We start from the raw sequence: 83,090 nt of genomic DNA, 5'->3' as shown, positions 1-83,090 counted from the left end.
CGGCTGGAAAGGTTATGCGTCAGAGCGGAGGCCAGGAATAACAACATTTTGGATTGGTATACAAAAATTTAATTCCGTAATGCAAGGATGGAAATTATTCCAAGATGTGTCCAGACGGTAGGCTACTACCGGGGCTAAAAATAACAAACAATGAGCACAACCATCAACAACGAGAAAACATCCAAGAAAAAGGATTCGAAATTCATCAAAAAAGTAAAGCAAAAAATATACGCTTGGCACAGATACATTGGGATTATTACTATTGTGCCCGTTATTTTCTGGACACTGTCAGGGATAATGCATCCTTTTATGGCGCATTTTTTCAAACCGACTATTGCCAATGCACAAATCGAAAAAGTAACCATCGACTCCTCAAAAATCAACTATTCCCTTCAAGAAGTATTGCTAAAAAACCAAATCAGCAGCTTCAAGAATTTCCGAATAGTATCTTTTGACAAGGCTACTTATTATCAAGTGAAAACCGAAAAAGATTCACTTTTGTATTTTGATACTTCAACCGCCAAAAAACTAGAAAACGGAGACCAACACTACGCACACTGGCTTTCGCGTTACTTTTTAGAAGACCAAGAAAGTACTATCGCCAAAACAGAAGTAGTAACCGAGTTCAATTCGCAGTACAAATACATCAATCGCTACTTACCAGTTTACAAAATCACGTACAATCGTCCAGATGCTATGGAGGTTTATGTAGAAACCGCTTCGAGCAAACTAGCCACCTATAATCCAAAATCTAGACAAGCCTTCATTTGGTTTTTTGACACGTTTCACAACTGGGCTTTTATGGATTGGATTAGCAACAACAGCATCCGTATAGTAGTAATGTTGATTTTCCTTGGCATTATCTTCTTCTCAGCCATTACTGGAATCGTGATTTATGGCTTATTTTGGAAACAATTCAAAAAAACAGACCGTCTAGCGCCCAAAAAGGGAATTAGAGCGTATCATCGTCAAATCGGGATTTGGTTTTCGTTTTTTACCTTAACCTTTGCTTTTAGTGGGGCTTATCACGCAACAACCAAATGGAAACCTTATGTTTTGGACAAAATGGTGTATGAACCCCTTTTTAAAACCAATGAGTTACCAACCGCAAATACATCCTTAGCTTTAGATTGGAAAAAATTGGAAAACACCAGTTTGATTCGTTACAATGACAGCATTTATTACCGTTGCGAATTACAATCCAATAACAAAACCGCTACCAAAACACCAAAATGGGGCAACAAAAAAGCACAACCCGTTAGCGAAATTGTATACATCAACAGTGTCACCAACAAAGTACGTCCCAATTTAGATATAGATTACGCTACTTTTTTGGCTGAATATTTTGACAACAACAACCAGCAAGCCGCTTGCTGTGAAATGGATAACAGCACAACAGAACCTAACTGCGCTATAAAAGAAGTAAAGCTACTAGAAACCAAACAACTTACAGATTTTAACAGCAGAGAATATGGTTTTGTCAACAAACGTTTGCCAGTAATCAAGTTAGCGTATGACACCCCAAATAAAAAAACCTATTTTATAGAAACCGCCACCTCGAGAGTAGCTGCTCTAGTCGAAACATCGGACAAAATAGAAGGCTATTCGTTTGCCATTTTTCATAAATTCTTGTTTATGGATTGGGCAGGAAAAAGTCTTAGGGATTTGTCTACTGTTCTAGCTGCTTTGGTTATTTTAGTTATTAGCATTTTAGGCTTAGTTTTGTTTTTGAAAAAGAAGTAGAATTTCTCCCTTTTCATACAACATTCAATCAAAAAAATCATTCTCCCAATTACACCTCGTGATTGGGAGTTTTTTTTTAAAAGTAATAGCAGCACTAAATTAAACTACCTTTACTTGAATTCACTAAAACAAGTAATTATGGCAAAAAGTCTAAATGCTAAAAAAACAGCAAAAAAAGAACCGCTAAAAACAGCAAAAGAAAAGAAAGAAGAAAAACGAGATAAAAAAAATAGTCCCAAAAGGGACTAAAATTAGTGTTCAGTTATCAGTCTATAGTGTTCAGCAATTCACTGAACACTATACAACTGAAAAACTAATTATTTAGCAGGAATACTTGCTAAAATTTCTAAGAAGAATTTCCAAAATTTTTGAGAGGAACTAATGCTCGCTCTTTCGTCAGGAGAATGGGCTCCGTGAATCGTTGGTCCAAAAGAAATCATATCCATATCTGGATAATTGGTACCTAAAATTCCACACTCTAATCCTGCGTGACAAGCCACTACATTGGGTTTTACATTGTTTTGTTTTTCATAAATTCCAACCAACACCTCCAAAATTTCAGATTTTGGATTAGGCGTCCATCCCGGATAAGCTCCAGAAAATTCCACCTCACATCCCATCAATTCAAAGGCAGAACGCAACGCATTCGCCATATCCATTTTAGAAGACTCTACCGAAGAACGTGTCAAGCATTGCACGGTTAACTGTCCTTCGCCTACCATTACTTTGGCAATATTGTTAGACGTTTCTACCAGATTGTCAAAATCAGCACTCATACGATACACGCCGTTGTGAGCCGTATACATCGAACGCACAAAATAAAACTGAGCTATAGAAGGCATCACTTTGGCAGGAACCTCTGTTAATTTTTCAAAAACAATTTCTAAGTTAGGCTCAGTCGTTTTGAACTCCGCTTTAATCTCGTTTACGATTTGTTGCATATCAAATACAAAAGCTTCATCGTAAACTGCAGCAATAATCACTTTGGCCACACTCTCTCTTGGAATGGCATTACGCAAACTTCCTCCAACAATCGAAGCAATTTGTAAACCGAAGTTATCAAATCCGTCAAACAACAAACGGTTCATTATTTTATTGGCATTCCCCAACCCTTTGTGAATATCCATACCTGAATGGCCACCTTGCAAGCCTTTAACGGTAATACTGTAGCCCACTGAACCTTCTGGTGTATCCTCTTCGTCGTATTCGGCTGTTGCGGTTACATCGATACCCCCTGCGCACCCAATGTCGATTTCGTCATCTTCCTCGGTATCTAGATTCAATAATATCTGACCTTGCAAAATACCGCCTTTTAGGTTCAACGCCCCTGTCATTCCGGTTTCTTCATCAATTGTAAACAAGGCTTCAATGGCCGGATGTGGAATATCTGTACTTTCCAAAACAGCCATAATTGCCGCTACGCCCAAACCGTTGTCAGCTCCTAATGTCGTTCCCTTAGCACGAACCCAGTCGCCATCCACGTACATATCGATTCCTTGCGTTTCGAAATCAAAAACAGTATCGTTGTTTTTTTGGTGTACCATATCTAAGTGGCCTTGCAAGACGATTGGTTTGCGGTTTTCCATTCCTGGAGTAGCCGGTTTGCGAATGATTACATTTCGGATGTCGTCTTCAAAGGTTTCCAACCCCAAACGATTCCCAAAATCTTTCATAAATTGAATCACTTGCTCTTCTTTTTTAGAAGGACGTGGTACGGCATTCAAATCAGCAAACTGATTCCAAAGTGCTTTAGGCTCTAAATTTCTTATTTCTTGACTCATTGTTTTGTCTTATTTATAAAAAAAGATGTATAAAATAATAATTCTTCAAAGTTACAAAGTTTAGCAACTACTTATTTAGGTAATACAATAGTTATTTATATTTACATTAAAAAAAATTGAAAAGAAAATACCTTTTACCGCTATTCCTCGTATTTCAAATTGTAGTATTGAAAATCATTCGATTTTTTCCGGAATTCATCGAACGATGGTACAGCAACGGACTTTATGTCTTTATTTCGAATAGTTTGAGAATCAGTTTAGGGAAACTTTCTTTTTCATTGGGCGATATTTTGTATGCTCTCCTTATTATCTGGGTTATACGTTGGTTTTGGTTCCTCAAAAAAAATAAAAAAATCCAACATGTAGCTCGCCGACAAAGATGGAAAGATATATCCCTTTCTATAGCAAGTTTTTTATCGGTCGTTTACTTTCTATTTCATGTGCTTTGGGGACTCAATTATTATCGGTTACCGTTGTTCGAAAAAATGAAAATTGCAAAAGACTATTCTGATGCCGATTTGCTTCATTTTACTCAAAAGTTAATTGCCAAAACCAATACGATTCAGCTCCGTCTAACGAAAGACAAAAATAAGAAAGTGGTAGTCCCCTACTCCCAAACGGAACTTTTTCAAATGAATACGAATGGCTATCATAATCTAGCTCGTGAACATTCTATGTTTCGCTACAGTCATTTGAGTATTAAGAAATCCCTTTTTAGCATTCCGCTAACCTATATGGGATTTGGCGGCTATTTGAATCCGTTTACAAACGAAGCACACGTTAATAGTTTAGGACCTCTGTATAGTTTCGCAATGACAGCCAATCATGAAATGGCGCATCAAATAGGTTTTGCTAGTGAAAGTGAGTGTAATTTTATTGGCTTTTTGGCATCCATCAAAAACAACAACTTGTACATACAATATGCTGGTTATAGTTTAGCCTTAAGATACTGTTTGAGAAGTTTGGGGACAAAAAACGAAAGCCAAGTTACCGCATTACTCCCCACCATCCATCCAGGTGTAATGCAGAATTACAAGGAAAGTGAAGTGTTCTGGCAACAATATGATACTTTTATAGACAAAGGCTTTCATTTGTTTTATGATCATTTTCTGAAATTGAACCAACAAAAAGATGGCATGGAGAGTTACAGCAAATATGTCGATCTAATGATTAATTATCATAAAAAACATCCACTGTCATTTAAGTTGCTTACTCAATAAAACATAAAATCAGAATCAAAATATTAAAAAAATAACAAAAGGACGAAATAATTGGTTTTTTATACAAGGTAGAATGTTTAGATTTACCTCCTCAATTTTTTATAATACCATAACTAACAAAAAAACCAAATGAAAAAACACCAAATTTTAACAGGTTCTCCATGGGAAGACAAAATGGGCTATTGTAGAGCGATACGTGTTGGCCAATTTATCGAAGTATCAGGAACAGTGGCAATCGTTGACGGCGATCAAGTTAAAGCAACCGATGCCCATGCACAAACGCTAAATATATTAGAACGCGTTGAAAAAGTCTTGATAGAGTTGGGCTCTGGAATGCAAGATGTGATTCGTACCCGAATTTTCACTACCGATGTTACTCTATTTGAAACCATTGCAAACGCCCATGCTGCGTATTTTAAAGATATAAAACCTACTACAGGTTTTTATGGCATATCACAGCTAGTGGCACCAGAATATTTAGTTGAAATTGAATTTACAGCCATTCTATCATCTGAAGATTAAACATTAATAATGTAAAAATGATTAAAAAAACCTCAACCGCGATTGTTTCTACCCTATTTCAGTGGATACTTATTTGTGGGCTTGTAGGTTTTTTGTCAGGTTGTGCTTCTGCTTTTTTTCTGCTTGCTTTGGAAAAGGTTACCCAATTTCGCCTTGACCACACTTGGATTATAGTTTTTCTACCAATTGCAGGACTTTTTATTGGATTGCTCTATCATTGGTATGGCGCTTCTGTGGTGAAAGGTAATAATTTAATCCTTGAAGCCTTTGACGAACCCCAAAAACCCATTCCATTTCGGATGGCGCCTTTGGTCTTAGTGACAACCTTAATGACCCATTTGTTTGGAGGTTCTGCAGGAAGAGAAGGCACCGCTGTACAGATGGGAGCCGCTATTGCAGATCTCATGAAACGTTTTTTGAAACTTGAAAACTATAAAAGAAAAAAATTATTGGTATTAGGCATCAGTGCTGGGTTTGCATCTGTTTTTGGCACTCCCATTGCTGGTGCTTTATTTGCTTTGGAAGTTAATGGCTTTCGAAAAATAAATTACAAAACAGTAACCTTATCTTTTTTAGTAGCTTACATAGCTTATTTTACTGTCTTTTTATGGCCTGTCCATCACACTCATTACAGCATACCCAATAGCGTGCATTTATCTCTACGTTCTTTTTCATGGACGCTATTAGCGGGTTGTATCTTTGGCCTCACCGCATTGTTATTTTCAAGAAATTTACATTTTTGGGGAAAGCTTTTTAAAAACTACATCAGCTACCCTCCTTTGAGACCTCTTGTTGGCGGAAGTATTTTGGCAGTTATCATTTTCATTTTCCCCGTTAGTAAGTACATCGGTTTGGGAGTACCAAGTATTGTTGAAGCCTTTCATCAGGCGAATGCGCCTTATGATTTTTTATTGAAACTTCTTTTGACTGGATTTACCTTGGGCGCCGGATTTAAAGGCGGTGAGGTTACCCCATTGTTTTTTGTAGGCGCAACATTAGGGAGTGCTTTATCTGTTTTTATACCACTCCCGATAGCATTATTAGCAGGAATGGGTTTTGTCGCAGTATTTTCGGGCGCCACACATACACCTCTAGCTTGCACCTTTATGGGATTTGAATTGTTTGGAACAACTAATGGTGTATTTATAGCTATTGCATGTGTCATAGCTTATTTTTGCTCAGGCTCAAAAGGTATTTATTCCTCTCAACTGATTAGCGGTCCAAAAAAACTAGTACTAAATTGGTGGTGCAAAACAAAACAACAATAATTTAAGCAATTACTCCTGATCCCAACAATTCATTATCTTCATACCAAGCCACAAATTGACCTTCGGTAATTGCCGATTGGGGTTCGTCAAAAATAACATACAACCCTGTTTCCTCTTGATGTAACGTGGCTTTTTGCAAAGGTTGACGGTAACGAATGCGTGCCAAAACTTCTCGATTTTGACCAGGCTGAAGCGCCAAATCACGTCTAATCCAATGCGTTTCTGAGGCTTCTACAAAGAGCCCTCTTCTAAACAAGCCTGGATGTGCGCTAGACAATCCAGTATAAATGGTATTCGTTTCGACATCAGTCGCAATAACAAAAAGAGGATCATTGGTTCCGCCTACATTGAGTCCTTTACGTTGTCCCACTGTAAAATAATGTGCCCCTTGATGTTTTCCTACTACTTTACCCATTTCTGGCGTATACACCATTTTTCGTGCTAAAGAGGCCAAAACATCCTCTTGTACGTCCTCATTATAGATAGGATGAAGTTTATCTATTTGAATTATTTGCCCTTCCTTGGGTTGTAATTTTTGTTGTAAAAATTCGGGCAACCTTACTTTTCCAATAAAACATAAGCCCTGAGAATCTTTTTTCTCCGCAGTTACTAATTCCATTTCGGCAGCAATTTCACGAACTTCAGGTTTAGTTAATGCTCCGATTGGAAACAATGCTTTTGCCAATTGTTCTTGAGACAACTGACATAAAAAATAGGATTGGTCTTTATTCGTATCTACACCAGCAACCAATTGATAAATGGTTTGGCCGTCAACGACTGTTTCTTGTTTTTGACAATAGTGTCCTGTAGCTACAAAGTCGGCCCCTAATTGCAAGGCAATTTCTAAAAATACCGCAAACTTGATTTCACGATTACAAAGTACGTCTGGGTTGGGCGTACGTCCTTTTTCGTATTCGTTGAACATATAATCGACAATCTTTTCTTGGTATTGTTCGCTCAAATCTACTGTTTGAAATGGAATCCCTAATTTTTCGGCCACTAGCAAAGCATCATTACTGTCCTCAAGCCAAGGGCATTCATTGGAGATGGTCACCGAATCATCATGCCAATTTTTCATGAATAATCCAATCACTTCATATCCTTCTTTTTGTAACAAATAGGCTGCTACACTAGAATCTACTCCACCAGAAAGACCAACTACTACGCGTTTTCTCATCAAAAACTTCTTTTAAAAATTGGGTGCAAAGGTACAAAACAAAGACTATTAAAATTATTTAAGTAAACGTTAATTCTTTTTGACTGTAGTACTGGGTTCCGGATAACTCATATTTACCCTCTTAATGAGTTGGTCTTTTTCATAAAATTCCCATATTCCTTCTTTTTTTCCGAGCACAAAATTCCCTTTAGAAGCTAAAGCCCCCGAAGGTGTTCTAAAAATAGCCGGTCCATCATACTGTCCGTTTTTATAAAAAGTTTCTTCCAATACAACCCCTTTATCAGAGTATATTTTACTTGGTCCATCTTTTAATCCATTTTTATACGTAGTCTCTTCTGCTATTTTACCCCCTACAAAATAGACCGTACGTACGCCAGATAATTTACCATTCTGATAAAACTCTCGGGTCATCAACTCAGTAGAATTGAAATGATAGTACTTCCATTCGCCTTCAAATAGTTTGTTGACTACTTTGCCTTCACTAACTTTAAATTTATTTTGATTATAAAAAATGGTATAGGCTGCATTGGCTTTCTCTTCAAATTCCCTAGTGGCAATTACATCAGCCGCTTTCGTATCATCATAATAGGTAAACTTACCAACTTCTTTTCCATGAACAAAATTACCCTCATATCGAATTCGTTTCGATTCTGGGTAATAGCCTTTCCAAAGCCCATTTTTTTTCCCTTGTTGATCTAATTGATTGATGGAAGATTGCGCCTCAATACTGAAACAATTCAACATCAAAATCACTATTAAAACATTTTTTATCATAATTTAATATTTATACCTTTTACAAACGTTTTGAAGAAAAGCACTCCTTTATCTCTTAACAAAAATACTATTACTAAGCCCATACATAGACATTCTCTGCTTTTTTTTTCATTCCATGCTACCAATATGCTTCTAATCAGCCTTGAAAAGCAAAATCCTAAGAAAATGAAAAAAACAAAATACCAAAACAAAGAAATGAACTAAAACAACACTGTAATTTTGTTTAACTATTCAAAAGCATACTTAAACAAAAAACACGTATTTTACCGATTCTCATCAAATTACTATAATTAAACAAATATTAATCAAAATATAAAATACATTTTTGTTTAATCTTTACAACATAACTTTGAACAAAACAAAAGCAACATTACCAACTTAAATTTATTTATTATGAAAATTGTAACTACCTTAAAAATGACCTTTGTATGTTTGGCATTTTTAACTTTCTTCACTGCTTGTGATAATGATGACGACACTCCAGCACCAGTAGACAACACCATTACGGGTATTGCTGTAAAGAATGCTAACCTTAAAATATTGGTACAAGCTTTGACAAAAGCAAACTTAGCCACTACTTTACAAGGTACAGGACCATTTACTGTTTTTGCACCAACAGATGCAGCATTTGCCAAATTTTTAAGCGATAATAAATTTGCTTCATTGGATGCTGTACCTGTTGACGTTTTGACTCAAGTATTGTTAAACCATGTGGTAAGTGGTACAGTGAAATCGACAGACTTAAAAACAGGCTACGTAAAAACGTTGGCTAAAACAGCAGCGTCAGGGTCTAACACCATGAGCTTGTATGTAGATTTGACTTCTGGTGTTAAACTTAACGGGGTATCAAATGTAACTACTGCGGATGTAATAGCTTCCAATGGAGTAATTCACGTAGTAGATGCTGTAATTGGACTACCTACAATTGTTACTCATGCTACAGCTAACAAAAACTTCACTTCTTTGGTGGGAGCTTTAACTAGTGCTGGGCAACCCGATTTTGTTACCATTTTATCAGGAACTGGACCCTTTACCGTATTTGCACCCACAAATGCCGCTTTCACAGCATTAAATACTGAACTGGCTCCAGGAGGTATAGCAGGTGTTTCAGCTGCAAACTTGACAAAGGTACTACAATACCATGTAGTTAGTGGCAACATCTTGTCTACTAGCCTTACTGAAGGACAAGTGGTAAATACCCTAGCTACACAAACTTTTACAGTTCAGTTGTCTGGAGGGGCAAAAATTAAAGACGCTAACAATCGTATGTCAAATATCGTAGCTACTGATGTGCAATGTGCCAACGGAGTGATACACGTACTTGACAAAGTGATTCTTCCTAAGTTATAACTAAACCTGTACTTTAAAAAAAAAACTTCCGTTGGATTAACGGAAGTTTTTTTTTGTTTATTTTCTTTTCTGGTTGGCAGCCTTTTGCGCTTCGGCTTGCTCCATCGCTTCTTGTAATTTTCTCTGGAAGCGGCTTTGTTTTTTAGGCTCTTTTAATTTGTTTTCTTGAATTTGAGCATGAATTTTATCACTATCAATAAAATAGTTCTTAATGACCAACATTATTAAAATGGTCACTAAATTGGAGATAAAGTTATACAAACTCAATCCTGCACCATAACTGTTAAAGAAAAATAACATCATTAATGGCGATACATAAATCATGATTTTCATCATCTTGGCCATATCTGGCATCCCTTCTTGTTGCGGAGCGGCCATTTGTTGATCGCCCGAAGTCATTTTCATATAAAAGAAAATGGCAATAGCTGCTAAAATTGGGAATAAACTGATGTGATCTCCATACAACGGGATATGGAAAGGCAACTTCACGATTTCGTCAAAAGAAGATAAATCATCAGCCCAAAGGAATTTTTGTTGTCTTAATTCAAAAGCAGATGGGAAAAATTGAAAAGAAGCCATCAAGAAAGGCATTTGAATCAATGCGGGAATACAACCTGCCATTGGATTTACCCCGGCTTTGTTGTACAACTTCATAGTTTCTTGTTGTTTTTTCATTGGGTCCTTTTTGAATTTCTCATTCAATTCGTTGATTTCAGGACGCAATACTTTCATTTTGGCTTGCGACAAAAAGGACTTGAACGTAATAGGCGACATGGCCAATTTGATCAAAATAGTGAACAAAATAATGGCAATACCATACGCAATGTAGGACCCTAAAAATCCGAATAAAGGCACGAAAATAAAACGGTTGATCCATCCGATGATGCCCCACCCCATAGAGATAATTTTCTCAAGATTTTGATCATAACTCGCAAGAGTTTCATAATCCGATGGTCCCATATACCAACTTAGCTTATGGTCCAATTCACCATTAGTAAAGGCAAGAGGTAAATTTGCTTTGAATGCTTTAGTATACAAAGTATCTACTTTTTCATCATTTACTAGGTTTGTCGAAGTCACTTGAGCCTTTTCAAAAGGAGTTTTAGACACCAAGATTGAAGTAAAGAAATGTTGTTTGAATGCAATAAAAGTAGGTTTTTCAAGTGTTTCCTCTTCTTTTTTTCCTAAACCAGCATAATCTACTTTTCCGTCTTTATGTTCGTAGTAAAGCTCAGTGTATTTATTTTCATAAGAAATACTTTTCTCATTTCTAAATCCTTTTAAACTCCATTCTAAGTTTAAAGGCTGAGCCGTGTTCAATACTTGATTCATCCCTTGAGAACGCACCTCAAAACCAATCATGTAATCATTAGGTTTCAATACATATTGATATTCAATAAAGGCATTGGCAGCTGCTTTCAACTTCATTGATAAAATTTGATCTTGTCCATTCTTGGTTAAAGTAGGTTCAAAAAACAAATCTTTGGATTGCAAAGCACGATTGTCTTTGGTAGGCAACAGCAAGTTCAATTGAGCATTATTGTTTTTAATCAATTCAACTATTTGGTTGGATCCTTTTTTAAACTTTTCAAAATTCTTTAAAGTAGCTTCAGCTATATATCCCCCTTTATTGGCAATTTTCAACCGAATTACTTCGTTTTCAATAGTAGTAAAAGCTTCTTTTGCGGAAGGCAAGGTTGCAGAATAGGCAAAATCACCTAAAGTTTTTTGCAAAGCCACTACTTGAGTAGAATCGCCTGTAGCTACCGCTTGTGCCGCTTTTGCAATTAACTGATTTTGTATTTGTTTTTGCTTTTGAGCTTGTTTTACTAACTCTTTTTGAGCTTTTTCGGCTGCTACTTTTTTAGGATCGGGTTGGTTCTGGTACATGATCCACACCAAAATCCCAAAAATCAGGATAAAACCGATAACCGAATTAATGTCAATTTTTTTTTGTTCCATTCTTTTTAAATTCAAAATTCTAACTAGGAATAATTCACGTTGCAGACTTTCTACAATTGAAAGTGTATTTAAACCTTAGTATTATCTGTTATTTTTTATGTGCTTGAACTGCTGCAGCTACAAAGTTTACAAAAATTGGATGTGGATTGGCTACAGTACTTTTGTATTCTGGATGATACTGCACCCCAATAAAGAACGGGTGATTTTCCAATTCTACAATTTCTACCAATCCAGTATCTGGATTTATACCCGAAGCTATTAAACCTGCTTCTTGCAAAGGTGCAACATAAGCACTATTGTACTCATATCGATGACGATGACGTTCTGAAATAGACGTAGTACCATAAATTCTGTGTGCAAGAGAATCAGGCTTAATTTCACATTTCCAAGCACCTAAACGCATTGTACCACCTTTGTCTGTCACATTTTTTTGATCTTCCATCAAATTCACCACAGGATGAATGGTATTTTCATTCATTTCGGTCGAATTTGCCTCTTTGTATCCAAGGATATTTCTTGCGTATTCTATTACCGACATTTGCATTCCTAAACAAATACCAAAAAACGGAATGTGGTTTTCACGAACAAAACGCACCGCTTCGATTTTTCCTTCAATACCGCGCTCTCCAAAACCAGGCGCTACTAAAACACCATCCAAGCCCGCTAATTTTTCAGCTACATTATTAGCATCAATATGTTCGGAATGAATGGAAACTACGTTTACTTTGGTAGCGTTGGCTGCTCCCGCGTGAATGAAAGCTTCTAAAATTGATTTGTAACAATCTTGCATTTCAACATATTTACCCACTAAACCTATGTTGATCGTGTTTTTTGGGTTTTTCAATCGTTTCAAGAAAGTGTTCCAATTTTTTAAATCCGGAGCTGCTTTCTTAGGCAAATCTAACTTTTTCAAAGCCACTACATCCAAACCTTCCTCTAGCATTAAGTTTGGCACTTCATAAATAGTGGAAGCATCAATAGATTGAATCACTGCTTCTCTTTTTACATTGCAAAACAACGCCAATTTGTTGCGAATTTCGTCAGATATTTGATGTTCGGTACGACACACTAAAATATCCGCTTTGATTCCGCTTTCCATTAACGTTTTAACCGAATGCTGTGTAGGTTTTGTTTTTAATTCTTTGGCAGCCGCTAAATATGGAACCAATGTTAAATGAATCACAATGCTATTGTTCTCCCCTAAATCCCAAACCAATTGACGCACAGACTCGATATAAGGCAACGATTCGATATCTCCTACTGTACCTCCAATTTCTGTAATCACGATATCAAAATCGCCTGTTTTACCTAGCAATTGCATTCTATCTTTGATTTCATTGGTAATATGAGGTACCACTTGAACTGTCTTCCCTAAAAACTCTCCGCGTCGTTCCTTTTCAATAACCGAAAGATAAATTCTTCCTGTGGTAACATTATTGGCTTGAGAGGTGGGTACATTTAGAAAACGCTCATAATGCCCCAAATCCAAATCGGTTTCGGCTCCATCATCGGTAACATAACACTCTCCGTGTTCATACGGATTAAGTGTTCCTGGATCTACGTTGATATAAGGATCAAATTTTTGTATCGTTGTTCGATACCCTCTAGCTTGTAATAATTTTGCCAAAGAAGCTGCGATAATCCCCTTTCCTAAAGAAGATGTCACACCACCAGTAACAAAAATATATTTTGTTTGATTCATTGAGTTATGTTGTTTGAAATGTAGTTGTGTAAAAAACTTGGCAAAAGTACAAATTTAATTGGAATTCTAAGGTTTCAAATTCTTTAGAATTTTTCAAGTCGCAAAGGAATGGTTTAGAAGAAAAAATTAGCCCGTGTTGACTACTGTCCGACAAAGCAAACCAGCACTACATTCGTTTCTCCCGCTCTAAATAATTAAAAAAATCTGTCTATTGAAACACACCCCTTCACCAGCTATAAACCCTTAAAAAACCAACGATTCTAATAGGAAACGCGTTTATTTTTTAAAAGGGTATTGCTTTTTGATATTTCGAATTAAGTCTTCCAAACCATTGGTTTTTATTTCATAGACCAATTGCAATTGTTGGCCCAAAACACCAGCAGGAAACCCTTTGTTTTTGTACCAAACTACATAATATTCGGGTAGATCAATCAAAAAACGACCTTTGTATTTCCCAAAAGGCATGGTAGCATGTGCTAATCGAATGAGTGCTTCTTTTGAAGATTCCACTTGTTTTATTGGGCTTCTTTAATGGTCATATCCTCGTCATAATACAAGATATACGTCCCTTTATTTTGAATACTTCCGTCTTCTTTTACGTAATATTCGAATTTGTTTTCAACTTGTTCTGTAGCCATGTCTGGAATTGTTTGTGAAAACGACTCCTCTTGAGTCATCCTGAGCAAGGTATCAAAAACCAAATCAAACCCTCTAGTAGCATAGGCGCTAGGGATAATTTTATTCCCATCACGGTATTTCTGCTCATAAATTTTGACCTCATGTGAAGCGTTTTCTCGGGTTGCCGATGGGTACATCAAATTGAGCTTTACTAAGTTGGTAAAGGCAATTTCATCAGTATCCAAGGTGGGGTTGGGTTCTAATATAACCAATTGTACTCGATGTGATTTTTTCATTGCCAAAAGCGTTGCCATAGTCGCTTTAATCATCATCGTATTACCTGTTTCCAAGATTACATAATTAGGACGTTTACTATCCAAAAGACTTTTCAAGGCTTCGACATTTAAACCGCCCGTTGGAGTTAACGGAGCTATTTTAACCTCTTTTTGATTTTGAGAAAAATACAACCTTGCCGATTCTTTCTTTTTATCCACTACAGCAATCATGTTTCCATTTTTACTTTTCATATAATCAAACACAGCCGTACGAATTGTTTCGTTGGTCACAATGGATTGATACAGATTAGGAAGCGGTCTACTCGTTTCTTTAGACAAAGGCGAAATCACAGACACTTGAGCTTCTTTTAATAATTCTGCTGTTTTTTCGACATTATTTTGATAAAAAGGACCTATCACCACGTTGGCATTGGCCAGTTTATTTTCTTTAATTAAAGCAGGTACTTGAGAACTAGATCTTGTTTCTTGAGAATCAAAGACGGCTACATCAACCGCAATTCCCATTTGCTTGGCAGAATCAATCGCCAATAGAGCACCGGAATAAAAATCCAATGCCATGTTTAAAAACTTATCTTTTTTTAAGCGTTCAGCAGTAGAATTGACCGTGTCATTGGCCAGCTTATTCATATTAAATGGAATGAGCAACACCAGTTTTTTGCCAAGCCCAGATTTTTTTTTCTCTAAGGTAACAAAAGTGGTTTTTTTAGCTTCTGCAACTGTATTTTTTTTAGACAAAGGCAACTGCAACACCATTCCTTCTTGCACCCCTTCTTTAAGAATAGGATTGATTCGTACCAATTCTTGCGTAGATAAACCTGTCATTTTGGTTAAACTATACAAGGTTTCTTTGGGTTGCACAGTGTAGTTTACCCATTTTACAGTATCAGAGGAAGTCGACGCTGGAGGAACTGTTGTCACTTTTGCAACACTATTCTCTTGTGATTGTTGTGTTTTGGGTCGATTTCCTTTAACCAACAAATTTGCCCCCACCGGAAGATTGGCTACAATTTCAGGATTTTTCTTTTCGAGTTCTTCAATGGTCAATTGGTATTTTTTTGCAATCGAAAATTTGGTTTCTTGTGACTGCACTATGTGATATACTGGCGCCGATGTAGTAGAGGGCAACACCGTAATTATTTTGCTAGAATCAATGGCAGGAATCACCAATGTTTGCCCTATTTGCAAACCATTGGACAAAAACGGATTCGCTTTCAACAAGGCTTCTTCGGTAACATGATACATTTTTTGAATCCCAAACAGCGTTTCTTTTGGCGCTACTACGTGGGTTTTGGTTTGGGTAGTATTTTTTGATTTTGGTTTTGATGCTGAAGCCACTACCATTCCTTTTTTTGGAATCAGCAATAGAGTGTTTGGGCTAATCCCGGTTTGTGCGTCGGGGTTCAATTGATAAATATCATGAGGACTTACTTGATATTTCTGAGCAATTTGAGTAATGGTTTCTCCTTTTTGCACTTTGTGCGTCGTGGTTTTCTCTTGTGCTTTCAGCTGAAGAAAAGAACACAATATCAAAAATACCAAATGACTATATGACTTCATACCTAAAATTTGAGGGTTAAGCGGTGTCCAAAGATAAGAAAACGGCATCAAATTTTATGTAAAATCTGATACCGTTCCTACGTTAATAAAATCCAAAAAAGGAAAATTATAATCGTACTATATTATTCCCACTCAATGGTGGCCGGCGGTTTCGAACTAATATCATACACCACACGATTCACTCCTTTTACTTTATTGATAATTTCATTGGAGATTTTCATCAAAAACTCATATGGCAAATGTACCCAATCTGCTGTCATTCCATCGGTAGATTCGACAGCTCTGAGCGCCACTACTTTTTCATAAGTACGCTCATCGCCCATTACGCCCACACTATTTACTGGCAATAAAATAGCGCCTGCTTGCCAAACTTTATCATATAATCCCCAAGATTTTAAACCGTCAATAAAAACCGCATCTACCTCTTGCAAAATTCTCACTTTTTCTGGAGTAATATCTCCCAAAATACGAATAGACAAACCGGGTCCTGGGAAAGGATGTCTTCCTAACAATTCAGGATCGATGCCTAAAGTAGCTCCTACGCGACGTACCTCATCTTTGAACAACATGCGCAAAGGCTCTACTATTTTCAATTTCATAAAATCTGGCAAACCACCCACATTATGGTGTGATTTGATCGTTGCAGAAGGCCCTTTTACCGAAACAGACTCAATTACGTCAGGATAAATTGTTCCTTGCGCTAACCATTTCACATCTTCTAATTGATGCGATTCGTCATCGAATACTTCTATAAAAACACGACCAATAATTTTTCTCTTGGTTTCCGGATCGCTTACACCTGCCAATTCAGACAAGAAACGATCTCCAGCATCCACTCCTTTTACGTTTAATCCCATCCCTTTGTATTGATTCAATACATTTTGGAATTCGTTTTTACGAAGTAAACCGTTATTTACAAAAATACAATATAGGTTTTTACCAATAGCTTTGTTCAATAATACCGCTGCTACAGTTGAATCTACACCACCAGAAAGACCAAGCACTACTTTGTCATCTCCGATTTTCTCTTTCATTTCAGCTACAATTTCTTCAACAAAAGCGTTAGGCGTAAAATTCTGAGGTACTTCGGCAATTTTCACCAAGAAATTCTCCAACATTTTGGAACCATCTGTTGAGTGAAACACCTCTGGATGGTATTGAATAGCGTATGTAGTTTCGCCCTCAATTTTATAGGCCGCAAATTCTACATCATGAGTACTTGCCAATTTAACCCCGTTGGTAGGTAAGGCTTTGATACTATCACTATGGCTCATCCAAACTTGGCTGTTCTCTGAAACCCCTTCGAAGAATGTTTCATTTTCTTTGATGAAAGACAAATTGGCTCTACCGTATTCTCTAGTATTAGAAGCTGCTACTTCTCCACCGCTAAAATGCGCTAAATATTGTGCTCCGTAACAAACGGCAAGTAAGGGAAGTTTTCCTCTTATTTGAGATAAATCTGGATGAGGCGCATCTTCTGAACGAACAGAAAATGGGCTTCCGCCAAGAATTACTGCTTTATAAGATGATAAATCACTAGGAATGTGATTGTAAGGGAAGATTTCACAGAATATGTTTAACTCTCGAACTCTTCGCGCAATAAGCTGAGTGTATTGCGAACCGAAATCTAAAATAAGTACGTTGTGTTGCATGCGCAAAAATACTTTTAAATTTTGAAATTGAAAATTGAATTTTAAAAAAATATTTCAAGCCTTCAAACTCAATTTAAATCACTAATTTTCAAGTATTTCACACCACAAACAGCCTACTATTCTTCTTTCACTAAAAGAATCGTCCCCTTGAAACCGGTGGCTAAATTATCCCAATAATTCTTCGACAGCACTTTTTTCTGATCGTCGATGATGACAATTTCGGCGGTATTTCCACCACTAGTACCGGTATTTAGGGCTTCAAAATCCAATTTATTAAAGCCTTCTCCTAGGAGTATTTTAATCTCCGTATAGGAATCGCCCAAGAAAACTTCCGATTTCACAATGGTCGCATTTTGATAAATACGAAGCAAATCGCCGTCCACGTATATAAAATCGCGCACTTTTACAATTACATATTTGGACTTGGTTTTGATTTGACCAAAATCGAAATTGCGACGAAGCAAAGGAGCATTGTTTTCGTTCAACGTTTTATCGACGTCTTTCTGCATTTTTTTGAGGTATTCTTCGCCAGGATTGATGAATTTTTCTTTGGGAAACATATTCACATCATTTGACTTAGAAATTGTGGTAGAAGTTTTATTCGGGTTTTCTGGCGAATTAAACACGTTGGGTTGATCTATTTTAGGTAAATCAGCCGGTGGCACCACTTTTTTCTTGGGTTTGGCAGGGAAATTTGCCGGAGGAATCGGCTTGAATTTATTTCCAAACTCAACCTGAGCCGATACATCTAAACTAACAAAAGATAGCAACAATACAATTATAAAAAGTGGTTTCATATTTGGGAATGAAATTTTGTGAGTATCTTTTTACTCCTCTTTAACTATCACAAAACTAATGTATTTCTTTGGCTATGCTAATGAATTAAAAATATCTTAACATTTTGGTTGTATTTTTGAAAAAATAGCTCCAAAAACAACCTTGTAAATCCTCCCCTCTCTCTTATTTCGCAATAAAACTATGGTATAGAAGTCGCCAATCCAATACTGCTTACAATTTTTATAAAAAAAATTAATTTAATTTGTAACAAATAAAGTATTACACCCACTAATACATATATGACAGAAAATTTAGAAACTTCTTTTGTAACCCAATTGCAAGCGAACCAGAATATCATCCACAAGATTTGTAGGCTGTATACTTCTGGCGAAGATGCACACAAAGATTTGTTTCAAGAAATCACCATTCAGCTTTGGAAAGCCTTTCCAAAATTCAGAGGTGAAAGTAAATTTTCTACTTGGGCCTATAGAGTCGCACTAAACACAGCCATCACGCTGTATCGAAAAGACAAAAAAGCCATTGCCACCACTTCGTTTGAAGGTAGACTTCATTACACCCCCGAAGTTGAATACAATTACGAAGAAGAGGAACAGTTAAAATTACTCTATCAAGCCGTTTACCAGCTGAACGACATCGAAAAAGCGTTGATTTTTATGTATCTAGAAGACAAAGATTATCATGAAATATCCGAGACCTTAGGGATTAGTGAGGTGAACGCAAGAGTAAAAATGAATAGAATTAAAGGTAAATTAAAAAAAATATTAAATCCATTAGAATCATGAAAGAATTGGATTTACTTAAAAAAGACTGGCAAAGAGTCGATGCCACTTTTGAGCAAGTTACCGAAAAAGAAATCTATCGAATGTTGCACCAACGATCATCCTCTATTGTAAAATGGATTTTGATTATTAGTGTAATGGAATTGATTTTTTGGAGCATTTTGGGTTTTGGAATCAATATAGATAACTATTTCAAAAAGTTAAATCACGAAGAATTATCGGTATACTTCTCCATCTACAACTATTTCAATTATCTGATCTTGTTTGTTTTCATTTATTTGTTTTACAAGAATTACAAAGTGATATCGACCACAGCGTCTACCAAACAATTGATGAAAGACATCCTTAAAACCAGAAAAACGGTTAATTACTATGTGTATTACAATTTAGGACAATTGGTGCTTTCGTTTTTTATTGGATTTTACATCGCCTTCAAATACAATCCTGAATCGATCCAATTGGCCAATAAACTTGGCCAAGATTATGCTATGATGGCCTTTACTTTTGCCTTTTTGCTAGTGTTTATTGTGCTAGTATTTGGAGCACTTTGGCTTTTTTATCGTCTAATTTACGGACGTTTATTAAAACGTTTGTTAGAAAATTACAAAGAACTTAAGAAAATTGATTTATAAAAAAAAGCAGTCTAAAACGACTGCTTTTTTGTACTTAATAATCCCACTTTCGGAGTTTGTTTAATTCTTTTTCTGCTTCAATTTCTTCGGCAGGAATTACTTTTAAGAAGGAAGGGTGTTGTTCTATTGCATATTCAATTTTTTCAACAATTTCTTCTACGGTTTCGTTATCATAGTCAATTTCTAGTGGTTCTTTTATAATAAACGATTGTAAAATTCCTTTCTTTTTAAGTCGCAATCCTTTTTTATCAAAAGATCGTCTGAAGCCATCAATTACAATGGGCACTACAATAGGCTTGTGATCTTTGATAATATGCGCCGTCCCTTTTCGAACAGGCTTAAAAGATTTGGTGGTACCTTGTGGAAAAGTAATCACCCAACCATCTGCTAAAGCTATTTTAATATTTTCGGTGTCGTTGGGGTTCACTTCTCGTTTTTCTTCTACGTCTTTTCCTTTGGAACGCCAAGTACGTTCTACGGTAATCGCACCTACATAAGCCATAATTCGAGGCAACAAGCCCGCACGCATGGTTTCCTTGGCTGCCACATAATAAATATTCATTTTGGGTTGCCACAAATATCCAACATTTTTGATATTATCATCTCTTCCGCTTAAACTCGCATTGAACACATGAAACATGGCCACTACATCGGCAAAATAGGTTTGATGATTGGAGATAAACAACACATTTTTTTGAGGCAAATTCCTTATAATTTCGGAACCTTCTATTTGCAATTCATTAAAACCACGATACCGTCTATGAGTAATTACCCCAAAAATACGAATCAACCATTTTTTGATATACAGAATATGACCAAAAGGATTTCTTTTCAACAATCCCATTTTATTTACTTTTGAAAATTGGAGGACAAAGATACAACATATTTCTATTATGGAAATATTTTGCTAAAATTGCAATAATTTCACAAAAAATAAAGGTTTTTTTAAAATAAAATTAAGATTATTTAAAAACTAACTGCAACGCCTCCTTCAACTCACTCATAATCATAGCGGTAGCTCCCCAGACAATGTGTTGGTTAATTTTAAAAGCAGGCACCAAAATATTGGTAGCATAAGAAGTAGTGAGGCGGGTTTGAAAAAGAAGGTGATCGCTCAAAAAATCCTCTAAAGACAATTCAATGATACTGGCTACTTCTTTTGCATCTCGAACAAAATGGATTTCCTCTTTAGCCAAGCCCAAAAAAGGATGAACCATAAAATTACTTGGTGGAATATATAAGGGAGTAAACGATTTTACAATAGTGACTTGCTCTCTTTGGATTCCAATTTCTTCTTCGGATTCGCGCAAGGCCGTCACTTCAAAGTCTCGGTCATTGGGTTCAAATTTACCCCCTGGAAAGGCAATTTGAGCAGAATGCACCCCCTCGTAGGCATTTCTTTCAATGAGCACTAAATGGGTCTTGCCCTGCTTGGGATACAACAACATCAAAACAGCTGCAGTTTTAGGTTGTTTTTGATCTGCAGTAAATGCCTTTAAAAAATCTTTTCGTTCCTGTGGGGCCATTTTCATATGCGAAGCATAGCCTTGAAGCGGCACTTCAATTAATTTTGGGATTAGGCGCTGAAAATCTTGAAAATCCATAGGTATACCGTATTTTTGCAAAGCAATACTATAAATATACTATAGTTTATAAGATAATCAAATCCCATTTTAAATTTTACCACATGTATAGCAAAGCAGAAAATCAACGACTCAAACAAGAATTTTGGATCGCTTTTGCCGAAAAATACCCCAAAAAATGGGTGCTTTATGATACAAAAATCAAAGACTTCTCTTTTAAATTTTGGGCTGACAATAAAAAAGCACAAGTACTGATTGACATTGAACACCGCAATGATACACTCCGTTGGCAATACTTTGAAAAGTTGGAAGCACTTAAAAATATATTAGAAGAGGAATTCATCAAAGATTTGGTATACGAACGTAATTTTACACTTGAAAACGGCAAAACCATCAGTCGCATTTGGGTGGAAAAATCAGGATTAAGTGTAAGCAACAGATCGCATTGGGAGGCTATTTTTGATTTTTTCTTTGAAAAAATGCATGCACTAGAGCTTTTCTATCTAGAGTACGATGAATTCATTAAGGATATTGACAAAAACTAAACGAGTTGCAACAGCACCAAAACCAAGCTCGTTTCACAACAACAGCTTTGAATAGTTTGCTATATATTGTACAACAAAATTCTATTTTCATAATTGATATACAATTGTTTGCGGTGTCCTTGCAGTTTTCTCGTAATAATCATCAGCGTACATTCTTCTCCATTTTCGTCTTTGCAATCGAATGCATACTTTATATCCGAAGCCGTCTCTTCCACTTCGAGATAATTTTGTATGGCGTACAATTGCAACAAAGGAGTATACACTACAATCCGATGTTTTGAGGTATCTAAAGTAACAGGGATATTGATTAAATCTAATTCAGACCATTCGCCCCACTTCCCTTTTTCATTTTTTTCTAAAACACTGTATCCTGAGGTCTGAAACTTATACACCTGAGCGTTTGAAAATTGAAAACACAATAAGGCAAAACAAAATATTAAAAAAACAAACGGCTTATTCATTGGGGCAAGTAGGGTGTTATTAAAATTGAAGTTGATTTATTTCGATTTGGGCAACTCGAAATTCATTCATAATAGTCGTTATAATTTCACGAGCGGGTAAAACCTTGTCAATGATACTCGCAATTTGGCCAATTTCGAGTTCACCTTCACTCAAATCGCCTTCAAACATCCCTTTTTTGGCCCTAGCTCGTCCTAACAAAGCTATCAATTCTTCTTTGGAAGCGCATCGAGCATACAATTTTTGGACTTCTTCATAGAAATCATTTTTGATTAACCGAACGGGCGCAAGTTCTTTCAAAGTTAGCTGTGTATCGCCTTCTTTCACCTTAACGATTAATGCTTTAAAATCCTGATGGGCTGAAGATTCTACAGACGCTGCAAACCTACTACCCATTTGCACGCCATCAGCACCTAATGCCATTGCGGCTAGCATCCCTCTTCCTGTTGCTATGCCACCAGCAGCAATCAATGGAATTTTAATTTTTTGTTTCACCAAAGGAATTAAAGTCAATGTAGTTGTTTCCTCTCTCCCATTGTGTCCTCCGGCTTCAAATCCTTCAGCTACCACAGCATCTACTCCTGCCTCTTGTGCTTTCAATGCGAATGTAGCGCTACTCACTACATGCACTACTGTTATGCCTTTTTCCTTCAAAAAGGAAGTCCAAATTTTGGGATTACCTGCAGAGGTAAATACGATTTTCACGCCTTCTTCTACAATGATTTGCATGATTTCTTCTATGTTGGGATACAACATAGGAACATTGACCCCAAAAGGTTTATTTGTAGCCAACTTACACTTTTGAATGTGTTCCCGTAAAACATTAGGATACATGGACCCGGCACCAATTAAACCTAGTCCACCAGTATTGCTCACGGCACTTGCCAATTTGTAACCACTATTCCAAATCATCCCACCTTGTATGATGGGATATTGAATTCCAAAAAGTTGTGTAATCGTATTCATCAAATGTTTCTTAATTTTTAAGTATCTTTCCAGAGGCCATATATTGATTCGCTCTAAGAATAAAACTATACCCCCCTTTAGGAAGATTGGCAACGGAAAAATAGGCATGGTCTGCCGTAAGTACATACTCGGCGACTTTTTGTCCTAGTAATGAAACGATCTCGATTCTTGCCTCGGTCAAATACGATGGCCACACTACGTTCACTTGGTCTTGAGTGGGATTGGGATACAAAACCACAGGCAACGTGGCCAATTCAACCGTTGTTAGAAGGCCCTCATTCAAAGCAGTGCTAAAATTAGGAATACCATATCCCATCTGATTGGACGGATTGGTATACAAAGAAGAAGATTTAAGAATAAGCTCTTGAATTTGTTTATTGGTCTTTTCGGGAAAAGCTTGCCATAAACAAGCTACTAATCCAGCCATTATTGGACTCGAAAACGAAGTTCCATTGGCCGTACCGATGTTTCCTACTTCGTTTGCCACCACTGCAGCTTGTCCTTGAGCAATGACATTGGGTTTAATTCTACCATCCGAAGAAGGACCAATAGAACTAAACACTGCCTTGGTACCTGTAGCCGTAACAGCACCAACCGTTAAAACCGACACTGCATCTGCCGGAGCGGCGATGTAAGGCATGGAGCTATTGCCAGAATTTCCAGCAGAAGCCACCACTATCATACCGCGACTACAAGCTATTTCAGCGCCACGGCTAATAAACGTCGTCGCCCCATTCATATCGGCATAGGAATAATTGTATTTGGCATTATCAAAATCAAAATAACCTAGAGAACTATTGATGATATCTGCTCCTAGACTATCCGCTTTTTCAGCAGCTTCTACCCACAGGGTCTCTTCAACAGGGTTTTCAGAAGCATCATCTTCGGTTACAAAAAGATAAAAACTAGCCTCGGGTGCTGTACCTACTAATGCATTATCTTGAAACCCTCCTATGGTTGACAACACTAAAGTACCGTGATTGCCCCCTGAATAAAAATCGGGGCTGCGTTTTACATAATTGTAGCCTCCGAGAATCTGCTGGTTGTCTCGTAATTTTTTAAAAGGCAATTGTGTATTTACTCCTGGAAATCCAGCATCCAACACTGCAATTACCTTCCCTTTTCCGGTAAACTCTTTTTGATGCAATATTTGCCCATTTAACATTTGAATTTGATTGGCAGCATTACCATAATTATATGTAATGGCCGTGTTGTTCTTGGTTTGAAACAGTTGCGATTTGGACGAAAGTTTTGTTTTAGCAACACCATTTAACGTCTTATCAGCAAAACTAACTTTAGCAACAAAAGGAAAGTTTTTAAGGGTATTGATTGCTGTTGCCGTTCCGCGAACATGAAGGGCATTCAACCATTTGGATTGCCCCATGATTACGATACCCGCTGCATCTTTTATAGATTTCTTATACGTAGCAGCTATAGGATAATCTTTAACATCAAAAGTAATACTTTGAGAATTTCGACGATCAATAGCACGTTGCGAAAGCATTAGCAGTGGATTATCTACATAGGCCTGCACATTGGATTTATCTTTAAAATAAACCCAAGCATCCTCTTGTGCAAACAAGAGTCCATTAATGAGTAGTAGCGTAAAATACAACCATTTTTTCATGCCGAAATGTAGTTAAATTTTGTATAACACAAGGTGTTTTTCAACAACAATTTTAGGTTTCTTCACAATTCCTCCGTATTGTATATTTTATCAGACACCTATTATTTGGAACAAACCTTGCTCAAGAAGTACTTAGGCCACTTCTAAAAAAGGCAATTCACCCTTAATGATTTCCAGTTTGAATAAAAAAATGTAATTTCGCAATCTATGAAATGAGCATGAATACCCATAGGGATTACATGCAACTTGTAGATAACCAATTACTAATCATTAGTTATCCCGAATGAAAATAAAAGATATTCAAATCACCCAAGAACTTTTAGCAACCCCAAAAAATATTGTAATACTCCCTCACCGGTCTCCTGATGGAGATGCCATGGGATCAACCTTAGCACTTTACCATTTTTTGCTTAAAAACAAACACCAAGCTTTGGTTATGTCGCCCAACGAATTTCCTGATTTCTTAGCTTGGATGCCTGGGGCTGATACCGTCAAGATTTATGAAAAGGACAAAGACAATTGTACTGCTATATTAAAGGAAGCCGACTTAATTTTCACCTTAGACTTTAATGCGTTGCACAGAGTAGGTGAAATGGAATCGGTGTTAGCGACACTTTCTACCCCTTTTATCATGATTGACCACCATCAAAAGCCTGATCCTTACGCTACGGTTATGTATTCGGATGTAGCCTTTGGGTCGACCTGCGAAATGGTGTTTAATTTTATCACCTATTTGGGCAAAAAATCATTTATTGACAAAACCATTGCCACCTGTATTTATACCGGTATACTTACTGACTCTGGATCATTTCGTTTTCCTAAAACCAATGGCAATACCCATCGTATTGTGGCAGAATTGATCGATTTAGGTGTCGAAAACACTGTGATTCCAACCTTATTGTTTGACAACAGTTCTTATAATCGCTTACAATTGCTAGGAAGAGCTTTGCAAAACATGCAACTCATCCCCGAGAAACAAACCTCGTACATTACCTTAAGCCAAGCCGAATTGAACGAATTTCATTTTGTTAAAGGCGATACTGAAGGCATTGTCAATTATGGTTTAAGTATAAAAGGTATCGTGTTCTCTGCCATTTTTATAGAAAATCAGGAAGAAAACATCATCAAAATTTCGTTCCGTTCTCAAGGTAATTTTGATGTGAACGAATTTGCCAGAAACCATTTTAATGGCGGAGGCCACATTAACGCGGCTGGCGGAAAATCCTTTGATACCATGGAAAATACCGTAGCGAAATTTCTAGAATTAGTACATCAACTCAACATACCACTGTAATGAAAAGCACCAAAATCAGCCTCTTACTCATAATCCTTAGCAGTTTTTTATGGAGTTGCGAACAAAACCAAGAAGCTAGAAGACCAATTTCTCAAGCATCTGGAAGCTTCATGAAAAAGTCCATCATTCGAAATAAAAAATTAGTCGCCAGTGAAGAAATGATGATTCAAGCTGTGATAAAAAAGAATGCTGCTATCACTTTTTTAGCTTCACAAAAAGGATATTGGTACCATTATGCCAAAAGAAATGTACTTGACACTCTTACTCCCAAAAAAGGAGATGTCGCTTACTTTGATTATGAAGTTAAAGACTTAAAAGGCAATATCATTTACACCAGAGAAGAAACCCAACCTCAAACCTATTTTGTAGACAAACAGAATATCATGATGGGGTTACGAGACGGCCTAAAGCTGATGCGAAAAAAAGAAACATTTGTTTTTTTATTCCCCTCGCACATGGCCTATGGTTATCATGGAGACGATAAAAAAATAGGCACCAATGTTCCTTTACTTTACACGGTAACTTTAAAAAACTTTATCTCTGAAAGCGAGTATAAAAAACAAGAACAAGCCAAAGCCAAAGCCCTTTTGCAACCACAACTTCTTACCAAAGACACACTTAATTAAATTCAAACCTATAAATACTAGAAATGAAAAAAAGAATACTACTTGGATTGTTTGCTATTGCTACATTATTGGGCTGCAAAAACACAGAAAACAATGATTTAGCCGATGGATTGTATGCTAAGATAACCACTAACAAAGGGGATATTATTTTACAATTGGATTACAAAAGAGCCCCTATTACGGTGGCCAATTTCATCACTTTGGCCGAAGGAAAAAATGAATTCATCACCAATGCGAATTTAAAGAATCGTCCTTTTTATGATGGATTAAAATTTCACCGAGTAATCGCGGATTTCATGATTCAAACCGGCGATCCACTGGGAACAGGCTCTGGAGATACCGGTTACAAATTCAAGGATGAAATTTCTGATTTACGCTTTGACAAAGGAGGGGTATTAGCCATGGCCAACAATGGTCCTGCCACCAACAGTAGTCAGTTTTTCATTACGCATTTAGAAACTCCTTGGTTAGAAGGCAAACACACCATTTTTGGACAAGTTGTAGGTAAAGGCATGGAAGTAGTCAACCAAATCAATCAAGGCGACTATATGGAAAAAATAACCATCATTAGAAATGGTGAAGAAGCCAAAAAATTCAATGCTGTGAAAATTTTCCACGACTATTATATTGTTGAAGCAGAAAATCAGAAAAAATTACAAGCCGAATTAGACGCCTATAATGCTAAATTCAAAGCCGTACAAGATCAAAAGGTAGCTGAATTTGAAGCTTTAAAAGCGAAAGCCACCAAAACCCCAACTGGTTTGGAATATGTAATCACAAAAACTAGTACTGGTAAAAAACCTGCTGCAGGCACACCTGTTTACATCCATTATGCTGGATTTTTAGAAAACGGAACGTTGTTCGACTCTAGCATCGAAAGCGTATCTAAAACTTTTGGAAAATTAGATCCTGCAAGGGCTGCAGCTAAACAGTACTTACCAATTCCTTTTGAAATGGGTAAAAAAGACGGATTAATCCCAGGCTTTATTGAAGGTATAGAAAAATTAAAATTTGGAGAAAAAGCCACGATTTTCATCCCTTCCGCATTGGGTTACGGTGCTCAAGGGGTAGGTCCTATTCCACCTAATGCCAATATTATTTTTGAAATTGAATTATTAGAAAAAATGTAGTATTTGTGATTAGTGATTAGCTTTTACTAAGCACTATTTACAACATTAAGGACTATGAACTAAGAACTATGGACTATCAGCCAAGTTCTTTTTACAACTGCTAAGGAATTTACTAATTACTAATCACTAATTTTAAAAAAACCATCAATACAAATGAAATCAAAATTGCTTCTCTTCTTATTCTTCGGGATAGTAAGTATCAATGCACAAGTTAAAAAGGCAGCTACTCCTGCTAAAAAACCAACCGCAACAAAAGTAGTCCCTGGAGAAGGACTATTTGCCAACATCGAAACTAACAAAGGAACCATTGTTTTGGCGCTTGAATTTCAAAAAACCCCCATTACAGTAGCTAATTTTGTAAGTTTAGCCGAAGGCACTAACCCCTACGTAAAAAAAGAACTCAAAGGAAAACCCTTTTATGATGGCTTAAAATTTCACCGTGTCATCAAAGACTTTATGATTCAAGGTGGCGATCCATTAGGTACAGGCGCAGGCGAACCTGGTTATCGATTTAAAGATGAGTTTACTGATTTAAAACACGATAAAGGGGGGATTTTATCTATGGCCAATTCTGGCCCTGAAACCAACGGCAGTCAATTTTTCATTACGCATAAAGACACTCCTTGGCTAGACGGAAAACACACTGTTTTTGGACATGTTACCGAAGGAATGAATGTAGTGAATGCCATTGCACAAAACGATGTTATTACCAAGGTTACCATTATACGCAAAGGCGCCTTGGCCAAAAAATTCAATGCCGCAAAAGTCTTCACAGACTATTATGCTAACAAAGACGCCATAGCTGCAAAAGAAAAAGCCAAATTGGAAGCTATTGCCAAAGAAAAAGCTGATTTCATTGCCTCAGTTAAAGCATCAGGTACCAAAACCCCTTCAGGATTAATCTACCAAGTCATTCAAAAAGGAAGTGATGTAAAACCTGTTGATGGATCGACCGTTTATTTTCACTACGCTGGTTATTTTGAAGATGGTAAATTATTTGACAGCAGCTACGAAGGTGTAAACAAAACCTATGGAAAATTCGATGCCAATCGAGCGGCACAAAACGGTTACCAACCTTTTCCGTTTGTTGCTGGCAAAAAAGAAGGTATGATTCCTGGATTTATTGAAGCGTTAAGCTTGTTACATTTAGGAGAAAAAATGATAGCGATACTTCCCGCTAATTTGGCTTATAGCGAAAGAGGGGCAGGCGGAGTAATCCCACCCAATGCTACTCTAGTTTTTGAACTTGAAATCATGGATAAAAAACCAGAAACGAAGTAAATCCAATAACTTCTATAAATAGTCCATTTTGTCAGTTCGAGCGCAGTCGAGAACCCTCACTATATCTCGACTGCGCTCGATATGACAAAAACACGATTGGACTATATTGAAATAGTGTTTGATGTAAATTTCCTTTTGGAACAAAATAAAAAACCGATAACAAGTGAAATGTTATCGGTTTTTTTATTGCTATAGAAAGGTTTACTTCTTTCCAAATTTCCAATCAAATTCGTCTTTTTGATTGATAATGGCACCAATCTCAAATTTTACCACTTCTTCAAATTCGGTTTGAAGAATAAACCAATTGTCTTCATTGAAGTAATTTTCAAACGTATCAAATTCCTCTTGTGTAAATTTGGTTATTCCTTTTGCAGCCAAGTCTTTTTTAACCGATGCAATGGGTTTATCAATAATCAAATTACCAAACAATTCCAATTTTGGACTCGAAGCTACGATATATCCTAATCTTAACTCTTCTTCTTGATAAAAAGTCAAACGCATTTTCAATTTGTTGTACACCAAAATCACGTTATCATCTTCGTCTTTGTAATTGCGGTCTGGCTTACCATAAATAGCAGTCACATCGTTTTGTTTCATCCCAAACAAAAGCTGCTCAATCCCGCTTTTTAAATTTATTTTCATGATATTGTTTTATTCGTTAAATTCATCATAGCGAACTGGAACTTGCGGATCGTACACCGGACATTTGTATTCTTCCAGAGTATCAGCCAACAAATTCATCGTTTTCCCATCGGTGCCGTAGCAGTCGATTTGAATACTTTGTGGTGTAGTCTTAACCTGAAAAGCGCCTTTGCCTTTGGTGTTTTTCCAGCTGTTGTCGTCTACTTTTTCCCAAGTAGCAAACACACTATTCAACCGATTCAAAATAACCTCAACCGGTAAATCTTCTAAACCCTCAACAATTTCTTGTTCGACCAAGGCTTCGTAAACCAAATGATGATTGAGGTAAATACCCTCTTGATAGCGCCAAAAAAGTAGTTCGTACATAGGAAAAGTTTAACAGTTAAAGGGTTTAATTGTTTAAAGGTTTAATCGGTTAACCGGTTAAGCAGTTAATCGATTAAACTTTTTTTAATATTCGAAAGTACCGTATTCGCTGTTGATGGTTAGTTTTTTGGCATCCGAAGCTTCTACTCTACCTACAATTTTCGCATCGACATTAAACGATTTTGAAATCGCAATGATGTCTTGTGCAATAGCTTCTGGAACGTACAACTCCATTCGGTGTCCACAATTGAATACTTGATACATCTCTTTCCAATCGGTTTTGGACTGCTCTTGAATCAATTGAAACAAAGGTGGCACTGGGAATAAATTGTCTTTTATAATGTGTAAATTATTGACAAAATGCAAGATTTTAGTTTGTGCTCCTCCGCTACAGTGTACCATTCCGTGTACTTCGTCAGCAGAATATTTATCTAAAATAGCTTTTATAATTGGCGCATACGTTCTGGTTGGCGATAAGACCAATTTACCTGCATCGATAGGCGAATTTTCAACAGCATCCGTCAATTTTACTTGCCCAGAATAAATCAAGTCTGAAGGAACAGCGGCATCAAAACTCTCCGGATATTTGGCCGCTAAGTATTTCTCAAAAACGTCGTGACGGGCAGAAGTTAAGCCGTTACTTCCCATTCCTCCGTTGTATTCTTTTTCATAAGTGGCTTGACCAAAAGATGCCAAACCAACAATAACATCGCCGGCTTGAATATTGGCGTTGTCAATTACATCGGCACGTTTCATGCGCGCAGTAACGGTAGAATCTACAATGATGGTACGAACTAAATCGCCAACATCGGCCGTTTCGCCTCCGGTAGAATGAATAGTCACGCCAAAAGTAGCGAGTTCCTGAATTAATTCTTCCGTACCATTAATAATTGCTGAGATCACCTCAGCAGGAATTAGATTTTTGTTTCTTCCGATAGTAGACGAAAGTAAAATATTGTCAGTTGCTCCAACGCACAACAAATCATCAATATTCATAATTAATGCATCTTGTGCAATGCCTTTCCACACTGAAAGATCACCGGTTTCTTTCCAATACATATAGGCCAATGAGGATTTTGTTCCAGCACCATCGGCATGCATGATCAAACAATAGTCTTGATCTTGGGTTAAATAATCGGGAACAATTTTACAGAATGCTTGTGGAAATAAACCTTTATCGATGTTTTTAATAGCATTATGCACATCTTCTTTGGATGCCGAAACACCGCGTTGTGCATATCGTTTAGAAGTAGCTGAACTCATGAAATTAGTTAGTGTTGATGTGGTGCAAAGATAAGCAGTTTTTTTAATTTCTTGGTTTAAACCCTAATTTGGTGTAAAAAAATCTAGCCTTTAAAACACAAAAATAGACTCCATTTGTAAACAAAAAAAAGGAACCTATTACTAGGTTCCTTTTTTCGTTTAACATTTACACACTATTTAGTGAACAACAACTCTCTATATTTTGTTAAAGTCCACAATTCATTGTCTACTAACAACTCTAGTTTATCACAGTGATTACGGATTTCTTCAAAATAAGGTTTCACTTTGTTGCAGTAAGCTTCTGCCATTTCTTGAGCATTAGACAAGCTATTAGCTGCTTTTCTTTCGTCGGTCATCAAAGCTACTTTAGAGTTGATACCTTCGATATGTTCTGAAATTTTCTTAATCAAAATAATTTGCTCCTTAGCTACTTCTTCGTAATCTTTACCAAAGATATCTTTCAATCCTTTAACATTTTCAATTAAGGTATTTTGGTAACGAATCGCTGTTGGAATCACGTGGTTTTTAGAGATATCTCCTAATACACGTCCTTCAATTTGGATTTTTTTAGTGTACTCTTCTAATTCAATTTCATAACGCGCTTCTACCTCAACATGGTTCATGATACCCAACTCGCTGTACAAGTCTAAAGCTTTTTTAGACGCTTTAGCTTTCAAAGCTTCTGGAGTCGTTTTGTAATTACTCAATCCTCTTTTTGCTGCTTCGTTAGCCCATGCTTCGCTATATCCGTCTCCTTCGAAAAGAATCTTCTTAGATTGTTTGATGTACTCTCTTAACACATTAAAGATAGCATCATCTTTTTTCATGTCTTTGCCTTCAATCAAAGCATCAACTTCTACTTTAAAATCTCTCAATTGTTTGGCTACAATGGCATTCAAAGTAGTCATTGCATTAGAACAGTTAGCAGAAGAACCTACTGCTCTAAACTCAAATTTATTTCCAGTGAAAGCAAAAGGAGAAGTTCTGTTTCTATCTGTATTATCTAACAATACATCTGGAATTTTACCCACTACATTCAGTTTCAAATCTGTTTTCTCTTCTGGTGATAACTTCCCGTCAGTTACTCCTTCTAATTCAGCTAACACTTTTGTTAATTGGTCACCAATAAACACAGAAATAATTGCTGGAGGCGCTTCATTTGCTCCTAAACGGTGGTCATTACTTGCTGTAGCGATAGAAGCTCTAAGCAATTCTTCATATTCATTAACCGCTTTAATCGTATTGATAAAGAAAGTTAAGAATTGTAAATTACTCATTGGAGTTTTACTTGGGCTCAATAAGTTCACCCCAGTATCGGTAGCCATAGACCAGTTGTTGTGTTTACCAGAACCATTTACTCCTTTGAATGGTTTTTCGTGTAGCAATACCGTAAAGTTATGTCTTTCGGCTACTTTACCCATTACATCCATCAACAAACAGTTATGATCAACTGCTAAATTGGTTTCTTCAAAAATTGGCGCTAGCTCAAATTGATTTGGTGCTACCTCATTGTGACGTGTTTTCACTGGGATACCTAACAACATACATTCTTGTTCCAAATCTCTCATGAAAGTCAAGGCACGAGAAGGAATGGACCCAAAATAATGATCGTCTAATTGTTGTCCTTTAGCAGATGTATGCCCCAACAAAGTCCTTCCGGTCATCATTAAATCAGGTCGTGAATTAGCCAAAGCTCTATCAACTAAGAAATACTCTTGCTCCCATCCTAAAGTAGCTGTTACTTTCTTAACGTTTTTATCAAAATATTTACAAACTTCAGTTGCCGCCTCATCCATAGCTGACAAAGCTCTTAATAAAGGAATTTTATTGTCTAATGCCTCACCAGTATAGGAAATAAAAATGGTAGGAATACACAAAGTAGTTCCGAAGATAAAGGCTGGAGAGGTTGGATCCCAAGCAGTATATCCACGTGCTTCAAATGTATTTCTAATTCCTCCATTAGGAAAACTTGATGCATCAGGCTCTTGTTGAACCAATTGAGCGCCACCAAATTTTTCTACTGGGTCACTTCCGTCATACGAAGTTTCAAAAAAGGCATCGTGTTTCTCAGCTGTAGTTCCTGTTAAAGGTTGAAACCAGTGTGTATAATGAGTCACTCCTTTTGACAAGGCCCACTCTTTCATACCCATTGCGATATAATCGGCTATTTTTCTATCAATTTTTGTACCGTGCAAAATAGCTCCTTTAACTGCTTTATAAGCATCAGAAGTCAAATATTGCTTCATTGCTTTGTCATTAAAAACATTAGAACCAAATAGCAATGACTTTCTATCTAATTCCTCAAACTGAACTGGCTTTCTAGTAGATGCTTCTTTTAAAGCTTGAAAACGTAATGTAGACATAAATTAGTATTTAAATATTGATAACCCTTTAAAGTTTATGCAAATATAGAAGAAAAAACATATAACAAACATTTTACCTTATTTTTTTAAGGGGTACATATCAAATATTATGAGTTTAAAAAAAATAGACCCTTAAATTTATAGAGTTAACAATAAATCAAAACAAAAATTCCGATATTCAACTATCTAAAACCTAAAAACAAGTCCTTTTTGCGAACAACATAAAAACTGTACTAAAAATTTCTTAATACTAATTGCATCCACTACTTTTGTAAAAAATAGAAAAAACAAAACTCATGATTGTTTGGACCCTCTTTATTGTACTCATTTTTGGAATTTTAGCCCTAGATTTAGGTGTATTCAACAAAACCCCACACATCATCAACACCAAAGAAGCAAGCAAATGGACTTTGATTTGGTTTTCCATCTCCATGCTTTTTTCCGGAGTGATCTACTGGCTTTATAATTCAGGTCACGTAGAAAACCCAACGGGTTTACCCGCAACTGTTGCTACCATGAAATTCATCACGGGCTACTTAATCGAACTTTCGCTGAGCGTGGATAACATTTTTGTGATTGCTGTTATTTTTTCAGCCTTTAAAATTCCACAAAAATACCAACATAGGGTATTGTTTTGGGGTATCCTAGGCGCTATCGTTTTCCGAGGATTGATGATTTTCTTTGGCGTTTTAATCATCAATAAATTCGCTTGGACCACCTACTTATTTGGTGCCTTTTTAATTTTCACGGCTATTAAAATGTTTTTTTCTGGCGAGGAAGACGAATTTGAACCTAAACAATCTTGGGTGTACAAAATACTCGGCAAACTCATTCCTTTAACCTCTCATACTGACAGAGAACATTTTTTTATCAAGATACATGATAAAAATCACGCCACACCGCTTTTTGTAGCCTTGATCGTTATTGAAGTTATGGACGTTTTGTTTGCAGTGGATAGTGTACCTGCGATCTTAGCCATTACTTCCGACCCGTTTTTGGTATTTAGTTCTAATATTTTCGCCATATTAGGATTGCGCTCTATGTATTTCTTTTTAGCCAATATGCTGGCCAAATTCAGTTATTTAGAATACAGCTTAATTGCTATTCTTACATTTGTAGGTTTAAAAATGTTGCTTCACGATTATATAGAAGTACCCGAATGGGCTTCTTTAGGGTTTATCGCTTTATCCTTGCTTACTGGGGTATTAGTATCTTTAAAACTAAACAAAACAGAAGACATCATAGAATAACCGTTTTCTTTGACAACGAATCCTCTTCATTAGAATTATTAGACATAAAAAAAGGGCGTTATTACATTATAACGCCCTTTTTTTGTTGTTCTACAACTTTAAAACTTCACATTTTGTACCTTGCTTTCATTTAAATTCAGTGCTTTCATCACCGAAAAATAGTCGGTATCTTTAAGTGTTTTAGCAAAATAACCCGGAACAATAACAATTCTAAACGTTTGATTATTGATGTATTGTGGCGTTAATGCTAAATTATAAGTCCCACCAGCATAAATGGTAAAATCTTCTTTGGAAAAATCAAAATCATAATCCAACTCCCCTTCATTTAAAAACAAGGTTCTTGGAATTTGCTGCCAAATTGGGGTATTCCCATCAATAGTTCCACTCAATCTATAAATCAAAATCACATCGGAATCAAAAATCCTTGGTGACAAGGGTCTAAATATAGTATAACCATCAGCAGCACTAAAACTAAAATTAACATTTCTCAATTCAAACACTTCAGCAATAGTATCTGAATCAAAATCGTCATCATTGTTACAACTTGAAAAAGCCATCAAACCTATAATAGCCAAAAAGGTAAATACTCGTTTCATAATTATTATTTTTTTAAGTTAACATTTCAACTACAAGCAAAAACCAAACCAATTATTAAAATTACTGATTTTTAGGCAATATTTTACTAAAAAATAAAAAATGATACGGCAAGGCATTTTCCCAATACGTCCAAGTATGCGCTCCTGGTCGTTCTGTATATTCATGAGGGACTTTTAAATACACTAATCTTCTGTGCAATTCTCTATTGGGTTCAATTAAAAAATCATCTACCCCACAATCAAAGTATAATGGTATTTTATTTTCTCGAATTTTATCCACTAAATTTAACACGGCATGTTTTTCATACAGGGCCACTTGATTACTTTGTTCACCAAAGACGGGCTGCATCAATTCGATCACACGTGCTGCATTGGTCCTTTCAAGCATAGCACTCATGTCTACCGCCCCACTCATACTTCCAGCCGCACAAAACAAATCAGGATGCTTGGCAGATAAATATAACGCACCATGTCCTCCCATAGACAAACCAGTTATTACCCGACCCTCCTTAGAAGCAATGGTTCGATAAGTGGTATCTACAGCTTGTACAACTTCTTTAGCCACAAAAGTTTCATACTGACTACCACTATTTACTGGACTGTCTAAGTAAAAACTATAAGTAGCTCCTTCGGGCATTACTACTATCCAATTGTATTGATCTGCTAATTTTTTCACCGTTTCTTTATTAGGGGTATGTTTTAGCCAATCACTAAAACGTCCATAGGCGCCGTGCAACAGATACACCACAGGAAAATTTGCTTTACTTTTTTGATAAGCGTTTGGTAATACTACCGCAGTTTTGAACATTCGATTCATGGCTATACTTTTAACCTCTAAGGTATCTACCTTAGCAGCAAATGAAGTTATAGCATAAAAAAAGAAACAAATAAAAGAAGCATACTTAATTTTATTCATTATGAAAAGATTTTAAAAATTATCCTTGCAATTTACAAAATTTAAGCAGAGGCCTTCTACTTCCAGCCCTATTTCAGAATCGTTTTTAATTCATTACGGTATTGCGAGGCACTTTTACCCGTATAAGCCTTGAAGGATTTATTGAAATGACTAAAATTATTAAAGCCACTTTCAAAACACACTTCATTGATACTAATGGGTTTCTCCGCTAAGAGTTTTGAAGCATGTACAATACGATATTCGTTTACAAAAGTGGTAAATGTTTTGTTGGTTATTTTTTTAAAATACCTACAAAAAGAAGGAATGGTCATACTTACCAATTCGGCTACTTCCTCTAAAGCGATAGGTTCTTGAAAGTGATCTTTTACATAGTTAAACACTACATTAATACGATCGTTATCTTGTACTTGTAATTCGAGAGACATTCCAGAAGCATTCAAAACCTGATATTCTTTAGAAAGACTCATATTATTTAATACTTCGCACAACATCAGCAATCTTTCAAAGGAAGAAGCTTCGTGCATTTGATCCATCAAAGCGCCAATTTTATGTTTACTCTCTCCAGAAAAAGCAATACCAGCTTTAGCTTGTTGAAGTAAACTTTTAACCCCACTCATTTCAGGAATATCAAAAAAAGATTCCCCTAAAAAATCAGGCGTCAACTGTACTACGATTTCTGATAAATTCCCTGTTTGATTATTAGTAAAACCACAATGCGGCAAATTGCTACCTATTAGAATCAAATCACCATCAGTAAAATAAGAAATATGACTTCCTATTTGGCGTTTGCCTGACCCTCCTTTAATATATACTAATTCTATTTCGGGATGATAATGCCATACATGCGATTTTGCATTGGTACTTGCTTCATACTTTGTAAAACTGAAAGAACTACCATACGAAGGTGTTATCAATTCTAGAGCAGGGGCCACTTTTTTCATACTTAAAAAATTAAAATGAGTTAGAAATCCTAATACACACTTATTTCACTGCTGCTGAGCCATTAGCTTATTAGTAATTTTTTGTACAGCTTTAGAAATTACAACAACAACTTCTTAAAACCGCCAACATAGCAAATCTATACAAAATTATCCAAAATAGTCATTAAATTATCAAAAAACACAAGACAACGTTTTCGCAAGTGGTAAAATAGCATAGACATATGAAAATATGGTAACACAATCATTTGTTCTTCCACAGTAATTTAGCAAAATCAAAAATGAACAAGAAATTAATTAAATACAATAAAAAAATCATGAAAAAATTAGGTATCCTTGTATTATTCGCAATGCTAAGTTTAAACTCTTATGCAACTGATGGAAATTTTATTTTGAACGTAAAAAACACCAAAGGAAACGAAATCAGTTTTGCTTTGAATGGAGTTGAAAAAGCTATTATCGCAATCTATGATACAGACAACAACTTAATCTTTTCAGAAAAAGCAGCAGGAAAAAAAGGAATTGTGAAGTTTTACAATTTAGACGAACTACCAACTGGAAATTACATTTTAGTTGTAAAAACAGATTCTAAAGAAGTAAAACATCAAATAAAAATTGATTCTACTGCAGCAACTTTGAGCAAAAGAGCGTTTTTAGAAATCTACAAAAACACTTTTGAAAACAACAAAATTGCTTTAAAATAAGAAGGAATTACTACAATTAGTTCAATACTTTAGGTTTTAGGCTGCTCATTTGAGCAGTCTTTTTTTTTGTAAAACAATCGGTAAGATCACCCTATTGGGTTTTCATTTTTCTTCATCAGCATACGAACAAAAACAATCAAAACTATGGTATTTTAACCAAAACAACCACTACATCGTTGTAAATTTAACTTTAATCCTCACAATTGGACAATACTGATGTAAAAATCTTCCCAACAATATTTTACTTTAGCATCACTAACCTCAATTCTGAAACCATGAAATTTATCTACAGTTTGGTATTCCTATTTATATTCCAACTTCACGCTTTTGCCATAGAAGGAACACCAATGTTACAAGTTAAAAAAGCGAAAGAAAAAAAAATTAGTTTTTCTATTAGTAATCAGAAAAAACTAAGCATAACCCTTTGCGATAGCCAAAACCAAACCCTTTTTTCAGAACAAATTAACGAACTTGGAAGCTCTACATTAACCTACAACTTAGCAAACTACAAAGACGGTCACTATTATTTAATCGTATCAAACGAAGAAAAATCAGTAAAGCACAGTATTAGTGTCTCCAAAAACGTAGCCACGTTGAGCAAACAACCTATAATGGAGACGTTTTTAAAAAATCTTGAAGATCTTCAAATTGTAGCTATCAATTAAAAAAAGTAAGCCATTTATCAATAGAACCATCTTTAACGATGGTTTTTTTATGTCGATACAGCAACAAAAAAAAACAACTTTATACTATATTCATCAAATAACACAATCAAGCTAAAATTACTCAACCAAAAAACACTTTTTAACAAACAAAAAGTCATTTTTAACCAAAAACAATGAATTATACTCAAAATAAATGTTTACAATATTAACCTAAACAAATACTATTTTACCTTTAAAACAACTACAACGAAATAGTAATGTTAATTTTGTACACATATTTGAAAATCCTGATGCCTTCCTTTTTACATGGTTCCTCTAATTTAGCCATAGAAATTTTAACTAACAACTTAAAAACAAACAATTATGAGAACAATTAAAAAATTAAGTTTGGTGGTAGCGTTGGCTTTAGCAAGTTTAAACACCTACGCAATTGATGGTGATTTTTTACTTAATGTAAAAAAAGGAAAAGACAGTACAATTAGTTTCTCTGTTAATGGTAAACAAAAAGTGACAGTTTCAATTTATGACTTAGAGCACAATTTATTATTTACTGAAGTAGCTTCAGGAACTAAAGGTATCTCTAAAATTTACAATCTAGAACAATTTCCAGAAGGCAAATACCTACTTGTTGTTGAAAACAATTTGAAGTCAGTTTCTCATGAAATTATAGTAGCCAAAAACCAAACCATTTTGGAAAGAAAAGCAATCACCGCCGTGTACAAAAACAATTCTAAAAAATTAATTGCAGCGACTCACTAGTAGAAAAAATCAATTAAAAGAAAAGGCTGTCAAAATTTTGACAGCCTTTATTGTATTATAACTTATTGCTTTTACATATTTCTTCTATACTGCCCACCTACTTCAAACAATGAAGCCGTGATTTGCCCTAAAGAACAAACCTTTGTGGCTTCCATCAAATGATCAAAGATGTTTTCATTGTTGATGGCTGCCTCTTGTAAGGTTTTCAAATGTTGGGATACCAAATCAGCATTTGCTTGGTGTAAATTATTCAACATTGTGATTTGGTATTGCTTTTCTTCTTCAGTAGCACGAATAACTTCAGCTGGAATTACCGTTGGAGATCCTTTAGAACTCAAGAAAGTGTTTACCCCAATAATTGGGAACTCACCTGTATGTTTCAATGTTTCGTAATACAAACTTTCTTCTTGAATTTTAGAACGTTGGTACATCGTCTCCATAGCTCCAAGCACTCCACCACGCTCTGTAATTCTATCAAACTCTTGTAAAACAGCTGCTTCCACTAAATCAGTCAATTCTTCGATGATAAAAGCACCTTGAATTGGATTCTCATTTTTAGCCAAACCTAATTCTTTATTAATAATCAACTGAATAGCCATAGCTCTACGCACCGATTCTTCAGTTGGCGTTGTAATAGCTTCATCATACGCATTGGTATGCAAAGAGTTACAGTTGTCATAAATCGCATACAAAGCCTGTAAAGTCGTACGAATATCATTGAAATCAATTTCTTGAGCATGCAAAGAACGCCCTGAAGTTTGAATATGGTATTTCAACATCTGAGCTCTTTCGTTGGCTCCATATTTATTTTTCAAAGCTTTCGCCCAAATTCTTCTGGCAACACGTCCGATAACTGCATATTCTGGATCTACACCATTCGAGAAAAAGAACGATAAATTTGGTCCAAAATCATTAATATTCATGCCTCTACTCAAGTAGTATTCTACATAAGTAAAACCATTGGCCAAAGTAAAAGCCAATTGCGTAATAGGATTAGCCCCAGCCTCGGCAATATGATAGCCAGAAATTGAAACCGAATAGAAATTTCTAACATTATTCGCAATAAAATACTCCTGAACATCGCCCATTAGTCGCAAGGCAAACTCCGTAGAGAAAATACAAGTATTTTGTGCTTGGTCTTCTTTTAAAATATCCGCTTGAACGGTTCCGCGAACTTGCGCTAATGTTTTGGCTTTTATTTCATTATAAACTTCTAAAGGCAACACTTGATCTCCGGTTACTCCCAAAAGTAGCAATCCCAAACCATTATTACCTTCTGGTAAATCACCTTGATATTTTGGACGCTCTACTCCTTTTTCTTGGTAAATCGCTTTTATCTTAGCTTCTACTTCTTCCACCAAATCATTCTGCTTGATGTACATCTCACATTGTTGATCGATAGCAGCATTCATAAAGAATCCAAGCACCATAGGCGCTGGTCCATTGATAGTCATACTCACCGAAGTCATAGCGTGCACCAAATCAAAACCAGAATACAGTTTTTTAGCATCATCCAAGCAACAAATAGAAACTCCTGCATTTCCGATTTTACCATAAATATCAGGACGAATGTGTGGATCGTTTCCGTACAAAGTCACACTATCAAAAGCTGTCGAAAGTCTTTTGGCTGGTAAACCTGCACTTACATAATGAAAACGTTTGTTAGTTCGCTCTGGACCACCTTCACCTGCAAACATTCGAGAAGGATCTTCACCTTCGCGTTTGAAAGGATACAATCCTGCAGTAAATGGAAATTCTCCTGGAACATTTTCTTGTAAACACCAACGCAAAATATCACCCCAAGCTTTATACTTTGGCAAAGCAACTTTAGGAATTTGCGAATGCGATAAACTCTCGGTATGCGTCGCCATTTTGATTTCACGATCTCTAACTTTAAAAGTATAAACAGGATTTTTATACTTATTTACTTTTTCATTCCAAGTCAGAATCATTTCCCAATTGTAAGAATCTAAATCCATTTTTACTTTGTCGAATTGATTCAAAAGTAAATTCAAAAAGATACGGTTTTCATCATGCGACGCTGTAGCAGATGACAATACAGACGCGTCATCAATTCCAGCTTTATTGAGTACTGGCTTCTTATTAGAAACTGTTTCGATTGTTTTATAAATTCCGTATAACTTTTGAGCCACTTGCTCTTGACTCAAAGCCGTTTCATCATATTTACGGTTGTTCTCCGCTATTTCAGATAAATAACGGGTACGATGTGGTGGAATGACAAAAACTTTCTCGCTCATTTCGCGAGTAATCTCGAAAGTCGATTTTAAATCTGAACTGGTTTTCTCTACAATTTTATCCATAATCGATTTATAGAGCGTGTTCATTCCTGGATCGTTGAACTGAGAAGCAATCGTTCCAAAAACCGGCATTTCATCTGGATTTACATCCCATAAATTATGATTGCGTTGGTATTGTTTTTTCACATCTCTAAGCGCATCCAAAGCACCACGCTTATCGAATTTATTCAAGGCTACTAAATCGGCAAAATCAAGCATGTCAATTTTTTCCAATTGCGTGGCTGCTCCAAACTCAGGTGTCATTACGTATAATGAAACATCTGAATGGTCCATAATTTCAGTATCCGATTGCCCAATTCCTGAAGTTTCTAAAATAATAATATCGTATTTCGCCGCCTTAAGCACCTGAATGGCTTCGGCTACATATTTAGACAACGCCAAATTAGATTGACGTGTCGCCAACGAACGCATATACACTCTAGGATTATTAATCGCATTCATACGAATTCTATCACCCAACAAAGCGCCACCTGTTTTACGTTTCGATGGATCTACAGAGATTAATCCGATGGTTTTTTCGGGGAAATCAATTAAAAAACGTCTTACCAATTCATCCACCAAAGAAGATTTTCCTGCTCCACCGGTTCCTGTAATTCCTAGAACGGGAGCCCCCCCCGCCCCGCCAAGGCGGGGAGCTACAAGTGAGGGTGTGAAAATTTTATGAAAATCTTCTGGATTATTTTCTGCTAATGAAATTAATCTAGCAATTGTGTTAACCTCTTTATTTACTAAATTAGCTGCCACTTCTTTAACTCCCCCTTTGGGGGTTGGGGGGCTTGCATCGGCCCTTTCCACCAGATCATTGATCATGCCTTGTAATCCCATCGCACGACCATCATCCGGAGAATAAATTCTAGTGATACCGTACTGATGTAATTCTTCAATTTCTGAAGGTAAAATAACGCCCCCGCCTCCACCAAAAATCTTGATATGTCCTGCTCCTTTTTCTTGAAGCAAATCGTACATGTATTTAAAATATTCGTTATGTCCCCCTTGATAAGAAGTCATTGCAATAGCATTGGCATCTTCTTGAATGGCAGTATTCACTACCTCTTCTACACTGCGATCGTGTCCCAAATGAATCACTTCCACTCCGGTCGACTGAATAATTCGACGCATAATATTTATAGCGGCATCATGACCATCAAATAGAGAGGCTGCAGTAACAATTCTTACTTTATTAACAGGAATATAAGGTTTTTGTGATTCCATTTATATGAATATGATAATTTATGCTACCAAATTACGTTTTTTTTAAAACAAAAATCATCGCTTATTTGAATTATCATAAAACAACCCTTTCATTTGAAAACTTGAATTTTTTGAATTAGATTTGATAAAAAACAGCACTTAATGCAAAAGATTGGATTAAGTACCATCAAAAGCCAGCGTACAAAACAAATAAAAATCACGTTTTTTTATTCAAAAAACAACAAAACAACGCTTTTGATCACAATTTCCAATCTTACCCTTAGTTAAAACAGATATTTTTCAGGAAAATGCAAAAAATTACCATTCTCATACATTGCAAAGATCAAAAGTCAATTATAGCCTCAGTTACTAACTACATCGCCTCGATAGAAGGAAACATTATTTATTTGGACCAACACGTTGATGCCGATGAAAATGTTTTTTTTATGCGATTGGAATGTGAATTGGAATCTGAAAAATGGCCAATCGAAGCTATAAAAGCTGATTTTGAAACCAATCTAGCCCTTCCATTCGATATGGATTGGAAAATTTATCCGCAACAACAAAAACCGAGAATGGCTTTGTTTGTTTCTAAATACGATCATTGTTTATACGATATTTTGGGACGCTATAGCGCTGGCGAATTACCACTTGAAATCCCTGTAATCATTAGCAATCACGAAGATTTAAGAAAAGTAGCCGAACAATTTGCAATTCCTTTTTATTGTGTTCCTTTCACCAAAGAAATCAAAGAAATTGGCGAAAAAGGACAATTAGAATTATTAGATAAGTATAACATCGACTTCATTGTATTGGCGCGCTACATGCAAATCATTACCCCAAAACTGATTGAAAAGTACCAAAACAACATTATCAATATCCATCATTCTTTCTTACCCGCTTTTCCTGGGGCTAAACCTTATCATTCTGCTTTTAAACGCGGTGTAAAAATCATTGGCGCTACTAGTCATTATGTAACCGAGGGTTTGGACGAAGGCCCAATCATTGAACAAGATATTGCTCGTGTAACCCACAGCCACTCTATTGAGGATTTTATTATGAAAGGACGCGATTTAGAACGCATGGTGTTAGCAAGAGCCATAAAATTGCATGCCGAACGTAAAACTATGGTGTATAACAATAAAACCGTAGTATTTTTGTAGTGAGTTTCGGCATGATTAACTTTAACTATCTACTATACAATAGTAGTTGTAAATAAATCCCACTCCCTATTTCCTATCGCTTCTCTGTTCAATCTAGTAAGGGTCTATAGACAAACTTTCGTTCACTTTTTTGAAATTGGGGGTTGATTTAGAACCACAATTCTCAGTATAAATGATACATTTTTGCAAAAGCTACTTTAATTTAATTAAATTTTTGTAATTTTTGCCGTTCAATTGTTCACCACAATTCAATATCTGAAGAACAAACCAAAAACATAGGCCAAAACGCACCGCTAACCGATTATGAAATATTTAAAATTCCTAGTACTACTATTATGTACAGGACTGACCCAAGCACAATTTAGCAAAACCCATTACATTCCACCCGTAGTCAGTCAAAGTGGTTCAGTGAGTATTGAAGATCAATACCTATATATTTCAACTCCTAATCCTAATAGTGTACCATTTAGAATAATCGAGAACGGCGGTAATGTAATTAAGGGTACAGTGAGCAATAGCAGTCCCTACAAGTACTCTATCGGAGTGGGGGTAAACACCCAATTGAGTACCGGAAAAAATGTAATTGGCGTTTTAAAAAACAAAGGTTATATCGTTGAGTCGGAAGACTTAGTATATGTCAATGTGAGAGTGAATGCTGCCAGAACTAATACTCCTGGAAGATACAATCATGCCGGAGGATTAGTTTCAAAAGGAAACAGTGCCTTAGGGAAAACATTTCGTTTAGGAGCGATGTTAAATCCAATAAATGACAACACCCTATTAAATTTCGCTTCCATATTAGCTACTGAAAACGACACTAAGATTACTATCTCCAATCTACCTCTTGGAACCCTATTCACGGATGGCACTACTTTTAACGGCCCTATGACAATAACTTTAAACAAAAATGAAAGTTATGTGATAGCATTAGAGAATAATAGCAGTACATTCAACCCTTCTAATAGTGCGAGAATGATAGGTGCATTAGTAGAATCGGATAAAGCAGTTGTAGTTAATGCGGGATCCATAGGCGGAAGCAACAGTACTATTACTTTTCCTGATGGAACTCTTCAAGGCAGAGATATTGGATTTGATCAGATTGTGCCACTTGAGCGCACAGGAAAGGAATATATTTTTGCCAAAGGACTTGGAACTGCTGAATTGGAACAAGTAATACTAGTAGCACATACCGACCAAACCAACGTTTATCTTAACGGAGGCACAGTACCTTTTCGCACTTTAAATAAAGGAGAATATGTAGCAATAGATGGCAATAACTTTATCAATGATAATTTATACGTCACCACCTCACAAAACGTTTTTGCCTACCAATGTATGGCTGGAACGAATTCGGCTGCTAATCAAAACCTATTTTTTGTACCTCCCATCAATTGTGCCACTCCAAATAGTGTAGATAATATTCCTCAAATTCAAGAAATTGGCAACACAACCTACACCGGTGGATTAAACATCATTACAGAAACCGGCGCCACTGTACTTGTAAACAATGCGCCAATTGCTGCAATTCCGCAAACTATTACAGGAAATCCAAAATTTGTCAAATATTCACTTTTTGGTTTGTCCGGTAATATTGCAGTTAAATCTACCAAACAAGTTTATGTTTCCTATTTTGCTACCAATGGAGCCGCTACTTATGGCGGGTATTTCTCCGGATTTGATTTAAAACCAGAGATTGTATCCGATAAAATTACGGTAACCAACACCTCTTGCATTCCCAATGTAACTCTTAAAATAAGCACCTTATCAGCTTACGACACTTTTCAATGGTATAAAGACGACGTAGCCATTCCAGGCGCAACAACCAATACCTATATTCCAACTACGCCGGGATATTATCAAGTAAGAGGCAGTATTTCTGGTTGTTTGAGTGATGTATTCTCGGATAAAATTCCTGTGAGCGATTGTGCCAAAGACGATGACAATGACGGCACCAACAACAACAATGATATCGATTGGGACAATGATGGCATACTCAACCAAATAGAGAGTAGCACCCCCTTACTCAACCAAAGTAACACCTTAGCTTCAACTGATTATGATGGTACTTTTTCTGGTCCTGGAACGATTTCTGGCTATCCTTTTTATGGATTTGTTTCCGAAGTACCTGCTGTGAGAAACACAACTAACATTTACAATTTAACTTTCAAAAAACCCGAAACCATCACTTTTCAATACATCGTTGATGGCCCTTCGCATACTACACCTGTTGGTGATCTTGCCAATGGCGATGGTGATTTTATTTTAATTGCTCCCACCAATCAAACACTAACCATCACCAACCCATTTGATGATGTTTTAATCGACACCAACTATGATGGGATTTTTGAAAGTGGAGTAACCGAGTTTACTTCTTTTGAAATTCGTTTCCGATTCAAAAGCACTACTCCTATACCACAAGGTGGTGCTCGTTTCAAAATACAAGGGTACAAAATTACAGCCCTAACCTTTAAACATAGTAACCTTTCGGAAACCACTAATAATCGGGCCGCATTCATGCTGGGACAAAATATTGCCATTGACACCGATAATGATGGTATTCCAAACGCTTTAGATTTGGATAGCGATAATGACGGAATTCCTGATAGTATAGAAGCACAAGGAAAGGGTTTTAAAACCTTTTCTGGAGTGGACACTAACAAAGATGGCTTAGACAACGCTTTTGAACCCGGTTTACAACCCATAAACTCAGATTCGGATGCTACTTTAAGTTTTTCTGTTTTCGACCACTTAGACCTCGATAGTGACAATGATGGTATCTATGATTTGGTGGAAGCAGGCCACAATGTCGTTGACACTAATCTGGATGGAAAAGTGGATGGAACGGTGGGACAAAATGGATTATTAGACAGTTTAGAAACCGCCCCTGACAGTGGTAAATTAAACTATACCCTAGCAGACACAGATACGGATGGCAACTTGAACTATTTCGAATTGGACAGCGATAATGATGGTTGCCTAGACGTGTTCGAAGCCGGATTCCAAGATGGTGACACAGATGGATTATTAGGAAATAGTCCTATTACAATAAATGACCGCGGGATAGTTACCTCGGGTACTGGATACACCGCACCCAATGCCAATTACATCATAGGAGCTCCAATTATTATTACCACACAACCCATAAACAAATCGCAATGTTTGTTACAAAATACTACTTTTGAAATAGTTTCCAATGCCACTAGTTTTCAATGGGAATTAAGTACCGATGGAATAACTTGGACCTCACTCACTAATGGAGGGCCGTATTCAGGGGTTACTACTGCAACGCTTCAAGTAAATAATCTTGCAGCTTCAATGAATGGCTATAACTACCGAGTGCAATTGAATAGAACAGGAAACTCCTGTGGACTAACTTCAACAGTTGCCAATTTGACGGTTTTAGCACTTCCAACTGTAACAACAAGCATCACTCTAAAACAATGTGACGACGATATTGATGGCATTACTGCCTTTAATTTGACCGAAAAAAACAGTTTCATCAGTACTAATTATCAAAATGAAACCTTTACCTATTTTACAACTTCAGTTGGAGCCAACACGAATGACCCAACTACCAAAATATCTGATCCAACCCAATACAGAAGTGGCATAGGAAGTGTTTGGGCAAGAGTTGAAAATGCAAACGGCTGTTTTAGTACTAGTGAAATCAAACTAATTGTTTCGGCTACTCAGATCCCTGCTACTTTTAAAAAGAATTTCACAGTATGTGATGACTTTATTGATGCCTCAAATGATGATAGGGATGGTATCGCTACTTTTGATTTTAGCAGCGTAACTACTGATATCCAAAATTTGTTACCCAGCCCTATTACGAATTATACCATAAAATACTACCCTACACAAGCTGATGCTTTAGCCGAAACTAATGAAATAACTAATACAACTTCCTATAGAAATACCATTGCAAATCAGCATCCAATATTTGTTAGAGTGGATTCAACTCTTGATAATGCTTGTTTTGGATTAGGAAATTATGTTACCCTAACTGTCGAAAAACTTCCAGTTGCCCATCCCGTTCCAGTATTTAAAGAGTGTGATGATCTTAGCAATGATGGAATTATCACTTTTAACACCTCAACATTAGAAGCAACTTTATTACAAGGACAAACCAATGTCGTAGTGACTTATTTTGATGAAAACAACAATTCGTTGCCTAGCCCATTTCCTGCTACTTTTTCAACCCAATCGCAAATCATAAAAGCTAGAGTCACCAACACGCTCACCAATACCAATAATGGCATTCCTTGTTATGACGAAACCAGTATACAGTTTATTGTAGATGTACATCCGGTGGCTCATCCAGTAACTATTCCTGCTGCGTGCGACGATGCTAACCCGAGTGATACGGATGGCTTGAATGCTTTTGACACTTCTTCAATAGAGAGGCAACTACTTCAAGGACAAACCGGAATGATTGTGCGTTATTATGACTCTAACAATAATGCTTTGCCCAGTCCGCTTCCGAATCCATTTATAACTGCTACACAAAATGTGAGGGCAACAGTAGAAAACCCATTAAACACTACTTGTATTGAGCAAACAACTATAGCTTTTGTAGTCAACCCTTTGCCAAGCATTAACCTGAATGAAAACGGCAGCGAAAATCAACTAGTATGCAGTAATTTACCCACATTCTCAGTTACCTTAAATGCTGGTATTAATGATGGTAGCCCTGTTGGCAATTATACTTATGTTTGGAAAAAAGACGGGCAGGTACTAGCCGGAGCCACCCAATATACTTTGGATGTCAATACTGAAGGGGTATATACCGTAGAAGTATTCTCCCCTAACGGTTGTTCCAGAATCCGAACTATAAAAGTAACCGCCTCGGATATTGCCAAAATAGAGTCGGTAGAAGTTACCGATATTACCGATGTGAATAGAGTAATCATCAATGTCTCAGGCAGTGGAGATTATGAGTACAGCTTCAACGATCCAGATGGCCCTTTTTTAAGTAGTAATATTTTTGAAAATATCCCTTCGGGTATTCACACTATTTACATCAATGATAAAAATGGATGTGGGGTAGTCAGTAAAGAGGTGGCTGTTGTGGGGGCTCCAAAATATTTCACTCCCAATGGCGATGGGTACAATGATTATTGGAATGTCAAAGGGACCAATACTGCCGCCAACTCAAAATCCGTGATTCGTATTTTTGACCGATACGGTAAATTGCTCAAACAAATTTTTCCTAACAGCATGGGGTGGGATGGTACTTTCAATGGGCAACCTCTTCCCTCTGATGATTATTGGTACACGGTTGTACTCGAAGATGGACGTGAAATTAAAGGTCACTTTGCCTTGAAACGATAAATTAATGAAGGTTTGACTTCCTAAATTGCTTGGGAGTCATCCATTTCTTTTTCAAAAACACTCTATTGTAATAACTTAAAGTTTCAAAACCACATTGCATCGCAATTAAATTGATATCTATATCTGTTTTCAATAATTGCTGACAACTTTCATGTATGCGAATGTCATTTACATAATCTGAAAAAGTTTTACCTGTTGCTTTTTTGAAAAATTTACAAAAATTGGTTTCTGACAATGCCACTAACTGCGCTACAGTTGTCAATTGAATTTTAGTTGAAAAATGATGCGCTACATAATTACATACTTTATTAATTCTATTTTCATTTTCAATCGAGTTGGAAAAACTAAAATAGTTTGAACTTAAAGTTATTGATGGCATGCTGCTTAAATCATGAAGTATTGACAAAAGACACAAAATCCGCTCAAAACCCTCTAATGCAACTAATTTTATAATTTTTGACTTTACTTGTTCTGTGTGGCCATGAAAAAAGAGTCCTTTTTGTGCCTTTTGCATTACATCATTTAACGCCACACTCTCATGAAACCCCAAGAATGATTCTATAAATTTAGGCGAAAATTGAATCACCACTGCTTCAAACAAAGCCTCTTTTTCAGCATTCCCCACCCAGGTATGCGGCAGATTCGAGCCCAATAGCAATAAATCTCCTGGACCAAAACTCTCACAACTATCTCCTACTAATCTGTACCCTTCACCTTTAATGATATAGGTCAATTCATACTCTGGATGGTAATGCCATTTGAATTCAAAAAACGGAATTGAAAATTGATAACTGTAAAAAGTAGCATCTTTTTTTTGTAAATTGATTTGTTCTAAAAATGATTTCATGTACAATAATGAATAAAAATAGCTATAAAATTACTTATATTTTCAATATAGTATTACAATATACCAAAAGAATACCAATCCTGCGCCAAAAGGTGCGGTAAATTTGTCTTGAATTCGATTTTAATTTTCACAAACAAACACACAGCATGAAAAAAAACGTCTTTATAGGTATCTTTTTAATACTGACTTCCATGAATGCTCAAGAAAAAAAACACGAACATTTTTCTACTCTTCCCACAGGGAGCATCACTCCAACTGGCTGGATAAAAGAACAAATGCAAAAAGACCTCAACGGTTTTGTAGGTCATTTAGATCAAATTGTACCGGATTTAATTCAAGATCCAATATATGGCACAGCACGATTACAACCCAACAGCCCTATTAAGGACTTAGGAAATTCAAAAGAGGGAGATGCCGAAGGAGAAGAACAGTACAAATGGTGGAACAGCGAAACACAATCCAATTGGTGGGATGGTTACATCCGAAATGCCATTTTGCTTCAAGATCCTGCGGCTTTGCAAAAGGTAAAAAAGTATATTGATGTAATGTTGTCTACACAAGATACGGATGGATATTTAGGAATATATGATAAAAACCTACGTTACCGTTTTACATCCGAAAATGGCGAACTCTGGTCCAAAGCAACATTATACCGAGCATTGTTAGCCTATAACGACTACTCCAAAGATGAAAAAGTATGGAATGCCGTTGTTAGAGCAGTGCAAAATGTCATGGATAATTACCCCATCTACCAATCATCACCTTTTTATTCTGGAACCAATTTTAATGGTGGTGTCTCTCATGGATTAACGTTTACAGATGTTTTGGATAAAATGTATCAAATCACTAAAAATCAAAAATATTTAGATTACGCCTTGTTTTTGTATGAAGATTTTTCCAAAACCTATCAATCAGAAAGCGATGCTCAGTTGCCAAACATCGAAAATCCGTCCTACAAACTCAAATCACATGGAGTACATACTTTTGAACATCTACGCCCGTTGATAGTAGCCACTTACGCCAAACAAAACGCTAGAATGGATAAGGCTTTGAAAATCTACTGCGAAAAAATCAAAAACGCAACTACCCTAACAGGAGGCCCAATTGGCGACGAATGGATAGCCGAAAGATCTGCCGATGCCACAAATACAGGTTATGAATACTGTTCCATTCACGAATTACTAGACAGCTATACTGTACTTTTACAAAAAAGTGGTAATCCAAAAATTGCAGAAGAAATTGAAACCATTTTTTACAATGCCGCTCAAGGAAGCAGACACCCCGAACATTCTTGTATTGCCTATCTAAAAACCGACAATTCCTATGAAATGATGGGTACAAAAAATGGCAATATTGAACCCGATCGAAAACAAACCCGTTATAAATACTCTCCAGCCCATCAAGATGTTGCCGTTTGCTGTACCCCTAATGCAGGTCGAATTTCTCCCTATTTTATAGAAAAAACATGGTTTTTAGAAAACAAAAATACGCTAGTAGCGGGTGTATTAGCCCCAACAAATCTTGCTATTAAGATAGACAACAAGCCAGTAACTATAGAAGAAATCACAGCGTATCCCTACCAAAACACATTTATTTTTAGAGTCAGCAATCCGGAGTTAGCAACATTCAAACTTAAAATAAGAAAACCCAGTTGGGCAACGCAACTAAAATCCTCGGAGCCATATATAGAAGAGAATGGATTCTTAGTCTTCCATGCTAAGAAAGCAAAACAATACGATTTGACCCTGAATTTCAGTGCCGAAGTAAACATAAAAACGGATGCCAATAAGGAAAAATACTTTACTTATGGCCCCCTATTTTTTGCCTATCCCATTCCATCGGAAGCGATAATTGGAAAAAAATACACTACCGATTTTTACGATTTAACCTATAATACTAAGGATACGTTAAGATACCTTTTTATTGAACAAAATAATGTTAAATTGCAGGATTCTCATTTAGAAGTCCAATTGAAAAACGGCCTCAACAATACCATCGAGAAGATAAAACTTATCCCTTTTGGGAAAACCATTTTAAGACAAGTTTCCTTTAAATCCACTGAAAAATGAAAAAAATCGCCTTTCTAATGCTGTTACTAGCATCAAGTGTACAAGCTCAAATTTCCAAAATAGAACCCGCCAATTGGTGGGTAGGCATGAAACTCAATGAAATTACTCTATTAGTTTATGGCAAAAACATACAAGACTTAACTCCATCAACCCAATACCAAGGAGTAAGCATTGTCAAAACCCAGAAAGTTGAAAATCCCAATTATCTTTTTGTAACCATTAACATTGGTTCTGATACTAAGGCTGGGACGGCCAAAATAGATTTCAAAAGAAAAGGAAAAACCATCACTACTAAAAATTTCCCCTTGTTAGCAAGAGAAAACAATAGTGCAATGCGTGAAAGTTTTTCTCCAAAAGATGTTATTTTATTAATCATGCCAGATCGCTTTGCGAATGGCAACCCCAAAAACGACAATACTTCCGAAACTTTAGAAAAAGCCAATCGCGCTGATGAAAGCGGAAGACACGGTGGTGATATTCAAGGAATCATTAACCATTTAGACTACATTCAATCGTTAGGGTTCACTCAAATTTGGAATACTCCGCTCCTAGAAAACAACATGCCAAAATATTCTTATCATGGTTATGCTGCCACCGATTTTTATAAAATCGACCCCAGATTTGGAACTAATGAAGACTTCAAAAGACTGGTTCAAGAAGCCAAAAAAAGAAATATTGGGTTGATTTGGGACGTGGTTTTAAACCATTGTGGATTAGAATACTACTTTATCAAAGACATGCCGATGAAAGATTGGGTAAATTTCCCAGACACCAAGGCTAGAACCAACCATCTCAAATCGACACTTTTAGACCCTTATGCCACTGAACAAGACAAAAAAGGTTATACCGATGGTTGGTTTGACACTTCTATGCCAGATCTAAACCAAAAAAATCCATTAATGGCTAGTTATTTGACTCAAAACACGATTTGGTGGATCGAATACGCGGGGCTTTCTGGTTTTAGAGAAGACACTTTTTCCTATGCCGACAAAGACTTTTTGGCCTATTGGACCAAGACCATTTTGGAAGAATATCCCAACTTTAACATTGTAGGCGAAGAAATGACCAACGTAAAAGAAATTTCCGCCTATTGGCAAAAAAACAAAAAAAATGCCGACGGTTACCAATGTTACTTGCCTTCCTTGATGGATTTTGCTTTGACCGATAACTTAGTCAAAGCATTGAATACCAAAAACGAATGGGAATCTACTTGGAAAGAAGTGTACCGTGGAATGGGAGAAGATCATTTGTTTCCTAACCCAAATAACCTGTTGATTTTCCCTGATAATCATGACATGGATCGTATATACACTCGATTACAACACAATCTGGACCATTGGAAATTAGCCATGACCTTATATGCCACTATGCGTGGAATTCCGCAAATGTATTATGGCACTGAATTATTGTACAGACAAGAAAAACCAGGTAATGATGGTTTCAGAAGGGTCGATTTGTATGGAGGCTGGGAAGGTGATGCCAAAAATGCCATTACTGGAAAAGGCTTAACTACTGAAGAACAAGAAGCCCAACAGTATTTTAAAACACTTTTCAATTGGAGAAAAACAGCCACAGCCATTCATGAGGGGAAATTCACACATTATGTACCCGAAAAAGATGAAGCCTACGTTTATTTCCGATATACAAACAACCAAAAAATCATGGTGATTTTGAATAAAAACGACAAACCTATTTCGTTAAACATGAACATCTACAAAGATATGATTCCTTCCAATTTTAAGGCTAAAGAGGCATTAACTGGAAAAGAAATAACGGTCAATGGACAACTAGATGTAGCCCCAAAATCGGCCTTAATTTTAGAAATTAAATAATCCAAAAAAATGAAATTCAATTGTCTTTTTCTAATGATGTTGCTATCGATGCAGTTTTCAATAGCACAAGTAAATGTAGTTTCGGGAAAAGTACAACGTTTTGAAAACTTCAAATCACAACTCATTGATGCTCGAAACGTAGATGTTTGGTTGCCCGATGGCTATACTAATAAAGAAAAATATGCCGTTGTGTATATGCATGATGGCCAAGCTTTATATGATGCCCAAAGCACTTGGAACAAACAAGCTTGGGAAATTGACGAAGTAGCTGGGAAACTAATTGCCGAAGGAAAAACTCAGAAATTCATAGTCGTAGGCATTTGGAATAATGGTCCAAAACGCCATCCGGAATATTTTCCTCAAAAACCTTTTGAAAGTCTGAATGCTATTCAAAAAGATAGTGTTACTGCGCAATTACAAAAAGCGGGCAGAACCAAAGAAGCCTTCCATCCTTATTCGGATTTGTATTTGAAGTTTTTGGTGACCGAGTTAAAACCATTTATTGACCGAACATTCGCCACTAAGAAAGATCAAAAGAACACCTTTATTGCTGGTTCCAGCATGGGGGGATTGATTTCGATGTATGCGATTTGTGAGTATCCCCAAGTCTTTGGTGGTGCGGCTTGTTTGTCTACCCATTGGCCCGGAACCTTTACGGTTGAAAACAATCCCATTCCTGAGGCTTTTGTTCAATACTTAAAAAACAAATTACCCCATCCAAAAACGCATAAAATCTATTTTGATTATGGCGACCAAACTTTGGATGCTTTGTATCCAGCACTACAACAAAAAGTAGATGTTGTAATGAAAGCCAAAGGATATACCAACAAAAATTGGGAAACCAAATTCTTCCCCGGAGAAAACCATTCGGAAGTAGCTTGGGCAAAGCGATTGGACATTCCTCTATTGTTTCTTTTAAAAAATGACTAATGAAAAAGATAGCACTTATTCTGTTTTCTGTCGGCTTATTTATCGGGTGCTCCAAAAAAGAACAAACACCTGATTTTACACAATTTGTCAACCCTTTCATTGGTACCGATGGAACCGGTCACACTTTCCCTGGTGCTTGTTTGCCTTTTGGAATGGTACAGCCAAGCCCAGACAATGTAGATATTGGTTGGGATTACACCTCAGGCTATCAATACAAGAATCCTGAAATTCTAGGGTTTTCCCAAACTCATTTGAGCGGCACGGGAATTAATGATTTAGGGGACGTTCTATTGCTTCCTTTTGTAGATATTAAAACCGAAAATTTCAAAACGACTTATAATAAAAAAACGGAAAAAGCTAGCCCAGGTTTTTATACTGTCACCTTAAACGATAGTATAAAAGTCAACCTTACTGCTACTGAACGTGTGGCTTTTAATCAGTTTGTCTACCCAACTAACAAAGCTAAATTATTAGTTGATATTCAACACGGGTTGCGCTTTTTGACCGATTCTTTGGTCTTAGATAGTAAAGTTAGCATTGAAAACAACAACACTATTTCGGGGTATTGTCATAACAAAAACTGGGTGGAGCGAAAATACTTTTTCACACTTACTTTTGATACCCCATTTGTAAATACAACTGAGTTACCCAAAAAACCAAAAGAAAAAGCGTCTCGATATATTCTTGATTTTAAGCTAAAAAACAAAACATTACAAGCCAAAATTGCCTTTTCGACTGTAAGCATAGAAGGAGCCAAAAACAATTTAGAAACAGAATTATCGCATTGGGATTTTGATAAAACGGTGACTAATGCCAAAGCAAAATGGAACGAGTATTTGTCTAAAATTGAAATTGAAGCGCCTCTAAAACAAAAGCAAATATTTTATACTTCCTTGTATCATTTGTTTACACAACCCGCCAACATTGCTGATGTGGATGGCCAATACAGAGGTGCCGACGATAAAATTGCAAAAGCTCCGAATGGCGAATACTACTCTACCCTCTCGTTGTGGGACACGTATCGAGCCGCCAATCCTTTATATACTATATTAGTACCAGAACGCGTAAATGGTTTTGTGAACACTATGCTTTTGCATCATATAGCTGCTGGTTATTTACCTATTTGGACCGTTTGGGGACAAGAAAACAATTGTATGATTGGGAATCATGCCATTCCAATAATAACCGATGCATACAACAAAGGATTCAAAGGATTTGATGCCAATGAAGCTTTGCAAGCCATGATTGAAACCACTACCAAAAATCATTTGAATAATGATTGGGATTTGTATAACAAATATGGCTATTATCCCTTTGATAAAATAGATAATGAAGCCGTTTCACGTACATTAGAAAGTGGTTACGACGATTACTGTGTGGCAGTATTAGCCGAAAAATTAGGCAATAAAACAGTAGCCGAAACCTATTACAAAAGAGCCTCCTACTATAAAAACCTATTTGATAAAAACACAGGCTTGATGCGAGGCAAAGACACCAAAGGCCAATGGAGAACGCCATTTGAACCTTTGAAACCGACTTCCCCTATGAACAACTCAGGTGATTATACCGAGGCTAATGCTTGGCAGTACTCATGGGCTTCTACTCAACATGATGTGGCAGGTCTTACCCAATTATTAGGAGGCAAAGAACAATTTACCCAACAGTTGAATACTTTTTTTAATCTTAATGGAGAAAAAGACAATAAACACTTAGGTCAAGAAGGCATGATTGGTCAATACGCTCACGGCAACGAACCAAGCCATCATATTTCGTATTTATATGCTTATTCTAATGAACCCGAAAAAGGGAAAAAATTAATCACACAAATATACAATCAGTTTTACAACAATACGCCAGATGGCATAACAGGCAATGACGATTGCGGACAAATGAGCGCTTGGTATATTTTTACCACGTTAGGGTTTTATCCAGTAAATCCGGCTACTGGTGAATTTGTTTTCGGGATGCCCCAAGTAAAAAAGGCAACTCTATATTTGGACAACAATAAAACCTTAGAAATCACTTCTGCTGCTTCTTCGTATTCAAAAATAAAGTGGAATCAAAACGAGATAAACGATATCAGCATCAACTATAAAGCCATCATGCAAGGAGGCCTATTGCAATTTGAATAAAACAATACAACCATGATAAAAACAGAAAGTTCACTCATTAGCTTAGTTTTTTACAGCATCCTATTGATGACTTCCAGCCAATGTTGGTCTCAAATGCACCAACTCACCCTCCAAATTACAGGGATTGAAAATAGCAAAGGAAAACTCGCTGCAGAATTGTACAGTTCCAAAGGAAATTTTTTAAAAAAAGCCTATAAAATATCCACTGCAAAAATACAGTCCCATACAGCTACGGTTATTTTTAACGATATACCTAAAGCCACTTATACTGTTATGGTATATCATGACGAAAACAATAATGGAAAATTGGATAAAAACTTCATTGGTATGCCCAAAGAACCTGTAGCTTGTTCCAATAATGCGAAAGGCTTTATGGGGCCTCCAAAATATGAAGAGGCGAAATTTGTTCTTGAAACCGATTTGAAAATGACCATCAAAATGAATGATAAACTATAATTGCCAAGAGTAGCTATACTGTGTTAGGGATAGTAGCGGCATCCTTTTTGGGGCTTTTTTCTAGCCCCAAAAAGATATAGCGGATAGCACGACCCGCCTTTTTCTGGCGGGAAACACCATAAAAAAATCCCAAACTCCATTGACTCTGGAATTTGGGATTTTAAGTATTGTATTTGAAAAGAATTAGATTTTATATCTTTTTCTATCGGTTTCTGATAAGTAAATCTTACGTAAACGTAATGATTTTGGCGTTACTTCAACATACTCATCTTTTTGGATGTACTCTAAAGCTTCTTCTAAAGAGAATTTAATCGCTGGGATAATTCTTGCTTTATCATCGGCTCCAGAAGAACGTACGTTGGATAATTTTTTCGTTTTTGTAACGTTTACCGTCATATCATCGCTACGAGTGTTTTCACCAATTACTTGCCCTTCGTAGATATCCTCGTTAGGATCCACAAAGAATTTACCTCTGTCTTGTAATTTATCGATAGAATAAGGAATTGCTTTTCCGTTTTCCATAGAAATCAACGAACCGTTGTTACGTCCTGGAATTTCTCCTTTGTATGACTCATATCCAATAAAACGGTGTGCCATGATCGCTTCACCCGCTGTTGCAGTCAACAATTGGTTACGCAATCCGATGATTCCTCTTGATGGGATGTTAAATTTAACAATCATACGATCGCCTTTACCTTCCATCGATAACATTTCTCCTTTACGAACGGATACAAACTCAACCGCTCTTCCTGATAAATTTTCTGGTAAATCGATGGTTAATTCCTCAATAGGCTCACATTTTACTCCATCAATTTCTTTGATGATTACTTGTGGTTGTCCAATTTGTAATTCATAACCTTCTCTTCTCATGGTTTCGATTAACACGGATAAGTGCAATACCCCACGACCAAATACCATGAATTTATCTGCAGAATCTGTTTCAGCCACGCGCATGGCAAGGTTTTTCTCTAACTCTTTAGTCAAACGCTCACGAATGTGTCTAGATGTTACAAATTTTCCTTCTTTACCAAAGAAAGGAGAATCGTTGATTGTAAACAACATACTCATCGTTGGCTCATCAATAGCAATAGTTTGTAGCGCTTCAGGGTTTTCAAAATCGGCAATAGTATCTCCAATTTCAAAACCTTCAACACCAACAATGGCACAAATATCTCCCGCCACTACTTGCGCTACTTTTTTACGGCCAAGACCTTCAAAAGTGTGTAATTCTTTAATTCTTGATTTTATGATTTTTCCATCTCTTTTTACCAAAGAGATTGGCATACCTTCAGTCAATACCCCTCTTTCCAAACGACCAATCGCAATACGACCCGTAAATGAAGAGAAGTCTAAAGAGGTAATCAACATTTGAGGAGTACCTTCTGATACTTTAGGAGCAGGTACATTTTCGATTACCATATCCAACAAAGGCTCGATGTTTTCTGTTTGAACTTTCCAATCCTCAGACATCCAGTTGTTTTTTGCAGAACCGTATACCGTTGGGAAGTCCAATTGCCATTCTTGAGCACCTAATTCAAACATCAAGTCGAATACTTTTTCGTGCACTTCTTCTGGTGTACAGTTTTCTTTGTCGACTTTATTGATCACCACACATGGTTTCAATCCCAAATCGATTGCTTTTTGCAATACGAAACGTGTTTGAGGCATTGGCCCCTCAAAAGCATCTACCAAAAGACATACACCATCGGCCATGTTCAATACACGTTCTACTTCACCACCAAAGTCGGCGTGACCAGGAGTATCAATAATATTGATTTTTGTTCCTTTGTATTCAACCGAAACGTTTTTGGAAGTAATAGTAATCCCTCTTTCACGCTCTAAGTCGTTGTTATCAAGAATTAAATCACCTGTATTTTCGTTTTCACGAAATAATTGACAGTGATACATAATTTTATCAACCAAAGTGGTTTTACCGTGATCGACGTGGGCAATAATTGCAATGTTTCTAATAGATTCCATCTGTGATTTTTTGTGGGTGCAAATGTACACTTTATTTTTATATAAAAAACCCTTCTTTTGTTGTTTGTAAAGTTTTGACTATAAGAGTTTTACGCTGATTAGAGGTTAAATCAATAGAAGTTTAGTATTAAAATAAGTTTACCAAAACATTTCTTTCAATTTAAAACAAAAAAAAACTCCTCGAAAAGGAGTTTTATTCTATATGATAAAATTGTAATTGATTACAATTTAGCAACGTGCTTTGTTAACTTAGATTTCAAGTTAGAAGCTTTGTTATCATGGATGATATTTTTCTTAGCTAACTTGTCAATCATAGAAATAACAGCTGATAATTTAGCTGTAGCTTCAGCTTTATCGGTAGCAATTCTTAATGCTTTGATAGCATTACGAGTTGTTTTGTGTTGGTATCTATTCAACACTCTTTTCTTTTCGTTACTTCTAATTCTCTTTAGAGCTGACTTATGATTTGCCATTGTATAATTATTTATCTTTATTAGTTTTATGTAGTCCGTAAGGGAATCGAACCCCTGTTACCAAGACGAAATCTTGGCGTCCTAACCCCTAGACGAACGGACCAATATTCTTCTAAGTTCGGGTTTCAATTCAATTCAATTTCGTAGTCCGTGGGGGAATCGAACCCCCCTTACCAGGATGAAAACCTGGCGTCCTAACCGATAGACGAACGGACCAATTTCCTGATTAAGTCCAGGAAAACTATACAGTATTTCAAATTTTTTGTAGTCCGTGGGGGAATCGAACCCCCCTTACCAGGATGAAAACCTGGCGTCCTAACCGATAGACGAACGGACCCTGCTTCTGTATTGCGGTTGCAAAGATACATCTATTTTTGAGAAGCACAATAGCTGATGCAAAAAAAATTATTTTTTTTTAATAAGCCTTTGCAAAAAGCACCCTTCCAGAGGACGGTTTCCCAGTAAATACGCAGCTTCCCGCCTCCTCTACTCGGTCCAAAGGAATACATCTAATAGTTGCTTTTGTTAGCTCTTTGATCTTTTCTTCAGTCTCGGCAGTTCCGTCCCAATGAGCCGAAATAAAGCCCCCTTTTGCCTCCAAAACCTCCTTAAACTCCTCAAAATTATTTACTTCGGTAATATGCGCTTCACGATAGGCTATCGCTTTTTGAAATAAATCTATTTGAATCTGCTCTAGCAGACTAGAAATATATGATACAATTCCATCACCCGAAACTACTTCTTTTGTCAAATTATCTCTACGCGCTACTTCAAAAGTGCCATTTTCTAGATCTTTTGGCCCCACAGCAATTCTCACAGGCACCCCTTTCAACTCCCACTCTGCAAATTTAAACCCTGGCTTTTGTGTGGTTCTATCATCATATTTCACACTTATCCCTTGTTTTCTAAGTTCTGAAGTCAACTGATTTACTTCGGTAGTTATAGCCGCCAATTGTTCTTCTGATTTGTATATAGGAACAATTACTACTTGTATCGGTGCCAAATTAGGTGGCAATACTAATCCTTTATCATCGGAATGCGTCATGATTAAAGCCCCCATCAAGCGAGTAGAAACTCCCCATGAAGTACCCCATACATGCTCTTGCTTCCCTTCGGCATTTGCAAACTTCACATCAAAGGCTTTTGCAAAATTTTGACCCAAGAAATGTGATGTACCTGCTTGCAATGCTTTACCATCTTGCATCAACGCTTCTATACAATACGTTTCAACCGCCCCTGCAAAACGTTCCGTTTCGGTCTTCAATCCTTTTATAACGGGAATAGCCATGAAATTTTGCACAAAATCGGCATACACATTCATCATTTTCTCTGACTCTTCGATAGCTTCTTGTTCTGTAGCATGAGCCGTATGCCCTTCTTGCCATAAAAATTCGGCAGTTCTCAAAAACAAACGCGTTCTCATTTCCCAACGCACTACATTGGCCCATTGATTAATCAACAAAGGTAAATCGCGATAAGATTGAATCCATCCTTTATAGGTAGACCAAATAATCGCCTCACTAGTTGGGCGAACAATCAATTCTTCTTCCAATTTAGCATTAGGGTCCACTATAAGTTTACCGGCCTTATCGGGATCATTTTTTAATCTATAATGAGTTACTATAGCACATTCTTTTGCAAAACCTTCAGCATTTTTTTCTTCGGCTTCAAACATACTTTTAGGAACAAATAAAGGAAAATAGGCGTTTTGATGTCCTGTTTCCTTGAACATTCGATCCAATTCAGCTTGCATTTTTTCCCAAATAGCATATCCATACGGCTTGATTACCATACAGCCTCTAACACCTGAATTCTCGGCTAAATCAGCTTTTACAACTAGCTCATTATACCATTTTGAATAATCTTCTTCTCTTGTAGTAAGGTTCTTGCTCATATCTTAATTATTTGGCACAAATTTTGTTTTAACTTTTTTTACATTTTAGTAACGCAAAACTAACTATTTTTGTAATGTTCAACAATAAAAAAACCTATTGATATGAAAACTACTGTATTTTTTACTAGAAATATTCCCCTATTGCTTTTTGTTGGATTTTTAAGTCTAATCAATACGTCTTGTGGTTCTTATCAAAACAGCTCTTATTATGCCTCTGATGGGATTTATGACAACACCACCAATACTAGCTCCTACTATAACAACCAAAGAACTATGGGCGATCAATACAAAGCCTATTTTAGTTCTTTACAGGAACAAAATCAATCCACAGAAATCTTCACTGATGTAGAAAGTTATTCTAGCAATTTTGACGCAAACGACAGCATACAAGCACCAATAACAGGCAATGCCGCTTGGGGAAGCAATCCCGAATCTACTACCATACATATATACAACAACGACTGGAACAATTGGAACAGCCCATTTTGGGGTTGGGGATGGAACACGGGTTGGTGGGGTTGGAACAATTGGTATGGTCCTAACTGGGGTTGGAACGCTGGTTGGGGATGGAACGCTGGTTGGGGCGCATCATGGGGATGGAACGGTTTCTGGAGCCCTAGTTGGGGTTGGGGATGGAACAATTATCCCGGTGGCTGGTACAATTATCCTTATAATCGTTTTACCGATTACAATTACAATTCTAGCAGAAGAGGATCTAGCTATTACAACCGTAGTTATGTAAATAGAGATTACAATAACCGAATCACTAGAGACAATTTTACCAACCGAAGAATTAGCAACGAAACAGGACGTAGAGATTTCAACAACTACAGAAATTCTTCTTCTACTTTTAACCGAAGAAATAACACCACACCACCTGTAAGAAACTACGATTATACAACAAACCGAAACACCAGGGAAACAAGAAACTATAACTCTACCCCCTCCACCAATTATAATCAATCTAGTAGTACTAGAAGAAGCAGTAATTACTCTACTAACCCTTCCTATTCTCCTTCACGTTCTTATAGTCCAAGCTCAAGTAGTGGCGGTATGCGTTCGTCAGGAAGCACCGGAGGCGGAGGCGGCAGAAGAGGAAGAGGTTAATTGTTTTTCGTTGAACATTAGTTTTACAAAAACGGATTCTTAATAATCGAACAGTTACCAGCAAAACACAGATTTCACAAATAAAAACAAGCAATCCTTGCTATTTATTGAAGTCTGTGTTTTCTTTATAGCTGAAATTAATTACCCTATTTTTTTTTCAAAAAAATCAAACCCATTTCGAAATTAATTGTATAAAAACTAACAAACCTATATGAAAAAAAGTATTTTCCTTATTGCATGGTTCTTTTCAGCCACGGCGATCCATGCCCAAGAAATCAAAGACGCACTTCTTTTTTCTATGGACGACCTAAATGGTACCGCTAGATACCGAGCAATGAGCGGCGCTTTTGGCGCTTTAGGTGGTGATTTTTCGGCTATTTCTTTAAACCCAGCCGGATCTTCCGTATTCAACAACAATCAAGTAGGCGTGACTAGCAGTCATTATAACACCCTAAACAAGGCTACCTATTTCGGGAACCCAACAACTGAAAAAGAAAATACATTTGAACTCAATCAAGCAGGTGCTGTTTTTGTATTTAAAAACTACAACCAAAATGCAAAATGGACCAAAATTACATTTGCCATAAACTACGAAAACACTCGAAACTTTGACAATGCTCAATTTTCTGCCGGGGTGAATCCAACTCGATCGGTAGCAGATTTTTTTATAACCAATGCAAATGGCATCCCTCTTGACGTTTTAGAAAATAGCAGTTATTCCGAATTGAATTTTAGAGAACAACAAGCCTACCTTGGCTATCAAGGGTACATTATTAATCCTGTTAGTTCGAATTCCAACAATACACTTTACACCTCCAATGTTCGTGAGGGCGGGAATTATTACCAAGAAAACGGAGTCTACTCTACGGGTTACAACGGAAAAGTATCGTTTAACTTTTCGACGGCTTACAAGGACAAAATTTATATTGGTTTAAATTTAAACTCTCACTTTACCAACCTATTGCAATCATCTTATTTTTACGAAACCAACTCCAACCCATTAAATTCTGAGGAAAGAGTACAAAGAATTCGATTCCGAAATGAATTGTTCACCAATGGAACTGGTTTTTCTTTCCAACTGGGTACAATTCTAAAAGTAAATAAAACTATCCGTTTAGGATTTGCATATGAATCACCCACATGGCACAACCTTAGCGATGAATCATCACAACTGCTTAGTGCTGTTCGTGTTAGTTCAGCTGGAGAACTTGCTGCGGATATTATCGACCCAAATATCACCAACTTATATGCCCCATATCGCATTCAAACACCAAGTAAATACACTTGGAGTGCTGCATATATTTTTGGACAGAAAGGGCTTATTAGTATAGATTTTTCACTAAAAGACTTTAACAATATTAAATTTAGCCCAAGTAGCGATTCGTATTTCAGAGAATTGAATGCTGAAATAAGTAACACGTTAAAAACAAGTAGCCAATTAAGAATTGGTGCTGAATACAAAATCAAAGCTTTAAGCTTAAGAGGTGGATACCGAATGGAAGCCAGCCCCTACAAAAACCTAACAACAATTGGCGATTTAACAGGTTATTCTGCAGGTTTGGGTTACAACTTTGGCGCTACTCGTGTAGATCTTGCTTATACACATTCAAAAAGAAATACACAACCTAGTTTATTTAATACAGGGTTAACAGACGCACCTTCCATCAACACCATTCAAAACAACCTATCGTTAAGCCTACTATTTGAGTTGTAACCCTCAAACCGCTATCAACTAAAAAGCGATGTCCCCAAAGGATTTCGCTTTTTTTATTCCCTTCCATTTGGCAATTCATCCGCCAAAAACTACAGTTCAGTCACAATCAATTTTACAGCCAACACATCAGTAGTACTTTTACCGCATCAAAATAACAACAACTATTAAAAAAAATTAACAACTTAAAAAAATAGAAATTATGATTAAAGTTTTAACCGCTACCGCTTTATTGATTTGCAGTTTACTATCTGCCCAAGGACAATACGAACAAGGAATGGGAAAAGCTTTCCAGTTTTGGGGAGAAGGCAAAAACACCGAAGCTGCCGCTTTGTTTGAAAGAATTGCAGCAGTCGAAAAAAACAATTGGTTACCTAACTATTATGTGGCTTTAGTAAACACGACAACCGCTTTTAGAACCAAAGGAAAAGACGAAGTAACCGCATTGTTGACTAAAGCACAAAACGCTTTGGATGTAGAGTTAATCAAAAACGAAAACAATCCAGAATTGTTAGTAATGCAAGCAATGATTCACACCGCTTGGATTGCTTATGACCCCATGACCAACGGACAAAAGTTGTCTGGAAAAGTAATGGAACTCTACGGTAAAGCACAGGCCATTGCGCCAGAAAATCCAAGAGTAGTATTCTGTAAAGCCGAATTCGAAATTGGTGGAGCCAAGTTCTGGGGAACAGATACGACGCCTATGTGTGCACAAATTGATAAAGCTATCGGACTTTTTGCTACTTTTAAACCAGAAACTGCTTTCTCACCCAAATGGGGGTTGGATCGCGCACTTGAAGCCCAGAAGAATTGCAAAAAATAGTTTTCAACCCTTTCAGAGTTCAAAACTCTGAAAGGGTTGACAAAACTCAAAACCCAAAACCCAAAACCTAAAAAAATGGAAAAACAAAAAAACAGCACACTAGAAGTGATAAAAAAAGGATTTCTGGATTGTTTAAAGATTACTCTTGTCTTTACTTTTGTTTTTTCGTTGATTAATAGAGATTTCAGCCCTAGAAGTTTACTGACCTCTTTTCTAATTAGTGGACTCTATTCGTATGGAATTGGTTTTGGAAACGGACTCATCAACGATATTTTGGATCGTCGATGGAATTGGTTAGAGCAAACCAACTTGAGAGTGTATTTTGGGATTTTTTGTACCATTTTGTACACTGTCCCAGTAGTATTGGGTATCAATTATTTGACTTTTGTAGTGTTTCAAAAACTAGAAGTAGCCGAGTTTTTCGACGATAACATGATTTGGGTACATCTGTTTTATATCATTCTTTCTTTGGGCGTTTCCACTTTTATGCACGCACGTAGTTTTATGCTCAATTGGAAACAAGCTTCTAAAAAAGAAGTGTTCGAACAAAAAATTATTGCAGGAACGGCTTCGGCCAAATTCGAAACCTTAAAAAATCAGATCGATCCGCATTTTCTTTTTAATAGCCTGAATGTGTTGAGTTCGTTGATCGAAGAAAATCCAGAGAATGCGCAACGTTTCACTACTTCTTTATCTAAAATTTACCGCTATGTGTTGGAACAAAAAGATAAAGAATTGGTATCGGTAGCCGAGGAATTGAATTTTGCAACGACGTATATGAAATTGCTCAAGATGCGCTTTGAGAACAGCTTGTTTTATGAAGTGACTGCCGAAGTTCAAAACCCAGACGCCAAAGTAGTGCCGCTTTCACTGCAACTGTTATTAGAAAACACCGTAAAGCACAATGTGGTAAGCGAGCAAAGACCTTTGCATATCCGAATTTATATTGAAAATGATTATTTGGTGATTCAGAATGATTTTCAAAAGAAAGAAGTATTGCAAGACCGACAAGGTGTTGGATTACAAAACATCATCAATCGCTACGCCATCATTACCAAACGAAAAGTACTGATTGAACAAAATGAACAAACTTTTACCGTTAAAATACCCATTTTAACCCAACAAATAACAGTTATGGAAACGACCTTAAATTACAGAGAAAATAATGCGTACTACCGCGCAAAAAAGAGAGTAGAGGAATTAAAAGGATTTTATGGCAATCTGATTTCGTATTGTGTAGTGATTCCCATTTTAATTTATGTGAATCTTACTTTTGTCCCACAATTTCATTGGTTTTGGTTCTCCGCAGGAGGCTGGGGATTTGGTTTGATTATGCACGGTTTCAAAGTTTTTGGTTACAGCTCTAGCTGGGAAGAACGAAAAATTCAAGAGATTTTAAGAAAAGAAGACGAACAACAAAAATGGAAATAACGATGGAACGACTAGATACCAATCAAGAACAAGAAGCTTTGGTTCAAATGGCCAAAGAGAGAGTAAAAAAGCTGAAAGATTTCTATTTTCATATGGTATTTTTTATGCTCGGCGTAGTAATCTATGTTTTGAAAACGTATTATGGCGCCCCTTTGAACTTTTTTCCCATTCGTTACCTCAACGGTTTTGTAATGGCCATTTGGACCACCTTTTTTGCTATTCAAGCAGTTCAATTGTTTTTATCCGAAGTTATCTTGGGTAAGTCTTGGGAAGAAAAGCAAATTAAAAGAATAATCGGAAAGAACAACGAAAAACAAATCTGGAAATAATTATGGAAACGAATTTTCAAGAAGAAGATAGATATTATCAAGCCAAGAAAAGAGTCGAGGATTTAAAAGGATTTTACGGAAATCTGACCTCTTACATTGTAGTGAATATATTTTTAGTAGTAATCAATTTACTGACCTCTCCAGGATATTTATGGTTTTTTTGGCCATTACTGGGTTGGGGAATAGGTGTGCTCTTTCACGCGATGAAAGTATTTAATTGGATGCCCTTTTTTGGCAAAGAATGGGAAGAGCAAAAAATTAAAGAGTTTATGGAAAAAGAAAAACAATCCAGAAACGATTGGAAATAAAAAAATAAGATTAAATAGCAAATAAGATGGAAAATAAGCAAAACCAAAACGATTCATTTTTAGACAGAACTCAAGAAGAGCGTTACGATATCGCATTTAAAAGAGTGCAAAAAATAAAGGGATTTTATGTCCACCTAATAGTGTATATTTTAGTCAATATCGGATTAATCGCTATGAGAGCAAGGCATTTTGATGCATTAGATACCAATTTTTGGAGTTGGCAAACACTCAATACCGCTTTCTTTTGGGGCATTGGATTGGTCGCACACGGAGCAGCTGTTTTTGGAAAAGATTTGTTTTTTGGAAAAGATTGGGAGAAAAGAAAAATGGAGGAATTTTTAAAGGAAGAAGATAAAAAACAACAACAGTGGAAGTGATTTCTGTTTTCGGTTCTGAGTTCTGAGTTCTGAGTTTTCAACACTTGGTTCTTGGTTCTCAGTTCTCTGTTTTCTGCCTTCTGCCTTCTGCCTTCTGCTTTCTGCTTTCTGCCTTCTAACCTCTAATTTCTAATTTCTAACCTCAAATTTCTAACCTCAAATAATGACAACTATAATCATCGAAGACGAAAAACCAGCAGCGCGATTGTTGCAACGTAAACTCGAAAAACTACAAATCAATGTAACGGTGCTGTTGCATTCGGTAGAAGAGGCTATCGAATGGTTTTCGAACCATCCACATCCTGACCTTATTTTTTTGGATATTCAATTATCCGACGGCTTGTCTTTTGCCATTTTTGAAGCGGTCGAAATTAAGAGCGCTATCATTTTTACCACTGCTTATGACGAATATGCATTGCGTGCATTTAAGCTCAACAGTATTGATTATTTGCTCAAACCCATCGATGAAGATGACTTGGAAATTGCTGTGAATAAATACAAATCGAGAATGCCAGAAAAGGCACCCGAAAATCCTTCGCTTGCGTTAGATTTTGAAGCCATCAAAAAGATGTTGACCAACCCATTTGAGAAAAATTACAAAAAGCGATTTACGTTAAAAATCGGGCAACATTTGAAAGTGATTTCGGTAGATGAAATTGAATGTTTTTACAGCGAAAATAAAGGAACCTATTTGCACACTTTTGATAACAGAGATTATCTTCTCGAGAGCACTTTGGAGGTTTTGGAACAAGAATTAGATACTGCTGCTTTTTACAGAATCAGCCGAAAATTTATCATTCCGTTAAAAGCCATAAAGGAAATTGTAATGTACAGTAACTCTCGTTTGAAAATTATTTTACCTACTTATAAAGCAGAAGAAGTGATAGTAAGTAGAGAAAAAGTAGCCGATTTTAAAAAGTGGATCAATTAATTTCGAAGGGATAAATTAGGTGTCAGTTGTCATTAGCCCCCCTTTGATTATAAAAACACCAATAGAAAAACAAAACCAAAATAAGCACCTAGTACCTCCTACACAACTAACTACTCGGGATTACTAGATGTGCTTCGCCGGTTTTTCCATGCTATGCATTACTAAACAGACGTTTAGGTTGTGTTAAAAACCTATAACACAATCGCTGATTTTGTAATTTTATGATCTATTCATCACAATTCGAAGTATCATGGCAACTGCAAATTTAAAAGTAATTCAAGCCCTTAGAGCCACAGCTACGTCTATCGTAAATAGTGGGCGGTATGAATGGGGCCATATGGGTAACTGCAATTGTGGGCATTTGGCACAAACCATTACCCCATTTTCTCGAGCAGAAATTCAGCGCTTCGCTTTACAAAAAAAGGGCGATTGGAACGAACAAGTCCTAGATTTTTGCCCCACCAGTGGGTATCCAATGGATTTGATTATTGCAAGCATGTTGGAGTTTGGTTTTACAGCAGCCGATTTACGTCAGTTAGAAACCCTTTCAGATCCTGAGATTCTCAATCAAGCACAAGTACCTTTTTTAAATAAAAATGTGTTAACCGATACCGTAAAATATTTGAATGCTTGGGCAGATCTTTTAGAAAGCCAATGGATTGAATTGCAACTTCCAACAATTACACTACCTGCTATGTCATTAACCGAAGTACAAAATTGAACGAGTTATGATTACAGTTTGATTAATACTCGGTAAAAAAATAACGTCAGTTTAAAACGCTTCCCATTTACAGGAATTGTCTTAAGCTGACGTTATTGTTATGAACAGTTTGAATTATTTCGTAAATCGATGTAAGGTAAAAGTCATAGCCGTTAATAAGAAAAAAGCCATTATTTGATGAGCCAATCCTAACCATAAAGGAACTGCATACAACAAGGTAAACACTCCAAGAGCAAATTGTACCCCTACCAACACTACTAAAGCTAAAACTCCTTTTTGTTGAATTTGTGATAATTGGTATTTTTTACTCTGAATATAAAGCGCTATCATGATCCCGACCACTACATAGGCCAAAGTACGATGCACGAGCTGCACCCCACTTTTACCTTCGATCAAGTTCATTAACAATCCTTTTTTCTCAATAAAAACACTTTCATGAATCCATTGTCCATCACTCATTAATGGCCAATGGTTGTGTAACAGCCCCGCATTTAATCCTGCAACAAATCCTCCATAAACAATTTGTACTAAAAGGAAAAACAAAGCAAAACGTGCTAGTGTTCGTAGTTGCGGATAAAAATTATCGCGGTTGGGATACATTAAATCCAAAGCCACCCATAAAGTATACGCAAAAGTAATAAAGGCAAAAGTAAGATGTAACGCTAATCTGAAATGACTTACATCGGGATCATCAACTAATCCACTTCGCACCATAAACCACCCTAAAAAGCCTTGAAAAGCTCCCATACCCAAAAGTATTAGGCATTTTTTTAAGGTAGCTGCATCCAAACGTTTTTTTACTAAGAAATACAAAAAAGGTCCTATAAAAACTAGCCCAATGATTCGTCCTATAAAACGGTGAAACCATTCCCAAAAGTAGATAAACTTATAATCTGACAAAGTAAAGTCCTTGTAAATATTTATTTTTTGATACTCTGGAAACTTCTTGTATTCTTCAAAAGCTTGAATCCATTTGGCTTCGTTCATAGGAGGAAAAGTATCGGTAACCAAATGCCAATCGGTCATCGAGAGACCCGAATTGGTAAGTCGAGTAATACCACCTACTACCACCATGACAAATAAAAGGAAACAACCGGAGAGCAACCACACAATTACGGGCTTATTGGATTTATTCATATTCTAAACGTATTCTACTTATTAATCTATTTCATTTTTTGTTAAACGAAGCCCAAGATTCTCGCCTTTTTTCAAGACAAAATCTAATGCTGCTTGGTACTCATTTTGTATTTCTCCTTCTAAAATAGCTTCTTTAACGGCCTCTTTTAAGATACCTATCTCTCTTGAGGGTTTTAGATTGAAGAGCGCCATGATTTCTTCGCCACTTATTGGAGGTTGAAAATTACGGACGTGGTCACGTGCTTCAACTTCTACAATTTTTTTGCGTACAATTTCAAAATTACTGTGGTATTTTTTGAATTTGTTGGGGTTTTTGGTAGTAATATCTGCCTCGCAAAGCGTCATTAAGTTTTCTACATCTTCACCTGCATCAAAAACGAGTCGACGTACAGCCGAGTCAGTAACCGTATCTTGCGCCAAGACAATTGGCCTAGAACTCATGACTACCATTTTTTGCACAAATTTCATTTTGTGATTCAACGGCATGTGCAACCGTTCAAATATTTTTTTGGTCATTTTACCGCCCAAAAATTCATGTCCATGAAAAGTCCACCCTTGTTTTTTAGTAAAACGCTTGGTGGGAGCTTTCCCAATATCATGCAATAATGCGGCCCATCGCAACCACACATCATCCGTATTAGGACAAATATTATCAACCACTTCAAGTGTGTGGTAAAAATTATTTTTATGGGTATGTCCTTCTATTTCTTCTACTTGATTCAAGGCGGTAAGTTCTGGCAAAATCAAGTCCAACAAACCTGTTTTATATAGCAACAAAAAACCTATAGAGGGTTTGGGGGTTAAGAGGATTTTATTGAGCTCTTCAACAATACGCTCGCCTGAAATAATTTTGATACGTTCTGCATTTCTAGTAATAGAAGCCAAAGCTTCCGAATCGATATCAAATCCTAATTGGGTAGCAAAACGAATCCCTCTCAACATGCGTAGAGGATCATCCGAAAAGGTAATATCCGGATCTAAAGGGGTTCTTATAATTTTGGCTTGTAAATCAGATTGGCCATTAAATGGGTCCAACAACGTACCAAAGTCCTCTGGATTTAAGGATAAAGCCAAAGCATTTATGGTAAAATCGCGTCGGTTTTGATCGTCTTCTAGCGTTCCATTTTCGACTATAGGATTCCGGCTATCTTGGGTATAGGATTCTTTTCTAGCCCCTACAAATTCAATATCGGTATCTTCAAAGCGCAACATGGCCGTTCCGTAATTTTTGAAGACTTGAACTTTGGGTTTCTTGGGTAAAAGTTCGGAAACCTTCAAAGCCAAATCGATACCACTCCCAATAGCTACCACATCGATATCTTTTTTACTTGCTTTCTCTAAAAGCAAATCTCTAACAAAACCTCCTATTACATAGCTTTTTACTCCTAATTCTTTTGAGGCTTTTGCTATTACTTCGAAAATTTTATGGTGTAATGCTGATTTATATAAAGTTTCAATACTCATTTTACAAGGGTTACAGTTTACCGTCTAAAGTGATTAAACCCCAAACTGCAAACTAAATACTTCCATTATTTTCTAATGACTTTTACTTGAGAATCATTAGTCAATTTAATAATTGTGGAGGGTTTACCTCCTATTTTTTCGTGCTGCAAATTTACGACATAGTCCACGCCTTTTATAATTTCTGGGCTGATTTCTTTGAAACTTTTTGGCGCTGGTTGTCCAGAAATGTTTGCGGAGGTGGAAACTAATGGTTTTTTCATTCTTTCCATGAGTTTGAAACAAAACGGTTCTTTGACTAAACGAATACCCAAAGTTTTATCGGGTCCAATTAAATTTGGCGCCACATTTCTGGGATTATCAAGAATCAAAGTAGTTGGCTTATCAGACAAATCTAGAATTTGCCATGCTACTTCAGGAATCTCTTTAAATACATTGTAGAGCATTTTTTCGCCATTCATCAAGCAAATCATAGCTTGATTTTCTTGTCTTTTTTTGAGCTGATAAATTTTGGCCACCGCCTCTGCATTAGTCGCATCACAACCTATACCCCACACCGTATCGGTTGGATACAAAATGATACCTCCGTTTTTAATGACTTCGTAGGCATTGATTATTTCTTGATTCATTATATATAGTAAACAGCTTATTTGACGATTTTTTTAACAGTAGTAAAGGTGAGTACAAAAATAATCTATTTTATTTAATTCATTGTTTTTGACTAGCCTCATCCCATAATCTTTTTGAATTACGAGCTACAACTCAACATAGAACAACCTATTTTATCTCTAGCCCAATCGGGTCTTTTGGCATACCATTTTTCATATTCGGGATGTTCTTGATAAGGGTTTTGCAAAAGTTCAAACAACTCATTTAGTATTGTATAGTCCCCTTTTTCTGCAGCATCAATACAGATTTGCGCCATGTAATTTCGAAGAACGTACTTTGGGTTGACTTGATTCATCGCTTTACTCCTTTCATCATCGGATAGCACTTCTAACTGAAGTCTATTGAGATAGTTAGTTAACCAACTGTGCCATTTTAAAGCAATTACATCATTACAATCATTACTATTATAAAAAGCGAATTCAATTTTTTTGAAGGCCGTTTCTGGAGTATCATTTCTATGTACTGAGCTCAAGTTTCTGAAGAAAATAGTCATATCAGTGGCCATCTCTTGAAGTACATCATCAAGCACTTGGATTAAGTTACGATCTTCAGCATCTTGTATTTGCAATCCCAACTTTGATCGCATCATTTGGAGATATTTCGCATCATACGCTTTGGTGTAAGCATCCAAAATAGCTTCGAGAGGTTGGGTTTCTTCGATTAATGGATAGATGGCATTGGCGAGTTGATACAAATTCCACAAGCCAATATGAGGCTGATTTTCAAAACGATATCTTCGGTGTTGCCTGTCGGTAGTATTGGGTGTCCAAGCAGGATTGTAATCGTCCATCAAGCCATAGGGACCATAGTCTATAGTAATTCCGTGAATGGACATATTATCTGTATTCATCACACCATGAACAAAACCTACTCTTTGCCAATGCAGAATCATCTCCAAAGTAGAGGTAGAAACTTCATTAAAAAATTGGATGTACTTTTCTTTTCCCGTCTCTTTTATGGATGGAAAATGATGCCGAATCGTATAATCCGCAAGTAGTTTTAAATTTACATGATCTTGTCTGGCAGCAAAAATTTCAAAATTCCCAAAACGAATAAAACTTGGCGCCACTCTACAAACGATAGCCCCTTTTTCGTAAGCTGGGTTCCCATCATACATAACATCTCTGAGCACTTCATCGCCCGTTAAAACCAATGAAAGGGATCGCGTGGTGGGCACTCCTAAATAATGCATGGCTTCGGCACACAAATATTCTCTAATAGAAGAACGCAATACGGCAAAACCATCAGCATTTCTGGAATACGGTGTTGGACCCGCGCCCTTTAACTGTAACATCCAGTTTTGATGATTGTGTTGGATTTCCATCAGGTTAATCGCCCGACCATCACCTAATTGTCCTGCCCAATTTCCAAATTGATGACCGGCATAACACATCGCAAAAGGCTGTGTATTGGGATATATTTTTGTTCCTGAGACCACACTTAGAAATACTTCCGATTTTCCATCGGCTGCTGTCAAGCCTATAGCCTCTAGCATGGCATTGGAGCAATGTACAAGAGAGGGATTGGAAGGTTTTGTTGGGGTCATATAGGAAAAACAAGCGTTATAGACTTGCCGAGTTTCTGAGCCTATTTGCTTATCCGAGGGTAATTCTTTGGTAAAAAATGGGGTTAGATTCAAATTCATTGTATCAATGGTAAATATTCCGCTTCCGTCAAGCAGAGATGGAACAAAATTTTGGATAAAATTAATTCAAACATTCGGCCTTAGCATTAATTTAATGTTTTATTAACTATTGATACCGTTCATACTTGCTCGGATTACAGAACTTTTCATGCCTAATAACTTATAAAATACTGATTTTCAAAACAAAAACTAGACAATTTCTATTTTTTTTAATATCTTTAAAGTAAGAATACTTTCACTTAGATTGTCCTAATTAAGTAGACTATCATTTCATAATAACATAAGCAGTGTTTCTCTAAAACCTATAATTTATGAATCCATTTTTTATTTTACTCCAAAAGCTACGACCCATTTTGAACGTATCGAAAACCCAAGTCACTTTCCTTTTCGTCATAGGAATTTTATGGGTAGGGTACGGACAAGAAGAAACGCCTTCTAGTTTAGACACTTTGCTGCAAGTGCATCAAAAAACAGAACAAGAATTACAACAACTCAACACCGAAAGTTTCAAAGAAAACAAGGCCAATTATGAGTTTAATGTTTTATTGAACCAACAAAATCAATGCTTCAATCTATTGAACGAACAAATCCAAAAAGCCAATGCTGTACTAAAAGAAGGGATTGACTATAAAGGTTTTACCACAGAGTTGAATTTGTTAGTAAAATGGAAAAACAATACTACCAAAGATATTGTCAAGGAGCATCAAAAAATGCCAACAGTGAGAGACCTCACTACCAGTTCAATTTTGATCAGTGAAATTTTAAAAAGAACAGAATCGCAACTCGAAAAAATATCAAAGAACAATACTTCCTTGAGTAAGATACAACGTCGTATGGATTCGTTGGCAACGGATAAAATCCTGTATCAAGTTCCCACTAAAGAGCCTGCTAAAAAAAATTACATCCAACGCATGACCATGATGACAAAGGACTTGGATGTAGTCAATAGCAGTTTAAAAAATGCCATTGATAGTATTCAGAAATTAGAAGTCAAAGGCAAGTTATTCAAATACCGTCTAGAATCAGACTTGGCCTTAATCAACAATGCAAGACGGGAGCTCAATGATAAAATCAGCAATGGCAGCCCTGATGTAGTAACACATAAAATGAGAATCGCTTCATCCAAAGAAAACTTCATTGTTTCGTTAATCAAAGGTTACTTGGTGTTTGTGTTTTATTTTGCCAATCAAACCGGCATACTTACCATGCTTTTAGTCTTTACCCTTTTATTGACTATCTATCTGAGAATGATTCGAAAAAAATACCGACAAACCCATTTATACGACAACTTAAAACTCCCGGGTCATGTATTGAATTATCCCTTATCTGCAGCCATCTTGATTATGTTGACTATTTTTCAATTTTTCTTGCCTTCGCCTCCCTTCGTATTTACAGCATTTTTATGGACCTTAACTGGATTTGCTTTAACGTATATTATGTATAAATCGGCCAATCGGTATTGGTTTAGAATTTGGCTTGTCATACTCTTTTTAAACTTGGTTGCTTTTTTAGACAATTTACTTTTATTATATACCAAAGGAGAAGCCCAGTTTGTGCTTTTCATGAGTGCAGTGGGCCTTTTATTAGGTGGTTATGTTTTGATAAATCAAAAGAAAAAAGGCAAAGAATTCAAAGAAAAAGGCTTTGCCGTTGCCTTCTTCGTTTTTATTATTTTTCAAGCCTTAGCTTTGTATTTCTCCTTAAAAGATTGTTATAATTTATCAAAACTATTAATGACCAATGGCTATTTTACGCTATTAATCACCTACCAACTCATTTGGGCCTTTGGGCTTAGTATAGACACTTTTAACTTTTCAAAACTGTTGACGTTGAGTGAAGAAGAAGAATATGAAGCCAAACACAAAGAAGTAGGGAAATTTTCCATGCCTTTGATCTTTTATTTCCTAATCATCTTAGGATGGTACATGCTGGTAAGTCGTAACACTTATAATTTTCAAAATTTCTTCGGTCCCATTTCTGAAGCCTATTTTGAAGAAAAGCAATTTGGTGAATTCAAATTTTCGTTACACTCCATCTTTTTATTTTTCTTTATCATTTTTCTTTCGGGTTTGAGCGCAAGAGTGGTAACCTTATTAGCCTCTGACACACAACCCAAAAAAGACGGATCACCCAATTCTGGATTAGGAAGTTGGATGCTATTGATTCGTATTTCTCTAATTACAATAGGTGTACTTATAGCCTTTGTTTCGGCGGGTATCCCGATGGACAAAATTGCCTTAATGATTAGTGCCTTGAGTGTGGGGATTGGATTTGGTTTGCAAAATGTAACCAACAACTTGATCAGTGGATTAATTATTGCTTTTGAAAAACCCATTAATTTGAACGATATAGTGGAAATTGGTGGTCAAACTGGAAAAATGAAATCGATTGGCATACGAAGTAGTGTGATCACAACTTGGGACGGTGCCGATGTAATCATTCCCAATGGTGATTTGCTCAGTTCACATCTGATCAACTGGACTATGGGTAGTTTTAGAAGACGATTTGAATTGGACTTAGGGGTTGCTTATGGTTCGGATTTAAAGAAAGTAACTGAAATCATTCGCCAAGTTTTAGACCAAAATACTATGGTACTTAAAACACCCGAACCGATGGTATGGCTGACCAAATTTAATGATAGTTCCATTGATTTTGCTATTAAATTTTGGGTTCCTCATTTTAATTACGGGAATGATGTCAAAACCGATTTAATCATTGAAATTGATGCTGCTTTCCGAACCAATGGCATAGAGATCCCCTTTCCGCAAAGAGACCTACATATTCGTAGCACAGTTGACACCTCCAACAACACACCTCTAGATAAGGCTTAAAAAAAAGGCTTTTGAATATGCATTCAAAAGCCTTTTTTACTGTATATAACAATCACCTTTTAGGGTTGCCTTTTATAAATTGCATACAACACATCTAAAGTTTTTTGATCAATTATAGGAGTTAAATCCGTTTTGATGTAATGCAATTTGAAAGCACTGATGGCTGCATTAAGATTTTTAGTATCATAACCAATAATCTTTAAGGCCATTTCCGCATTAAAATCTGTTGGTGCTTTTTCTAAAGGAGCTTCTGGCCAAAAACCAAATCCTTTTTCTGCCAATAATTGCCAGGGAAAAAGGGCACTTGGATCTACTTTACGTGAAGGCGCTATATCCGAATGCCCGATAAAGTTTTGCGTCGGGATATTATAATCCTTTTTCAATTTGGCTAACAAGGCCAACAAACTATTGATTTGTGCTTCAGAAAAAGGTTCTTTCCCATTATTATCTAATTCAATTCCTATAGACGCAGAATTAATATCGCTGTTTCTACCCCACACTGCATTTCCAGCATGCCATGCTCTAAGGTAATCGTTAAGCATGTGTACTACAGTGCCATCGTCAGCAATTACATAATGCGCACTAACCTGTGTGCGCTCTAAGGTAAATGTTTTAATGGTTTGTGGTAATGAATCTTGTGCGGTATGGTGAATCACTACAAAATTAGGTTTGCGCAAATTGAAATTTACTGTACCCACCCATTCAGTTTTGATGTTTTCAAGAGTTGTAGGACTAATCTTTGAGATGGAATCCGTTAACTTATTGATTTGTTTGGTGTAGAGCGTATCACGCGTTGTAGCGGTTTCTAGTTTCTTAAGCGCAACTCGTTCTTTTTCGGCTAATTTTTGCTGAAGCATTTGGAGTTGTTCTTCATACTTTTTATTGCTTTCTTTGTAAGGATTGGTTCCGCAAGCACTTACTAGCGCTGCTACTACACCACAGATAACAATTTTTTTGATCATACTTTAGAATGGTTAGATTAAAAGTGTACAGCTCTTATTTTTTCTTTTTTTTCTTATAATTTCCTGAGGTAATTTTTTTATAAATTTCCTTTTGATCCGGATTCAACAGTTCTAATATTTTTCGATCTGTATTTTCAGAAATCACTTTAATATCTTCGGCTTTGCTTTCGTTTGAACTTTCTTTTTTCAAGATCACCCCTTGTGCATTGAGGCTTTCAATGATAATATTCTTAATTGCAATTTCTTGAAGTGCATCCATCTCCAATTCTGCTTTAAGATTTTCCATTACTTTGGTAGCGGTTTCTTCATTAGAAGGGGGTTTTGGAGCTGACTGTGTAGAAGGAGTATTCATCTGATTCATCTGACTCATTCTACCATATCCATTATTATATCCGTAACCGTTATTTCCATAACCGTTATAATATTGTGCCCAATTGGATTGGCTAAAGAATAATGCGACTCCTAAAAAGAAAAAAAACTGAACTTTTTGCATGTTTTTGAAATTTAAGTTTTCAAATATACTAATTTATAGGTTCCCCGTATAAATCAAATTCAGTAGCATCAGTAATCTTTACCTGAACAAATTCACCCGTTTTTAAATAGTACTTTGAGGCATCAATTAACACTTCATTATCCACGTCAGGGCTATCGAACTCGGTTCTACCAATAAAATGAACCCCTTCTTTACGATCGATAACACATTTGAAAGTTTTTCCAATTTTCTCTTGGTTCAAATCCCAAGAAATTTGCGACTGCAAGTCCATTATTTCATTTACTCTAAACTGTTTTACCTCCTCAGGCACATCATCTTCTAGTAAAAAAGCATGTGTGTTTTCTTCATGAGAATATGCGAAACATCCCATACGATCAAACTTCATCTCTTGAACAAAATCTTTGAGTTTTTCAAAATCCTCTTCCGTTTCTCCTGGATAACCAACAATCAAAGTAGTACGAATAGCAATTCCCGGTACCATTGCTCTAAAATCTTTAAGCAACTGTGTGGTTTTTTCTTGGGTGGTGCCACGTCGCATCGATTTTAAAATCGAATCCGAAATGTGTTGCAACGGAATATCAATATAATTACAAATCTTTGGCTCACGCTTCATTATTTCGAGTACGTCCATCGGAAAACCAGTAGGGAAAGCATAGTGTAATCGGATCCACTCTATTCCATCCACTTTTACCAATGCCTCTAATAAATCGCCTAAGGCTCTTTTTTTGTACAAATCAAGCCCATAATAAGTTAGATCTTGTGCTATTAAGATCAATTCTTTTACTCCATCTTTGGCTAATCCTTCGGCTTCTTTTACTAATTTTTCGATAGTTTGAGAAACATTTTTTCCACGCATTAATGGAATAGCACAAAAGCTACAAGGGCGATCACAACCTTCAGAAATTTTCAGGTAGGCATAATTTTTTGGCGTTGTAGTCAAACGCTCACCTAACAATTCATGTTTATAATCGGCACCCAATGCTTTCAAAAGTGCAGGCAATTCGGTAGTCCCGAAATATTGATCTACATTAGGAATTTCCTTTTCTAAATCTGGTCTATAGCGTTCAGAAAGACATCCGGTTACAAACACCTTATCAACAAGCCCTTTTTCCTTTTTATCGGCATACTCCAAAATCATGTTTACCGATTCGGCTTTGGCATTATCAATAAAACCACAGGTGTTGATCACTATTATATTTCCTTCCTCTTTTCCTTTGGCTTCGTGGGTAACTTCTTTGCCACTGGCCTTCAGTTGCCCCATCAAAACTTCGCTATCATAAACATTTTTTGAACACCCTAAAGTGACTACGTTGATTTTATTTTTTTTGGTTGACTTCGTTCTCATATCATTTTCCTCCTTTTTTTAGGAACGGGCAAAATTACATTTTTTTTTCAACTCCCCTTTGAGAACGACACTAATTCAGTAAAGTTTTCATTTATTTTAAGAAAATTTTCGGAAAACCCAACCGTTTCAACTATTTCATTATCAACACCAAACATCATTTACCACAATATCTTTCACTTTTCTTTAAAAAACAAAAAATAGTCTTTTTTAATCACATTGCCCTTATTGGTCAACTATAAAAATGCACTTCAATAAAAAACGTTTCAAAATAGTTTGAACGGAAACATTGCAAAAAACAGCTAAAGATTAAAAAATGAAAAGCTTGCATTACCTATATATAAGCAACCTTTCTCTTTGTAAACCAACTCAATTCATCCGCACTTAATTCACAATATCGCTAATGCTCTTAAAGATTGTTTAATTGGTTGTCGCTTTTGTTGTCGCTGATGGTCCAAAAGAAACCTACAAAAAAGAAACTATCGGCCGTTGGTATGATGGCTCTGCGGTTGTAAACGCCCGCTGCATCTGGCTTATTGGCGTACTCGTAACCAAAGACATTTTGAGTTTGCAAAATATTGGACACGGAGAAATACAGGATTTTTTGTTGCGACACCAAGTACGCCCAATTGAAACTCAAATTATTGAAAGCTTTGGTTTTTCCGTTCATAAATTGGGTCTCGTTTGGATTGTTGTACGGACGACCTGTGGCAAAAGAATGCGTGAACCCGATTTGTGATTTCCAGTCGGTGATGAAATATTTGGTCACCAAAGACGCTGTTTGGTCCGCCACGAAACTTGGGGTAACTTGTTTAGGGAAGTTGCGATAATCGCGCTCCGTATCGATGTAAGAATAGGAAATCCAATATTCTAAATTCTTAATCGAGCTGCCGTCTCTCCAGAACAAATCAAGTCCTTTGGCGTAACCAGAACCGTTGTTATTGTATACCGAATTGTACATTGGCGTTGTGGTATTGAATTTTACCAAATTGCTGTAGTCTTTGTAATAGGCTTCGGCTCTAAAGGTTTGACGGTCGTTGTTGTATTGAAAGTTTAAGATGTAATGCGAAGCTTTTTCGCTTTCGAATTGGTGCATTTTGGAATATTTGATAAAATCAACACTTGGCGCCTGAGTGAAATCGCCATAAGCGAAAGAAAACTGACTGGTTTTATTCAGTTTGTAAGCCAAGGAAACACGAGGAGCAACGGCGGTTTCGTCCAACAAATCGTTGTATGAAGCACGAACCCCTACTTTGGCAGCAAAGTTTTTGGTGAATAAAATATCGCCTTCGGCAAAAGCTGCTGCAATGGAAGAATTGTATCCGCTAGTCCCTCCTATGCCTGAATTTGGCGTAAAATCTTCGTTGAAACGAGTAATGAAATAATCCGTTCCGAAAGCTAATTTAACGTGTTGCGAAATGCTTTTACGGAGTTTGAATTTAAGATGTGCCGCGTTTTCATCATTGTTTAGCTTGTCCAAATCCAATCCTAATTTGTTTTTGGAATAGCCGTAACTCAATCCCGTTGTCACTTGCCAATTGTTGCCAAAACCACCTTTGTAGGAAGTATTTAAGTAAAAGTTATTATTGTTCAAATCGACTCTGACTTTGTTAGGCGAATTGACGCTTTCTTGATTCAAATCGAATTTGGAAGAATCAAAAGCAGCATATAGTTTTAGGATTCCGTTATTGAAGTTGTAGCGATACACGGTTTCGCCAGAAAGCGATTGAAAAGGATTGTTCCATTCGATATTTTGAGGCACCACTTTTTGATACGGTGCCAAGTTGATATAAGCGGCATTGACACTTAACGAGCTTTTTTTCCATTTTTGTGTATTTCCAACGCCCAAACCTACGGTCATTAAGGCGATTTCGGTTTTGTTTTGGTCGGGTTCGTCTTGGGTATTCAATAACAACACACTCGATAAAGCTTCGCCATACTCTGCAGAATAGCCCCCAGTAGAAAAAGAAATCCCACTAAACAAAAACGGAGAAAAGCGTCCGCGAGTAGGCAAATTATTCGTGCTAGCTCCATAAGGCTGTGCCACTCGAATACCGTCGACAAAAGTTTGTGTTTCATTGGCCTCGCCCCCACGAACGAACAAACGACCGTCTTCACCCACGTTTTGAGTACCCGGCAAAGTTTGTAGCGCCGCAATAATATTTCCCGCAGAACCCGCTGTGGTGACAATATCCAAAGGTTTCAACACCGAAACACGAGCTTTGTCTCCCGACTCTAAAGTTCCAGCCGTAATCACCACCGCGTCTAAGGTGTTGACATTCTCTTTGAGGGTTATGGTTTTGTCTTTATAATTGGTTACATCTATAACGAGAGTTGCCGTTTCGTGGATCAAAGAGCTTATGATTAGCGTCACATTTCCTTTGGC

The 83,090-nt window shown here is 36.6% G+C and carries 68 protein-coding genes and 3 tRNA genes (1 of these 71 only partly in view); 34 read left to right on the top strand and 37 right to left on the bottom strand.

From position 1 onward, the window contains the following. Positions 1-150: 150 nt before the first annotated feature. Both ACZIX2_RS06890 and ACZIX2_RS06885 read left to right on the top strand, forming a co-directional pair. A complete protein-coding gene (locus ACZIX2_RS06890) occupies positions 151-1,743 on the top strand; it encodes a PepSY domain-containing protein (RefSeq protein ID WP_463339353.1) in 1,593 nt (530 codons plus the stop codon). 114 nt (positions 1,744-1,857) lie between these two features. Then, positions 1,858-1,992 (top strand): hypothetical protein, encoded by a 135-nt coding sequence (locus ACZIX2_RS06885; protein ID WP_463339352.1) that lies wholly within the window; start codon positions 1,858-1,860, stop codon positions 1,990-1,992. Between the two features lie 68 nt (positions 1,993-2,060). On the opposite strand, the gene ACZIX2_RS06880 is transcribed toward ACZIX2_RS06885, so the two are convergent. Then, positions 2,061-3,524, bottom strand: a complete 1,464-nt coding sequence (locus ACZIX2_RS06880) for an aminoacyl-histidine dipeptidase (RefSeq protein ID WP_463339351.1) — start codon at positions 3,522-3,524, stop codon at positions 2,061-2,063. A 116-nt stretch (positions 3,525-3,640) separates the two neighbouring features. Here ACZIX2_RS06880 and ACZIX2_RS06875 point away from each other — a divergent pair, with 116 nt between their 5' ends. From ACZIX2_RS06875 to ACZIX2_RS06865, 3 genes are all read left to right on the top strand, one after another. Then, a complete protein-coding gene (locus tag ACZIX2_RS06875; protein WP_463339350.1) occupies positions 3,641-4,744 on the top strand; it encodes a DUF3810 domain-containing protein in 1,104 nt (367 codons plus the stop codon). A 129-nt stretch (positions 4,745-4,873) separates the two neighbouring features. Beyond that, positions 4,874-5,266 carry a RidA family protein gene (locus ACZIX2_RS06870; RefSeq protein ID WP_463339349.1) on the top strand — a complete coding sequence of 131 codons (393 nt, stop codon included), beginning with the start codon at positions 4,874-4,876 and terminating at the stop codon, positions 5,264-5,266. A gap of 17 nt (positions 5,267-5,283) precedes the next feature. Beyond that, entirely contained in the window at positions 5,284-6,534 is a 1,251-nt protein-coding gene (locus ACZIX2_RS06865) for a voltage-gated chloride channel family protein (protein WP_463339348.1), read from the top strand. Between the two features lies 1 nt (position 6,535). Here the strand turns inward: ACZIX2_RS06865 and mnmA are convergent, their stop codons facing one another. Together mnmA and ACZIX2_RS06855 are read right to left on the bottom strand one after the other, a co-directional pair. Beyond that, complete coding sequence (gene mnmA, locus ACZIX2_RS06860; protein WP_463339347.1) at positions 6,536-7,711, bottom strand: tRNA 2-thiouridine(34) synthase MnmA; 1,176 nt, start codon at positions 7,709-7,711, stop codon at positions 6,536-6,538. A gap of 69 nt (positions 7,712-7,780) precedes the next feature. Further along, positions 7,781-8,485, bottom strand: coding sequence for a toxin-antitoxin system YwqK family antitoxin (locus ACZIX2_RS06855; protein WP_463339346.1), 705 nt, complete (start codon positions 8,483-8,485; stop codon positions 7,781-7,783). 393 nt (positions 8,486-8,878) lie between these two features. On the opposite strand from ACZIX2_RS06855, the gene ACZIX2_RS06850 reads away from it, so the two are divergent. Continuing rightward, positions 8,879-9,835 (top strand): fasciclin domain-containing protein, encoded by a 957-nt coding sequence (locus tag ACZIX2_RS06850; RefSeq protein ID WP_463339345.1) that lies wholly within the window; start codon positions 8,879-8,881, stop codon positions 9,833-9,835. 57 nt (positions 9,836-9,892) lie between these two features. On the opposite strand, the gene yidC is transcribed toward ACZIX2_RS06850, so the two are convergent. From yidC to ACZIX2_RS06820, 6 genes are all read right to left on the bottom strand, one after another. Further along, positions 9,893-11,797, bottom strand: coding sequence for a membrane protein insertase YidC (gene yidC, locus ACZIX2_RS06845; protein WP_463339344.1), 1,905 nt, complete (start codon positions 11,795-11,797; stop codon positions 9,893-9,895). An 88-nt stretch (positions 11,798-11,885) separates the two neighbouring features. Beyond that, on the bottom strand, positions 11,886-13,499 hold the full coding sequence (locus ACZIX2_RS06840; protein ID WP_463339343.1) for a CTP synthase: 1,614 nt from the start codon (positions 13,497-13,499) through the stop codon (positions 11,886-11,888). 276 nt (positions 13,500-13,775) lie between these two features. Next, positions 13,776-14,009: a DUF3820 family protein gene (locus ACZIX2_RS06835; protein ID WP_463339342.1), complete on the bottom strand. Its 234-nt coding sequence runs from the start codon at positions 14,007-14,009 to the stop codon at positions 13,776-13,778. A 5-nt stretch (positions 14,010-14,014) separates the two neighbouring features. Continuing rightward, positions 14,015-15,970 carry a LysM peptidoglycan-binding domain-containing protein gene (locus tag ACZIX2_RS06830; protein WP_463339341.1) on the bottom strand — a complete coding sequence of 652 codons (1,956 nt, stop codon included), beginning with the start codon at positions 15,968-15,970 and terminating at the stop codon, positions 14,015-14,017. Positions 15,971-16,092: 122 nt separating this feature from the next. After that, positions 16,093-17,622 carry a glutamine-hydrolyzing GMP synthase gene (gene guaA / locus ACZIX2_RS06825; RefSeq protein WP_463339340.1) on the bottom strand — a complete coding sequence of 510 codons (1,530 nt, stop codon included), beginning with the start codon at positions 17,620-17,622 and terminating at the stop codon, positions 16,093-16,095. A 116-nt stretch (positions 17,623-17,738) separates the two neighbouring features. After that, positions 17,739-18,419, bottom strand: coding sequence for a hypothetical protein (locus ACZIX2_RS06820; RefSeq protein WP_463339339.1), 681 nt, complete (start codon positions 18,417-18,419; stop codon positions 17,739-17,741). A 279-nt stretch (positions 18,420-18,698) separates the two neighbouring features. Here ACZIX2_RS06820 and ACZIX2_RS06815 point away from each other — a divergent pair, with 279 nt between their 5' ends. Both ACZIX2_RS06815 and ACZIX2_RS06810 read left to right on the top strand, forming a co-directional pair. After that, positions 18,699-19,202: an RNA polymerase sigma factor gene (locus ACZIX2_RS06815; protein ID WP_463339338.1), complete on the top strand. Its 504-nt coding sequence runs from the start codon at positions 18,699-18,701 to the stop codon at positions 19,200-19,202. Further along, positions 19,199-19,831: a hypothetical protein gene (locus ACZIX2_RS06810; protein ID WP_463339337.1), complete on the top strand. Its 633-nt coding sequence runs from the start codon at positions 19,199-19,201 to the stop codon at positions 19,829-19,831. The genes ACZIX2_RS06815 and ACZIX2_RS06810 overlap by 4 nt, the downstream gene beginning before the upstream one ends. A 34-nt stretch (positions 19,832-19,865) precedes the next feature. On the opposite strand, the gene ACZIX2_RS06805 is transcribed toward ACZIX2_RS06810, so the two are convergent. Both ACZIX2_RS06805 and ACZIX2_RS06800 read right to left on the bottom strand, forming a co-directional pair. Further along, positions 19,866-20,675 carry a lysophospholipid acyltransferase family protein gene (locus ACZIX2_RS06805; RefSeq protein ID WP_463339336.1) on the bottom strand — a complete coding sequence of 270 codons (810 nt, stop codon included), beginning with the start codon at positions 20,673-20,675 and terminating at the stop codon, positions 19,866-19,868. A 118-nt stretch (positions 20,676-20,793) separates the two neighbouring features. Then, positions 20,794-21,435 (bottom strand): NUDIX hydrolase, encoded by a 642-nt coding sequence (locus ACZIX2_RS06800; protein ID WP_463339335.1) that lies wholly within the window; start codon positions 21,433-21,435, stop codon positions 20,794-20,796. Between the two features lie 83 nt (positions 21,436-21,518). On the opposite strand from ACZIX2_RS06800, the gene ACZIX2_RS06795 reads away from it, so the two are divergent. Further along, positions 21,519-21,959, top strand: a complete 441-nt coding sequence (locus ACZIX2_RS06795; RefSeq protein ID WP_463339334.1) for a DUF4268 domain-containing protein — start codon at positions 21,519-21,521, stop codon at positions 21,957-21,959. A gap of 59 nt (positions 21,960-22,018) precedes the next feature. On the opposite strand, the gene ACZIX2_RS06790 is transcribed toward ACZIX2_RS06795, so the two are convergent. From ACZIX2_RS06790 to ACZIX2_RS06780, 3 genes are all read right to left on the bottom strand, one after another. Then, positions 22,019-22,351 (bottom strand): hypothetical protein, encoded by a 333-nt coding sequence (locus ACZIX2_RS06790; RefSeq protein WP_463339333.1) that lies wholly within the window; start codon positions 22,349-22,351, stop codon positions 22,019-22,021. Positions 22,352-22,439: 88 nt separating this feature from the next. After that, the gene (locus ACZIX2_RS06785; protein ID WP_463339332.1) at positions 22,440-23,384 is read right to left on the bottom strand and encodes an NAD(P)H-dependent flavin oxidoreductase; all 945 of its coding nucleotides are present in this window, start codon (positions 23,382-23,384) and stop codon (positions 22,440-22,442) included. Between the two features lie 10 nt (positions 23,385-23,394). Then, the gene (locus tag ACZIX2_RS06780; protein WP_463339331.1) at positions 23,395-25,011 is read right to left on the bottom strand and encodes a S8 family serine peptidase; all 1,617 of its coding nucleotides are present in this window, start codon (positions 25,009-25,011) and stop codon (positions 23,395-23,397) included. A gap of 283 nt (positions 25,012-25,294) precedes the next feature. Between ACZIX2_RS06780 and ACZIX2_RS06775 the strand changes: the two genes are divergently transcribed. The 4 genes from ACZIX2_RS06775 to ACZIX2_RS06760 all read left to right on the top strand — a co-directional run bounded on the left by ACZIX2_RS06775 (position 25,295) and on the right by ACZIX2_RS06760 (position 29,342). Beyond that, on the top strand, positions 25,295-26,305 hold the full coding sequence (locus tag ACZIX2_RS06775) for a DHH family phosphoesterase (protein ID WP_463339330.1): 1,011 nt from the start codon (positions 25,295-25,297) through the stop codon (positions 26,303-26,305). Beyond that, on the top strand, positions 26,305-26,931 hold the full coding sequence (gene gldI, locus ACZIX2_RS06770; protein WP_463339329.1) for a gliding motility-associated peptidyl-prolyl isomerase GldI: 627 nt from the start codon (positions 26,305-26,307) through the stop codon (positions 26,929-26,931). The genes ACZIX2_RS06775 and gldI overlap by 1 nt, the downstream gene beginning before the upstream one ends. A gap of 23 nt (positions 26,932-26,954) precedes the next feature. Continuing rightward, the gene (locus ACZIX2_RS06765) at positions 26,955-28,061 is read left to right on the top strand and encodes a peptidylprolyl isomerase (RefSeq protein ID WP_463339328.1); all 1,107 of its coding nucleotides are present in this window, start codon (positions 26,955-26,957) and stop codon (positions 28,059-28,061) included. Positions 28,062-28,214: 153 nt separating this feature from the next. Then, complete coding sequence (locus ACZIX2_RS06760) at positions 28,215-29,342, top strand: peptidylprolyl isomerase (RefSeq protein ID WP_463339327.1); 1,128 nt, start codon at positions 28,215-28,217, stop codon at positions 29,340-29,342. Between the two features lie 201 nt (positions 29,343-29,543). Here the strand turns inward: ACZIX2_RS06760 and ACZIX2_RS06755 are convergent, their stop codons facing one another. From ACZIX2_RS06755 to ACZIX2_RS06740, 4 genes are all read right to left on the bottom strand, one after another. Continuing rightward, positions 29,544-29,984, bottom strand: coding sequence for a hypothetical protein (locus tag ACZIX2_RS06755; RefSeq protein WP_064714644.1), 441 nt, complete (start codon positions 29,982-29,984; stop codon positions 29,544-29,546). Positions 29,985-29,993: 9 nt separating this feature from the next. After that, a complete protein-coding gene (locus ACZIX2_RS06750; RefSeq protein ID WP_463339326.1) occupies positions 29,994-30,350 on the bottom strand; it encodes a hypothetical protein in 357 nt (118 codons plus the stop codon). 84 nt (positions 30,351-30,434) lie between these two features. After that, positions 30,435-31,613, bottom strand: coding sequence for an AIR synthase related protein (locus tag ACZIX2_RS06745; RefSeq protein ID WP_463339325.1), 1,179 nt, complete (start codon positions 31,611-31,613; stop codon positions 30,435-30,437). Between the two features lie 173 nt (positions 31,614-31,786). Then, a complete protein-coding gene (locus ACZIX2_RS06740; protein ID WP_463339324.1) occupies positions 31,787-33,976 on the bottom strand; it encodes a glutamine synthetase III family protein in 2,190 nt (729 codons plus the stop codon). A 296-nt stretch (positions 33,977-34,272) separates the two neighbouring features. Here ACZIX2_RS06740 and ACZIX2_RS06735 point away from each other — a divergent pair, with 296 nt between their 5' ends. Continuing rightward, positions 34,273-35,226, top strand: a complete 954-nt coding sequence (locus ACZIX2_RS06735) for a TerC family protein (RefSeq protein ID WP_463339323.1) — start codon at positions 34,273-34,275, stop codon at positions 35,224-35,226. 98 nt (positions 35,227-35,324) lie between these two features. On the opposite strand, the gene ACZIX2_RS06730 is transcribed toward ACZIX2_RS06735, so the two are convergent. The 3 genes from ACZIX2_RS06730 to ACZIX2_RS06720 all read right to left on the bottom strand — a co-directional run bounded on the left by ACZIX2_RS06730 (position 35,325) and on the right by ACZIX2_RS06720 (position 37,679). Beyond that, a complete protein-coding gene (locus tag ACZIX2_RS06730; RefSeq protein ID WP_463339322.1) occupies positions 35,325-35,822 on the bottom strand; it encodes a hypothetical protein in 498 nt (165 codons plus the stop codon). Positions 35,823-35,883: 61 nt separating this feature from the next. Next, positions 35,884-36,738 carry an alpha/beta hydrolase gene (locus ACZIX2_RS06725; RefSeq protein WP_463339321.1) on the bottom strand — a complete coding sequence of 285 codons (855 nt, stop codon included), beginning with the start codon at positions 36,736-36,738 and terminating at the stop codon, positions 35,884-35,886. A 68-nt stretch (positions 36,739-36,806) separates the two neighbouring features. After that, positions 36,807-37,679, bottom strand: coding sequence for an AraC family transcriptional regulator (locus tag ACZIX2_RS06720; protein WP_463339320.1), 873 nt, complete (start codon positions 37,677-37,679; stop codon positions 36,807-36,809). Positions 37,680-37,957: 278 nt separating this feature from the next. Between ACZIX2_RS06720 and ACZIX2_RS06715 the strand changes: the two genes are divergently transcribed. The 3 genes from ACZIX2_RS06715 (at position 37,958) to ACZIX2_RS06705 (ending at position 39,804) form a co-directional block, all read left to right on the top strand. After that, positions 37,958-38,380 carry a secretion protein gene (locus tag ACZIX2_RS06715; RefSeq protein WP_463339319.1) on the top strand — a complete coding sequence of 141 codons (423 nt, stop codon included), beginning with the start codon at positions 37,958-37,960 and terminating at the stop codon, positions 38,378-38,380. A 275-nt stretch (positions 38,381-38,655) separates the two neighbouring features. Continuing rightward, the gene (locus ACZIX2_RS06710) at positions 38,656-39,045 is read left to right on the top strand and encodes a hypothetical protein (protein ID WP_463339318.1); all 390 of its coding nucleotides are present in this window, start codon (positions 38,656-38,658) and stop codon (positions 39,043-39,045) included. Positions 39,046-39,408: 363 nt separating this feature from the next. Then, on the top strand, positions 39,409-39,804 hold the full coding sequence (locus ACZIX2_RS06705; RefSeq protein WP_463339317.1) for a secretion protein: 396 nt from the start codon (positions 39,409-39,411) through the stop codon (positions 39,802-39,804). 71 nt (positions 39,805-39,875) lie between these two features. Here the strand turns inward: ACZIX2_RS06705 and ACZIX2_RS06700 are convergent, their stop codons facing one another. Continuing rightward, a complete protein-coding gene (locus ACZIX2_RS06700; protein WP_463339316.1) occupies positions 39,876-43,334 on the bottom strand; it encodes a methylmalonyl-CoA mutase family protein in 3,459 nt (1,152 codons plus the stop codon). 287 nt (positions 43,335-43,621) lie between these two features. On the opposite strand from ACZIX2_RS06700, the gene purU reads away from it, so the two are divergent. Together purU and ACZIX2_RS06690 are read left to right on the top strand one after the other, a co-directional pair. Further along, positions 43,622-44,476, top strand: coding sequence for a formyltetrahydrofolate deformylase (gene purU, locus ACZIX2_RS06695; RefSeq protein ID WP_463339315.1), 855 nt, complete (start codon positions 43,622-43,624; stop codon positions 44,474-44,476). A gap of 303 nt (positions 44,477-44,779) precedes the next feature. After that, on the top strand, positions 44,780-49,810 hold the full coding sequence (locus ACZIX2_RS06690) for a T9SS type B sorting domain-containing protein (RefSeq protein ID WP_463339314.1): 5,031 nt from the start codon (positions 44,780-44,782) through the stop codon (positions 49,808-49,810). Between the two features lies 1 nt (position 49,811). On the opposite strand, the gene ACZIX2_RS06685 is transcribed toward ACZIX2_RS06690, so the two are convergent. After that, the gene (locus tag ACZIX2_RS06685; protein WP_463339313.1) at positions 49,812-50,657 is read right to left on the bottom strand and encodes an AraC family transcriptional regulator; all 846 of its coding nucleotides are present in this window, start codon (positions 50,655-50,657) and stop codon (positions 49,812-49,814) included. A 146-nt stretch (positions 50,658-50,803) separates the two neighbouring features. On the opposite strand from ACZIX2_RS06685, the gene ACZIX2_RS06680 reads away from it, so the two are divergent. The 5 genes from ACZIX2_RS06680 to ACZIX2_RS06660 are packed head-to-tail and all read left to right on the top strand — an operon-like array spanning position 50,804 to position 58,076. Then, positions 50,804-52,726 carry a beta-L-arabinofuranosidase domain-containing protein gene (locus ACZIX2_RS06680; protein WP_463339312.1) on the top strand — a complete coding sequence of 641 codons (1,923 nt, stop codon included), beginning with the start codon at positions 50,804-50,806 and terminating at the stop codon, positions 52,724-52,726. Then, a complete protein-coding gene (locus tag ACZIX2_RS06675; RefSeq protein WP_463339311.1) occupies positions 52,723-54,558 on the top strand; it encodes a glycoside hydrolase family 13 protein in 1,836 nt (611 codons plus the stop codon). Before ACZIX2_RS06680 ends, ACZIX2_RS06675 begins: the two co-directional genes overlap by 4 nt. Before the next feature lie 9 nt (positions 54,559-54,567). Then, a complete protein-coding gene (locus tag ACZIX2_RS06670; protein WP_463339310.1) occupies positions 54,568-55,488 on the top strand; it encodes an alpha/beta hydrolase in 921 nt (306 codons plus the stop codon). After that, positions 55,488-57,620 (top strand): GH92 family glycosyl hydrolase, encoded by a 2,133-nt coding sequence (locus tag ACZIX2_RS06665; protein WP_463339309.1) that lies wholly within the window; start codon positions 55,488-55,490, stop codon positions 57,618-57,620. Before ACZIX2_RS06670 ends, ACZIX2_RS06665 begins: the two co-directional genes overlap by 1 nt. Positions 57,621-57,632: 12 nt before the next feature. Next, positions 57,633-58,076: a DUF2141 domain-containing protein gene (locus ACZIX2_RS06660; RefSeq protein ID WP_463339308.1), complete on the top strand. Its 444-nt coding sequence runs from the start codon at positions 57,633-57,635 to the stop codon at positions 58,074-58,076. A 183-nt stretch (positions 58,077-58,259) separates the two neighbouring features. Here ACZIX2_RS06660 and typA read toward each other — a convergent pair whose 3' ends face one another. From typA to proS, 6 genes are all read right to left on the bottom strand, one after another. Then, complete coding sequence (gene typA / locus ACZIX2_RS06655) at positions 58,260-60,056, bottom strand: translational GTPase TypA (protein ID WP_463339307.1); 1,797 nt, start codon at positions 60,054-60,056, stop codon at positions 58,260-58,262. Positions 60,057-60,277: 221 nt separating this feature from the next. After that, complete coding sequence (gene rpsT, locus ACZIX2_RS06650; RefSeq protein WP_463339306.1) at positions 60,278-60,529, bottom strand: 30S ribosomal protein S20; 252 nt, start codon at positions 60,527-60,529, stop codon at positions 60,278-60,280. Positions 60,530-60,560: 31 nt separating this feature from the next. Beyond that, positions 60,561-60,632: transfer RNA gene (locus tag ACZIX2_RS06645), tRNA-Glu, on the bottom strand. Positions 60,633-60,673: 41 nt separating this feature from the next. Next, positions 60,674-60,745: transfer RNA gene (locus ACZIX2_RS06640), tRNA-Glu, on the bottom strand. 49 nt (positions 60,746-60,794) lie between these two features. Beyond that, positions 60,795-60,866 (bottom strand) — tRNA-Glu (locus ACZIX2_RS06635). Positions 60,867-60,944: 78 nt separating this feature from the next. Further along, positions 60,945-62,423: a proline--tRNA ligase gene (proS, locus tag ACZIX2_RS06630; RefSeq protein ID WP_463339305.1), complete on the bottom strand. Its 1,479-nt coding sequence runs from the start codon at positions 62,421-62,423 to the stop codon at positions 60,945-60,947. 102 nt (positions 62,424-62,525) lie between these two features. Between proS and ACZIX2_RS06625 the strand changes: the two genes are divergently transcribed. The 9 genes from ACZIX2_RS06625 to ACZIX2_RS06585 all read left to right on the top strand — a co-directional run bounded on the left by ACZIX2_RS06625 (position 62,526) and on the right by ACZIX2_RS06585 (position 70,164). Beyond that, positions 62,526-63,530, top strand: coding sequence for a hypothetical protein (locus ACZIX2_RS06625; protein ID WP_463339304.1), 1,005 nt, complete (start codon positions 62,526-62,528; stop codon positions 63,528-63,530). Between the two features lie 211 nt (positions 63,531-63,741). Beyond that, positions 63,742-65,244: an OmpP1/FadL family transporter gene (locus tag ACZIX2_RS06620; RefSeq protein WP_463339303.1), complete on the top strand. Its 1,503-nt coding sequence runs from the start codon at positions 63,742-63,744 to the stop codon at positions 65,242-65,244. Between the two features lie 199 nt (positions 65,245-65,443). After that, positions 65,444-66,067, top strand: a complete 624-nt coding sequence (locus ACZIX2_RS06615) for a hypothetical protein (RefSeq protein ID WP_463339302.1) — start codon at positions 65,444-65,446, stop codon at positions 66,065-66,067. Between the two features lie 75 nt (positions 66,068-66,142). Further along, complete coding sequence (locus ACZIX2_RS06610) at positions 66,143-67,498, top strand: histidine kinase (protein ID WP_463339301.1); 1,356 nt, start codon at positions 66,143-66,145, stop codon at positions 67,496-67,498. A gap of 2 nt (positions 67,499-67,500) precedes the next feature. Then, entirely contained in the window at positions 67,501-67,827 is a 327-nt protein-coding gene (locus tag ACZIX2_RS06605; RefSeq protein WP_463339300.1) for a 2TM domain-containing protein, read from the top strand. 2 nt (positions 67,828-67,829) lie between these two features. Then, complete coding sequence (locus ACZIX2_RS06600) at positions 67,830-68,135, top strand: 2TM domain-containing protein (protein WP_463339299.1); 306 nt, start codon at positions 67,830-67,832, stop codon at positions 68,133-68,135. 26 nt (positions 68,136-68,161) lie between these two features. Further along, positions 68,162-68,512, top strand: a complete 351-nt coding sequence (locus tag ACZIX2_RS06595; RefSeq protein WP_463339298.1) for a 2TM domain-containing protein — start codon at positions 68,162-68,164, stop codon at positions 68,510-68,512. Positions 68,513-68,675: 163 nt separating this feature from the next. Next, positions 68,676-69,443, top strand: coding sequence for a LytR/AlgR family response regulator transcription factor (locus ACZIX2_RS06590; protein WP_463339297.1), 768 nt, complete (start codon positions 68,676-68,678; stop codon positions 69,441-69,443). Between the two features lie 250 nt (positions 69,444-69,693). Then, positions 69,694-70,164 (top strand): hypothetical protein, encoded by a 471-nt coding sequence (locus tag ACZIX2_RS06585; protein ID WP_463339296.1) that lies wholly within the window; start codon positions 69,694-69,696, stop codon positions 70,162-70,164. Between the two features lie 114 nt (positions 70,165-70,278). Here ACZIX2_RS06585 and ACZIX2_RS06580 read toward each other — a convergent pair whose 3' ends face one another. The 4 genes from ACZIX2_RS06580 to ACZIX2_RS06565 all read right to left on the bottom strand — a co-directional run bounded on the left by ACZIX2_RS06580 (position 70,279) and on the right by ACZIX2_RS06565 (position 75,076). Then, positions 70,279-71,301 carry a COX15/CtaA family protein gene (locus ACZIX2_RS06580; protein WP_463339295.1) on the bottom strand — a complete coding sequence of 341 codons (1,023 nt, stop codon included), beginning with the start codon at positions 71,299-71,301 and terminating at the stop codon, positions 70,279-70,281. 21 nt (positions 71,302-71,322) lie between these two features. After that, on the bottom strand, positions 71,323-72,765 hold the full coding sequence (locus tag ACZIX2_RS06575; RefSeq protein ID WP_463339294.1) for a CCA tRNA nucleotidyltransferase: 1,443 nt from the start codon (positions 72,763-72,765) through the stop codon (positions 71,323-71,325). Positions 72,766-72,830: 65 nt separating this feature from the next. After that, positions 72,831-73,391 (bottom strand): L-threonylcarbamoyladenylate synthase, encoded by a 561-nt coding sequence (locus tag ACZIX2_RS06570; RefSeq protein WP_463339293.1) that lies wholly within the window; start codon positions 73,389-73,391, stop codon positions 72,831-72,833. Positions 73,392-73,510: 119 nt separating this feature from the next. Beyond that, positions 73,511-75,076 carry a protein adenylyltransferase SelO gene (locus ACZIX2_RS06565; protein WP_463339292.1) on the bottom strand — a complete coding sequence of 522 codons (1,566 nt, stop codon included), beginning with the start codon at positions 75,074-75,076 and terminating at the stop codon, positions 73,511-73,513. A gap of 311 nt (positions 75,077-75,387) precedes the next feature. On the opposite strand from ACZIX2_RS06565, the gene ACZIX2_RS06560 reads away from it, so the two are divergent. After that, on the top strand, positions 75,388-77,907 hold the full coding sequence (locus ACZIX2_RS06560; RefSeq protein ID WP_463339291.1) for a mechanosensitive ion channel family protein: 2,520 nt from the start codon (positions 75,388-75,390) through the stop codon (positions 77,905-77,907). Between the two features lie 59 nt (positions 77,908-77,966). Here ACZIX2_RS06560 and ACZIX2_RS06555 read toward each other — a convergent pair whose 3' ends face one another. From ACZIX2_RS06555 to ACZIX2_RS06540, 4 genes are all read right to left on the bottom strand, one after another. Further along, positions 77,967-78,869 (bottom strand): N-acetylmuramoyl-L-alanine amidase, encoded by a 903-nt coding sequence (locus tag ACZIX2_RS06555; RefSeq protein WP_463339290.1) that lies wholly within the window; start codon positions 78,867-78,869, stop codon positions 77,967-77,969. Positions 78,870-78,903: 34 nt separating this feature from the next. Next, on the bottom strand, positions 78,904-79,362 hold the full coding sequence (locus ACZIX2_RS06550; protein ID WP_463339289.1) for a hypothetical protein: 459 nt from the start codon (positions 79,360-79,362) through the stop codon (positions 78,904-78,906). A gap of 28 nt (positions 79,363-79,390) precedes the next feature. Beyond that, on the bottom strand, positions 79,391-80,707 hold the full coding sequence (gene rimO, locus ACZIX2_RS06545; RefSeq protein ID WP_463339288.1) for a 30S ribosomal protein S12 methylthiotransferase RimO: 1,317 nt from the start codon (positions 80,705-80,707) through the stop codon (positions 79,391-79,393). Between the two features lie 406 nt (positions 80,708-81,113). Continuing rightward, positions 81,114-83,090 carry the 3' portion of a TonB-dependent receptor gene (locus ACZIX2_RS06540; protein ID WP_463339287.1) on the bottom strand. 210 nt of this gene lie beyond the right edge of the window, so only the last 1,977 of its 2,187 coding nucleotides appear in the window; its start codon lies beyond the right edge, outside the window; its stop codon occupies positions 81,114-81,116.

This window comes from Flavobacterium riviphilum, assembly GCF_055231795.1.
Note: the sequence above shows the minus strand (reverse complement) of the source record. Positions and strands in the feature narration are given on the sequence as shown.

Excerpts from the sequence above, each read along its gene's own strand:
- gldI (WP_463339329.1), top strand. The coding sequence starts at position 26,305 with ATGAAAAGCACCAAAATCAGCCTCTTACTCATAATCCTTAGCAGTTTT.
- ACZIX2_RS06735 (WP_463339323.1), top strand. The coding sequence starts at position 34,273 with ATGATTGTTTGGACCCTCTTTATTGTACTCATTTTTGGAATTTTAGCC.
- ACZIX2_RS06780 (WP_463339331.1), bottom strand. The coding sequence starts at position 25,011 with ATGAAAAAATGGTTGTATTTTACGCTACTACTCATTAATGGACTCTTG.
- ACZIX2_RS06815 (WP_463339338.1), top strand. The coding sequence starts at position 18,699 with ATGACAGAAAATTTAGAAACTTCTTTTGTAACCCAATTGCAAGCGAAC.
- ACZIX2_RS06675 (WP_463339311.1), top strand. The coding sequence starts at position 52,723 with ATGAAAAAAATCGCCTTTCTAATGCTGTTACTAGCATCAAGTGTACAA.
- ACZIX2_RS06685 (WP_463339313.1), bottom strand. The coding sequence starts at position 50,657 with ATGAAATCATTTTTAGAACAAATCAATTTACAAAAAAAAGATGCTACT.
- ACZIX2_RS06840 (WP_463339343.1), bottom strand. The coding sequence starts at position 13,499 with ATGAATCAAACAAAATATATTTTTGTTACTGGTGGTGTGACATCTTCT.
- mnmA (WP_463339347.1), bottom strand. The coding sequence starts at position 7,711 with ATGAGAAAACGCGTAGTAGTTGGTCTTTCTGGTGGAGTAGATTCTAGT.
- ACZIX2_RS06620 (WP_463339303.1), top strand. The coding sequence starts at position 63,742 with ATGAAAAAAAGTATTTTCCTTATTGCATGGTTCTTTTCAGCCACGGCG.
- ACZIX2_RS06590 (WP_463339297.1), top strand. The coding sequence starts at position 68,676 with ATGACAACTATAATCATCGAAGACGAAAAACCAGCAGCGCGATTGTTG.
- ACZIX2_RS06690 (WP_463339314.1), top strand. The coding sequence starts at position 44,780 with ATGAAATATTTAAAATTCCTAGTACTACTATTATGTACAGGACTGACC.
- ACZIX2_RS06870 (WP_463339349.1), top strand. The coding sequence starts at position 4,874 with ATGAAAAAACACCAAATTTTAACAGGTTCTCCATGGGAAGACAAAATG.
- ACZIX2_RS06700 (WP_463339316.1), bottom strand. The coding sequence starts at position 43,334 with ATGGAATCACAAAAACCTTATATTCCTGTTAATAAAGTAAGAATTGTT.
- ACZIX2_RS06890 (WP_463339353.1), top strand. The coding sequence starts at position 151 with ATGAGCACAACCATCAACAACGAGAAAACATCCAAGAAAAAGGATTCG.
- ACZIX2_RS06760 (WP_463339327.1), top strand. The coding sequence starts at position 28,215 with ATGAAATCAAAATTGCTTCTCTTCTTATTCTTCGGGATAGTAAGTATC.
- ACZIX2_RS06850 (WP_463339345.1), top strand. The coding sequence starts at position 8,879 with ATGAAAATTGTAACTACCTTAAAAATGACCTTTGTATGTTTGGCATTT.
- ACZIX2_RS06725 (WP_463339321.1), bottom strand. The coding sequence starts at position 36,738 with ATGAATAAAATTAAGTATGCTTCTTTTATTTGTTTCTTTTTTTATGCT.
- purU (WP_463339315.1), top strand. The coding sequence starts at position 43,622 with ATGCAAAAAATTACCATTCTCATACATTGCAAAGATCAAAAGTCAATT.
- ACZIX2_RS06575 (WP_463339294.1), bottom strand. The coding sequence starts at position 72,765 with ATGAGTATTGAAACTTTATATAAATCAGCATTACACCATAAAATTTTC.
- ACZIX2_RS06610 (WP_463339301.1), top strand. The coding sequence starts at position 66,143 with ATGGAAAAACAAAAAAACAGCACACTAGAAGTGATAAAAAAAGGATTT.
- ACZIX2_RS06755 (WP_064714644.1), bottom strand. The coding sequence starts at position 29,984 with ATGAAAATAAATTTAAAAAGCGGGATTGAGCAGCTTTTGTTTGGGATG.
- rimO (WP_463339288.1), bottom strand. The coding sequence starts at position 80,707 with ATGAGAACGAAGTCAACCAAAAAAAATAAAATCAACGTAGTCACTTTA.
- ACZIX2_RS06775 (WP_463339330.1), top strand. The coding sequence starts at position 25,295 with ATGAAAATAAAAGATATTCAAATCACCCAAGAACTTTTAGCAACCCCA.
- ACZIX2_RS06665 (WP_463339309.1), top strand. The coding sequence starts at position 55,488 with ATGAAAAAGATAGCACTTATTCTGTTTTCTGTCGGCTTATTTATCGGG.
- ACZIX2_RS06745 (WP_463339325.1), bottom strand. The coding sequence starts at position 31,613 with ATGAGTTCAGCTACTTCTAAACGATATGCACAACGCGGTGTTTCGGCA.
- typA (WP_463339307.1), bottom strand. The coding sequence starts at position 60,056 with ATGGAATCTATTAGAAACATTGCAATTATTGCCCACGTCGATCACGGT.
- ACZIX2_RS06615 (WP_463339302.1), top strand. The coding sequence starts at position 65,444 with ATGATTAAAGTTTTAACCGCTACCGCTTTATTGATTTGCAGTTTACTA.
- ACZIX2_RS06705 (WP_463339317.1), top strand. The coding sequence starts at position 39,409 with ATGAGAACAATTAAAAAATTAAGTTTGGTGGTAGCGTTGGCTTTAGCA.
- ACZIX2_RS06580 (WP_463339295.1), bottom strand. The coding sequence starts at position 71,301 with ATGAATAAATCCAATAAGCCCGTAATTGTGTGGTTGCTCTCCGGTTGT.
- ACZIX2_RS06855 (WP_463339346.1), bottom strand. The coding sequence starts at position 8,485 with ATGATAAAAAATGTTTTAATAGTGATTTTGATGTTGAATTGTTTCAGT.
- guaA (WP_463339340.1), bottom strand. The coding sequence starts at position 17,622 with ATGCAACACAACGTACTTATTTTAGATTTCGGTTCGCAATACACTCAG.
- ACZIX2_RS06710 (WP_463339318.1), top strand. The coding sequence starts at position 38,656 with ATGAAATTTATCTACAGTTTGGTATTCCTATTTATATTCCAACTTCAC.
- ACZIX2_RS06740 (WP_463339324.1), bottom strand. The coding sequence starts at position 33,976 with ATGTCTACATTACGTTTTCAAGCTTTAAAAGAAGCATCTACTAGAAAG.
- ACZIX2_RS06785 (WP_463339332.1), bottom strand. The coding sequence starts at position 23,384 with ATGAATACGATTACACAACTTTTTGGAATTCAATATCCCATCATACAA.
- ACZIX2_RS06660 (WP_463339308.1), top strand. The coding sequence starts at position 57,633 with ATGATAAAAACAGAAAGTTCACTCATTAGCTTAGTTTTTTACAGCATC.
- ACZIX2_RS06765 (WP_463339328.1), top strand. The coding sequence starts at position 26,955 with ATGAAAAAAAGAATACTACTTGGATTGTTTGCTATTGCTACATTATTG.
- ACZIX2_RS06550 (WP_463339289.1), bottom strand. The coding sequence starts at position 79,362 with ATGCAAAAAGTTCAGTTTTTTTTCTTTTTAGGAGTCGCATTATTCTTT.
- ACZIX2_RS06670 (WP_463339310.1), top strand. The coding sequence starts at position 54,568 with ATGAAATTCAATTGTCTTTTTCTAATGATGTTGCTATCGATGCAGTTT.
- yidC (WP_463339344.1), bottom strand. The coding sequence starts at position 11,797 with ATGGAACAAAAAAAAATTGACATTAATTCGGTTATCGGTTTTATCCTG.
- ACZIX2_RS06680 (WP_463339312.1), top strand. The coding sequence starts at position 50,804 with ATGAAAAAAAACGTCTTTATAGGTATCTTTTTAATACTGACTTCCATG.
- ACZIX2_RS06605 (WP_463339300.1), top strand. The coding sequence starts at position 67,501 with ATGGAACGACTAGATACCAATCAAGAACAAGAAGCTTTGGTTCAAATG.
- rpsT (WP_463339306.1), bottom strand. The coding sequence starts at position 60,529 with ATGGCAAATCATAAGTCAGCTCTAAAGAGAATTAGAAGTAACGAAAAG.
- ACZIX2_RS06595 (WP_463339298.1), top strand. The coding sequence starts at position 68,162 with ATGGAAAATAAGCAAAACCAAAACGATTCATTTTTAGACAGAACTCAA.
- ACZIX2_RS06600 (WP_463339299.1), top strand. The coding sequence starts at position 67,830 with ATGGAAACGAATTTTCAAGAAGAAGATAGATATTATCAAGCCAAGAAA.
- ACZIX2_RS06565 (WP_463339292.1), bottom strand. The coding sequence starts at position 75,076 with ATGAATTTGAATCTAACCCCATTTTTTACCAAAGAATTACCCTCGGAT.
- ACZIX2_RS06820 (WP_463339339.1), bottom strand. The coding sequence starts at position 18,419 with ATGAAACCACTTTTTATAATTGTATTGTTGCTATCTTTTGTTAGTTTA.
- ACZIX2_RS06880 (WP_463339351.1), bottom strand. The coding sequence starts at position 3,524 with ATGAGTCAAGAAATAAGAAATTTAGAGCCTAAAGCACTTTGGAATCAG.
- ACZIX2_RS06800 (WP_463339335.1), bottom strand. The coding sequence starts at position 21,435 with ATGGATTTTCAAGATTTTCAGCGCCTAATCCCAAAATTAATTGAAGTG.
- ACZIX2_RS06830 (WP_463339341.1), bottom strand. The coding sequence starts at position 15,970 with ATGAAGTCATATAGTCATTTGGTATTTTTGATATTGTGTTCTTTTCTT.
- ACZIX2_RS06810 (WP_463339337.1), top strand. The coding sequence starts at position 19,199 with ATGAAAGAATTGGATTTACTTAAAAAAGACTGGCAAAGAGTCGATGCC.
- ACZIX2_RS06865 (WP_463339348.1), top strand. The coding sequence starts at position 5,284 with ATGATTAAAAAAACCTCAACCGCGATTGTTTCTACCCTATTTCAGTGG.
- ACZIX2_RS06625 (WP_463339304.1), top strand. The coding sequence starts at position 62,526 with ATGAAAACTACTGTATTTTTTACTAGAAATATTCCCCTATTGCTTTTT.
- ACZIX2_RS06715 (WP_463339319.1), top strand. The coding sequence starts at position 37,958 with ATGAACAAGAAATTAATTAAATACAATAAAAAAATCATGAAAAAATTA.
- ACZIX2_RS06730 (WP_463339322.1), bottom strand. The coding sequence starts at position 35,822 with ATGAAACGAGTATTTACCTTTTTGGCTATTATAGGTTTGATGGCTTTT.
- proS (WP_463339305.1), bottom strand. The coding sequence starts at position 62,423 with ATGAGCAAGAACCTTACTACAAGAGAAGAAGATTATTCAAAATGGTAT.
- ACZIX2_RS06720 (WP_463339320.1), bottom strand. The coding sequence starts at position 37,679 with ATGAAAAAAGTGGCCCCTGCTCTAGAATTGATAACACCTTCGTATGGT.
- ACZIX2_RS06555 (WP_463339290.1), bottom strand. The coding sequence starts at position 78,869 with ATGATCAAAAAAATTGTTATCTGTGGTGTAGTAGCAGCGCTAGTAAGT.
- ACZIX2_RS06560 (WP_463339291.1), top strand. The coding sequence starts at position 75,388 with ATGAATCCATTTTTTATTTTACTCCAAAAGCTACGACCCATTTTGAAC.
- ACZIX2_RS06805 (WP_463339336.1), bottom strand. The coding sequence starts at position 20,675 with ATGGGATTGTTGAAAAGAAATCCTTTTGGTCATATTCTGTATATCAAA.
- ACZIX2_RS06750 (WP_463339326.1), bottom strand. The coding sequence starts at position 30,350 with ATGTACGAACTACTTTTTTGGCGCTATCAAGAGGGTATTTACCTCAAT.
- ACZIX2_RS06585 (WP_463339296.1), top strand. The coding sequence starts at position 69,694 with ATGGCAACTGCAAATTTAAAAGTAATTCAAGCCCTTAGAGCCACAGCT.
- ACZIX2_RS06570 (WP_463339293.1), bottom strand. The coding sequence starts at position 73,391 with ATGAATCAAGAAATAATCAATGCCTACGAAGTCATTAAAAACGGAGGT.
- ACZIX2_RS06795 (WP_463339334.1), top strand. The coding sequence starts at position 21,519 with ATGTATAGCAAAGCAGAAAATCAACGACTCAAACAAGAATTTTGGATC.